The 109,808-nt window shown below is 43.9% G+C and carries 94 protein-coding genes and 3 pseudogenes; 36 read left to right on the forward strand and 61 right to left on the reverse strand.

All coding sequences use genetic code 11. The annotated features are described in order from the left end of the window. Positions 1-152 precede the first annotated feature (152 nt). Positions 153-827, reverse strand: coding sequence for a 7-cyano-7-deazaguanine synthase QueC (queC, locus tag AM228_RS05630; protein ID WP_054465118.1), 675 nt, complete (start codon positions 825-827; stop codon positions 153-155). Positions 828-1,120: 293 nt separating this feature from the next. On the opposite strand from queC, the gene AM228_RS05635 reads away from it, so the two are divergent. Next, complete coding sequence (locus tag AM228_RS05635) at positions 1,121-1,636, forward strand: DUF4149 domain-containing protein (protein WP_054465119.1); 516 nt, start codon at positions 1,121-1,123, stop codon at positions 1,634-1,636. 94 nt (positions 1,637-1,730) lie between these two features. Here AM228_RS05635 and AM228_RS05640 read toward each other — a convergent pair whose 3' ends face one another. The 7 genes from AM228_RS05640 to murC form a co-directional block, all read right to left on the reverse strand. After that, complete coding sequence (locus AM228_RS05640; protein ID WP_054465120.1) at positions 1,731-2,018, reverse strand: TMEM165/GDT1 family protein; 288 nt, start codon at positions 2,016-2,018, stop codon at positions 1,731-1,733. A 16-nt stretch (positions 2,019-2,034) separates the two neighbouring features. Beyond that, positions 2,035-2,481 (reverse strand): TMEM165/GDT1 family protein, encoded by a 447-nt coding sequence (locus tag AM228_RS05645; RefSeq protein ID WP_231636639.1) that lies wholly within the window; start codon positions 2,479-2,481, stop codon positions 2,035-2,037. 162 nt (positions 2,482-2,643) lie between these two features. Next, complete coding sequence (locus AM228_RS05650) at positions 2,644-3,039, reverse strand: nuclear transport factor 2 family protein (protein WP_054465209.1); 396 nt, start codon at positions 3,037-3,039, stop codon at positions 2,644-2,646. 280 nt (positions 3,040-3,319) lie between these two features. Further along, a complete protein-coding gene (locus AM228_RS05655; protein WP_072160675.1) occupies positions 3,320-3,793 on the reverse strand; it encodes a low molecular weight protein-tyrosine-phosphatase in 474 nt (157 codons plus the stop codon). 387 nt (positions 3,794-4,180) lie between these two features. Beyond that, positions 4,181-4,531, reverse strand: coding sequence for a YbaB/EbfC family nucleoid-associated protein (locus tag AM228_RS05660; RefSeq protein ID WP_054465122.1), 351 nt, complete (start codon positions 4,529-4,531; stop codon positions 4,181-4,183). A 283-nt stretch (positions 4,532-4,814) separates the two neighbouring features. Then, positions 4,815-5,792 carry a UDP-N-acetylmuramate dehydrogenase gene (gene murB / locus AM228_RS05665; protein WP_082348755.1) on the reverse strand — a complete coding sequence of 326 codons (978 nt, stop codon included), beginning with the start codon at positions 5,790-5,792 and terminating at the stop codon, positions 4,815-4,817. A gap of 122 nt (positions 5,793-5,914) precedes the next feature. Then, positions 5,915-7,447 carry a UDP-N-acetylmuramate--L-alanine ligase gene (gene murC, locus AM228_RS05670; RefSeq protein ID WP_054465124.1) on the reverse strand — a complete coding sequence of 511 codons (1,533 nt, stop codon included), beginning with the start codon at positions 7,445-7,447 and terminating at the stop codon, positions 5,915-5,917. 1,191 nt (positions 7,448-8,638) lie between these two features. Here murC and AM228_RS05675 point away from each other — a divergent pair. Beyond that, positions 8,639-9,655, forward strand: coding sequence for a type I glyceraldehyde-3-phosphate dehydrogenase (locus tag AM228_RS05675; protein WP_054465125.1), 1,017 nt, complete (start codon positions 8,639-8,641; stop codon positions 9,653-9,655). Positions 9,656-9,709: 54 nt separating this feature from the next. On the opposite strand, the gene thiL is transcribed toward AM228_RS05675, so the two are convergent. The 3 genes from thiL to AM228_RS05690 all read right to left on the reverse strand — a co-directional run bounded on the left by thiL (position 9,710) and on the right by AM228_RS05690 (position 12,904). Then, a complete protein-coding gene (gene thiL, locus AM228_RS05680) occupies positions 9,710-10,744 on the reverse strand; it encodes a thiamine-phosphate kinase (RefSeq protein ID WP_054465126.1) in 1,035 nt (344 codons plus the stop codon). A gap of 146 nt (positions 10,745-10,890) precedes the next feature. Continuing rightward, complete coding sequence (locus tag AM228_RS05685) at positions 10,891-11,121, reverse strand: hypothetical protein (protein ID WP_231636641.1); 231 nt, start codon at positions 11,119-11,121, stop codon at positions 10,891-10,893. Between the two features lie 631 nt (positions 11,122-11,752). Further along, on the reverse strand, positions 11,753-12,904 hold the full coding sequence (locus tag AM228_RS05690) for a peptidylprolyl isomerase (protein WP_054465128.1): 1,152 nt from the start codon (positions 12,902-12,904) through the stop codon (positions 11,753-11,755). A 307-nt stretch (positions 12,905-13,211) separates the two neighbouring features. On the opposite strand from AM228_RS05690, the gene efp reads away from it, so the two are divergent. The 3 genes from efp to AM228_RS05705 all read left to right on the forward strand — a co-directional run bounded on the left by efp (position 13,212) and on the right by AM228_RS05705 (position 15,096). Further along, the gene (efp, locus tag AM228_RS05695; protein WP_054465129.1) at positions 13,212-13,769 is read left to right on the forward strand and encodes an elongation factor P; all 558 of its coding nucleotides are present in this window, start codon (positions 13,212-13,214) and stop codon (positions 13,767-13,769) included. Between the two features lie 219 nt (positions 13,770-13,988). Continuing rightward, on the forward strand, positions 13,989-14,558 hold the full coding sequence (accB, locus tag AM228_RS05700) for an acetyl-CoA carboxylase biotin carboxyl carrier protein (protein WP_054465130.1): 570 nt from the start codon (positions 13,989-13,991) through the stop codon (positions 14,556-14,558). 187 nt (positions 14,559-14,745) lie between these two features. Beyond that, on the forward strand, positions 14,746-15,096 hold the full coding sequence (locus AM228_RS05705; protein WP_054465131.1) for a metalloregulator ArsR/SmtB family transcription factor: 351 nt from the start codon (positions 14,746-14,748) through the stop codon (positions 15,094-15,096). Positions 15,097-15,162: 66 nt separating this feature from the next. Here AM228_RS05705 and AM228_RS05710 read toward each other — a convergent pair whose 3' ends face one another. Then, a complete protein-coding gene (locus AM228_RS05710) occupies positions 15,163-15,843 on the reverse strand; it encodes a GerMN domain-containing protein (RefSeq protein WP_054465132.1) in 681 nt (226 codons plus the stop codon). A gap of 224 nt (positions 15,844-16,067) precedes the next feature. Further along, positions 16,068-16,892 (reverse strand): DUF2993 domain-containing protein, encoded by an 825-nt coding sequence (locus AM228_RS05715; RefSeq protein ID WP_054465133.1) that lies wholly within the window; start codon positions 16,890-16,892, stop codon positions 16,068-16,070. A 310-nt stretch (positions 16,893-17,202) separates the two neighbouring features. Here AM228_RS05715 and AM228_RS05720 point away from each other — a divergent pair, with 310 nt between their 5' ends. Then, complete coding sequence (locus AM228_RS05720) at positions 17,203-18,093, forward strand: DUF1848 domain-containing protein (protein ID WP_054465134.1); 891 nt, start codon at positions 17,203-17,205, stop codon at positions 18,091-18,093. A gap of 97 nt (positions 18,094-18,190) precedes the next feature. Here AM228_RS05720 and AM228_RS05725 read toward each other — a convergent pair whose 3' ends face one another. From AM228_RS05725 to eno, 5 genes are all read right to left on the reverse strand, one after another. After that, positions 18,191-19,540 carry a hypothetical protein gene (locus AM228_RS05725; protein ID WP_054465135.1) on the reverse strand — a complete coding sequence of 450 codons (1,350 nt, stop codon included), beginning with the start codon at positions 19,538-19,540 and terminating at the stop codon, positions 18,191-18,193. Positions 19,541-19,575: 35 nt separating this feature from the next. Continuing rightward, a complete protein-coding gene (locus tag AM228_RS31920; protein WP_156331561.1) occupies positions 19,576-19,752 on the reverse strand; it encodes a hypothetical protein in 177 nt (58 codons plus the stop codon). Positions 19,753-19,770: 18 nt separating this feature from the next. Then, positions 19,771-19,977 carry a hypothetical protein gene (locus AM228_RS05730; protein WP_054465136.1) on the reverse strand — a complete coding sequence of 69 codons (207 nt, stop codon included), beginning with the start codon at positions 19,975-19,977 and terminating at the stop codon, positions 19,771-19,773. Positions 19,978-20,409: 432 nt separating this feature from the next. Then, positions 20,410-22,125 carry a WD40 repeat domain-containing serine/threonine protein kinase gene (locus AM228_RS34005; protein WP_072160676.1) on the reverse strand — a complete coding sequence of 572 codons (1,716 nt, stop codon included), beginning with the start codon at positions 22,123-22,125 and terminating at the stop codon, positions 20,410-20,412. An 848-nt stretch (positions 22,126-22,973) separates the two neighbouring features. Next, positions 22,974-24,263, reverse strand: a complete 1,290-nt coding sequence (eno, locus tag AM228_RS05740; RefSeq protein WP_054465137.1) for a phosphopyruvate hydratase — start codon at positions 24,261-24,263, stop codon at positions 22,974-22,976. Between the two features lie 373 nt (positions 24,264-24,636). On the opposite strand from eno, the gene gloA reads away from it, so the two are divergent. From gloA to AM228_RS05765, 4 genes are all read left to right on the forward strand, one after another. Then, positions 24,637-25,062: a lactoylglutathione lyase gene (gene gloA / locus AM228_RS05745; protein WP_054465138.1), complete on the forward strand. Its 426-nt coding sequence runs from the start codon at positions 24,637-24,639 to the stop codon at positions 25,060-25,062. A gap of 142 nt (positions 25,063-25,204) precedes the next feature. Continuing rightward, entirely contained in the window at positions 25,205-26,272 is a 1,068-nt protein-coding gene (locus AM228_RS05750; RefSeq protein ID WP_054465139.1) for a D-alanine--D-alanine ligase family protein, read from the forward strand. A 339-nt stretch (positions 26,273-26,611) separates the two neighbouring features. Further along, on the forward strand, positions 26,612-27,310 hold the full coding sequence (locus tag AM228_RS05755) for a hypothetical protein (protein WP_156331562.1): 699 nt from the start codon (positions 26,612-26,614) through the stop codon (positions 27,308-27,310). A 277-nt stretch (positions 27,311-27,587) separates the two neighbouring features. Next, on the forward strand, positions 27,588-28,073 hold the full coding sequence (locus AM228_RS05765) for a glutathione peroxidase (RefSeq protein WP_054465142.1): 486 nt from the start codon (positions 27,588-27,590) through the stop codon (positions 28,071-28,073). 329 nt (positions 28,074-28,402) lie between these two features. Here AM228_RS05765 and AM228_RS05770 read toward each other — a convergent pair whose 3' ends face one another. The 3 genes from AM228_RS05770 to AM228_RS05780 form a co-directional block, all read right to left on the reverse strand. Then, on the reverse strand, positions 28,403-29,395 hold the full coding sequence (locus AM228_RS05770; RefSeq protein ID WP_054465143.1) for a DALR anticodon-binding domain-containing protein: 993 nt from the start codon (positions 29,393-29,395) through the stop codon (positions 28,403-28,405). A 152-nt stretch (positions 29,396-29,547) separates the two neighbouring features. Then, positions 29,548-30,621, reverse strand: coding sequence for a PstS family phosphate ABC transporter substrate-binding protein (locus AM228_RS05775; protein ID WP_054465144.1), 1,074 nt, complete (start codon positions 30,619-30,621; stop codon positions 29,548-29,550). A gap of 1,095 nt (positions 30,622-31,716) precedes the next feature. Next, a complete protein-coding gene (locus AM228_RS05780; protein WP_054465145.1) occupies positions 31,717-32,601 on the reverse strand; it encodes an alpha/beta fold hydrolase in 885 nt (294 codons plus the stop codon). Between the two features lie 320 nt (positions 32,602-32,921). On the opposite strand from AM228_RS05780, the gene psbP reads away from it, so the two are divergent. After that, entirely contained in the window at positions 32,922-33,464 is a 543-nt protein-coding gene (gene psbP / locus AM228_RS05785) for a photosystem II reaction center PsbP (RefSeq protein ID WP_054465146.1), read from the forward strand. 130 nt (positions 33,465-33,594) lie between these two features. Here the strand turns inward: psbP and glgB are convergent, their stop codons facing one another. The 3 genes from glgB to AM228_RS05800 form a co-directional block, all read right to left on the reverse strand. After that, positions 33,595-35,913: a 1,4-alpha-glucan branching enzyme gene (glgB, locus tag AM228_RS05790; protein ID WP_054465147.1), complete on the reverse strand. Its 2,319-nt coding sequence runs from the start codon at positions 35,911-35,913 to the stop codon at positions 33,595-33,597. Between the two features lie 443 nt (positions 35,914-36,356). After that, positions 36,357-36,713 carry a hypothetical protein gene (locus AM228_RS05795; RefSeq protein WP_054465148.1) on the reverse strand — a complete coding sequence of 119 codons (357 nt, stop codon included), beginning with the start codon at positions 36,711-36,713 and terminating at the stop codon, positions 36,357-36,359. 89 nt (positions 36,714-36,802) lie between these two features. Further along, the gene (locus AM228_RS05800; protein WP_054465149.1) at positions 36,803-37,468 is read right to left on the reverse strand and encodes a glutathione S-transferase family protein; all 666 of its coding nucleotides are present in this window, start codon (positions 37,466-37,468) and stop codon (positions 36,803-36,805) included. A 183-nt stretch (positions 37,469-37,651) separates the two neighbouring features. Between AM228_RS05800 and AM228_RS05805 the strand changes: the two genes are divergently transcribed. The 5 genes from AM228_RS05805 to AM228_RS05825 all read left to right on the forward strand — a co-directional run bounded on the left by AM228_RS05805 (position 37,652) and on the right by AM228_RS05825 (position 44,837). Beyond that, positions 37,652-38,602, forward strand: coding sequence for an ABC transporter ATP-binding protein (locus AM228_RS05805; protein ID WP_054465150.1), 951 nt, complete (start codon positions 37,652-37,654; stop codon positions 38,600-38,602). A gap of 140 nt (positions 38,603-38,742) precedes the next feature. Continuing rightward, positions 38,743-40,311 (forward strand): hypothetical protein, encoded by a 1,569-nt coding sequence (locus AM228_RS05810; RefSeq protein WP_156331563.1) that lies wholly within the window; start codon positions 38,743-38,745, stop codon positions 40,309-40,311. A 12-nt stretch (positions 40,312-40,323) separates the two neighbouring features. Then, positions 40,324-42,051 carry a hypothetical protein gene (locus AM228_RS05815; protein WP_054465152.1) on the forward strand — a complete coding sequence of 576 codons (1,728 nt, stop codon included), beginning with the start codon at positions 40,324-40,326 and terminating at the stop codon, positions 42,049-42,051. Between the two features lie 248 nt (positions 42,052-42,299). Beyond that, positions 42,300-43,847 carry a hypothetical protein gene (locus tag AM228_RS05820; RefSeq protein WP_054465153.1) on the forward strand — a complete coding sequence of 516 codons (1,548 nt, stop codon included), beginning with the start codon at positions 42,300-42,302 and terminating at the stop codon, positions 43,845-43,847. A gap of 183 nt (positions 43,848-44,030) precedes the next feature. After that, a complete protein-coding gene (locus AM228_RS05825) occupies positions 44,031-44,837 on the forward strand; it encodes a tetratricopeptide repeat protein (protein WP_369817678.1) in 807 nt (268 codons plus the stop codon). 592 nt (positions 44,838-45,429) lie between these two features. On the opposite strand, the gene AM228_RS05830 is transcribed toward AM228_RS05825, so the two are convergent. After that, positions 45,430-46,281 carry a TIGR01548 family HAD-type hydrolase gene (locus AM228_RS05830; RefSeq protein ID WP_231636643.1) on the reverse strand — a complete coding sequence of 284 codons (852 nt, stop codon included), beginning with the start codon at positions 46,279-46,281 and terminating at the stop codon, positions 45,430-45,432. 113 nt (positions 46,282-46,394) lie between these two features. Here AM228_RS05830 and AM228_RS05835 point away from each other — a divergent pair, with 113 nt between their 5' ends. Beyond that, positions 46,395-46,694 (forward strand): 30S ribosomal protein PSRP-3, encoded by a 300-nt coding sequence (locus AM228_RS05835; RefSeq protein ID WP_054465154.1) that lies wholly within the window; start codon positions 46,395-46,397, stop codon positions 46,692-46,694. A gap of 172 nt (positions 46,695-46,866) precedes the next feature. On the opposite strand, the gene AM228_RS05840 is transcribed toward AM228_RS05835, so the two are convergent. From AM228_RS05840 to AM228_RS30720, 23 genes and pseudogenes are all read right to left on the reverse strand, one after another. Continuing rightward, positions 46,867-47,868 carry a polysaccharide deacetylase family protein gene (locus tag AM228_RS05840; protein WP_054465212.1) on the reverse strand — a complete coding sequence of 334 codons (1,002 nt, stop codon included), beginning with the start codon at positions 47,866-47,868 and terminating at the stop codon, positions 46,867-46,869. A 46-nt stretch (positions 47,869-47,914) separates the two neighbouring features. Further along, positions 47,915-49,009, reverse strand: coding sequence for a lysylphosphatidylglycerol synthase transmembrane domain-containing protein (locus tag AM228_RS05845; RefSeq protein WP_054465155.1), 1,095 nt, complete (start codon positions 49,007-49,009; stop codon positions 47,915-47,917). A 1-nt stretch (position 49,010) separates the two neighbouring features. Continuing rightward, on the reverse strand, positions 49,011-49,730 hold the full coding sequence (locus AM228_RS05850; protein ID WP_054465156.1) for an N-acetyltransferase: 720 nt from the start codon (positions 49,728-49,730) through the stop codon (positions 49,011-49,013). Continuing rightward, complete coding sequence (locus AM228_RS05855; protein WP_054465157.1) at positions 49,730-50,743, reverse strand: triacylglycerol lipase; 1,014 nt, start codon at positions 50,741-50,743, stop codon at positions 49,730-49,732. The genes AM228_RS05850 and AM228_RS05855 overlap by 1 nt, the downstream gene beginning before the upstream one ends. Positions 50,744-50,745: 2 nt before the next feature. After that, positions 50,746-50,895, reverse strand: a pseudogene (locus tag AM228_RS36660) (DapH/DapD/GlmU-related protein); the annotation flags it as partial. Positions 50,896-51,361: 466 nt separating this feature from the next. Further along, complete coding sequence (locus AM228_RS05865; protein WP_054465159.1) at positions 51,362-52,708, reverse strand: fatty acid--CoA ligase family protein; 1,347 nt, start codon at positions 52,706-52,708, stop codon at positions 51,362-51,364. A gap of 226 nt (positions 52,709-52,934) precedes the next feature. Next, entirely contained in the window at positions 52,935-53,435 is a 501-nt protein-coding gene (locus tag AM228_RS05870; protein ID WP_054465160.1) for a hypothetical protein, read from the reverse strand. A 62-nt stretch (positions 53,436-53,497) separates the two neighbouring features. After that, positions 53,498-54,196 (reverse strand): SDR family NAD(P)-dependent oxidoreductase, encoded by a 699-nt coding sequence (locus AM228_RS05875; RefSeq protein WP_054465161.1) that lies wholly within the window; start codon positions 54,194-54,196, stop codon positions 53,498-53,500. A gap of 5 nt (positions 54,197-54,201) precedes the next feature. Next, positions 54,202-54,537 carry an acyl carrier protein gene (locus AM228_RS05880; protein ID WP_054465162.1) on the reverse strand — a complete coding sequence of 112 codons (336 nt, stop codon included), beginning with the start codon at positions 54,535-54,537 and terminating at the stop codon, positions 54,202-54,204. Between the two features lie 241 nt (positions 54,538-54,778). Further along, positions 54,779-56,389 (reverse strand): glycosyltransferase family 39 protein, encoded by a 1,611-nt coding sequence (locus AM228_RS05885; RefSeq protein ID WP_054465163.1) that lies wholly within the window; start codon positions 56,387-56,389, stop codon positions 54,779-54,781. Between the two features lie 193 nt (positions 56,390-56,582). Then, positions 56,583-58,253: a glycosyltransferase family 39 protein gene (locus AM228_RS05890; RefSeq protein ID WP_054465164.1), complete on the reverse strand. Its 1,671-nt coding sequence runs from the start codon at positions 58,251-58,253 to the stop codon at positions 56,583-56,585. Positions 58,254-58,335: 82 nt separating this feature from the next. Beyond that, positions 58,336-59,004, reverse strand: a complete 669-nt coding sequence (locus AM228_RS05895; protein WP_054465165.1) for a class I SAM-dependent methyltransferase — start codon at positions 59,002-59,004, stop codon at positions 58,336-58,338. Between the two features lie 30 nt (positions 59,005-59,034). Then, the gene (locus AM228_RS05900) at positions 59,035-60,399 is read right to left on the reverse strand and encodes an NAD(P)/FAD-dependent oxidoreductase (RefSeq protein WP_072160678.1); all 1,365 of its coding nucleotides are present in this window, start codon (positions 60,397-60,399) and stop codon (positions 59,035-59,037) included. A 36-nt stretch (positions 60,400-60,435) separates the two neighbouring features. Then, entirely contained in the window at positions 60,436-61,059 is a 624-nt protein-coding gene (locus tag AM228_RS05905) for an acyltransferase (protein WP_054465166.1), read from the reverse strand. A 154-nt stretch (positions 61,060-61,213) separates the two neighbouring features. After that, the gene (locus AM228_RS05910) at positions 61,214-62,245 is read right to left on the reverse strand and encodes a Gfo/Idh/MocA family protein (RefSeq protein WP_054465167.1); all 1,032 of its coding nucleotides are present in this window, start codon (positions 62,243-62,245) and stop codon (positions 61,214-61,216) included. Positions 62,246-62,458: 213 nt separating this feature from the next. After that, on the reverse strand, positions 62,459-63,691 hold the full coding sequence (locus AM228_RS05915; protein WP_054465168.1) for a DegT/DnrJ/EryC1/StrS aminotransferase family protein: 1,233 nt from the start codon (positions 63,689-63,691) through the stop codon (positions 62,459-62,461). A 360-nt stretch (positions 63,692-64,051) separates the two neighbouring features. Next, complete coding sequence (locus tag AM228_RS05920) at positions 64,052-65,215, reverse strand: glycosyltransferase family 2 protein (protein ID WP_082348758.1); 1,164 nt, start codon at positions 65,213-65,215, stop codon at positions 64,052-64,054. 492 nt (positions 65,216-65,707) lie between these two features. Beyond that, the gene (locus AM228_RS05930; RefSeq protein WP_054465170.1) at positions 65,708-66,700 is read right to left on the reverse strand and encodes an ATP-grasp domain-containing protein; all 993 of its coding nucleotides are present in this window, start codon (positions 66,698-66,700) and stop codon (positions 65,708-65,710) included. Between the two features lie 2 nt (positions 66,701-66,702). Then, a complete protein-coding gene (locus AM228_RS05935; protein WP_054465171.1) occupies positions 66,703-67,860 on the reverse strand; it encodes a KamA family radical SAM protein in 1,158 nt (385 codons plus the stop codon). Between the two features lie 888 nt (positions 67,861-68,748). Continuing rightward, a complete protein-coding gene (locus AM228_RS05940; RefSeq protein ID WP_054465172.1) occupies positions 68,749-70,155 on the reverse strand; it encodes a HEAT repeat domain-containing protein in 1,407 nt (468 codons plus the stop codon). A gap of 256 nt (positions 70,156-70,411) precedes the next feature. Then, a pseudogene (locus AM228_RS30715) lies at positions 70,412-71,134 on the reverse strand (transposase family protein). A gap of 154 nt (positions 71,135-71,288) precedes the next feature. Beyond that, positions 71,289-71,474 (reverse strand): annotated as a pseudogene (locus AM228_RS29245) (IS4 family transposase); the annotation flags it as partial. Beyond that, positions 71,450-71,587 carry a transposase DNA-binding-containing protein gene (locus AM228_RS30720; protein WP_082348759.1) on the reverse strand — a complete coding sequence of 46 codons (138 nt, stop codon included), beginning with the start codon at positions 71,585-71,587 and terminating at the stop codon, positions 71,450-71,452. The pseudogene AM228_RS29245 and the gene AM228_RS30720, both read right to left, overlap by 25 nt. Positions 71,588-72,111: 524 nt before the next feature. Here AM228_RS30720 and AM228_RS05945 point away from each other — a divergent pair. Both AM228_RS05945 and AM228_RS05950 read left to right on the forward strand, forming a co-directional pair. After that, positions 72,112-72,426: a histidine kinase dimerization/phospho-acceptor domain-containing protein gene (locus AM228_RS05945; RefSeq protein ID WP_054465173.1), complete on the forward strand. Its 315-nt coding sequence runs from the start codon at positions 72,112-72,114 to the stop codon at positions 72,424-72,426. 119 nt (positions 72,427-72,545) lie between these two features. Next, complete coding sequence (locus AM228_RS05950) at positions 72,546-73,784, forward strand: aminotransferase class V-fold PLP-dependent enzyme (RefSeq protein WP_313890615.1); 1,239 nt, start codon at positions 72,546-72,548, stop codon at positions 73,782-73,784. A 332-nt stretch (positions 73,785-74,116) separates the two neighbouring features. On the opposite strand, the gene AM228_RS05955 is transcribed toward AM228_RS05950, so the two are convergent. Next, entirely contained in the window at positions 74,117-76,138 is a 2,022-nt protein-coding gene (locus tag AM228_RS05955) for a mechanosensitive ion channel family protein (protein WP_054465174.1), read from the reverse strand. 532 nt (positions 76,139-76,670) lie between these two features. Here AM228_RS05955 and AM228_RS05965 point away from each other — a divergent pair. The 3 genes from AM228_RS05965 to AM228_RS05975 all read left to right on the forward strand — a co-directional run bounded on the left by AM228_RS05965 (position 76,671) and on the right by AM228_RS05975 (position 80,203). Beyond that, on the forward strand, positions 76,671-79,325 hold the full coding sequence (locus tag AM228_RS05965) for a chloride channel protein (RefSeq protein WP_054465176.1): 2,655 nt from the start codon (positions 76,671-76,673) through the stop codon (positions 79,323-79,325). 129 nt (positions 79,326-79,454) lie between these two features. Beyond that, the gene (locus AM228_RS05970) at positions 79,455-79,868 is read left to right on the forward strand and encodes an element excision factor XisH family protein (protein WP_054465177.1); all 414 of its coding nucleotides are present in this window, start codon (positions 79,455-79,457) and stop codon (positions 79,866-79,868) included. Continuing rightward, a complete protein-coding gene (locus AM228_RS05975) occupies positions 79,856-80,203 on the forward strand; it encodes a XisI protein (RefSeq protein ID WP_054465178.1) in 348 nt (115 codons plus the stop codon). The genes AM228_RS05970 and AM228_RS05975 overlap by 13 nt, the downstream gene beginning before the upstream one ends. Before the next feature lie 46 nt (positions 80,204-80,249). Here AM228_RS05975 and AM228_RS05980 read toward each other — a convergent pair whose 3' ends face one another. Continuing rightward, positions 80,250-80,462 carry a helix-turn-helix domain-containing protein gene (locus AM228_RS05980; RefSeq protein ID WP_054465179.1) on the reverse strand — a complete coding sequence of 71 codons (213 nt, stop codon included), beginning with the start codon at positions 80,460-80,462 and terminating at the stop codon, positions 80,250-80,252. A 177-nt stretch (positions 80,463-80,639) separates the two neighbouring features. On the opposite strand from AM228_RS05980, the gene AM228_RS05985 reads away from it, so the two are divergent. The 6 genes from AM228_RS05985 (at position 80,640) to AM228_RS06005 (ending at position 85,884) form a co-directional block, all read left to right on the forward strand. After that, on the forward strand, positions 80,640-81,113 hold the full coding sequence (locus tag AM228_RS05985) for a hypothetical protein (protein WP_054465180.1): 474 nt from the start codon (positions 80,640-80,642) through the stop codon (positions 81,111-81,113). Between the two features lie 54 nt (positions 81,114-81,167). Next, positions 81,168-82,550: an FAD-dependent oxidoreductase gene (locus tag AM228_RS05990; RefSeq protein ID WP_082348761.1), complete on the forward strand. Its 1,383-nt coding sequence runs from the start codon at positions 81,168-81,170 to the stop codon at positions 82,548-82,550. Positions 82,551-82,620: 70 nt separating this feature from the next. Then, the gene (locus tag AM228_RS05995; protein WP_072160679.1) at positions 82,621-83,199 is read left to right on the forward strand and encodes a cobalamin biosynthesis protein; all 579 of its coding nucleotides are present in this window, start codon (positions 82,621-82,623) and stop codon (positions 83,197-83,199) included. A 262-nt stretch (positions 83,200-83,461) separates the two neighbouring features. Then, entirely contained in the window at positions 83,462-83,611 is a 150-nt protein-coding gene (locus AM228_RS31935) for a hypothetical protein (RefSeq protein ID WP_156331564.1), read from the forward strand. Between the two features lie 367 nt (positions 83,612-83,978). Next, entirely contained in the window at positions 83,979-85,337 is a 1,359-nt protein-coding gene (locus AM228_RS06000) for an MFS transporter (protein ID WP_054465181.1), read from the forward strand. A 283-nt stretch (positions 85,338-85,620) separates the two neighbouring features. Continuing rightward, positions 85,621-85,884, forward strand: coding sequence for a hypothetical protein (locus AM228_RS06005; RefSeq protein ID WP_231636645.1), 264 nt, complete (start codon positions 85,621-85,623; stop codon positions 85,882-85,884). A gap of 45 nt (positions 85,885-85,929) precedes the next feature. On the opposite strand, the gene AM228_RS06010 is transcribed toward AM228_RS06005, so the two are convergent. Next, complete coding sequence (locus tag AM228_RS06010; RefSeq protein ID WP_054465182.1) at positions 85,930-87,240, reverse strand: cytochrome P450; 1,311 nt, start codon at positions 87,238-87,240, stop codon at positions 85,930-85,932. Between the two features lie 851 nt (positions 87,241-88,091). Here AM228_RS06010 and AM228_RS06020 point away from each other — a divergent pair. Then, entirely contained in the window at positions 88,092-89,753 is a 1,662-nt protein-coding gene (locus AM228_RS06020; protein WP_054465184.1) for a pentapeptide repeat-containing protein, read from the forward strand. A gap of 332 nt (positions 89,754-90,085) precedes the next feature. On the opposite strand, the gene AM228_RS06025 is transcribed toward AM228_RS06020, so the two are convergent. The 3 genes from AM228_RS06025 to AM228_RS31940 form a co-directional block, all read right to left on the reverse strand. Beyond that, positions 90,086-90,790, reverse strand: a complete 705-nt coding sequence (locus tag AM228_RS06025) for a pentapeptide repeat-containing protein (RefSeq protein ID WP_054465185.1) — start codon at positions 90,788-90,790, stop codon at positions 90,086-90,088. Positions 90,791-91,306: 516 nt separating this feature from the next. After that, positions 91,307-91,660, reverse strand: a complete 354-nt coding sequence (locus AM228_RS06035) for a hypothetical protein (protein ID WP_054465187.1) — start codon at positions 91,658-91,660, stop codon at positions 91,307-91,309. A 57-nt stretch (positions 91,661-91,717) separates the two neighbouring features. Next, complete coding sequence (locus AM228_RS31940) at positions 91,718-91,870, reverse strand: hypothetical protein (protein WP_156331565.1); 153 nt, start codon at positions 91,868-91,870, stop codon at positions 91,718-91,720. Positions 91,871-92,245: 375 nt separating this feature from the next. Between AM228_RS31940 and AM228_RS06045 the strand changes: the two genes are divergently transcribed. Then, the gene (locus AM228_RS06045; protein ID WP_082348764.1) at positions 92,246-92,470 is read left to right on the forward strand and encodes a ferredoxin-thioredoxin reductase variable chain; all 225 of its coding nucleotides are present in this window, start codon (positions 92,246-92,248) and stop codon (positions 92,468-92,470) included. 92 nt (positions 92,471-92,562) lie between these two features. Here the strand turns inward: AM228_RS06045 and AM228_RS06050 are convergent, their stop codons facing one another. Further along, on the reverse strand, positions 92,563-92,790 hold the full coding sequence (locus AM228_RS06050; protein WP_054465190.1) for a hypothetical protein: 228 nt from the start codon (positions 92,788-92,790) through the stop codon (positions 92,563-92,565). A gap of 366 nt (positions 92,791-93,156) precedes the next feature. Here AM228_RS06050 and lysS point away from each other — a divergent pair, with 366 nt between their 5' ends. The 4 genes from lysS (at position 93,157) to AM228_RS06070 (ending at position 97,058) form a co-directional block, all read left to right on the forward strand. Further along, positions 93,157-94,734 (forward strand): lysine--tRNA ligase, encoded by a 1,578-nt coding sequence (lysS, locus tag AM228_RS06055; RefSeq protein WP_054465191.1) that lies wholly within the window; start codon positions 93,157-93,159, stop codon positions 94,732-94,734. A gap of 74 nt (positions 94,735-94,808) precedes the next feature. After that, a complete protein-coding gene (locus tag AM228_RS06060) occupies positions 94,809-95,429 on the forward strand; it encodes a nucleoside triphosphate pyrophosphatase (RefSeq protein ID WP_054465192.1) in 621 nt (206 codons plus the stop codon). A gap of 22 nt (positions 95,430-95,451) precedes the next feature. Next, positions 95,452-96,120: a Uma2 family endonuclease gene (locus tag AM228_RS06065; protein WP_054465193.1), complete on the forward strand. Its 669-nt coding sequence runs from the start codon at positions 95,452-95,454 to the stop codon at positions 96,118-96,120. Between the two features lie 269 nt (positions 96,121-96,389). Further along, the gene (locus tag AM228_RS06070; RefSeq protein WP_054465194.1) at positions 96,390-97,058 is read left to right on the forward strand and encodes a Uma2 family endonuclease; all 669 of its coding nucleotides are present in this window, start codon (positions 96,390-96,392) and stop codon (positions 97,056-97,058) included. Positions 97,059-97,080: 22 nt separating this feature from the next. Here the strand turns inward: AM228_RS06070 and AM228_RS06075 are convergent, their stop codons facing one another. The 4 genes from AM228_RS06075 to AM228_RS06090 form a co-directional block, all read right to left on the reverse strand. Then, a complete protein-coding gene (locus tag AM228_RS06075; RefSeq protein ID WP_190878077.1) occupies positions 97,081-100,044 on the reverse strand; it encodes a hybrid sensor histidine kinase/response regulator in 2,964 nt (987 codons plus the stop codon). 178 nt (positions 100,045-100,222) lie between these two features. After that, a complete protein-coding gene (locus AM228_RS36565; RefSeq protein ID WP_054465196.1) occupies positions 100,223-100,855 on the reverse strand; it encodes a chemotaxis protein CheW in 633 nt (210 codons plus the stop codon). Between the two features lie 235 nt (positions 100,856-101,090). Further along, complete coding sequence (locus AM228_RS06085) at positions 101,091-102,293, reverse strand: response regulator (RefSeq protein WP_156331566.1); 1,203 nt, start codon at positions 102,291-102,293, stop codon at positions 101,091-101,093. A gap of 418 nt (positions 102,294-102,711) precedes the next feature. Then, positions 102,712-105,381: a DUF3536 domain-containing protein gene (locus tag AM228_RS06090; protein WP_156331571.1), complete on the reverse strand. Its 2,670-nt coding sequence runs from the start codon at positions 105,379-105,381 to the stop codon at positions 102,712-102,714. Positions 105,382-106,237: 856 nt separating this feature from the next. On the opposite strand from AM228_RS06090, the gene cax reads away from it, so the two are divergent. Continuing rightward, the gene (cax, locus tag AM228_RS06095) at positions 106,238-107,332 is read left to right on the forward strand and encodes a calcium/proton exchanger (protein WP_054465198.1); all 1,095 of its coding nucleotides are present in this window, start codon (positions 106,238-106,240) and stop codon (positions 107,330-107,332) included. A 306-nt stretch (positions 107,333-107,638) separates the two neighbouring features. Here the strand turns inward: cax and AM228_RS06100 are convergent, their stop codons facing one another. Next, entirely contained in the window at positions 107,639-108,127 is a 489-nt protein-coding gene (locus tag AM228_RS06100; protein ID WP_190878079.1) for a pentapeptide repeat-containing protein, read from the reverse strand. Between the two features lie 211 nt (positions 108,128-108,338). Here AM228_RS06100 and AM228_RS06105 point away from each other — a divergent pair, with 211 nt between their 5' ends. Next, positions 108,339-108,542 (forward strand): hypothetical protein, encoded by a 204-nt coding sequence (locus AM228_RS06105; protein ID WP_054465200.1) that lies wholly within the window; start codon positions 108,339-108,341, stop codon positions 108,540-108,542. Positions 108,543-109,169: 627 nt separating this feature from the next. Here AM228_RS06105 and AM228_RS36665 read toward each other — a convergent pair. Next, positions 109,170-109,418, reverse strand: coding sequence for a helix-turn-helix transcriptional regulator (locus AM228_RS36665; RefSeq protein WP_072160680.1), 249 nt, complete (start codon positions 109,416-109,418; stop codon positions 109,170-109,172). Positions 109,419-109,808 lie beyond the last annotated feature (390 nt).

Consider the following 109,808-nt stretch of genomic DNA (forward strand, 5'->3'; position numbering starts at 1 on the left):
CTCTTCCCCCCACACCCTACACGACGGCGGCTTCTCCCTACACCCTACACCCTACACCCTACACGACGGCGGCTTCTCCCTACACCCTACACCCTACACGACGGCGGCTTCTCCCTACACCCTACACCCTACACCCTACACCCCGCTCCCCATTACCGATAAGGCAACGGATCCGATAAGCCCAATTCAGCAAAAGCCGCTAACCGCAATTGGCAGGAGTCACAGACCCCACAAGCTTTTTCCTCTCCGGCATAACAAGACCAAGTATGTTGCCAAGGGACGCCCAATTTATTGCCTAATTGAATAATTTCGGTTTTGTGCAACTCCAGTAAGGGGCTGATAATAGCGATCGCCTGTCCTTCGCGACCTTGTTTTGTCCCCAGACGAAACACTTCCTGCATCGCTTGAATGTAATCTGGGCGACAATCGGGATATCCCGAATAGTCCAAAGCATTGACCCCAATATAGACTCGTTCGGCAGCGATCGCCTCCGCATAAGCCAAAGCAAAACTGAGAAATATCGTATTTCGGGCTGGGACATAAGTCACCGGAATTTGACTTGCCATTTCCGAGAGCGATCGCCCTTCCGGCAAATCAATCCCATCATCGGTTAACGCTGACCCCCCCCACTGCCGCAAATCAAAGGTAATCACCTGATGGGCCACCACTCCTGCGACCCTCGCGATCGCTGCTGCCGAATCCAACTCGCGGCGATGCCGTTGTTGGTAATCAAACGAAATTGCATAACATTCACAACCATCGGCCTTCGCTTGATACAGCACCGTCGAGGAATCAAGTCCTCCCGACAATAAAATGACTGCTTTCACGGATTTTCCTGTTAATACATTACAAATAGATCGGAATCTTTGGGATATATTACCAATTACTGATTAATCACAACCACCTGATGCCTTGGGCGCTGCGGAAAAAATCAGCATAAATACTCATCAACCAGCCCATTAGTCCCTTTGCTTAATATTTATTCACAATAATAACCGTAAATACCCTCTAATTTGATGCAATTTGTATCTTTTTGCAAAATTACTTCATATCTTTTTTGGGAAAACTTCGCTATAGTAGAAACATCGATAAAAAATCAAAGAAATCAAAGGTAATTATTATGTCAACGATTCCTACATTTGAAAATAAACAACCCTTATGGCAAACCGTCGCCATCTTAACTTTAGGCTTCTGGCTCAGTGCTTTGCTCCTATTAGATGCGGTAATTATGCCCAGTATGTATGCCTCCGGCATGATGACTCAATCGGATTTTGCCTCAGCGGGTTATACAATGTTTTCAGTTTTTAATCGGATTGAATTAGTTTGTGCCGCCCTAGTTTTAACTGGACTTTTTACCACTTTAGCATTGCAAAAAGAAGGAGAAAATAAAAATTTAATCGCCATTATTTGCTCCCTGATGCTCATGGCTGTTGCGTTATTTGATACCTATGGCTTAACTCCTCAAATGAGTGCTTTGGGAATGCAGCTTAATCTGTTTGACCCCGCCGCCCCAGCCCCCGTAGTAATGAATCAAATGCACGCCGGTTATTGGGTTTTAGAAATGCTGAAATTAGGCGCTGGAACCATTGTCTTGGGCTGGTTTATCCACCACCATGAACATTTGATTTCTGAATAGGTAAATGATTCAGTAAATCTGTGAAATATTAAACAATAATCAACAAAAACCCCGGCTTTTTATCAAGCCGGGGTTTTGATTTTGGTGCGGAAACTTAACTTTCTGATTCCTCGTTTTCTGGCCAGAGTAACTTGACAGCCATGATAGCAAAACCAATGGCGGCGATCGCCTTCACTACACGAGTTGGCAACAGCAAAGCGGTTCCTTCTCCAAGTAAAACACCGATTAAAGTCGCCAATACCAAAGCCCCAGCGGTGCCCAAAAACACCGCATTCGGATGTTTAGAACTGCCTCCGAGGGCGATCGCGGCTAATTGACTTTTGTCGCCTAACTCCGCCAAAAATACCGTAATAAAACTCAGTCCCAAAAGTTGCCAATCCATAGTTTAGTTGTAATAATTAATGCAACACATCCCAAAGCAAGGTGGCGGAAATAAACAGCAACACCACTGCCGCCGAACGTTCTAAAGTTTTTGGGGACACACGAGTGGAGAGCCACTTTCCTAGCATCACCCCTAACAAACTCGTCGCAATCAAGGCACAAGCTGCACCCGCAAACACAACCCAAGGTTTTTCAGATTCAGCACTCATTAACAAAACCGCCAGTTGAGTTTTATCCCCAACCTCGGCAAAAAATATCGTTACAAAGGTTGAACCCAAAACCGCCACCGCACCAGGGTCAATGGTTGGGGTAAAGGGTTCGCTGGGTTCCGGATCCGTTTGCGGTTCCGGTAGATTTGACTGGGCGATCGCGGAGGAAGGGCGATCGGACTCAATGACATCAATGGCATCAGCCGCTGTAGCATCAGTCACCGAAACACTAGAAAATTTAGGAGATGTATTCACGGGCAATTGTATTTAACGCTAGGAATTGGTCATCTTACTGCATCCGATCTTCCCAGATTCTCACCGGAAATGGCAACCCATCAAAAAATAGTCTTACGGATTCAGGGGATACCGAATCAGACCGAATCAGCACAGCAGGCATCATCATGGATTTAAATGGATTTAATTGGATTTGCCATCACTGCCAAAATATTCCCGATAAAAACAAATTTTATCTTCGCGAACATCAAAAGAAACAGCGACGCGATTTTTATAAGGCTGTCCCCACATCGGCCCTTCATCCCGAAACTCAAAAACAACCGTATTTTCATTGCTGGTCACGCGATCTAAGGTGACTGTCAATCCCTCACTGTAAGCCTCGGAAGCATATTGAAAAAACTCTCGGGCTCGTTCTTTTCCTTGATTTAATCCGTGGAATTGACCCACAGGAAACCAAAAACTAAAATCATCGGTTAGCATGGCTAAAAAAGGTTCCCATTCTCCCGTGGCTAACCCTTGGGTAAAATGGTTAAATGCTTGGTGAGCAATGGTGAGAGTGTTTTGTGATTTTTCGCTCATTATGGCCACCATTGAAAGTGATAATTATTTAAACTAATTCTTAGTTTAAATTAAATAATTAATTAAATTATTTAAATGACTTAAATTACTTATACGAGATTTATTTGGGCTGATCTAGGGGCGCAATGCAAAGCACCCCAAGCGATCGCAATGTGCGGGGGCGCTTGGACGTAGCGCCCCTACCATGATTTTTTGTAAATGGTATAAACTCTCAGAAAATATCGCCCGCTCAGAACCCAGAAAAATTTCCCAGAAAAATGTCCCAAATTTACCGAAATCCTTAATCCTTCAAATCTAGGGATTCCAGCAATCCGTCACAAGCATCCATTAATAAATCAATGACGTGATTAAATCCTTCGGGGCCACCATAGTAAGGATCCGGGACTTCTTTCACATTATGGTTACGGCAAAAATCACACATCATTTTAACTTTATCCCGATATTTACTATGGGTATCTAAAGATAAAATGTCCCAATAATTATCGCGATCCATTGCTAAAATAAAGTCAAACTTTTCAAAATCTGATGCTTTAAATTGTCTGGCTTGACCTGTGAATTCCATCCCGCGTTTTTTTGCCGTTGACACCATTCTTTTGTCGGGAGGAGAACCAATATGATAACTGGAAGTACCGGCGGAATCACAGACAATGCGATCGCCCAAATTTCTCTCTTGAATCTTATGATTCATAATATTTTCGGCGGCGGGCGATCGGCAAATATTTCCTAGACAAACAAATAGTAACTTATACGGCATAATTTCCAGTAATCAACCTGATTTATTTTAGCAACTAAATTTGAGCCAATTCTCAAATAATTTTAATTTAATTATCCCCAAATAACTGGGTAAAGCCAGCATTTTTGATGACTGATGACTGATAATTGTGCAGAGCATCGGAAATCATCAAAAATGCTTCAACAATGCTTCAACAATGCTTCAACAATGCTTCAACAATGCTTCAACAATGCTTCAACAATGCTTCAACAATGCTTTAACAATGCTTCAACGGAGTGAGTTCGGTCAAAATAAATCAGATGTATTTCGAGATCATCCCATCAAAAGATCGATCCCATATCCTGAAAAGGGATTTGAAGCCAAGACATTGCCTCAAAAGCATTTTGCCGGAACTCACTGCGATTGGGATTACAAGCCTGGGAGACTCAGCCCACCTGTCAGTTCTTCCATTTTCTCACGCATCGTCGTCGTAGACTTGATATAAGCGTCTTTCGCTGCTTGAGTCACCAGTTCAGAGACGACATCAGCACCTTCTCCCATGACATCTGGGGAGATTTCCACCCGGCGGGGTTCCTGGTTGCCACTGACGATGACTTTCACCAAACCACCGCCCGCTTCTCCGGTGACTTCGAGTTCATCCAAATCTTCCTGAAGTTTTTTTGCTCCTTCTTGTACTTGTTGGGCTTTTTTGAATGCTTCGGTCAGTTCTTTCATTTTTCCCAGACCGAAACCAAATCCCTGTCCTTGTCCTTTTGACATAATGAGTTTTTTCTCTTCGGAGTTTAAGGTTACATCCAGTTATTTTAACTTACTAAAGATCACAAGCTTCTTTTCATGCATATAAAACCAGCTATAGGGCGGTCAGATCGGGCTGATTCTAGAGACGCCGATCGGAATACTGCTCTAAATCTGAGGCATCCCGACGGCAAGGGTGGATCTCCCCAAGGGCGATCGCCAAAATCGGGTGAGTCGTTTAACGACTCACCCGATTTCTGGAGGCTAATGCTGACTGAATTGTGGATAATAGCTACAAGCTTGAGAATCAAGCCGTAAACTGACCCAAGATTCTGACTTCCGGTTCTAACTTTACAGACCAATGGTTTTCCACTTGTTCTTGGACGTAAAGAATTAACCGATAGATATCCATCGCCTTGGCACCGCCACAGTTGAGAATAAAATTAGCATGACGCTCGGCAACCTGGGCAGAACCAATTTGATAACCTTTCAAACCCATTTGCTCAATTAACCATCCAGCCCCATGTTGACCTCCAGGGTTGCGAAACACACTACCACAACTGGGCAAATGATAAGGCTGAGTCAGCCGTCGCTGTTCCAACTGTTCTGCTGTAGTGGCAGTCACTTTCGCGGGATCGGCTCCAGGTTTGAGTTGGAAGGTCGCTTCTGTCACCAAGCGATCGCCCCCTTGCAACACCGAAGTCCGATAGCGATAACCCAAGTCTTTGAGTGACAACAATTCAACGGCTCCGTCTGGGGATAGGACTTGAGTATCCACCAGAATATCCGCCGCACAACTCCCATGAGCGCCAGCATTCATCACCACCGCACCGCCGACAGTGCCGGGAATTCCCACAGCCCATTCCAAACCTTCCCACCCCAACTCAGCCGCTTTCCAAGCTAAACGGGCGATCGACTGACCTGCGGCCACTCGGACTTGACCTGTTTCTAGATCAAAATGAGTGTGACGCAGACCTTTAGTGCCAATCACCAAACCCGGTAAACCGCGATCGCTTACGAGTAAATTCGATCCAGCACCGAGCAAAGTAATCGGCAATTGTTGTTCCGTAGCCCAAGCGAAACTTTGTTTAAGTTCTTCGAGGTTTTTGGGTGAAACATACCATTGGGCAGGTCCACCTACTCGGAAGGAGGTTAAAGGGGCTAGTTTCACTTGCGATTTCAAGGGACATTTAGTTCCAGGCAAGTACATCGATTCTGGTTGTGTGTTGGTGGGAACACCGATCGTGGGATTTACCACCCGCCTCGTCTGATAAGAAACAGTCATAATATCCAAGTATTTCAATTAACAGCTGAACTAACAGCTACTTCATTTTTAGTGCAGATGCGATCGCTCGCATCTCTAACAGTTTGTTTTAGGCAGCTTTTGCGATCGGATTCAGGGGATGATTAGGAGCAAGAACCAGCAGGGTGACAAAGCTCCATTTCCTGATAATACGCCATCAACTCAGGAATGATCTGATTTAAATTACCAGCACCCAGAAATAATGCTAAATCCCCTGGAACAAGTATTTTTTGGAGCAACTGAGACACCAACGGCAAAGAAGGTTGATAATGTACGTTCTGATGAACTGTTTTAATGATATCAGCAACATTAGCACCGCTCATGTTGTGGACATTTTTTTCCCCAGCGGCATAAATATCGCTGACCACGACCACATCTGCCGCTTGTAAAGATGCAGCAAATTCTGGCAGAAATGCTTCAGTTCGGCTGTAACGGTGGGGTTGAAAAATGGCCACAATCCGCTTTTGCCGAGATAATGGACTGCTGACGTGCAGTTGTGCTGCCTTCAGAGTGGCGCGAATTTCACTGGGGTGGTGGGCATAATCATCAACAAACAGAATATTGTGGTATTCACCGCGATGCTCAAAGCGACGACGGGCACCCTGAAAAGAAGCGATCGCCTCACTAATTACGGCAAAATCCAAGCCTAGGTGACGACTGACCGCGACCACGGCCAGGGCATTACTCAAATTATGTTCACCCAGCAAAGGCACAAACAATTCACCTAATATTTTACCGCGTTCCCAAACCTCGGCGGTGGTGCCATCGGCACCATAAACTACCGAAGACACGGTGTAGTCGGGGTTAAAATCTGGGTTCAGACCGTAAGAAATCTTCGGTTTAATTTGTTCTCGCACCGTGGAACAGTCAATGCAGCCCACCAAATCAGTACAGCGATCGCGAAACACCTGAAAAATCTGGATCACTTCTTCGAGGCTTTGATAATGATCTGGATGATCCAGTTCAATATTAGTAATCACGCCAATTTTGGCGCCAAACTTGACCAAAGATCCATCAGACTCATCCGCTTCCGCGACTAAAAATCGCCCGGTTCCGGCATAGGCATTGCCGCCCCAAGTATTGACCTCCCCACCCACGACAATGGTCGGATCCAGACCCGCCTTAAACAGGACATGGCTAATAGCGCTACTGGTAGTGGTTTTCCCATGAGTTCCGGCTACAGCAATACTTTGAGACTCCTGAATCAGGGCTGCCAACAAATCCGATCGGTGAAAAATCGGGCAGCCTAAATTGACCGCAGCTTGGTACTCAGGATTATCAGAGGCGATCGCTGTAGAACAAATCACCTGGGGCAAGGCACTATTCGCGGGTTTCGCTTCCTTCGATCGGGTCTGGGAATGTCCGTTTCTGCCGTCAGCATTTACCGCGACTGGAGATCCGTTGTCTCCTAATCCCTGGAGTCTAGAAACGAAAAATTCTAAATTACTGGCATCTTGACGCCAAAATATATGAGCGCCAATTTCCTGGAGTCTTTCAGTAATATGGCTCGGACGAATATCCGAACCATACACTGGCAAATTCCGTTTAGCTAGAATATAAGCCAGGGCTGACATTCCAATTCCGCCGATGCCGAGAAAATGAAAAGGTCTACCGTTCAAATCGATTGAATTTGACATTTTAGCTCCTTGCACGCCACACCAATAACACGCGATATCATACCAATAATTGTTTTTCTCGGTTCAACTCCGCCATCATAGTTCAGTCATCACCGTAGGAAGATCCAGCCTCCATCAGCTTGAGCAATATCTTAAACGTTTATACGAGGACTGTGCTGCCATTTCCTGAACATTTTTAAATTTCTGGTTCTACAGTAACTTTAAAAACAGCTTTTATCCAACCCTGTCCTGAATGGGAGTTTTTACGATCGCAAAAAGCCCAATCCCTTAGCCAGCTATCTGCTTATTCTAATCCACTTCGATCGCTCGGCAACAAACCACTTTCCTTGGGGTCAAAGTCGGGGAATTTGTTGTGCAACGAGGGATGAAAACGCCAGATAAATATGCATTTGAGTCTACAGGATACCGATTGGCTCACCAATTCACTGTCACCAGAGAACAGATGGGAGCATTCTTGCTTGACCTAACATATATACAAAACCTATATTTTTTAAGTTTTTTCATTAGTTTATCTACGGTTTGACGGATCAAAGTTCGATCGGCTATCTCCGACAGACTGCAACTGAGACTCAATGTTTCTGAATTATGCTCCATCGAGAGAGAAACATTCCGGCGTTCCGGCGATCGCCTGTCGTGAAATCAAGCATCATATGCAAAGGCGATCCCCCTAGTGCGGCAGTCTCCAAAGTAAAAACTGAAAAATACGAGAGTCAAAACTACCAAATGAATATGCATGCGATCGACGTGGTTGGTTGAGTTGGTCAGCCTTTGCGGTATGATCTGGGTCATTACTGAATCTTGACTTTTCTGGAATTATCCGAGGCTGATGCTAAACAAGCTCACCCGACTTAGACGGGAGAATTGTGCATATAACTATGGGAATTAACCCATTCAGGATAAAATCCTGAATCAGGTGCGGATTTAACTGTCTGATTATTTAATCTCTGATTGTTTGAGGTGACTTGTGTGGATCTCGTCAAAAGGACTCCCTACCACCTGTTAAATTTCAGCAGGAAGTAGAGAAACGTGGCGCAAAACACCAAAGGAATCGGCAGAAGAAATCCAGGGATAGGGGACATCAGCCCTAAATTTCAGAAGCAAGCCAGATCATATCGCTCACAATTAATCAAACACAACAGTAGCTTCTGGCTAGTTGTGGATAGGGAAGTATAAAAATTTAGGAGGTATCTAGTGGTTAGAGTCGCGATTAACGGTTTTGGACGGATTGGACGTAATTTTCTGCGCTGCTGGCTCACCCGCACTGATAGTCAACTCGAAGTGGTTGGAATCAATGACACTTCAGACCCAAAAATCAACTCCCATCTGCTCAAATACGACACCATGTTGGGTAAGTTGAACGCTGATATCAGTGCGGATGAGAACTCCATTACGGTCAACGGCAAGACGATCAAATGCGTCTCCGATCGCAACCCCTTAAACTTGCCCTGGAAAGACTGGGATATTGACTTAATTATCGAATCTACTGGGGTGTTTGTCAGCAAAGAGGGCGCCTCCAAGCATATTGAAGCGGGAGCCAAGAAAGTCCTGATTACTGCTCCTGGAAAAGGGAGTGGCGTCGGCACTTATGTGATGGGGGTCAACCATCACGAGTACACCCACGAAGAGTACGCCGTTCTGAGCAACGCCAGTTGTACTACCAACTGCTTGGCGCCAATCGTCAAAGTCCTCCACGAGCATTTCGGCATCATCAAAGGCACCATGACCACCACTCACAGCTATACCGGCGACCAGCGTCTCTTAGACGCCAGCCACCGGGATGTGCGTCGGGCCCGGGCTGCCGCGATGAACATTGTTCCCACCAGCACTGGGGCGGCTCAAGCCGTGGCTTTGGTTTACCCAGCGGTGGCCGGAAAACTCAATGGGATTGCCTTGCGGGTTCCTACTCCCAATGTGTCTGTGGTAGACTTCGTAGCCCAAGTTGAGAAGAAAACCTTTGTGGAAGAAGTCAATCAAGCCCTGCATGATGCCGCCCACGGTTCCCTGAAAGGAATTCTCGGATATACCGATGAACCTTTAGTTTCCAGTGATTACAAAGGAACTGATGAGTCTTCTATCGTAGACTCCAGCCTCACTTTGGTCATGGGTGGAGATATGGTGAAAGTGGTCGGCTGGTACGACAACGAATGGGGTTATAGTCAGCGGGTGGTTGACCTGGCTGAACTGGTGGCCCAAAAGTGGGTCGCTTAAAAATTGCTTAAAAAAGATTTGAGCTTTCTAGAGATTTGCTGACCAGTGACCTCTCTAGAATTTGAAATGCTCAAATCCTTTTTGACCAGTTAAAGATTCTATATGATTAACACCGGCGCTGTGGACTAAACAGACGCCGGTTTCTTTTGTGATGGTGCCGATAATGGCACTCATCGGACCCAATGTTTCCACCAATGCCCGGGCAGTGGCTGGGGGTAAACAGAGGACGAGTTCAAAGTCTTCACCTCCGTATAAAGCCCACTCTAGAGCTTTTGCCGGTGGCACCCAGTCTAATAAGGCCGGGAGTATTGGTATTTTGTCCGCCTGAATGATGGCTCCCGTGCCACTGGTGCTGGCCATTTGGTAGACTGCATCCGCCAGACCATCGCTGCTGTCCATGCCACTGACGCGGATCGACGCTCCATCGCTCTGAGTTAAGGATAACAAAATTGGCAAAATGTCCAGTCTGGGGATGGGGCGTTGATGCGATCGCACCAAAACTTGATAGTTTTCCGGGGTGAGTTGACCTTTTAACTCTGGGTTGAGCAGCAGTTCTAAACCAGCCCGCGACCCTCCATGTGCCCCAGTCACCACTATCGCATCTCCCGGTTGAGCCGTTGACCGCCGAATCACCTGTTTTGGCGACCCTTGCCCCAACGCTGTAATCGCAATGGTAATCACCGCCGATCGCACCACATCCCCACCCAGAATCGGCGTGTGATAACGATTCAGGCAACTGACCATTCCCTGATAAAGTTCTTCCACCCAGCGGACGGGGGTTTGCCCTGGCAGTCCCAAGCCCACGGTAATGCCAATGGGTGCGGCGCCCATTGCTGCCAAATCCGATAAGTTCGCAGCAGCGGCTCGCCAACCGACATCTTGGGCCGAAGTGGTGCGATCGCTAAAATGGACTCGATCCACTAACACATCGGTGGTCACGACCAGGTTTTCGCCGCGATCGGATTTCCAGGCGATCGCCGCTCCATCATCCCCAATAATCTCTGAGGGACAAAACTGGTGTAATCGTTGCAAAAGTCCCTGTTCGCCAATCTCGGCAACTTTCAGGGAATCTACATTATTGTTAACCATTACCAATTCCGCCGAATTTATTTAATTAAATTTTTCTTATTTTGATGTAATTAACATAAAAATGTTTGATTTATTTTAGCATAAATAAAAATAAAATTACCAAAAATTAACCAATCAATTTTTATCATAAATAATTGATATATCAATTATTTATTTCCTTGATGAAGTTTAGGAAAACGATAAAAAGAATCGCCATCAGCATCGACTTCTAAAGTAGCATCAAACGCTTTGGCTTGATGTTCTAAGTAGGCGCGAGTTACTTCCGCGTCCACTCTAGCAGTGGTGGCCAATTGAATCAGCGTAATGTGACCATTTTCTGATTCTAAAAGCTGATAAAATGCCTCATCAAGTCTTTGCATAATATTTTTTTTACTCATGGTATTCGATAGGAATAGAAATGATAATACTCCTATTCCGAACGCTACTAAAAATTCTAAAATTGGCATAGTATTTCTCTCTTGGTAGTAATAGATTAAATTCAATATTTTAAGCAATTGAAACCATTGAGACAATAATCATTATATAATAAAGCGATCGCTCCTTTGGTTCATTATAGCACTTCTCGGAGTTATGAAGTACCAAAAAAATTTGTCATTCCCGCGCAGGCGGGAATCCAGAAAACCTCTGTAATTCATCCAATAAGAAGCGCTATATCTCATACCAAATCCGGTTCTCCTGTACGGGCGATTCGCTTTCTCGCCCATACGATTCCCTCGCATGAGCTATGGGAGGGAATCACCTAAAACGCTTCTTGATTCCCGCGAAGGCGGGAATGACATATGGCTTGATAAACTGGTTTTGACAACCGTATTTGGTATCATCAGGCTTCAGGATTTCCACAAAAAAACCCGTTTTTTTTAACAAACGGGTTTTTTTGTGACTAATCGCCGGGAATCTCCCTTTAGGGAAAATCAGAAGTTTTCCAGGGCGAAATCGTCAATGATATCTGAGGCAATGTCTGAGGCAATGTCTGAGACAATGTCTGAGGCAATATCTGACATATCCTGCTTAGATACTTTGAGGAGACTGTAAATTTTCTGCCCCTTCAATGACTTTGGCCGAGAGAATTTTATCTCCCCGTTTCAGTTTCTCCAAAACCTCTTTACCTTCGGTGACAAAGCCAAAAACGCTATAGCGTCCATCGAGTAAATTCAAACCAGCGGGAGTCAATTCTGGTTCAAACAAGAAAAAGAAAAACTGTGAAGAACCACCATCTGGTTCTTCTTCCGGTCTAGCCATTGCTAAAGCCCCATAAGCCGAGAAAGGAAGAACCGGCTTTTCCCGATATAGACCGGCATCTTCTAAGGTAATGCCATAAATCGGCTTATCGTAGCCTCGGAGTAAAATTTCCAAAGGAATATTGCGATATTCGCCAGTTTTTGGATCGATAAACCCTTCTTCTTTTCCCGGTGGATCTCCGGTTTGGAGGACATAAGAACCCTCGGCGCGAGTAAATTCTAAACCGTCATAGAAACCGCGTTGCACCAGATCCACAAAATTACCCGCTGTAACCGGGGCACTGTAACCATCTACAACCATTGTTAGGTAACCGAACTCAGTTTCCATCTGCACCGTAGCGCGACCTTTTAACTGGGGTAGATGACTATATTCTGAAGGAACTTCAAAGGGAAATTCTTTCACCATTAATGACTCAATTTCTCCCACCAAGTCTAAAAGTTGATTTCGCGCTTGCTGAGTGCTGGGTTTATTTTCAGCCACAACCGCTGTGCGTAACGAGTTGAGGTCTGCTTGGATTTGAGCAATCAGAGCCTGGGCTTCAGCTTGTTTCGCTTCGGGAATATCTTGGAGAATTTGATCGTCCTGAGTTTTCAGGATGACTTCTACCTTTGAGATATAGCCCTCGATGGGTTTCCAGCGTTTAGCCCGCAGTTCGTCGGAGATACTTTCCAACAAGCTTTGGATTTTGCGGATGGGTTGATTGTCAATGGGTAAAGCGTAGCGTAACAGAGCTTTGGGATTGGTAATCGCATTTCCCGGTGGCAAAATGCTTTCACGCTTCTGAGGGGTTTGGCTACTGCCAGAGTCCCACCAAGCGGCAGCACTAAGACCGATGGATAAGTTGACTAGCAGCAGGAGCAATAGGCTAGTTTTCAGCCAACTTTTTAATAAATTTGTGATTTTTTTGCTCGAAAAAGGCATGGATTGGTTTTTGAGATCAACAAAGGCGTCTATGAAATCTTCCCACACCGCGCCGGTCGATTCATGGAATTCGGTGGATTATTCTGGCAAAATCTTGGCGATCGCCACCATTAGTCACCATTATTGGTGATTCTTGGTGATTCTTGGTGATTCTTGGGGGCTGAATGACTCCCGTTTTTCGATTTTATAACAAATTTTTAATAATTAATCGGTAATAATAGCCAAAAAACATTAAGTAGGTTAAATGAGTAATCGTGTACGCTCGCGGTACAATAAAATGCCGATTGTTCTCCCCTAGATAAAATTAATGATTTCCAGTAACGATTTTCGACCAGGCGTCACGATTGAATTAGATGGGGCGGTTTGGCGGGTGGTAGAATTTCTCCACGTGAAGCCCGGTAAAGGTTCTGCCTTTGTGCGAACCAAGCTAAAAAACGTGCAGAGTGGGAGCGTTGTTGAGCGGACGTTCCGCGCTGGGGAAACTGTCCCTCAAGCCACCTTAGAAAAACGTACCATGCAGCATACCTATAAAGAGGGCGAACAGTTCGTCTTTATGGATATGGAAACTTACGAAGAAGCCCGCTTGAATCCAGACCAGATTGGAGATCGCGTTAAGTATCTCACAGAAAGTATGGAAGTGAATGTGATTACCTGGAACGGCCAAGTCCTAGAAGTGGAACTACCCAATTCTGTAGTTTTAGAAGTGACCCAAACCGATCCAGGAGTTAAAGGTGACACGGCAACAGGTGGCACCAAGCCCGCGATTGTTTCCACAGGCGCTCAAGTAATGGTTCCTTTGTTTATTTCTATTGGCGAGCGGATCAAAATTGATACGCGCAATGATAGCTACTTGGGTCGTGAATAATCAGCCGCTTGGCTTGTGATTCATTGCTTGTGATTCAGTAAATGTTTAGAGTAAGGCGATCGGCAGGCCGCGAGGCTGGCACTCGGAATCAGTTGAGTTTAAGCATCGACGCTGATGTTTGCTCATCAGGGCGAAAGCCACAGAATTGTTTGATCTCCGAAAGCCAGAACTTTTCCCGCTCACCGATCGATCGCGCCATATGAAGGGGTCAAATCAACTGTGGAATTGGACTTAAACCAACTCCGAGAGCTAATCGCCGCTTTAGATCAAACTGATATTTCCGAGATGATCTTAAAAAGCGGCGATTTGGAACTCACGGTGCGTAAAGGGATTGCTGATGGGGAACGAGTCTTTCCTCCGGTGGCTCCCAAGTTACAAATTACAGATAAAGTGATGGGTGTTCCAGAAGATATCTCTTCTGTTTCTGGGGCAACGGTTCCCGCAACACCCATTTCGCCCATGCCTTCGGCGGCGGCTGGCGAACCGAGCCTGAAAGCAGGTGCCTCATCTCCAGGCACCCCCGCCGCACCCCCATCCCTAGACAATAAGTGGGTAGTGGTGACTGCCCCGATGGTGGGTACTTTCTATCGCGCCCCAGCCCCAGACGAGCCTCCTTTTGTCAAGGTTGGCGATCGCGTCAGCATTGGTCAAACGGTCTGCATTATTGAAGCAATGAAGCTGATGAATGAGATCGAGGCCGAAGTGTCTGGTCAAGTGATGGAAATTGTGGTTGATAATGCCCAGCCGGTGGAATATGAGCAAGTTTTAATGCGGATTCAACCGGATTAATATCAATTGACTATTTAAGAAATCACCTCGGTATTGATTCGATCTGCCGGGGTGGATTGATTTTTTTAGGGCTGATTTTTGGCCAGAGTCTATCAATATGCTGAATTCTGACGAATATTTATTACTTGATTGTTATAAAAACGATCGATGCTATAATTTGCCCGTGGGTACTTTGAGATAAACTTGCATGAAAGGAACGCCGCCTGTTCCCCCAGAAGTGATTCAACACGTGGCTGAATATTTCAGCATTTTGAGCGAGCCAATGCGTCTAAAGCTCTTAAATTTGCTGCGCGATGAGGAAAAATGCGTGCAAGAGTTAGTCGCCGCCACTGAGACCAGTCAAGCGAATGTTTCCAAGCATTTGAAAGTGATGCTACAAGCGGGAATTTTGACCCGTCGTAGCGAAGGAACTTCTGCTTATTATCGAGTAGAGGATCCCCTAATTTTTGAATTATGTAAGTTAGTTTGCGATCGCCTCGCTTTGAGGATTGAACAGCAGGCTCGCCATTTTCGCAACATCAGCCTCAATGGAAAATAATCAGGGCGCTTTCTTCAAGCGCCCTTAATTCCCTCGCGATTTTTGATCGCCATTACCGAAAATTGTTTACGGTTGAAACTCAGATTCAAATATCTGCCGAGTCAGCGGTTGAGGGACTTCCAATCCTTCACCCCCTAAAACTGTTAGGGGTTCACCGGCTACGGAAATCCACACGGGAGCATTCGGATCTAAACTGGTAGCGGTGTAAAGCACCTGCTGGAGTCTACCAATCATGGAGTTACTGCCACCGCCATCTTTAAATTCTTGGGACAAATCAACATGAATCCCATCAGGTTTAACGGTCAGGCTACGCAGTTGAGTCCCTTGAGGAATATTGCTGAAAGCGTCAGACTGATTCTCCTGGTTGCTAAGTAACTGCTGAAATGCCCCGGTTAATATTTCTGCGGGTTCAGATTTCCCCTGCATCTTGATGGGCACCGGCACCAGTTCAGATTTGAGACCGTTATCTTTCAACAGATAGATGTCTACCGATTTGCTGGCGTTGGGGGCGCTGGCATTGGTGTTGGGGGCGATCACTTCTGGGGGCACCGTTGTTGCTTGATTGTTCGGTGTCACTGATGGTTGCGATGTTTCCACCGGGTTTGGTTTGGTGACGGGAGACTCGGATTTCTGAGAAGTCCAGAGCCATCCAGCGGTGGCGCCACCAGCGATTAATACGAGGGCAGAAATACCCGCAAGAAATTTGAAGTCGGCAGGTGTTTTATTAATTTTTTGTTGCTCTTCCATTTCTGGTTTTTTCTCCTTTGGGATGGCACAGAATCTAGGGTGGGAATTTAAATTAGTATTCAGTCAAAGCGCCTTGCATTCCCAGTATAAATATCAAGCTGTGAGAATTATGGCAGCGATCGCTAATTTCAAATCTCACGTTTCAAATATCACGTTACATTATAGCAATATGCTGAGAGAACTGGTAAATAATACAAAGCTTTTCGATCCGCATCCTGAAAATTTCATCGCTGATTCAGAGTGGCTGCTACTTTGGCATTATCGATCCGCAGAAAACTGACAATCTCTATTTGTTCGCCATTCATATTTAACTGGATCACTCGCGCTTGGAGTCCTTGGGAGTCAAAAGAGGTTAAATCCAGCTTTTGATTCACGAATTTAGCGAGCACCCGACTTATATTAGCTGGGGCTTCCTCATCATTCAACCACAGCTTTGGGTTAACCAAATTTATTTTAGATCCCTCGACTACCCTTACCTCTGATTCTATCCTCACTGTTAAGCGATCGTTGTCTCTTTGATCTTGAATTTCTGCTTGCAAGCTTAATCGATTTTCTCCTAAAAAATCAATCTCAGGATTTACCAGTTGATACCGTTGTAACAGTGATTCTGCTTCCGTGCCCTCGCTAAATGTCCCTTGACCCTGACGGAGTTGTTCTAATACCGCAGGCGATCGCAGGGCTTGATTTAAGTCTGCCTCCGTAAGCACTAACCGGATCGCCCCTTGTAAAGGTTGGCGCAGAAATTGCGGCACAGACCCTTGATTTTCTGCCCGCAAACGTTCCAGATCCACGTCCAAGGGATCCGTTTCAAATTCTATGGTGTCAATCCGAAATTCTGGAGTTAGGTATAACCCACGACCGGCAAACCGCAGTCGGTCTATTTTGCCTTGGAGTAACTGATAATTGGGAGTATTATCTACTCGGACTTCTAATTCTTCCGCTGCGTAAAGTTGATCCAGGACAGCTTTTTCCGCAACGCGATCGAAAACAGCCCCAACTGGGGAAACCAAGGTAAGCAGACCGGAAACGATAATGTTGATAATTTGCATAAATTCAATGGCGTTTTTGCCAGTGGGTTTACATCATTTTATAACAAAATGGAAACTCAATGCAAAGTCTAGGCACTGTGTATATACTGTCTATAATATAGGTAGAGGGTAAACCTGGTGTTTTTTGGGCTTGTTTTGCCTTGAAATTAGTTTAATTTAAATTAAATAAGTGAATATAAATTATTCTAGCCTAGAATAATTTATATGCTCATATTTTAAATTATATTCAATATTTTTTAAAGCTTACATAATATTTAGTAGGGATATACTATTATGGTAGTGCGATAATTACACAGATCGATTAGATAATATGATTATTAGTGCCAGCCGACGGACTGATATTCCTGCCTTTTACCATCAATGGTTTATGAATCGCATTCGTGCGGGCTACTGCCTGGTGCCTAATCCCTTTAATCGCCAGCAAGTTTCCCGGATTGATTTAACTCCAGAAAATGTAGAAGTTATCGTTTTCTGGACGCGCAACCCGAAACCTTTGTTGTCATCCTTACGAGAGTTAGATGAACGGGGATATAAATATTATTTTCAGTTTACAATTATGAATAATCCCCGGTTTCTAGACCAGAATAACATTCCCTGGGAACGGGCGATCGCCACATTTCACGAATTAGTCCAGGCGATCGGCTACCGCAAAGTTATTTGGCGCTACGATCCGATTGTTTTTAGTTCGGCAACCGATATCGAGTTTCATCTTCAGCAATTCGGCGATATTGCCGATAGATTATTCCCCGCCGCTACTCGGTGCGTTTTGAGTTTTATGGATCGGTACGCTAAAAATAATCCTCGTCTGAAAACAATTGAACGAGAACAAAATATTAAAATTATTAATTTTGCAGATATCCCGGAAGTCAAGGACAAGTTTTTGCCAGAAATATCAAAAATTGCCTATAAATATGGGATAAGGCTTTTTAGCTGTGCGGAATGTTGTGATTTATCCGCCTATGGCATTCAGCATGGTAAATGTATCGATGATGATTATATTAAGGAGGTGTTTGACATAGACGTGAATCATCAAAAAGATCTGGGTCAACGAGAAGCTTGTGGTTGTGTCCAAAGCCGAGATATTGGTATGTATGATACTTGCTTGTTTGGCTGTCAGTATTGCTATGCAACGACCAGTTTTGATCGCGCCCGCGAAAATTACCGAAAACACGATCCTAACTCACCTGTTTTAGTGGAATAGTCGCATATTTTAAAATTTTTAATTAAGTTGGGCGATCGCAGAATATTCTACATATTTGCAATTCATTTTAACTAATAAATTTAGATTAATTTTATACTCAAATAATTTTGTGTAAACTGATAAAAAGACACTGGATATCTTTACTCCGAGGGACTAACCTACCTTTACTGGTCAAAAGATGTTTTTTAATAATTTGTGGCAGATTTGGGCAAGCTTTAATGTTAAGGTTATCAATTGGTGGGCAATATATTTCAAAGTCACCTCTATTTTTTACTTTTTTTTCCAATTCATCAACGATGGTGACATTTTGACTGTAATTGCATAAGTCTATAATCACCATCGCCCCTCCCACAGGAATTTCATCTAACAAAAAATTCAAATTAAATTGAACTGTGTATACATTATAAATCTCATTTAGGCAATTTTGAAAAACAAATAACCGGCTTCTTTTAATGCTCTGCTTAACTGACTGAAGCGAATTAAATTCACATAAATCCAGGTAATTACTATTTACTGTTAAATCTCCATACCAGTATTCGGGGACAATAAATTTCTCAGTAATCTCTCTGCTTAAAGACCACTGAGCGCCAGCAAGATCATATACATTTACCACTAATTTTTTGATAAATTGATAATTTTCTGACAATAGTTTACTTAACCCAACTATTTCTGGACAAGGACCAGCGCCAAACAAGCATACTTCTAGGGTTTCATCTGTGAAGCATTTAAATAGATTTTGACGATGAATCATTTCTAATATTTGGTAATTCATGTAAGCATAGTGGGGATAATAACGGATTAAATAAGCGGCTTGAATTGACGGATCCCCATAATTGACTTGAACCTGATTGAATCTATAAGCAGACCACAATTCTTCTGCCGCTGGTTGGAGTGATTCTAAATAATTTTCAAATGTTTTGTGTTTTTGGGGGTCATAAAAAACTAGCGATTTCTCTAATCCCTCTAAAATGTAATTGTATAATCCGGTACTCTTAATGGGTTTATCTTTAGGTTTAACCCAACGTTTAGCCGGGATTTTTTTCTCTTTAGTTTCCAGATTGAAGATTACATCTTGCAGAGTGTCTCGCTGGAGTTTTAGAGAATTAATCTCTTCTTTTAGCCGGTCGATCTCTTTTAGTTTTGCGTTGACTTCTTGTTCAACTTTTGTTTTAGAACGAGTTTTATTATTAATGACTTTGACCAGGTTGGTCTTTTTCTCTGTCAGGCTTGATATTTGACTTTCCAGGCTTTTTACTTTTTCGGTCTGTCCCTGAAGCTTTTGACGTTCTTTTTCTGAGATTTTGCTTAAAACTAACCCACTACTCAGGGTGCTAATGGTGGCGATCGCACCGATCGCCGCACTTTTAGTCACATTTTTCTCGACAACTAAGCCGCAGCTAAAAGCAATAGTAAAACTTAAGGTTCCCAGTAAAAGTAAATTTTTCATCAGCCCAATGATGATTTAGCGGAATAACTTCCATCTTACCAGGTTAAGGGCGATCGCCGCCAACCATTTAATTTTATAATTTGGTAGGGTGCGTTAGACCCGCGACTATTTATGCTAAATAAATTTAACCTTGAATCGGGTCGTAACGCACCGCTTAATCCTCGATAAAAATATGCGATCGCCCCTACCTTTTCATATTTAGGACAAGGCATTGTTTTAATTGTCGATTTTTAATCTAAGGCGGCATATTGTAAGGAAAAAGAGGTGATATCAAGCTGATCTTGTTCAGTCCAAGTATTACTTTTATCAACTCCTGCAATGTTTTGCTGACTGATATCGTTTAAAATCATGGCGGCCAAACGCAGGCGATCGCTCACTGATAGCGTCCCCACGATATTCTGGTAAATCTCTGTAATTTTTTTATCTGTATTTAGCATATCTATTTCCTGCTCCGAATCATTTCCAGCCCAGAAACCTTCTCAGGGCAATCTTTCTATGAGGGCGAAGCGTGAGGGTAATAAATGCTTGGTTTTTGCCTGTAGGGGCGAAGCATAAAGCCCTTCGGGCATGGCTTCGCTTACCGGGCAGTTAATTCTCTCTTGTTACAATCAAGATAATTACCCGAATGCTTCGCCCTTACGCCCTTATGCTTCGCCCCTACATAATGGCATGAACCCCGTAGGGGCGAAGCATCCCGGCAGATATGTTATCGGTAAAAACCAGCAACCTATTCCCGGGATGCTTCGCCCTGGAATTGTTCAACCCCGTAGAGGGCGAAGCATTCCGGTAATATATCCTCCGTTTCAGCCAAAAATCATTCGCCGGAATGCTTCGCCCCTACAGAACCACACCCCAACCCCACCGAACCCCTACAACCGCCACAACCGCACCACACCATCCTCACCCCCAGAAGCCAGAATTTTACCATCAGGACTGAAGCTGACGATATTTCCCTGGAGTAGGCGCAGTTGCCGTCCCGTAGCCACATCCCACAGTCGCACTGTTTTATCATCACTCCCAGAAGCCAGGGTTTGGCCATCAGGACTGAAGCTGACGCTATACACACTCTTTGTATGTCCCTGGAGTCGGCGCAGTTGCCGTCCCGTAGCCACATCCCACAGTCGCACTGTTTTATCATCACTCCCAGAAGCCAGGGTTTTACCATCAGGACTGAAGGCTATGCTATTCACATCGTCTGTATGTCCCTGGAGTACGCGCAGTTCCTGTCCCGTAGCCACATCCCACAGTCGCACTGTTGTATCATGACTCCCAGAAGCCAGGGTTTGACCATCTAGACTGAAGACTACGCTCCACACACTCTCTGTATGTCCAGTGAGTTGGCGCAGTTGCCGTCCCGTCGCCACATCCCACAACCGCACGGTTTTATCCCCACTCCCAGAAGCCAGGATTTTGCCATTGGGGCTGAAGGCTACGCTTTTCACGTCGTCTGTATGTCCGGTGAGTTGACGGAGGAACTTTCCAGTAGCTAAATCCCACAGATAAATATGTTCGTATGTATTTAAAGCCAACAGCCGCCCGTCAGCAGTCACCGCCCCACCCGAAGCCGGACAGTCAATTTCCCAGAGGGCTTCCCCCGTCCGCAGGTTAAATAGGGCTGCACCGCGACCAGCAATGACTATGGTTAATTCCTGGTTCAGGGCAACCACTTCTCTGACTTTTCCCCGTCCCAGTCGGGCCACCATGCCTTGGGCTTTCATTTCTGGCAGCATAAAATAGCCGCGTAAATCTAATGCTAATTTTGCCGATGTTGCCCCTGTTTGCAGCAAAGCCAGAAAATCCCGCATGGTTTGGGGTCGGTCTGCCGCTTCCAAGGCCATTGCTTGAATAATCGCTGCCTGCAACTTATCGCTAATCTGGGGATTATGCTGTTTTGGCGGTATCAAAGCCTGGTTATCTTTCCGTTCTAAAGCAGGAGTGGGTAGCTCTCCTGTCACCGCATAATATAAGGAGGCACCGAGAGTGTAAACATCCACCGTGGGTAAACCACTGCCCCTAACAATTTGCTCATAAGGGGCAAATGCGCGATTATATGCGTCACGGGTATTGCTCACCATCGGGGCAATATCCCCCGCAATGCCAAAATCAATCAATACTGCCCGGTTTTGATTCGCCACCATAATATTGAGGGCGTGGGCGTCCCGATGCACAATGCCGATTTCATGGGACACAACCAACGCCTCGGCAATTTGGCGAATACACTCCACCGCCTGGGTTTCCGGGAGGGGGCCGCGTTCTTGTACCAGGTCGAATAAACTACCCCCCGGCACCAAATCCATCACCAAACAGGGGATACTATCTTCGGTAAATAAGTCGCTGACCCGCACAATGGAAGGATGAGCTTGTTGGCTCAGTTGGGCGAGCATTTGCCCTTCTTTGCGAAAACGCTGCTCATATCTGGGATAGGCGGGGTCCTTGCGGAGCATGGCGTTGGGGGTTTTCAGCACTACTTGATGCTTGAGTTCAAGATGCTGCGCTTTGTAGGTGACACCGAAACCGCCTTGCCCGATCATCGCCTCAATTTGATAGGGGCGGGTTTTGAGTTTATGTCCGGGTTGCCAATACACGATATTTGCCTCTGGGTTCGCTGCTGGGTCAGGTTCTTTTATTTATTGTGCCACGGGTTGACGATGGTGATGGTTTCTGTAGGGGCGAAGCATTCGGGCAGTTAATTCTGGATTTGAACAGTTAATTCTTTACCCGAATGCAACGCCGCCCTTACCAGCAGTTAATTCTGGATTTGAAAAGTTAATTCTTTACCCGAATGCAACGCCGCCCTTACCAGCAGTTAATTCTCGATTTGAACAGTTAATTCTTTACCCGAATCCTTCGCCCTGACCGTTAATTCTGGGTTGGAACTCACACGGCTGGTAAGGGCAAAGCATGACCGTATTAAAATTAATCGGTTAACCAAGAAATATCTGCGGTCATGCTTTGCCCCTACAGTTGTAGGGGGGTTGTAGGGGCGAAGCATTCTGGCAGTTAATTCTGGATTTGAACAGTTAATTCTTTACCCGAATGCAACGCCGCCCTGACCGGCAGTTAATTCTGGATTTGAACACACACCGCATATCAGGGCAAAGCATGACCGGATTAAAATTAATTTTTTAACCGACAAATAAAGCGGTTATTGTCCGAATGAAGTACAGAGTTTTTCTGGATTCCCGCGCGGGAATGACAGTTTTTTTTTGTACTTCATAACTATGACAATTGCTATATCTGCGGTCATGGTTTGCCCCTACAGGAATTAGTAACCAAAAATGGTATGATTATTATCAATTAATTATTTTAACCTATAAAATCTGAATAATCAACCCGCTGATTCAAATACTGAATCAGCGGGCAAAATTTAAGCTGATATTTTAGCAGTAGAATTACCCCGGTTTTTACCGAAAAAAACCGGAGTTTTTGACTATTACTTAGAACCGCTAGGACCTAAGCCAACTTTACCTGCATAAACAGCCCGATCGCCCAATTCATCTTCAATCCGAAGTAAGCGATTATATTTAGCAACTCGTTCACTGCGGCACAGAGAACCTGTCTTAATTTGACCAGCACGAGTGGCCACCGCCAAATCGGCGATCGTGGTATCTTCGGTTTCTCCAGAACGGTGACTAATCATCGAACGATAACCATTACGAGTTGCCAGATCGATGGTTTCTAAAGTTTCCGTTAAAGAACCAATTTGATTCAGCTTAATCAGAATTGCATTCGCCGCACCTTGTTCAATGCCCTTTTGCAAGCGGGTGGGATTTGTCACAAACAAATCATCACCTACTAACTGCACTTTCTTACCCAATTTTTGAGTTAAAATTTGCCAATTTGCCCAATCATCTTCATGCAATCCATCTTCAATGGAAACAATCGGATATTGGTCTACCAACTTGGCCAAATAATCAATTAATTCCCCTGGTTCGTGGGCGCTGCCTTCATAGACATACTTGCCATCTTTGTAAAATTCACTGGCAGCCACATCCATTGCTAAAGCCACTTGTTCTCCGGGTTTATAACCGGCTTTTTGAATGGCTAACATGAGAATATCTAACGCTTCTTGGTTAGAACCCAAATTAGGGGCAAAACCGCCCTCATCACCGACCCCAGTTAGCAAACCTTTTTCCGCCAATACTTTGCTCAGGCAAGCAAATACTTCAGCCCCCCAGCGTAAGGCTTCTTGAAAAGAAGCAGCACCATGAGGCACAATCATAAATTCTTGAAAATCGACGTTATTTGCGGCGTGAGCCCCACCATTAATCACGTTCATCAATGGCACCGGCAACACATTAGATAATGGGCCGCCAAGATAACGATAAAGGGGAATTTGTAACGCATCTGCCCCGGCTTTTGCTGTTGCCAAAGACACGGCTAAAATTGCATTTGCCCCTAATTGTGATTTGTTGCCCGATCCATCCAGATCGATCATCATCCGATCGACGGTAGCTTGGTCGAGGGCATCTACCCCGTTTAATTCTGGCTCAATTTTGCCGATCACATTTCGCACGGCTTTGAGAACACCTTTGCCACCGTAGCGTCCTGGTTCATCATCACGGAGTTCATGGGCTTCAAAAGTCCCTGTGGACGCGCCACTAGGCACTTGGGCTAGACCTGATGCACCGTTAGCCAGATAAACTTCTGCTTCTACGGTCGGGCGTCCGCGAGAGTCGAGAATTTCACGGGCTTTAATCGTTTCAATTGCTGTATCTAGCATAGTTGTCTGTATCTTTTGTATCTGTTGTGGATGGTTGCCGATGGCCTTGAGTCTTGGCTTAAGCATTGGAGTGAGATGTTTGTCGCCACTGGCCATCAACATTCAAGATACAGCCAACTTTCTCAAAACTGACGATATTTAAGAATATCTATCGATCCCGAAAAAATGTTATTTGTTATTTGTTATTTGCTATTTGTTATTTATTATTTGTTGGAAAGTTGGAAAGTTGGAAAGTTGTTTGCCAGGAAGTCCTTGGTCATTGGTTCCCTTATGACTTGCGGACTGTCAACCGCCAACATTCCCTATTTGTGAATAGACTCGTAAAATAAATCAAAGTCAAGAAATAAAGTCAAGAAATTGGGATAATTCAGATATGCGAATGCTACACACGATGTTGCGAGTCGGCAACTTGGAAAAATCTCTGGACTTTTACTGCAATGTGCTGGGGATGAAGCTTTTACGCCAAAAAGACTATCCGGGGGGCGAGTTTACCCTGGCGTTTGTGGGCTATGGGGATGAGTCAGACCATACGGTGATTGAGTTGACTTATAACTGGGGGGTTGAGAAGTACGACCTGGGAAATGCTTATGGTCATATTGCTTTAGGCGTTGATGATATTTATGATACCTGCGAGCAGATTAAAGCCCAAGGAGGAAAAGTGACTCGCGAACCTGGGCCGATGAAGCACGGATCCACGGTGATTGCTTTTGTGGAAGATCCCGATGGTTACAAGATTGAGTTGATTCAACTCGGCACTCAAGGAACTGCTACGACTAAATCAGCGGTGGCTACGGTTTAGTCCGGGCTGGATCTTAGGTAATTGATAATTGATAATTATCAATTATGTTATACCCTCGCCGATCGCCTGTTATGCTAGGCTATCTCGGATAATGTGTGGTTGGGGGTGTACGGACTTCAGTCAAAGAGAGGAAAAGGAAAGTATGACAAAATTGCGGGTGGGTCTGTTGTTTGGCGGTCGTTCCGGGGAGCATGAAGTCTCGATTATCTCAGCGCGGGCGATCGCTCGTGGACTGAGAGAGGGCGGCAATGGTGATAAATATGAAATGCTGCCGTTTTATGTGCAGAAAAATGGCTTGTGGCAAGGCCCAGCGGTGGCGCAACAGGTGCTAGAAACCGGAGAGGCGATCGCCTGTTCAGAAATTATCGAGCGGCGATCGCAGTTATGGCAATTTCCCCCTGCTGCCGCAGAAGTGGATGTTTGGTTTCCCATCATCCACGGGCCAAACGGCGAAGATGGCACCATTCAAGGATTATTGACCTTAATGCAAGCGCCATTTGTGGGTAGTGGGGTCACGGGTTCGGCGGTGGGTATGGATAAATTAGCCATGAAAGATGCCTTTGCTCAGGCTGGTTTGTCCCAAGTTAAATATATGAGTGTTAGTCGCTCAGAGGTTTGGTCAAATCCTTGTGTCTTTCCCAAACTTTGCGACAAAATCGAGGAAACTTTGGGCTATCCTTGTTTCGTGAAACCGGCCAACTTGGGTTCTTCCGTGGGCATTTCCAAGGTGCGATCGCGCTCTGAACTGGAAGCCGCTTTAGACAAAGCCGCCACCTTTGACCGCCGTTTGATTGTGGAAGCCGGAGTTGTCGCCAGAGAGGTAGAATGTGCGGTATTAGGAAATGACCAGCCAAAAGCCTCTGTGGTGGGAGAAATTACTTATCAAAGTGATTTTTACGACTACGAAACCAAATATACCGACGGTAAAGCGCAACTGCATATTCCGGCAGCATTAAGCCCGGACGTGACCACGCAAATTCAAGAAATGGCGGTCAAAGCCTTTTTAGCCATTGATTGTGCGGGTTTGGCGAGAATGGACTTCTTTTATGTAGAAGCAACTGGCGAAATCTTGATTAATGAAGTGAACACCCTGCCCGGTTTTACTTCTTTGAGTATGTATCCCCAGCTTTGGGCGGCCACGGGCATTCCGTTTCCAGAATTAGTCAATCGCCTGATTCAACTGGCTTTAGAACGACATCCCGCGAGTTAACCAGTTAATTTTTCCCGGAATTTTTCCCGGAATTTTTCCCCCTATTGTTTCCGAGGGGAGTCAAGGGAATTCCCCCCGGAATTGTTAACCTGATTAATAGTTCAGGGTGAAATTTGTTCGGGAATCTGCTCTGGGATCGTTGATAATTGATGCTTGAGCATGGATATTTGATCTTTAACCGCTTAGTTTAACGGCTTAAAGGTTAATCGGTTATTTCAATTCATTTATTTCAATTCATTGCCAGATCATTGCCAGATCATTGCCAGATCATTGCCAGAAATTAATTGCCATACTACTGCCAGAATTAATTGCCAGACTTAATTGCCAGACTCCAGACTAATGATGAATTACCCAAACTCGCAATCATTCTTCTCCCGATCGCCCACCATTGAACCCTTGAATTCCATATCAAGTTGGAGCGATCTAGACTGGTACGATCGCGACTCTTACCAGCAGCGGCAGCTAAAACGCTTGCAAGCTTTAGTGCCTCCAGTGTCACCGCCCCCTTTGCAGTTAGGCCACCTGACGCCAAACCAAGAATATCAGCTACAGCGGTTGCGCCGTTTAACGGTAAACCAGATCGAAGAAAACCAGTCCATTCCTACTTTTCAGCATTGGCGAGCGGCTCGTGCTTCTCGTCAATTGAACCCGCTGCCTCCTACCACTGAGGTTTCTGTGAGGCGATCGCTCAGTGCCTCACCGCAGGTCATCGAAAGACCCCGCAAAATCCGAGTTCGTCGTCCGGCCCGAAGAGTCGCCAGATCCTACCCCAGGTTAAGGGTATTTTTAAACCTAATGACCCGCTATGGCTGGGCTGTTTGTGGCGCAACTTGGATGATTTTAATCATTAGCGGTGGGTTAGCCGGTAAGGTGTTAATCAACCCTGAATATGCCACGACTTATTCCGCTTCTTATGAGTCACCGGCTAGTCAAATTCAAAGTCAGCCAGCAGAAAACTCTTGGTTATCATATAGTGCGATCGCTCTCGGTGGTGCTGGCGTGACTTGGCTAATTTCTCAATGCTTCAAAGCGGATTAATCAATCCCCACCAGCAAACACCATCCGCATCACCTCTATATTTACTAGGGGTGATTTCCTTTTAACTTGATTAAGTTGATTAAGTTGATATTTTAACCAATGAATATAACCATTGAATTGTCAATTTCAGCAGTTTCATTGGCCAACAAAAGCCCGCCAGCCAGCCTTTTAAATAATCAAAAATAATTGAAACTATTAAATAAAAATAACAGCAATTGTTCCCAATTGTCATAATTGTCATATAATAGAGTTTACCTACAAAAAAATCATAACCCAAATGAGCGAAACAATTCACGACCTTACCGTTAAGACCATCGCCGGGGAAGATAAATCCCTCAAAGACTATGCAGGCAATGTATTGCTAATTGTTAACTTAGCTTCTTACTGCGGCTATACTCCTCAATATGCTGGTCTGGAAAAACTGCACCAGAAATATAAAGATTCTGGCTTACGGGTCTTGGGATTTCCTTGCAATGATTATGGTGCCCAAGAACCAGGAACTAATCAGGAAATTGTCCAATTCTGCACCAAAAATTATGGTGTTACTTTTGATCTCTTTGATAAAGTTCATGCCAAAGGGTCGCAGCAACATCCCCTTTATACTATGTTAACCAGTCAGGGCAAACCACCGGGAGATGTTTCTTGGAATTTTGAGAAATTTCTGGTTAATAAAAAAGGTGAAGTGGTAGGGCGCTATCGTAGTAGCGTCACCCCCGAGTCAGCGGAGTTGACTGGGGCAATTGAGCGAGAATTGCACCAGTAATTTTGTTATTGGTTGTTAGTTATTAGTTATTAGGGGCTGTTGGTTATTAGGGGTTGTTGCTCTCGAATAACCAATATCTAATAACCAATATCTAACAACTAATATTTAACAACCAATATTTAACAACCAATATCTAATAAAAAATACCTAAAGATCAGAAAGAGCACCGACGACTGGCCGTGTTTCGTCTCGGTGCTCTAACTGGTTCGCTCCTCACACTAATCGCAGTATAGCGAATAGTTACCCGATTTGTCACCCCCTTGGGCAAAAATTATCAAGTTTTTTTCGAGTCTTGGGAGGAATTTTTTGCTTGTCTGATGGTTCGGTGGTTACATCTCTTGGGGGGGCAAAATCCCTAAACCTTTTTCTAGTAAGAGTTTTAAGACAATTTGCGTGGTTAAAATTAAGCCTAATCTGGCTTGTGCCAAAGCCAAATTTTCGGTTTTAATTTTGCTCCAGATGGGATTGGCAGCATAAAATATAAGTAAATCTTGACTTAAATCAGTGGCTAATTTCACCATAAGCTTGGTGACAATCTCACTTTTGCAAGTTGAGAGGGTATCTAGGGTCGTGATTAATTGGGAAATTAGGGTGCGTTCCGTTAGGTGGATCGGACGCAGTTGGTTTCGATCGCTTAACCAGGGGATAGGATTGGGGTTGATAATTTGCAGATCGGTGCTATGTTCCGACAAGCTGGACTCAGACAGGCTGATTAGTTGCTCCCGATCGCCCAAGCGCAGCAGCGAGCAACATCGAGCGTGGGTGTATTCCAGTAGAAAGAGATTATTTGTGAGATTATTTGTGGCATCCAATGTGGCATAGATTTTTTGCCAGTTTTGACTTTGGTGTGGGTTCTCTGAACCGTGAGTTTGGCTGGGCCATTGGCTGAGACGTTGCAACCAGGTGGCTAACCCTGGTTCGCTGAGATGGAATTGAATCCAACCGTCACGAATATGAACGGTGAAATCGGGGGAAGGCTCGATTAAAGAACCGATCGCCTCGGCAATTTCTGCCGGGGCTTTTTGCTGGGCTTTTTCCTGGGCTTTTTGCAGGGTCTTTTGCAATTTGAAGGCGATCGCGGAAATATAGATGACTTTTTCTACGTCTTTGGTGCGGTTTAATGGCATCGTTGAGGGCGTCAATATTGGCATTTGATTGTCAATAGCAGGCGATCGCGTTGCTAACAAATAATCAGAGGTGGCATTGATTAAGCGATCGCAAAATCGCGATTTCAGGGAGAATAAATCAATCGCTGCCCAAAATTCCTCTGGCCACTTTTGGGCATGGCTGGCCAAATTATCTTGATTCTGTGATTTATTCATTTTGTTGGTGACTAATGGTGGGTGACTAATGATTAGTGACTAAACATGGGGGCGATCGCTGCTCGATTGCCGCTCGAATAGCCGGGGCAATTTATGAATTGCCCCGGCTATTCAGGGGATGCAACAATCTTTAGGGATTGATTTTGAAAAAATTAACGAATTCTCACAAATCCAGCTTTTTCAATTAAATCTTGTCCTTGGTCACTTAAAAGTAACTGAGCATAAGCTTCACCCGCTTGCTGGTCGATTTGCCCATTTTGTTTGACGATGATAAACAATCTGCGGGTAATCGGATATGCTCCACTTTGAAAAGCAGCTTGATTTAATTGATTCCGCTTAGTTGGGCATTCTTCCCGGGACACCCAAGGCTCTTGATACGGAGGAATAAATTCTGCCTCTTGATTGGTGATCGCGATTGATTTTATCTGACATTGCGGGACAACTTGCGGCGCCGAACCATAGTAAATTGCCCCCAAATTATTCGCCACTAGGCGCAAAGCTTCAGTGGTTGTGGGGATAAAAGAAACATTATCAGCAAACTTTTCTCCATTCAGAATATTATCGATGAAAAACTCTACGCTGCCGCTGTCTTCCGGTCTGCGAGAATAAGCAACAATGGCTAAGTTTGATCCGCCTACTTCGTTCCAATTGGTAATTTTGCCGGTATAAATTTGTTTAAGCTGGGTGACAGTTAAGCCGGGAATATTCAGAGTTGGGTTGACGGCGATCGCAATGCCATCAATAGCCACAGGAATTTGTTTCAAAGTAAACCCTTTTTGTTGAGCTTGTTCATATTCTGTATCTTTAATTGATCGCGAAGACTGAACAAAGGCTAATTGATCGTTTAATAGCATCTCAATGCCAGTCGTAGACCCCGGAGGTTTTGTCGGATGTTGGGTATAACGCAGCTTAAAGTCAGGCCAAACAACTTGAATTAAAGCATCGACTTCTTGGCGGATCGGCGACCAAGAGGTACTGCCCCCATAGCTGACTAATGCCTGGGGAACATTTTGTATTTGGGCAAAAGTTTTAACTGGGCTAAAATTTGAGCTAGGGGAATTTTGATTATAGCCTTGAGCAGGGGTTGTCTGGGAATTAGAATCTGTTCCCCTGGGGTCGGAGGCGCGGTTTTTTAGACCCGTAAACCACCAAACTCCACCGCCTGCTAAACCTACGGTAATTAGCAGGGCTAAGACCAGAATCGTGGTGTCGTTTTTTTGAGACATAAGTGATGATTGTTTGACGCTAGAGGCTATTGGCAGATTAAGCAAAGGGGATGTTTTCCATGATTTATCCCCATTTGTAAATACGTTTATAGTAGCGATTTGTCTCCCTTAATAGCGATTCGCATTTTTTGCTTGTTCTGAATTTTCAGATTTTTTTGATGCGATCTCCTGGTAGTTGCAAGCTGGCTGGGATATTACGCTGCTTTGGTTCAAAAAATAGTTTCTTTAGCTGATAAATTGGGTTTATTTAAAATTTTATCGATTTTTAATCAAATTTAACCAAAAATTTACCGAAAAAACTATTGACAAGTTATCCAAAATTAATTTATTATAAAATCATCGTAAGACTTTATAATGGGAATAGTATGCGCCCATATATATAACCCATATATATACCTGATTGGCAGCGGATAGGGGTTGGCAGCGGATAGGTTGACTATTTTCTGAATCGGATAGCGGTTGGTTGGCAGCTTATTTCTCTACCCCAAGCAATAAACCGGGTTTCTTTGAAAGCATTCCACAGATAACTGCTGATATTCAAAACCGAAACCCGGTTTCTGGGCTATTTGGGTTGACTACTTTCTGAATCGGATAGCGATCGCTTTTCAGATAGCCCTGATATTATTTACAAACCGTCAACCCATCAACTATTCCATCCGCTGCCAACGGAATATCCCATCAACTATCCCATCAACTATTCCATCCGCTGCCAACGGAATATCCCATCAACTATCCCATCAACTATCCCATCCGCTGCCAACCCCTACGGAAAGAAACCCGGTTTTCTCTTTGTGGGCGATCGCCTACAGAGTTATGCTAATTTTTGCTAGATATAGCAATCCTAAGTCGTCTAGCATAGAATAGAAGCCACTGGCTGTCTCTACTTATCTCTTCCATTCTCTCACAATTCATCTAGGGTTTCGATATATTGGTTATTTTAACCTAAACTGATTTTTTATTCTAGACATAATTAAAAATGATAAAAAGGTGGGTATTGCCCACCTTTTGTTGCTCTTGATGCTTAATGTTGATGCCTAATTGCTCCGCATCAAGCTGTTTCACCAAGGAAACACTATTTCCTTTAATGACGAACAATTACAGATTGTTGAGCCAATCTAAAATTAACGGATTGACCACTTCTGGCCGTTCGTCATGGGGACAGTGGCCGGTTTTGGGAATGGAAACAAATTTAATGGGTTGAGATCGCGCAAACTCTTGGAAAATTCGCCCGCCACTCACCGGAGTCCAGGGGTCATCTTCGCCCCACAAAACTAAGAGGGGACATTTGACCAAGGGTAATAATTCCGTGGGTTGTGGGCCAGGAGGGGCGGTGACAATGGAGGCAAAAACTTTTTGCGCCCCTGGATCGCAAGAGGGTTGATAAAGTAATTCGACTAATTCGTTGGTAATAGCAGATTTGTTGCCGTAAACTTGCCGCAAGGTGTTGCGGATGCGATGTTTTTGGCGAATGCGGTCAAAGAGAAATGGCCCTAACCCTGGGGAACTGACCACATTAGTAAAGATGGTCATAATTTGCCGCAGGGGAAAATGCAGTTCTTCAGGACGGTGATTTAAGCCACCGGCACAGTTTAGCAATACCCCACCAGCGACGATTTCGGGATGATTAGCGGCGATCGCCAAACTCAGCAGCGCCCCAATAGAGTTGCCAATAAATACAGCGGGTTCTTGAATATGTTCATGCCAGAAATCTTTGAGCAATTGTTGCCACAGTTCCACGGAATAGTCCACTGGGGCTTTATCGGAACCGCCAAATCCCAATAAGTCCAGAGCAAAAACCCGATAACCCCCCTCAGCCAAGGCGGGAATATTCTTACGCCAATGTCCAATGGAGGCACCGAACCCATGCACCAAAACTAGGGGCAGACCTGTGCCTTTGACGATGTATTTAATTTGATGGTTTTGCCACTCCCAGGTGAGTGGTTCCAAGGTACTGGGTGAGGTAAGTGGTTCTGCAATCACGGTCAGTTATGAAGTTTTGTAAAGGATATTTGATTATCATAAAGCTTTGATGCAGATGTGTTGCTACGTCGGGGGACTGCCGTCGGATGAGGTTCTCGAGGAGATGAGGTTCGGGAGGGGATGAGGTTCGGGAGGGGACAGCGATCGCGCTACCTTTCCTTGGTTCTACCATGCTCTACAACGCGACAAAAGATCGAGAAAAGCGGCCATTGGATGTGAAAATAAATCTATGGTGAATGGCTCTGACCCTCGTCTTCACGGGGGCAGGCTTATATTCAAGTCAGAGTCATTGATCGGAAGATTGCAAGGAAATCAGAAAGATGCTTAAACGAATTGCTGCCATTATTCTCGTTGTTTTGACTATTAGCTTAACAGGTTGTGTGAGTTCACCGACCACAGGTTTAAAACCTTATGTGAATAGCTATAAAGGTTATGAATTTTTGTATCCGAATGGATGGGTTGAGGTGCCGGTGAAAAATGGCCCAGATGTGGTGTTCAAAGATTTAATTGAGTCGAGCGAAAATGTCAGCGTGGTGATTTCTCAAATTCCAGAAAATGAAAAACTTCAGGATATTGGCGATCCTTCAACGGTGGGATATAAAATCTTGCAGAAAGCGATCGCCCCTGAAGGTTCTGGAAGACAAGCAGAGTTAATCAATGCCACTGCCATAGAAAAGAAAGACAAAACTTATTATATCTTAGAATATGCGGTAAAATTGGCCAACCAAGATCGCCATGATATTGCCAGTGTGGCGATTAGTCGCGGTAAACTATTCAGCTTTAATGTGTCTACCACCGCAAATCGCTGGCAAAAAACTGCGGAAACTTTAAAGCAAGTGGTGGCTTCTTTCTCCGTTTATTAATTTCAATTTTTTGGTGGTATTTCTGGTGGGCAAAAGCCCACCATTGAAAAAGAAACCGGGTTTCTGTGAAATATCTTCTAGGTGGCGAAGATATTTTGACAGAAACCCGGTTTCTAGGTTTTATGAGAACTTATTGATTCTGACTTTCTGCTAACAAAGCTTTACGGGCTTCTTCGGTTTTTTGGCGATCGAGTTTGAACATCACCACCGCCAAAGGAGGCAAGCAAAGATCCAAAGAATAGCGACGATTGTGCATCCACCATTCATCAGCCCATTTACCGCCTAGGTTGCCCATATTGCTGCCGCCGAATTCTTTAGCATCGCTGTTAAAGATTTCGGTATAAAAACCGTGTTCGGGTACGCCAACCCGGTAATGGCTGTGGGGTTGAGGGGTGAAGTTACAAACTGTCAAAATAAATTCATCGGAGTCTTTAGCGCGGCGAATAAAAGAAACTACGCTATGACGGTTATCGCTGCAATCAATCCACTCAAACCCTTCCTGAGCAAAATCCCAAGTATAAAGGGCGGGTTGTTGGCGATAAAGCCGGTTTAATTCACTAAAGAAGCGCTTAGTTTGTTGGTGGGGTTCATACTGCAACAGTTGCCATTCCAAGTCACCCCAGACATTCCACTCACTCCATTGGCCAAATTCCATGCCCATAAACATGGTTTTCTTCCCTGGGTGGGCGTACATATAGGCAAATAAGCAGCGCAGGTTAGCGAATTTCTGCCAGCGATCGCCCGGCATCTTGCCAATAATATTGCTCTTACCGTGAACCACTTCATCGTGAGATAACGCCAGCATGAAATTCTCGCTGTGGTTATACCACATACTGAAGGTGACGTTATTTTGGTGGAACTGGCGGAACCAAGGATCCATGCTGAAATAGTCCAGCATATCGTGCATCCAGCCCATATTCCACTTGAGGTTAAAGCCCAAACCGCCCACATAAGTCGGCCAGGAAACCATCGGCCAAGCGGTGGACTCTTCCGCCACAGAAAGTGTCCCTGGGAAATAACTGAAAATCAGGTGATTAACCTGCCGCAGGAAATCAGCCGCTTCAATATTTTCCCGTCCGCCATATTGGTTGGCAACCCATTCCCCTGGTTTCCGGGCATAGTCCAGATACAGCATAGACGCCACTGCATCCACCCGAATGCCGTCAATGTGGTATTTGTCAAACCAGAATAGGGCATTGGCATAGAGGAAGTTCCGCACTTCGTTGCGGTTGTAGTTAAATACCAAGGTGCCCCATTCTTTGTGCTCGCCTTTGCGCGGGTCGGCGTGTTCATAGAGGTGAGTCCCATCAAAGAAGGCTAAACCGTGACCATCTTTGGGGAAGTGACCGGGCACCCAGTCTACCAATACCCCAATGCCGTTTTGGTGGCACTGATCCACGAAGTACATGAAGTCTTCGGGACTGCCGTAGCGAGAAGTGGGAGCAAAGTAGCCGGTGACTTGGTAGCCCCAGGAGCCATCAAAGGGGTGTTCGGCAATGGGTAGCAGTTCGATATGAGTGTAGCCGAGTTCTTTGACGTAAGGAATGAGGCGATCGGCGAGTTCCCGGTAGGTGAGAAAACGAGCGGTGGTTTTCAGTTCCGACACAACCACTACGGGTTCTTCGGTGCCGTCGGGTTTAACCGCTGGTTCCGCTGAAGCTGCGTGTAGCCAAGAACCTAAATGGCATTCATAGACGGCAACGGGCTGAGTTAAGGCATCGGTGTGACGCCGTTTTTCCATCCAGTCGCGATCGGTCCAGGTGTAGGTTTCTAAGTCCGTAACGATCGAGGCAGTTTTGGGGCGGGGTTCTTGTTGGAAACCGTAGGGATCGGATTTTTCGTAAATATGACCTTCATTATTCTTAATTTCATATTTGTAGGCTTCCCCTACCCCAATTTGAGGAATGAACAACTCCCAAATCCCGTTGCCGATTTTCCGCATTTGGTGTTTGCGACCGTCCCAGGAGTTAAAATCTCCCAAAATTGATACGTTGCGAGCATTGGGAGCCCAAACGGCGAAATATACCCCTTTGACTCCTTCAACCACCATTGGATGGGCGCCTAGTTTTTCATAGATGCGGTGATGGTTGCCTTCGGCAAATAAATGGATGTCAAAGTCCGTGAGTTTGGAAGACCGGAAGGCATAAGGATCGTAGATGACCCGTTCGCGATCGCCTTCTTTGACCCGTAGCTGATAGTTAGAAAGTTCGGTTGTTTCGATGGTGCATTCAAAGAAGTGAGCATTATGCACCGATTGCATGGAATATTCTTTTCTGACTTCTGGGAGTACGACCCAGACTGCTTCGGCGTTGGGTAGATAAGCTCGCACCACCCAGCTTGTTACTTTGCCATTTTCTTCAATCGGATGAGGCCCAAGGATTTGAAAGGGGTCTTGATGTTGGTTCCATACAATACTGTTAACTTGATCGGGAGTAATGGTTATGGACATGAACCTACCTAATTATGAAGTTTACTAATGTGAGAAAAGATAAGTTGCCTCTTGATCTTGTTTATAAAAACATCTCATTGTTATGAGTTTTCAGCGATTTCTCACTTAATTTATCCCACGTTTGGGGATAAATTTGTTTTATGTGAGAAATTGTTACAAGCCTAGGCAAGCTCCAGTGGTCATCGGTTTTCCGGTTGAGGACAGGGACAGGAGAAAACCTAACCCTATACGGGTAGAGGCAAAACCCCTGCAAAACGGCATGAACCGTTGCTGGGTGATGAGACGATATTCTCATACACCAGAGATATTAAATAATGTAAAGGAAAATGGCTACAATCGATCTTTAGTAGGTGACAAGCCGGTGGCTAGGGGTCGGTCAGGGGATATATTGCTCAACTACAAACAACAAATAACAAGTAACAATTAACAAATAACAAATAGCACTAAAGAGGGAACATCTGCCGCAGTAAGTAGCGGATGGGAAATTTATTGATAATGTGGCTGGTGGCCGAGAATGCTGATGTTCCAGTAGGGAGGTTGGGATTGTCAGTCCAGAGTTCTGGTTGTTGTAGCTGGAGTTTTGCATATTCCGCAGGGGTGATGGGTTGACCATCAATGGGCGATCGCGCTTCGGTGATGATCTCTGTGCGTAAAATTTCTTCCGGCAGGTCTTCTGGAGGCGGTAAGGCGATCGCGGGGGTGGGGAGGAGGAAGCAGAGGAGCAGGGGAGCGGGGGGGCAGGGGAGCCGCCAACGAGCGGGGGGGCAGGGGAGCCGCCAACGAGCAGGGGAGCCCGCCATCGGCAGGGGGGCAGGAGCCCTAGGGACAGGGCAATGCGGTGTCCTAGGCGCTATGAGACGAGATAATATGGGACGATTAACCATTTTCATTACAAACCAGGGGGTAGGGGTTCATTGCAATTGTGATGGATTTGGGCAATGCGTTCAAATAGCCAGGGGTATTTTTGCCGATATTCAGGAATGAGGGCAAGGGGACTGAGAAGGGCTGCGGCAGCAATGTCGGCTACGGAGAGGCGATCGCCCACTAAGTAGGGACGGGTTTGCCAGCGTTCTTGTAATACCGCGAAGGCGGTTGTGAGGCGATCTCTGGCAAGGGCGACCGCTGCGGGAGTAATGCCATATTGTTGGCGGACGATGGTAATCACCAGTTGGCTGGAAAAGGAAGGGTCAATCGCTTTGCCTTCTCCAGCGCGATAATCATAGTAAACAAACCGGGTAGCGGTGCCAATACTTTCATCAAGCCAATCTTCTAACATCCAGGCTTCGGTGTCTAGGGTGCTGCCTAGAGATAATGGCGGTTCGGGACTATAAGCTTCGAGAAATTTCAAAATTTGGGTCGAGTCCCCAATGGCTTTGGGTTGCCCGTCAACCTCTGGCAAGAGTACCGGGGTAGTGGTTAACCCTGTCAGAGGTTTAATCTTGAGGGCGTGTAATCCTGGGGTTAAATTGTTAACGGTATAAGATATTTTTTTATAACCGAGTGCGAGTCGGGCTTTCCGACAGTAATGAGAGGTACTAAATTGCAATAGCAGCATTGATAGATTCCTGGGGATGGCCGAGGGATTCACTCCTATATATTAGGGCTATATTACGGCGAAAAATTAACCCAAAATTTACAAATCTTAAATCTTTGTCAGATTTGCGAAAAGCGGATGACGATTCCTGTAGAGAAAGGCTAGGCTATTAATCAGCCTAATCCTTCATATCCTACAGCAGCTATGGCAAAAGAACTGGCGATCGATACTCGCGGACTGACTAAGCAATTTGACCGACAAATTGCCGTCAATGATGTAGATTTACAGGTAGCTTGTGGCGAAGTTTATGGACTCATTGGCCCCAACGGCGCAGGCAAAACGACACTAATTAGAATGTTAGCCACTGCGGAAGAACCCACTACTGGAGAAATCTATATTAATGGGGAACGTTTATTAAGAGATAATTCTAATCCGACCCTGAAACAACGGCTGGGATTTTTGCCCGATGATTTTCCTCTTTATGATGACCTCACTGTTTGGGATTATCTCGACTATTTTGCCCGTCTTTATCACTTAAGACAACCCCGGCGCCGTCAACGGCTTTATGATGTACTAGAATTGGTGCAACTCAGCAATAAACGCAATAGCTTAATTTCTACCCTATCGCGAGGGATGAAACAACGCCTCAGTTTAGCCAGAACCATTATCCATGAACCAATACTTTTACTATTAGATGAACCTGTCTCTGGGTTAGATCCGATCGCCCGGATGCAGTTTCGGGAAATTATCAAAATTCTCCGAGAAGCGGGGATGACAATTTTAATTTCTTCTCACGTTCTCAGCGACTTAGCGGAACTTTGCACCTCCGTAGGCATTATGGAACTTGGCTATCTGGTGGAAAGTGCGCCCCTGAAAGAACTTTATCAAAGATTAAGTGGCCAGCAAATTATTATCTCTACTTTGGGTAAATTAGAAGCATTAGAGTCTGAATTGCGTAATCATCCCCAAATAGACGGCTGGGAAATTCTTTCCGATCGCAACAGTCTGCGGGTGCAATTTTCCGGTAATCCAGAAGATAGCGCTAAATTGCTGCGATCGCTCGTAGAAAGTGGCATTGCTCTCACGGAATTTCATTGCACCCAAGAAGACCTAGAAACCATTTTTCTCAAATTAGGACATAAGCAAGCCTCTTAAGGCAGGAGTGCGGAGGGGCAGAGGGGCAGGGGTAGGGAAACGGCAATGTCGGATTAAATGTCGGATTAACAGTTAGCCCCAGTTTCTAACCCAGCAACCAAGAACAAATAACCGACAAAAAGTATCTGGAACAAATAAGTATGTTCACAATTACAATGATTGACAAAATAATCGATATAGTCGGTGACTGGAATGCCCAGTTATTTCGAGAACTAAAAGGAAGATTAACCCTGCGGAACTTAATCTGGGTCGGAGGAGGTTCTTTAGGCTTTCAATTTCTACTCTTTACCGCATTATCTGACTCAAAATGTATTAAATATGAAAATAATCACTCCCTCGGTTATTGTGTAGAATATGTTTGGGAAATTAAATGGTTATTAATATTTCAATTTCTTTATTGGATGCTTTCCTTGATCTTATTCTGCGGTGGAGTTTACCTGCTGGTGCGTGATTTAACTCAAGAACAACGTGGGGGTACGCTGAATTTTATTCGCTTAAGTCCTCAGTCCAGCCATAAAATTTTTATCGGCAAATTATTAGGGGTGCCGATATTAGTTTATCTGACAATTTTACTGGCAGTTCCGTTACATTTAATTTCCGCGATCGCTGCGGGAATTCCGCTCGGATGGTTGGTCAGTTTATATGCTATAGTTTTGGTGGGGGCTATTTTTCTTTTTTCCTTGGCTATGCTGACTATTTTGTTTAGTAGCGCCGAACATCAAGAAAGCGCCTTGGCTATCGTGAGTTTTTGTTTAGGGTCATCGTATTTAGCCATAATTTTTACCCGATTTTCCTGGTCTAGCCTGACATATTATGGTTGGGAAAGCTGGCAATGGTTTGCTTTACCAATTGGCAACCATTTAGGGTTAATGACTCTCTGGACATTGATGACTGTTGGGACGGTTGCGTATTGGATTTGGCAAAGTTTAAATCGCCGATTTAATCATCCTCATTGCACCTTAATCAGCAAAAAACAAAGTTACTGGATCGTGGGCAGTTTTCAAGTATGGCTACTAGGATTACTTTGGCCATTCATGTCGGTAATTAAAGATGATAAAAGCTTATTATTCACTTTACTGCCGATTTCCATTATTAACCTAGGCTTTCTCTTAATTATTGCCGCCATAATTTGTCCGCAAAGACCAACTCTGATTGATTGGTCACGATATCGAAATCAAAATCAAAATTTCTGGCAAGGAACAAGCGCTGGGGAAAAACAGAATTTATGGGCAGATTTAATCTTAGGAGAAAAAAGTCCCGCCCCAGCAGCGATCGCTCTTAATATCGGCATTAGCAGCTTAATTTTGATCCCTTTTTGGATCTTAGTCAATAGCAGTATTTCTAACTCAATGCAAGCGATCGCCGCTTGGGTGATGAGCGTTAATTTAATCTTAATTTATGCCCTAATTATTCAGCTAGGGCTATTAATGAAAAGCCAACAAAGAGCCGGTTTAACCTTAATTGAATTAACTAGCGCTATCTTTTTACCGATACTAATTTTATTAGCGGTAGAAAACAAATCTCCGGTGTTGTGGATGTTTTCGGTATTTGGTATAGCTTGGGCAGCGGTGCCAGAAGCCCCCGCGATCGCGATCGGTTTTGTTATATTAGGTCAATGGTTAGTCATTGCCGGATTGAGTTTTGGTTTAACCAAAAAATTGCATCATCTCGGTGCCTCTGACTCTCAAAAATTACTTACGTCAGTATAGAGACAAATCACCATGAATCTAAAAAAATTTGTTGAAAAATGGCTGGACAGTTTGAGTGATATCAATCCCCAACTCTTTCGAGAAGTCAAAGGGCGACTGAAAACCCGCAATGTGGCGATCGCTGCGGCAATTTCCCTCGTAAGTCAGATAATTCTAGTGGGGACTTACGGCAGCCAATTACCCAACAGCCTAAATACATACTATTCCCATTACTACTGCTTAGAAACTTACCGCGAAATAAACTCTGGATATGTATGTTTAACAGATACTTCTGGCCAAGTGCTAATTAACTGGGATTTATGGTGGCTAGACATATTTTTGTGGCTCAGTTTTGCAGCGGTTTTCGCCCTCTTTGTGGCGGGGACATATATGCTAATCAGCGACCTAGCCAAAGAAGAAAAAAATGGCACCCTAAATTTTATCCGCGTCAGTCCTCGGTCTACCCAAACAATTTTGCTGGGTAAACTATTCGGCGTACCAATATTACTTTATCTGGGGGTTTTATTGGCCATACCGCTGCATACTTGGGCTGGATTATCCGCACAAATTCCCTTGGGATTAATCATCGGTTTTGATATCGCTGTAATTGCTGGCTGCATCTTCTTCTATAGTTTAGCCATGCTATTTGGGCTAACCACTGCTTACTTAGGTGGATTTCAAACCTGGTTAGGCAGTGGTTTAGTCTTTGGCTGCCTCGCATTCACATCTGTAGAACTAGAGCGAGAATCAACCCCAGTCTTTTATGCACCTATGGATTGGCTAAATTTATTCAATCCCGCCATATTACTGCCAAACTTAGTTGCTAAGAATCTAGCCAGCTTACAACCCGCAGAGCATTATTTTAACTACGGTAATTTATCTTCTTGGCAATGGTTTTATTGGCCGTTAGGTGCTTCGGCGATCGCTATTTTTTGCCTCATGGTGGTAAATTACTGCCTCTGGACTTATGCTATCTGGCAAGGGCTTTCTCGTCGCTTCCCCAACCCCACCGCCACGATAATTAGTAAGCGCCAAAGTTATAACCTGGTTGCTCTGTTTCAATTAGCGATGCTAGGTTTTGCTCTGCAAGAAGGACAACCTTATGAATATAGCGAATTTATTAGAGCTTTTTCTGAGAATTTGGGTTATATATTACTCTTAAATCTACTGCTGTTTATTGGGTTGATCGCGGCGCTTTCTCCTCACCGGCAAACGGTACAAGATTGGGCGCGATATTCTCACAGCAACAGTTTTAAATCCCTGTGGCAGGATTTGGTTTGGGGTGAAAAAAGTCCGGCGATTGTGGCGATCGCGCTTAATGCTATTTTTGCCGCTGGTTTATTAGTCCCTTGGATTTTGCTATGGCCTAATGAAACAATCAAAACCGCTGCTTTAGGGAATCTCTTATTATTCATTAGTTCGATTACCATTTACGCAGTCATTGCCCAGTTAATGTTATTAATGAAAACCCAGAAACGAGGCATTTGGGCAGCCAGCATTGTAGAGACATTAACTGTTTTGCCTCTAATGGTTTTTGTCTTGTTTTCCCTGGAACCCGATGACCAACCATTTCTCTGGCTATTTTCCGCCTTTTATTGGGCGGCCACAGAACATATTTCATTCAATTATGTGCTGTTAGCTTTTGTGGGGCAATTTGCCATTTTAGGTGGTTTAACTTTGGTGTTGAAACGGCGAGTGAATCATTTGGGTCAGTCAGCCACTCAAGCCTTGCTGAAACCAGTGAAATTGCCTACAATTTAAGATGTAAATGTCGTGGGTTAATCACTGCTTGAAAATTGTAGTTTTGCTTAATGTCAATTTGGTGCGTTACGTCGCTATTTTAAAAGTTAACGGTTTTTATATCAGTTAAGTTAGCGACTAACGCACCCTACCCGTTACTGAACCCAACCTACGCTAAATAAAGATGGTGCGTTACGGCGCTATTTTGAAAATTAACGGTTTTTATATGAATAGAATTAGCGCCTAACGCACCCTACTAACCACTAACTATGACCCAAAAAAATACCATGAATATTTCATTATTAGATCCCATCGGCGAATGGAATCCGCAAATATTCCGTGAATTCAAAGGACGGCTGAACAATCGGAACGTTTTCCTCGGTATTGGTGCATCTCTGGCGATTCAGCTTTTGTTATTACTTTACTTCTGGGTACAACTGCCCTCCAGAAAAATAGAACTTTATCATCCCTATTGTACGGAACCAGAGGGTTTTTGTACGATTAATTGGCCGGAGTGGTGGAAAGATTTACACCATAGTTTTAGTTGGATTTTGGTTTTGACTCTGGTGGTGGGTGGAGTTTATTTATTAGTCTCAAATTTAGCTGAAGAACAGCGGCGCGGCACTTTAAATTTTATTCGCCTAAGTCCTCAGTCAACCTATAATATTCTCTTGGGCAAAATGGTGGGAGTTCCCATCATTATTTTCTTAGGGGCTGCGGTGGCTTTGCCTTTGCATATTTGGTCAGCGATCGCGGCTGATTTTTCTGTACCTTTGCTACTGAGTTTCTATGTACTCTTAGGGGCAATTTGCGGTTTCTTCTACAGCCTGGGAATGCTTTACGTTTTTCTGGGCGGAACTCAAGGGGCGATCACCGCAGGCACAGCTACTTTTTGCCTTTGGTTATCTCTATATACGGATTTCGGCATTTTATATGATTACTACATGGAATTTCAAGACTTGCAATGGTTTTGGACTGCGATCGCCGATAATATCTTCGCATTCCGAGGATTTGCTATCTTCAATTGTCTTCTGTGGATTTATTGGATTTGGCGAGGGTTAAACCGCCGCTTTAAAAATACCACCGCGACAATTTTTAGCAAAAAAGAGAGTTACAGCTTAGTCGCTTGTTTTGAGATTAATTTACTAGGTTTTGTTCTACCCCAAATCAACCTATTTCCACCCAGCACTTATGTTTTTGAAAACAGCATAATTGCCCTTGCTTTAATCAACTTATGCTGGTTTATGGGTTTGATTGCTATGCTGTCTCCCCATCGCCAAACTTTGCAAGATTGGGCGCGATATTCCCATACTCAAAATTTGAAATATTCCTGGCAAGATTGGATATTTGGTGAAAAAAGTCCTGCCCCAGTAGCGATCGCGATTAATCTTGGCATCACAATCGGTATTTTCCTGCCTTGGATTTTGTTATATCCCATAGATAGCAAAGAACAAATATGGGTGATCGCGGGTATTTTCATTTCTTGTACATTAATGTTGATCTATGCGGTATTGGCTCAACTCATCCTGTTAATTAAAAACAATAAACGGGCAATTTGGGCAACTTCAAGTATCGGCATCGCCATGATATTTCCCTTATTGCTTTTAGGGATATTCCAGGTTAATCCAGACTATGTTCCCGAATTGTATCTGTTTACCCCACTCCCATTTTTAGGCACTGAATATATCTCATTAAACGGTTTTCTCGGAGTAGTCGTCAGTCATTGCAGTATTATTGCCGCTTTAACCTGTAAACTGAAACAACAACTTCGTCTAGCCGGTGAGTCACAAATAAAAGCCCTTTTAGCTGGTGATTAATCGATGACTTACCCAAATTAAATTTTTCTGTTCTAGGGTCAATGTAGGGGTTAATTTAGGGGTCAATGGCCATTGACCCCTACAAACAACAAACAACAAACAAACCAGAAATAACCTTGTATTTGTAACAGCGAGCGAAATTTTCGTACAATTGCCATAAACGGTAATTGTGAGGATACTGTGATTTTAAGGTTATTGTGTGTACTGATTGTTACTGTGGGGATTTGGCTGGTAAATATAGTGCCGGTAATGGCCAAATCAGAAAATCCCACCACCGAAACCCAAATTATTCAAGCGGAAGAGTTGGTCAGTCAAGCTATGTCCGCGACTAATGCCGGAGACTTTGCCACGGCAGAGGCTTATTGGACGGAAATTTTACAAATGTTTCCCGAAAATCCGGCAATTTGGAGTAACCGAGGCAATTCTAGGGTTAGCCAGAATAAGTTGGCAGAGGCGATCGCGGACTATAACAAGTCTATAGAACTTTATCCCAATGCCCCGGATGCCTATCTCAACCGGGGCACCGCGTGGGAAGGGTTGGGGCGCTATGAAGAGGCGATCGCGGACTATAACCATGTCCTAGAACTCAACCCCGAAGATCCCGCAGCCTACAATAACCGAGGCAATGCGGAAGCGGGTTTAGGACAATGGCAAGCGGCTGTGGCTGACTATGAAAAAGCCAGTGAATTAGCCCCCGAATATGCCTTTGCCCGCGCAAACTATGCCCTGGCCCTGTATCAGCTTGGGGAAAAGTCCGAAGCCTTGCGGCAGATGAAAAACTTAGTCCGCAAATACCCCAAATTTGCCGATATGCGGGCAGCCCTTAGCGCCGCCCTGTGGTCAGAAGGCAAAATTGGCGAAGCCGAAAGTAACTGGGTGGCAGCAGCAGGATTAGATCGCCGTTACCAAGACCTCACTTGGGTGAGTCAGATTCGCCGTTGGCCTCCGGCAATGGTCGCCGCTTTGCAAAAATTTATTGAAATTAAGTAATTGTTGTTGGTTGTTGGTTGTTGGTTGTTGGTTGTTGTTGGTTGTTCGTTGTTCGTTGTTCGTTATTAGTAGGGTGGGCAAAATTTTGCCCACCCTACCAATGGAATAATCTGGAACAAACAACAAAAAACAATTAACAACCAACAATTAACAAACAACAACCAACTAAATCCAATTCCAGTCAATTTCGTTGTTTTTTTAATAGAATAAACGATGAAAAATAGCAAAATTATTGTATAAAAACACCCTGATGGTTATGTTGCCTATCCTTTAGGTATCAAGGGAGTTGTAGTCGGTCAAGGGGATACATATCAAGAGGATCTCAATGATGTGCGATCTGCTATTTTATTTCATGTTGAGACTTTTGGAAAATCGGTAAGCTGAATAAGAAATTATTGAAGCTTTTGCAAAATAATGGATTGATACCCCCCACCATTAAAACCCTTATAGGCTTTTTAGCCTGGGAAAGTAACAAGTCTATTGTTATTGGTTATTAGTTGTTAGTTATTAGTTCTGAAAATTCGACCACGAACAACTAACAAGCAACAACCAATAACTAACAACTAACAACGAAAGAATCCCTACCCAATAACTAACAACCAATAACTAATTTTTGAATTAATTCTGGGGTTAATTCTTGGACGTTGCTCAGGACCACAGCGGCGCCCGCTTTTTCTAGGTTTTGAATATAGGCTTCCCGGCGATCGCTCGTGACATGAGGGGGCAAGACTCCCACCCCGACCCAAAAGCGATTCCGCGCCAGCGGATCCCTGCGGGAATCGCCTTGTTGTTCCTTAGCTTTCTGCACCGTCCACATATCCGCCACCGTATCGCCGACATAGATCACTGGAGTCGTTTTTGAGATGGGATACTGTTGTTGCAGTTGGGCTAAAACGGCAAAAAGTCCGGTGGGGTCGGGCTTTCCGGGGGCATCTTCCATCGCTACAACCACGGGATTTTCCAGCCCTAACGCCCCTTCTAGCACATAAGCAACTTCTGCCCGCATTGCCCCACTAAAAAATCCCCAAGGAATTCCCGCATTTGTGAGACTGGCTAAGTAACTGGGTTGTAATAGTAAAGGTTCTTGGGTGATGTAGCCATTCATGTTCACCGGGTCGGTGCCGCGATACCGGGATTGAAAAAATGCCACTAAGGTTTCAAAGTCAAGATTTATTTCCCCACGGCTTTGACCTTGCCGTTCAAAATAGCGATAGATTAATTCTTGGGAAGCTTCCCAGTCATTATTCCAGATGCCTTCTGATTTGAGTTGGTCGATATCCCCAGGGGTGGGGCGGTATGTCGGGCGGTATTTGGCGGCGGTGAAGTGTTCCACGGTATCCGCGATCGCCCGTCGGTATGACCCACTCACGTCCCTGACCACCCCATCGATATCAAAAACCGCGATCGCGATCGCCCGGTCGCCTCTAGTTGATTCCCCGCTCACTGATTTCCTCCCAAAAAAATAATTGCTGTATAACTGCGCTATTCACAAAAATTGTTGTACAATAGAGAATTGTACATTTGTAAAATAGTCACCGCATTGTCCGGGAGGTTTGATTGTCAAAATTCATTCTAAAGGTTCTCTGGCTAGAGGACAACGTAGCCCTTGCGGTAGATCAAGTTGTTGGTCAAGGCACCAGTCCATTAACTCGTTACTTCTTTTGGCCTCGCAATGATGCCTGGGAAGAACTGAAGAATGAACTCGAAGGCAAGCACTGGATCGCCGAAGTCGATCGCGTCGAGTTACTCAATAAAGCTACAGAAGTAATTAACTATTGGCAAGAAGAAGGCAGACGGCTTCCTTTATCCTCTGCTCAAGGTAAATTTCCAGAACTTCAATTTACTGGTAGCAGTTGATCTAGCTTTCCGAGAATCTTTTTACAGCGGATATCCCTTGGTAATTGAAAATAGGGGGACATCCGCTGATTATTTTTTTGGTGGTTGGTGGTTGGTGCTTGGTGGTTGGTGGTTGCTGAACAAACAACAAACAACAAACAACAATCAACAATCAACAATCAACAATCAACAATCAACAATTATGTTGAAAATTTGGCTGCACCAGGGGCAGATTCGCTTTTTGCGATACTTCGCGAGCATACTGCTGCATCGTCACAATTGTGAAGCGATCGGACATTAAATTAAGCACTTGACTGAGGATTTCTATTTTCTTTGCCGAGGGCAGTTTCATCGCCGGGAAAAATGCCAACTCTGGGGCATCATCATAACCAAGAAAATCCAAAGGATGAAGCAATAAAGACGGTTGCACTCCGGTTAAGCGGCATAACAACATGGCTATCCGAAAATAAAGTAAGGCTAACCCCGTTGAAAATTGACTCAGATAGAGAATATAGCTGACATGAATTGGCACTTTAAAAATGGGCATAGTAGTGACAGGAATTTCCACAATTTCCCCGGCATCCAGATGCCAATGATAGGGTTTTAAGGGTCGAAATCCTTCGGCGAGACTGCCAAATAATGCTTTGCGTTTGCGTTGTTCTTCCGGGTCTAATTTGGTGGTGAGGAAATAATAAGCCCGGGCAAGCGGGCCGAGAAAAGTGGGGAAAGTTGAGGCATCATATTCATAGCCTTGTCTTTTCAAAACCTGTAAAGTGTTTTGGGAAATACTGAAACCAGGGCCGCGAAATCCAATGGGACGTTTGCCCGTGACTTGCTTAATCTGCTGTTGGGCTATGACAATTTCTTGTTCAATTTCTGCCTCGGAATAAAGATGTAACCACGGTTCGTGATTAAAGGAATGATTGCCAATTTCATGGCCTGCATCGGCGATCGCTTTTAGGGCTTGGTGGTTTTTTTTCAATGCCGCATCTTGACCGACAATAAAGACAGTAATGGTCTGATTTCTGGCTTTGAGAAATTCCAGGAACCGAGGCACAACAATATCCAAGTAGGAGGGGAAGGTTTCCCAGCCGCGATCGCCGTGAGTTTTCATATATGACCATTTGTTATCCAGGTCTAGGGATAAGCTGGCGTAGGGTTTGTTATTTTGTTGCTTATTTTTATTTTTGTTCATGGTTTTAATCTCAGGAATGGGGTTTCTCTTCGTAATTTTTGCCTCCTCACCCAGATCCAGATTTGGTGAAAACACCCGCTTTTTGGTCGTTTTTGCTTTGGATGAAGTCATGCCAAGATAGACCCAACCGGGTGGCGAGGAAAAATCCGATCGCGGTGAGACTGAAGAACATGAGAATTCTCAGGGTGATGGCAAAAGCCACGATCGCATCTGGGGGAATGGCGTAGAGTCCCAGTCCGAATCTGATGGCGGCTTCAAATGGGCCTAAGTAACCGGGGGACGAGGGAATGGCGATCGCTAATGCCACAACCCCTTGGACGAACAAAGCCCCCATTGGGCCGGGGGTATTAATGCCAAAGGCCAACATCAGGAACCAGTAGGTCATGCCGGTCATGCCCCAAATACAGAAACTCTCCATCACCGCCATAATGCCCCGTTGAGGATAGCGGAGGGCTTCGAGTCCACTGAGTAGACTGCGGACGATCGCCTCAATTCGGGGGGCATGGCGACCCAGACCGACGACTCGGCTAACTTTGCCGACGAATTCCGCGATCGCCAAAGGCCATCTAGCGGCGGATAAGAACATTACACAGGCGATCGCTAACACCAGCGCGATCCAGCCAACGGGCAAAGAGGAGAAATTTCCCGGTTGTACGGCCCCAAGGTGACTAGCTTGGGTCACGGACAACAGGGCAATTAATAATAAGAGAAAGGCGACCACCGCATCCAGCAACCGTTCGGCGAAGATGCTTCCCAGGGCTGCCCCCAAAGGAACGCCGCCAAATCGGTGCAGAATTAAAGAACGAATCACCTCTCCCGCATGGGCTGGGAGAATAGCATTACCGGCAAAGCCAATGAACACCGCAGATTGACGGATTTTAAAGGACCCTGGGTCGTGGTGTGCCCCCAGCAAGGTGCCCCAACGTCTTGCCCGAATGGAAAAGGAACTGATAAAGGTGATTAACCCCAGCAGCACCCATTCTCCTTGGGATTGTTGCACCGCTTGCCATACCACCCCTGGGGATACACCCCGTAATGCCCAGACTAAAAAGACAATGGTGATGATTAGACCCAATAGTCCGTATAGCCAGCGACGAACGGAAGTCTCTCTTTTTTTCAGGGAATCTTGTTTTTCTTTCATATCAGTTCCCCTTGTTTAAAGCTTGAAAGCTTGGTTGCGCCGGATCTGCTTTTGCCGTGTTTCGCCAGACAAAATCCACACTGGGAAGTCGCCAACCAGGGACTTGGGTGCGATCGAGATGCCATCCCAATCCGTGATAAAACAGTTTGGCGGGAGTATTGTCCGCGTCAACGATCGCTCGAATTTGGCAAATTCCTGCCTCTTGAATCTGGCTTACAGCCCGGTTGAAAAGATCCTGGGAAATTTGTAAACCAGATTGTCTAATAAATTTTGGATTTCGGTAAGCAGGCAGTACCCCAAAAGAAAGCAGTTCTCCCTCCAGTGCTTCTGCTTCACCAGTAGGGGTCAATGGCCATTGACCCCTACTCCTCATAATTTGCCATGCTTCCCAAATCGCCGCCAGTCGCTTAGGTTCCCGCAGCACCGAAGTGCCAATGATCCAGATTAATCGCCACCAATGGCGTCGGAGGCCAATTCTCATAAACCGGGCTGAGTCTGGTGTGGCGACGATAAATCCGGCGGGTTGACCGTCGATATAGGCCACGGCACCACAAATTAAACCCTCGCGGGGCAATATATGATAGTAAAATTGCTCCATAAATCCCTTACCCAATAAGACAATTGGGCTACTGGGGATTAGCTCTTGATGCAGTCGAGCGAGAACTTGCACGGGTGCAGGGGTGTTTCGATCAAAGGGAACAAGTTGGTAAGAGATACTCATTAACGCCTCTCCTGTCCGTCGCGGACACTAAGCATACTGGCTACCAGACGAATTAGATCCGGGTCTTGGGGCAGGGGATCGTGGCCGACGCGACCTTGAAATAAGTAGTTGCCGGGACTGGTTTCTTGCACCGGGACTCCCGCAGGGATGGGGATGGGCAGTCCTCCAGCCCCATCAATTACGGCACTATTTTCTGGTTTAATCCAACCATCGGGTTCAATTCGCACGGAGAGATATAAAATCTCTCGGTCTGTGTCTGGGGGAATGGTTTTGACTTCTGGGGAATCAACTCCCAGTCCGAAGGGAGTTTCATCAATCGGGGCGCAGGGGGTGCCATTGAGTGCCACCTGCAAGGGACTGTCCTCCGCAGAAGTGGCAAAGGCTGGACACATTTGTTGATTCCCTGCTCCGGAATAACCGCAGAGGGCATTGGTGCCATGATTAGCCCCGGCAAGGGAAATCCAAGTGCGTACCCGTTCTGGATGCAGTTTGGCGATGTACCAGCGACTGCTTACCGCCCCCATACTGTGCGCTACGATATCCACCTTCACGGGTATCGGTTCGATATTTTTTGGGACGTTAGATTTTTGTTTGGCGGCATCTCTGGCGGCTGCCTGGGCTTTGGCCAACATCGACTCCACCGCAGGGGCAATGAAGGTTTCGGCGGCGCGATCGTTTGCCCCATCATTGGGCTGGATCTCCACGGCGTAAAGATATGCCGATGGATAACCAATTTCTTGCAGATGTTTGATCATGGGCTGCCATGTGCTTGAACTTAAGCCGGAACCGTGGACAAATAGCACCGGGGTACGAGAATAGTCAGGAAAGTCGTTAGTCGATTTCGGGGTTGGGGAATACCCCTTTGCCCCCGCTTCAAAGGGAGGGGAAATGTTGGCTTTGGAAGCACAGCCGAGGATCGTGCTGAGAATACAGGCGATCGCTATCCGTAGGGTGGGCAAAATTTTGCCCACCCTACCCTCGGTTGAGGCTTGGATTTGATTCATGGGATTCATAAACGACTCCTGATTGGTTTTGCCGGATTTCCCGCTACAACGGTATAAGGTTCTACGGCCTTGGTGACAACCGCCCCCGCCCCAACCACACTCCCTTGACCGATATCGTTCATCACCACTGCATTGGCCCCGATCCAGCAGTCATCGCCAATTTGAATTCGCCGTAGTTGGCCACCTTGTAAGGCGATGGGAATGTCGGTGCGATCGAAATTGTGATAGCGGGAACCACTCAAAAGTTGGCAACCGTCGGCAATCAAAACATAAGACCCAATATCGCAATAATGAATCGTAATATGGTTGCCAATATTGACATTGCTGCCGATTTTAATATTGCGATAAGTCAATATTGTGCCAAAGCCGATCGCCACATTTTTCCCACACCAGGTTAAAGTCCAGCGGTAGAACTCATATCGGATAATTACCCCGAATAAATAAGGGACAATTGCTAACAATTCAGAAACCGTGCGAAAGATAAAATCCGATTTTCGAGATAACCAGGCTAAAGGTAATACTAATGGCCAAGAAAGTATCCCTGCAATTTTCATCGCTATACGGAGATTTTTGGGCTGGGAAAACTGGTGATATTCCACTGGGGTATAGCGATCGCTGACAATTGGTTCAACCAGTTTCAATGTCCCTCCTCATTTTCTTAAACCGTTCGCTATGCATCCAATCATTTGCCAAAACGACTTTTTGGGGAATTTTAAATTTAGGCATTGTTTTTTGACAAAAACTCCACATTCGTTTTCTAAATTCTGGGAGGCTTTCATTGGTACTTAGTTTAACTTTGGCCTTAACAATTTGCCCGGTAATTGGGTTTTTTTCCGCGCAAACGGCCACATCGTCCACTCCGTCCATTAACTGAAGAACACTTTCGACTTCTGCGGGGTAAACTTTTTCCCCACCCACATTAATCATTTCTGATTTTCGGCCTAAAAATCTAATATATTCTCCGTCAACTTCTACCGCATCACCAGTTTTTAACCAGCCATCTTCCGTAAAAGGACTCGGTGCATTCATGTAGCCCAACATGGCGGATTTTGCTTTAATTTCTAGCTGACCATCCACGATGCGAGTTTCAAATCCTTCGCCCCCAACTTTTACCCACAAAGAATCAGAAGATTTTGACTTTGATCGCATAATGCCAATTTCTGATAATCCATAGGTTTGTAATAATCTAACATTGGGAAATAGTTGGTTAAATCGTTTTAAGGTGGTTTCTGCCATGACTTCCGTGCCATAAGTCACCAGCTTAAGACTAGAAAGATCATAGCGTTTGTATGCTTCACTCAACAATATTAAATTAATAAAAGTGGGTGAAGTGGGCAATAATTCTAGCTTGTATTTTTCAATGGCTTGGCAAACTACATCCGGCGACCTATCTTCAATACTAACCACTAATCCCCCATTGGCTAAACTATAAAATAAGGTATTAATTCCGCCGATATGATCGAAGAGTAAAAAAGTCAGGGTGCGTAAAAATTGGCGTGGTTCTTTAAATTTTTCTAACAGCGGCACAAAATCATGGACGGTCGCTTTACTTTTTCCCGTAGAACCGGAGGAAAAGAGAATCAGTCCCGGTCTGCTTTGCTGTTTCAGTTTTAGCAAAAGTTCGTGAGTGGCAGTGATGGGCGTTTCCTCAATTTCCACTGCTTCTAAATCACTGACTTTAATGATTTTTTCTACCTCAGCAATTTCCCGAAATTCCGCTTTTTTCATGTCTACAGAACTACTCAGGGGAACAATGATGCAGTTCTGTTCGATTAAAACTAACAACAAGGCGATCGCGTTGGGCGAAAAATCTGCTTCCAAGCTGACCACTAACCCTTCAATTCCCCTAAGTTTTTCGCGCCAATCGGCGATCGCATTTAACAGCCAATCGTAGGAAAATAGCTGGTTTCGCCAGACGAGCGCCTCTTGTTCTCGATGGCGATTAAATATGTCAATTAAAAAGTCAATATACACTTAAAAACCTCCATAATTTTTGGTTAAATTAATTTATTTCAAACATCCTTATGACTTACGCAACGACTCTATAAGTAGGTGAACATAATTAATTTCACTTTTCTTTCCCCGCCGATAGGCTGTGGATTCCCGCCTTCGCGGGAATGACAGTTTTTTTCTCATTGGGTCTGTGGTTATTTCTGCCCGTCTACTTATATGGGATATTGGTACGTTACGCTTTGCGCTTTCACACCCTACCGATTTCATGCGTAATTCCTGATTCAGCCATTCGATGTTTGACCGGAATTTTGGTAATTTTTTCTGATTTATAGGCAAGGGTTACGCAACTTATGCCTTTAATTTTGGCGGCAATTTCCCTGACGCGATCGATTAAGTGCATTAGTAACATTTCATTACCATGAATCCCCACCGCAGAATAGTCTTCTCGCACCACGATATGCAAAATCGCCATATTGTCAGGATTTTCGCGCATATAAGCAATCATCCCCAGCAATTGCCGATCGGCTTTTTGACCATTCAGGGCAAATAATGCTTGCACCATTGAGAAAGAACCCACCCCAATTCTCAGGCGATCGCCATCCCGGTAAATTTTCGGTTGACCATAGCGTTCTACCGCTGAAATTACCTCATTTCTGACTTTTTCTTGTTGGGGGTTGAAAAACATCAGCTTTTCTAAATCATCATAATAATCACTATTCAGCACCGAGGAAAAAATGATTTTACTCATCTTCAGCTTCTCCAGTAATTAACAATGAGAAACCGTTCAATAATCAATGATAATCTCAAAAATTAGACGCCCCCTAAAAACAGATTTTGACCTGTAACTAAGCCACTTTCTTTTTTGAGATAAAAGTCAATCACATTAGCCACATCTTCACAGGTTCCCAAACGGTGAATCGCTTGTTTGGCAAGTAACTGGTCAATTTTTTCTTTCGGGACAGCCCGAATTAAATCCGTCTCAATGGGTACGGGACCCACGGAATTAACCGTAATGCCAAATTCCGCAAATTCTCTGGCTAAAACTTCCGTTAAAGAAAGCACTGCTGCTTTTGATGCCACATAAATCGCTTCTCCTGCTAATTTCAGGGGTACGGCGATCGTGGTGAAATTCACGATGCGACCATACTTATTTTTTTTCATTAATTTAGCCGCTTCTCGACAAAAGAGAAAAGTGCCGACCACATTCGTATCTAACAGTTTGTGAACTGTGGAAACGGGAGTGAGCAAAGAATGATTCATAGAAGCCATTCCCGCATTATTAATTAAATGATCTAGCCGACCATAAGTTTGGCGTAAATCGGCAAAAATTGCCTGAACCGCTTTTTCATCCGCAACATCCGCGACGTAATGAATATAACCGTCTAATTTCCAATCGATTTCCCCGCGACTGCAACCAATGACATGATGTCCTTGGGCGACATAGTGTTCGGCTAAAAATTTGCCAATTCCTTTGCGAGTTCCGGTAATCAAAGTAATCGGATGATCCATATTATTTACGTTTCCGTAGGAATTAAACTACTGGCATATTCAGCTAGAGAACTGATATTACGATAGGGGCTGTGCTTTTGGGACATGGCTTTTTCATCCGCGAGACTCACAGTAACTCCATATTTATCGGCGATCGCTTCTTCCACCGCGACCACCAGGGAGACCAGTCCCAAGGAATCAAATAAGCCGTGCTTACCAAACAGCGGAGTATTTTCGTCTAAATTATCAGAAATTTCTATATCTTGTTCCTCGGCAATGTCCCGAACATTGGCCAAAATTAGGGAGACAATTTCCGAAGTTATAGTAGATTTCTCCAATGTGGTCAAGGGTTGATTACTCATGGATTACTCCTTTTCGGGTGAGTCGGTGAACTGCGATCGCCTTGCCGACGAATCGCTGAAAATTTCTATATCCCTATGAAAAACCCGATTCATCTAGCTGTGTTGCCAGTTTGGCATTATGTTACAAAAATTTACTTTTTTTGCAATTTGGTACTTGACTGACTCAAGCGATCGCGATTTTTCAATTGCCATAGCCCAGGCAGGTCGCTGGGTTGAATTTTAATTATTTTTGAGCTAATAATTATTTAAGTGACCATAATCTTAACTTATTTACAGATGCCAATTTTCCATCACTAGAGGCTTCAAATTTAGCAATTAATCCTGGAGAGGGATAAAATAAAAGTAAATCGCTATTCCCATAGTCTACGGTGCTGGTATCAGAAATATTTGCGTCAGTTTTTTCAGGGTTAAACATATGAAGAGTTTTGGGAGTAAACAACTGCAATTTTAACTTTGATTTGTCCAATTTATGATAGTAAATTAAATTCCAGATTACCCACAATTTCGTGTCGCTGATTACAACTGGATTTTGATATTGATTTATTTGCTCCACAATTTCAGTATAGTCATTGCCAACCTCCTTATTCCACCAAGTTTTTGACGGCAGACTAATCGCCCCAGATAAAATTCCTGATGCAATCAATCCTAATAAAATAATATGACAGAGCCTTTGAGGGATTTTTTTCTGACTTAGTTGGTAGGATAAAAAATCCGCTATGGATATTTCTATACCCATAACAACCGGAAACAAATATCTTTTGTTGGTTAGTAGAACTCCAGAAGTTGAATTTAAATCTCTGAACACTGTCACCAGTAAGATAAACCAGGTAAAAATTACCAAAAAGGCGGAAATTTTTAGAGGATTTTTACAAATAGTCACCCAAAAAGCATAGCAGATAAATGCCAAGACGAGGGAATTTAAGATCAGCATCACAGAAATTTTCAGAACCGAGTCTGAATAGCCAGAGCCGAAATCGATAATAATTCTAGGCAGAATCCCGATTAAGCGCTTGGCTATAACAAAGATAGAAGCCCCGGGTTGCTCTCGATAATACTCTTGAAATTTTAGGATCAATAAAATCCAGGGAGAAAACGCCAACATCCCCCCAACAGATGCTATCAAATAAGCCATCAAGATTTTACTCAGTCGAAACCGTTCTAAGATCAGAAGATAAATTCCATGCCCGACGGCCACAAATACAGAAAATAGATGTGTGTATAGACTGGCAGTCAAAGCGATCGCATATATGCCCCAATTGAGCGGTTTATTAATCCTGATGGCTCGGAGTAAACAGGCACTAGAAAGTAAAATTGTCACTGCCCATAAGATATATGGTCTCGCTTCTTGGGCGTATAAAACTTGATAAGGACATACAGCGGTAAGGGCGATCGCAATCCATCCGACTAATGATGAATTAAACAATTCCCAACATAGCCAATAGATCGCTGGAAATACGAATAAACTAATCACAGCAGAAAGCGCTCTTATAGCGGCGATCGAGTCACCAAAAACTCCCACCCAACAGCGCACCAGGGCAAAGTACAGTGGTGGCATCAAAGGAGTATCTTTTGCTAGAGCATTCACGGTATCAATGACGTTATTTCCCGGAAAAATACCCTGATATTTTTGGAAGTCTTCAACTTGAATAATTTCCCCGGTAAAAAGACTGGCCATTAACTCCGTTGATGTATGACCAGAAATCCACAGAGAAGTAAAAGCTTCATCGCCCCAATAAATTTTTTGCTCCAGGTTAGCAAATCTAAAAAAAATGCCGATTGCTAAAGCGGAGATAATGATAAATCTTAGCCATTTAGGGTTAATTTGGCAATGATTATTTAAAAAAATATTCATTGTTTTCATAGTTATCCTCGGTCTAAAATCAGACCAAATTTTATTTATAAAAATCGCATTTTTTGTTTATTGTGTTGAAAATTGCCTTGATTTTTTATGACGAATGTATCTAGAAAATATATCCGTTTATTAGGATATAAATCTCACCCATACTTCAGACAGGGGTAAAGTAAGACAATATTTTTGATTCACTTTAGGATATATTATTTTTCTGGCTTAGAGATGTAACATTCCATAAAAAATTTACATTTTTTACAGATTCAACAGCCCAATTATGAGTATTTTTTAATTTATTAATCAACTCCTTAGATGGCCAGAATAAAAATATTTTTTGATTTTCATCGTCCCTGGCTGTATTCTTCCCAGTAACTCTTGATTTCATGTTAATGTTTTGAGCAAAGTCAAACATTTCTAGGGTTTCGGGGGTAAACAATTGAAACTGTAGATTTGAAGTATCCAAGTTAGGATAGTAAATTAAATTCCACATCGCCCATAAGTAACTATCACTAATAATGAGGGCATTTTGAGATTGATTTATCTTCTCGACAATTCGAGGATATTGAATTGGGATTGGCTTATTCCACCAAGTTTCGGCTGGCAAGCTAACGGCAGAAGATAATATACCTGATGCAATTAATGATACGAAAACAATTCGGTATTTTTTATGATTTGTTTGATTGCCTTGAAGCCAAATATATATCAAATAAGCCACAGATATTTGTACATATAAAATAACCGGAAACAAATATCTTGGACTGGTTAGAAGCACTTGAGATACTTTGATTAAATCCCTCAAAACGGCTAGAGGCAGGATTGGCAGACTCGACAGAAGCACAAAACCCCATATTTTCACAGGATTATGAAAAATTAAAAACCAAAAGCTATAACCAATTAGTATAATAATAATACTGCTCATTATCGTCATTATAATAAGTGTTATAACTGAGTCTGAATAATCCGATCCGAAATCGATAAAGCATCGAGTAAACAAACCGATTAAGCGCTTGGATAAAGTAAAAATAGAAGCACCAGAACTATCTGGATAATACTGTTGAAATTTTATGATGCATAAAAACCAAGGGAAAAATAAGAGGACTGCTGCCAAAGAAGATAGCAAATAGTTGATCGATATTTTATTCAAGCGAAACCGGTGAATTATGAGAAGATAAATTCCCTGCCCGACGGCCACAAATACAGAAAATAGATGCGTGTATAGACTGGCAGTCAAAGCGATCGCATATATGCCCCAATTGAGCGGTTTATTAATCCTGATGGCTCGGAGTAAACAGGCACTAGAAAGTAAAATTGTCACTGCCCATAAGATATATGGTCTCGCTTCTTGGGCGTATAAAACTTGATAAGGACATACAGCGGTAAGGGCGATCACAATCCATCCGACTAATGATGAATTAAACAATTCCCAACATAGCCAATAGATCGCTGGAAATACGAATAAACTAATCACAGCAGAAAGCGCTCTTATAGCGGCGATCGAGTCACCAAAAACTCCCACCCAACAGCGCACCAGGGCAAAGTACAGTGGTGGCATCAAAGGAGTATCTTTTGCTAGAGCATTCACGGTATCAATGACGTTATTTCCCGGAAAAATACCCTGATATTTTTGGAAGTCTTCAACTTGAATAATTTCCCCGGTAAAAAGACTGGCCATTAACTCCGTTGATGTATGACCAGAAATCCACAGAGAAGTAAAAGCTTCATCGCCCCAGTAAATTTTTTGCTCCAGGTTAGCAAACCTAAAAAAAATGCCGATCGCTAAAACTACAACTAATAAAAACTTAAATGAATTAGGCAAAAATTGCCAATTTTCATTAGTCGTTAATCTGATTTTTATCGTGTTTTTCATATAAAACTACCGATTTTTTTAGCTAAGGATAAAATTGTTAATTTTTCAGGGATTGTGATTGATCTTAGTCGGGAGCGATCGGTTAAATTTTCTTCTTAAGACGAGGGCAAAGTTTTAAGCCAGTGTAAAGACAGAACAGACCACTGTCAAATCTAGGTACGGTAGTTTTTTGTTGAATGGTAAAATATTTCAGCAAAGTAGGAATTAATGATTGACGGCGATCGCCATAGTCATTTTTCGCACTTTTTCCCGTAAGAAGTTTTAATCCGATATCCACAATTTTTGAAGCACCTGGAGTCACAACAACTAGAGAACCTCCCGGCTTGAGAACTCGCTGCATTTCCTGAGAAGCTGCATCTAAATTATCAATAAATTCAAGACTGCTAACGGCCACTAAACAGTCAAAAAAATTATTTTTAAATGGGAGTAATGTGGCACTACCCGAATAAAGTTTTGCTGAAATATTAAATTCGGCCAAAACTTTATTCACTGATGCTTGTTTTTGGTGAATATCAATTCCGTACAGTTCCCGACAGCGATCGCTTAATTCAGGCATAAAGACACCACTGCCATAACCGACTTCTAAAAGTCGATTGACCCTTTCTTTGGCCAACAAAGATATAATCAGATTAAATCTTTGACGTTGAATCCAGCCTAAAATAGGTCGATAGTTCCAATCAGCATGATCGACGGCACCAGTTTTTAACAAGGTCTCTGGTGGTAAAAGTTTTATGGAAGATAGCTGGTTCATATATTCACCTCCTTGTGGTGGTTTTCAAGGTTAAATAGGCAGAGTAAAAAGCTGTTGACTTACTTTTTCCGCAAGCTGAATGGTTTCATTCACATTCAATGTGCCGTTGAGAATATGCGCGGTGTTGATAATATGTAATCCGGGGATAGAGGTGTTAATTTGCGGCAACATTTCTGAGTAATTTAGGGTAGAAATTGCCAGGACATACCGGACTTTCGAGACTTGGAAACAGAGGATGTCCCTGGGGTCAAACTCCGGATACATCCTTTGCAGACCTTGAATGAATTTTGCTTTAATTTCTGAATCAGATAAAGCAAAATCCGGGTCGTTTTGGGTGACATATTTCGGCAGGTAAACCAAAGCATTGCCGTGGAAGTTTTGGAGATCGACTAAGGCGGACATTTCAATTACCCCGGTAAAGGGAACCCAGTCCTCAGTAATGTTGGTGACATAGAAGTCAGATAAAGGCTTCTTCAATAGCAGAGAAGCACAAATAATTCCCTGATATTGAATGGCTTTGAGTCGATTGATTTCATCAGCGGTTAAGTCCGGGCAAATTTGCGCGGCAATTGGGGCAGCGCAGGTGACAATTACGCGATCGCACCTTGCTTCATGCCCATTGTCAAACTGAATCTTGATGCCTTGGTTAAATCGCTCAATTCTTGTCACCCGATGACCGAGTTCTATCTTAACATTTTCTGCCGCTAAAACTTGGGCAAAGCGATCGATAATTTTGGCATATCCACCGGGAACATAGCCAAACATTTCTTTTTTCAATCCGGTACGACGGGCCGCATATAGTCGGGCAATAATTGCCCAAATAAAGGAAGCAGACGCGATTTTATAGTTCTCTCCCAGCTTCGATCGCAGTAGGGGCAACCAAATTTTCTCAAACACCGACTTGCCCGACCAGCGGATTAGCCAATCACTCACAGATATTTTTTCTAGTTTTTGCCAATTTTTAATTTTTGACCCATAGAGAATGGTTAAAGCAAAGCGGATTTTACCGAGTAACCCTAGGGGAAAATCTCGAAGAAATTCGATACTATTAGAAATCGAATATAACTTGCCATTGGTATATAAGCCGGTGCGAGTTTCCACCCATTGCATTTCGGCGGCTAAACCCAGTTCATCTAACAGATTTTTTAAATAAGTATCTGACAACAAGGTGACATGATAATGGCGATCCCAAACTAAATCACCCAGTTGCCAAGCACTTGCCAATCCACCTAAATAATTGGCACTTTCAAATAAGGTGACATTTTTGCCTTGTTGCACCAGACGATGGGCTAAAGTCATGCCCAGCATCCCACCACCGATAATTGCCCAACTTTCTGTTTTGGGATGTTCTATCTGGGGATTTTTTATGGTAGATGATAAATTGCGATCGCTCATCGGTTATGCTCCTACTTTTCCGGTCTTGTAATCATTTCAAACGGGAGGAGTAAGTTCTGTCACCACTTGATGTTTTACAGAGTATTTTAATCCGCAAACAGAACAAGTAACCTCGTCAAATTGTTCTGTTTCATGGGTGAAACGAAGCAAAGGTTCTCCACAGCGACACACGCAACCAATGGACTTCGCTGGATGGCCAATTGCCAGATGAAAATCCGGGATTGATTTAGTCACCAAAGACCCCATGCCAATCATCGCAAAACGACCAATTTCCAGGTTATTACCAATGGTACAACCGGCACCAATGGTTGCTCCTTCTTTGACCAGAGTTGGCAAAGTATGGTCATCGGGATCGGAGGTTCTTAACTGTTTTAAATCTGAAGTGGTGGCTCTGGGAAAGCGGTCATTAGTAAAGGTAGTTGAGGCTGAAATCATCACTCCATCTTCTATGGTGACAGCGGTGCAAATATAGACAAAAGCGTTTATTTTCACGCGATCGCCAATCGTCACCCCATAAGCAATATAACTTTTTTCCCCAATAATACATTCTTCGCCAATTTGAGTGGAGTGACGAATATGCACATTGTCCCAGATAGATGTTTTTTCGCCAATTGTCACCCCTAATTCAATGTTGGCTGTGGGATGAATTTTAACCGTCATATCAAAACCTCATGGGTTACTCAAGGATAATTTTTTTCTGATTTTTATCCAAACAATAATTACGCTTTAGGATTGATGGTTGATCCATCAGATATGGTGGGTATTTACCCCTAGGGAATGTTGGTGGGCATAGCCCACCATAAACAGGTGAAAATTAAGCTGCTGATTGCAAGCGATCGATTCTGAATTTAATATTTTCTTGATGTCCGACTTTTGTCCACTTGCTGTTTTCTAGTGCTGCATAAGCGGCTTCAATTACTTCTACAGATGCCAGAGCATCTTCGTGATTAATTAACAGATTTTCTTCATCTTTAATGCCTTTAGCAAAATTTTCAATTTGACTGCGGAATGCCTGTACTTTGTCGTAGCCATTGCCAAATTTAATCCAATCTTTACTATAACTTTGACGGTATTTAGATTCTTGCCAGCCGACAGAAATTGTTCCTTGAGAACCGTAAATTCGGATATAGTAATCGAGTTCTTTGTTGATACTCCAAGAAAGATCGATATTGCCGACAACACCGCTGACACTTTTAGCAAAGATACGCACCGTATCTTCAACTGGCAAACCTTGAATTCGTTTGGCTTCGACTACCTGTACTTCTGCCAATCTTCCGAGGAAATAGCGCATAATATCAATGGAGTGAGTGCCGTTATCAATTAACACCCCGCCCCCAGAAATTTCTGGTTTGGCATTCCAACGAGATGACATATCAACCCGCGAGGTAAAAGCATTTTCAAATAAGACAATTTCCCCTAAAATTCCCGAAGATACAATGCTTTTTGCTTTGATGACATCTTCGACGTAGCGGAATTTTGAAGCCATTGTGAGTTTTACTCCGGCTTTTTGCGCTGCATCCACCATTCTCCGAGCACTTGCAAGGTCAATACTCAGGGGTTTTTCGCACAAAACAGGAATCTGACTTTCTAAAAAATGTATGGCAATTGCCTCATGGGTGACAGGAGGGGTGCAGATAATTACTGCGTCGAGTTCTGACGCTTCACCCATTGCTTGATATGATTCGTAACTGGGGCATCCTAATCTTTCGCCGAGGGCTTGGGCAGCTTCGGTTCTCAGATCGGCAACTCCCACAAGTTCAGCGGTTTCACTGGCTTCAAATGCTTGAGCATAAGCTTGGGCGATCGCCCCTGCCCCAACCAGTCCAAATTTAGTTTTTGTCGTCATAATGATTAACCTGTTTTTTATTAAAAATTTATGCTGAGTTGCTAATAGCTAATCGAGATTAATTTGTTGAAAACTATCGGCGATTAGCCCGGTTTTTTTGGGGCAAACCATTCCGTAATTTAAGATGCTTAACGATCACTTAATCGCCGCAATGCTTCGCCCCGATTATACTGGGATGAGCCCCTTGGCTATTGGTGAAATAACTAACCTTAATTAGCGATTTACCAGTAATTCCACCGCGTTGAGAATTTCGCTGGCAATATAGTCAACATGATCGTTGGTGTAACGCTCGTTCCAAGGTAATACGAGCACGCTTTCTAATCCGGCAAAAGTACCGGCAAATCGGGCGCGATCGTAGTCAACGGCTTCGGGTCGGGCTAAGGTAAAGGGATAGCGAGAATTCCCAAAGGTGCGTTGTTTTTGGAAAATTTCGCACATAAAAGCAGGTTTCTGGATATATCGAGGCGCTGAGAAAATGCCTTTTTCTTTTAGTAGTTTCGCTAATCCTACGGGGCCATTGGGAATGACTTCACTGTCAACCCGTAGACAATATTTCCAGTAAGTGTGAATGTTACGCGGATCAGCCCAAGGGGTTTCAATTCCGGCAATATCTTGCAATTTTTCTGTCAGTTTGTTGGCGGTGGTGATGCGACTGGAAATCACTCCATCTAATTTCTTGAGTTGGGCAACCGCAACAGCCCCTTGTAATTCGCTGATGCGATAATTTAGGGCTAAAAAGTAGTGGTCTGGATTTGGATCTCCGTAACCCCAAGCTTTGTTGATAAATAAGTACATCCGACGGGCTAAAGCGTCATCGTTGGTGACAACAAATCCACCTTCCCCAGTAGTAATATGTTTACCTTGTTGTAAACTGAAACAACCAATGGTTCCCAGAGTGCCAACGTGCTGATGATTATGTTTGGCACCGTAAGCCTGAGCACAGTCTTCAATCACGGGAATATTGCGAGATTTCGCGAGTTCAATAATCTCGCTCATGTTGCAAGGATTGCCGAATAAATGAGTGACGATGATGGCTTTGGTGCGATCGCTTAAACAAGGCTCAATGGTTTCTGCGGTCACATTCCAAGTTTTCGGATCAACATCGGCAAAAACGGGAATTGCTCCTTGATAAATAATCGGAGTTAAGCCTCCCATATCGGTGATGGAAGTGGTGACAATTTCATCTCCGGGTTCTGGATCGATCGCCGCTACCGCTACATGAATGGCTGCGGTTCCAGAGGCACAAGCGTAAGCGTGTTTTACCCCCAGGCGATCGGCAAATTTTTGTTCTAATTCTTTAACAAAATTTCCTTTGGTGCTGGTCAAAGTTCCACTGCGGATCGCCTCAGCGACCAAGGCGATTTCTTCATCGCCCAGGGTTCTACCAGAAGCTTCTTGATCGGAAGGTAATGTGATAGTTTTTTGTTTGGTAATTTCTGCAACCATGATGTCAAACTCCTAGGTTTTAAATCGGTGTAAATTAATTTGATTGCTTTTTGATTTTTTTGATTATTAAAAAAAGTATAAAAAATCCGTTGAATCAATCGGCAATAGCCAACTTAATTTTTGGCTGGGTTTTGCTAAATTGACAGATTTTTTAGACTCAACAGCGATCGCCATTGATGGGAACGCCAGATATTTCTATGAAACACTATTTTTCTAAATCCGTGTTGCCAAATTGGCATATTTTTGGAAAACCTTTGGGAAAAACCCGTTATTTTTAAAAAAACCAGCTTCCTGGTATTCAAGTCAGCCAAAAAAACCGGCTTGTTGAAGAAACCGGGTTAGTGATGTTCTGGGACTTTTTTAATGTTTTTTATTCAATTCTTGCTTATTTTGCTTATTTAATTTATAAATCGCTGTTCCTAGGTAAAACATTTCTTCAAAATTGCTTTTGGTTTGCATGGAAATAATTCCCAAGCTTACTAACTGAATTGCCAACATCAAAGTCATGCCACCAATAATAAAGGTGTGCGGCGCCTGGTGAAAAGCCCCAGCGACCGCATCGGAAAAGCGATCCAGAAACCAATCAGCCGGTAAGTTTTGATAATTGGTAAAAGTATGAATGAGTACCCAAGCATTCGCTAAACAAGAAAAGCCAAACAAGAATAAGCCTGGAATTAAGAAAAATATCACAGGTCGAGAAATAAATCCAGAGAATAAAACCGACCAAATTTGCCGCCAAATCCTCATGCTAGATCGTCTTTTCGGCTTCTTCACGGTGCGCTCCACTCGCCAGTTTAAGTGAGCCGGTATCTCTTCAATTCTCGCTCGTAAAATTCTGGCTTTATAGATAATTTCTGGATTGATATCCATGCTCATGGAACGCAAATTTAGCGATCGCAAAAACTGCCCATCATAAGCTCGCACCATGCCGGTGACTGTGGCTAATTCTCCCTTAGAAGTCGCGGATAAAAATCGGTTAGCCCAGATACTTAATTTTTTCCTAGCCCAAGGAACATTAGAAATATTTCCTCCTTCTATATAAGGAGAAGCTACGACAATTTTCGCCAGAGTTTCTCGCATTTTGCTGAGAAGTCTTTCGATATGTTCTGGAGCATAACTCAGATCCAAATCGATGACGACAACATAATCCCCATGACAGTAATTAAAGCCAAATTTAAGGGCTTGGCCGAGTCCGAAATTGGTGATATGATGTAAAACATACACATTTTCTCTGGTACTTGCAAAGGCTTCCGCCAGTTCTCCGGTCTCATCCAAACTGCCATCATTAATCACCACAATTTCCCAGTCATAGGTATCCTGGAGAGATTCCATATACTCGCAGAGAATAGTGAGATTTTGTTCCACGATCGCCGCTTCGTTGTACCCAGGCACAATTAATGAAACTAGGGGTTTTTGTTTTTGTGGATCTCTCCACCAATTGGTTTTATATGATTGAATGAGCGGTGATTGACTTGGGGGTTTAATCGAAGGATTTGTCACGGGATATGGGAGAGATTTTAACATAATTTCACCTGTTTCAATCTATATAGATAGCAATCTTGAGATGATGCAACAGTTCGCTGCACTGCCCTGCGACTTCCGTAGTCAGAAAAACCGGGTTTTTGCTCATTTTTTCTGACCTGATGAGCCAAAACTCAATGAACAGCCCGGTTTTTAATGCCCTGAAAACCAAGCCTTGACCTGGATTGTGAAATAAGTACGTCTTTCTCAGTCTATGAAACCCTCGAATCAGGAGATTATGTTGCCAAATTGGCAACTCGTTACAAAATTTTACAGATTTATTAGACAATTCTGGCAAAATTCTGGATCGATCCTCCCAACCCCCCGATCTTCGGGGAGATGAGCGAGAATTCTGCCAGAATTGTCTATTATTTAGGGGGCATTGATCAATTCTGTGAGTGTAGTGGCAATTCGTGAATTGCCACTCGTGAATTGCCACTACGACCCATAATTTTAGTCTGGACGCGCTACTAAGACGCGCTACTAAATTTATGGTTAATGCTCTTGCCACCGTTGCCATGCACTGTCAACAATCTTGCCAATCAATTGCGGGTAAGACAGACCAGCAAGATCCGCCATAATTGGCAAATCTGAACGGATATGGTTTAGCCCTGGCAATGGATTAACCTCTAGAAAATGCCAAACCCCTCTGGCATCACAGCGCAAATCAACGCGGGCGGTGTCCCGGCAACCCAGCGCATGGTAGACATTTAAAGCCAGTTGGTTGGCCTGTGCTGCCACTGGTTCTTCATCAGTGACGAGACGATAAGATACCCGTTCTAGATATTCGCCTTTATTCAGGGCGGTATATCCTACCGCGTCGGCTTTGTCAGTAAAGATGACTTCCATGACAGCCAGCACCCCCGCAGTGCTGCCATTGCCGACAATACCCACAGTGACTTCCCTGCCGGGGAGAAAAGTTTCTACGAGTACCGGCTGGTGAAATTGTGCCAGCAATTCTTCGCAGGCTGGGACTAACGCTTCTTGGTCGTTGATGAAAGAATGGCTGGTGACACCTTTGGAACTGCCCTCGGCCAAGGGTTTGAGGAACAGGGGCAGGGGTAAGGATAATGTGCTTGCCTCTTCGGGGGTATTCACTATTTCAAATTCTGGGGTGGGCAAACCGCGATCGCGCACTACCCGCTTGGCCAAAGCCTTATCCAAGGCCAGGGCACAAGTCAGGGGATCCGAGAATGTATAAGGTTGATTAAATAATTCACAGACTGCGGGGACTTGCGCTTCACGGGAACGACCCCAAACCCCTTCGGCCAGATTGAAAATCAAATCCCAGCGATCGCCTGCAACTAGCCTCCGCGCTAGTTCTCTGCCATTGCCGATCCGTTCAACATTATGACCCAAATGGCTTAAAGCATCTTCCAGACCAATGATCGTTTCTTCATCGTCAAATTCCATCACCTCGATCGCACTGAAACCTGCTTTAAGATAGTCTTCCTTCAGGTCGTAACACAAACCAATCAAAAGCTTCATGGTTACTCCACTGGATCTATATAAGTGTAGAGATGGCCTTCCCAATTCCGTACAATGGTTTGGCTGTTTTCGTAAGCCATTACGGTTTCCGGGAAAATGGGGACTTTGCCCCCACCACCCGGTGCATCGATCACGAATGTGGGCACTGCATACCCCGTCGTATGACCCCGCAGTTGAGAGATCAAATCAATCCCGGTTTGCACCGTCGTCCGTAGGTGTGCGGTGCCCACAACCGGGTCACATTGGTAGAGGTAGTAGGGGCGTACACGCAGTTTGAGTAGACCGTGAAACAGATTTTTCAGTGCGGCTACGGAATCATTCACCCCTTTCAGCAGAACCGTTTGACTGCCCAGAGGAATGCCACCATCAGCCAGTAAATCGCAAGCTGTGGCGACTTCAGCGGTTAGTTCTTTCCGATGACAAAAGTGCAAGGAAAGCCACACGCGATGCTTCCGCAAAACGGAAACAAGGGACGGGGTAATCCGTTGGGGTAAGAAACTGGGAACGCGGGAACCGATCCGCACAAATTCAATATGTTCGATCGCCCGCAACTGTCCCAGCAAGTTGTCCAAAACTTCATCAGACATCAGCAGCGGATCCCCCCCAGAAATCAGCACATCCCGGACTTCAGTATGTTCTTGCAAGTAAGCAACTATGACATCGATCCGCCGTGTCAGGGGATACATCTCCCCTTGGCTGACTAAGCGCGATCGCGTGCAGTAACGGCAGTAAGCCGCGCAAGAGTCCAAAGCCAGCAGTAACACGCGATCGGGATAACGGTGTACCAGTCCAGGCACCACGCTATCATTATCCTCACCGCAGGGATCGGCCATATCTCCTAAACTGGTGACTAATTCTTCTTCTCGTGGCACTACCTGCAAGCGAATTGGGCAAAGGGGATTATCAGGGTCAATTAACTCGGCAAAATGCGGCGTTACGGCCACCGCAAACTTATCCCGCGCTTTTTCTAGCCCTCGTTCCTCTGATGGAGTGAGCTTTAGCAACTGCTGAAAATGTTCTAATTTAGTCAGCCGGTGACGCATTTGCCAGCGCCAATCTTTCCATTGTTCTGGGTCTAAGGATGTCCCAAGAATATGGCAAATTTCCTCACGCCTGGATTTTGCTATCAGAGGTTGATCAACTACGGTGTTTGATTCCATGATTGGTGGTTTTTAGCTAAGTTTTGACTAGCTCAGGTTTTTTGTTTCGGGAGTCAGATTCAAGCCAAAAAGCTTACCAGTCCAAAAAAGCCAGAAAATTTGAGACGTTTCTGCGCTTTACTGAACTTTTTGTCTGTATTTTTTAGCACGGAAGCCACCCGTACAGGTAAAACGGCAAACACCTCCAGAGCGTTGGGAAACTTTTTGAAAAAGTCCGGCAGCAGATAATTTTTTCATTATATTTCATTATATTCAATGGATCTGTCGATCGCCCGGTTAAAATCACTGTTAATTAACATTCCCTTACCAAAACATAATCAAAGACTTGCGGAAACATCCCCTTGATGCTATATCGCCTAAAAAACTAATTAGACTTCTTGCTTTCCCAGGCTAAAAAGCCGATTGGAGCGCTTATCGGGGGTTTGGGGGGATCAACGTCGGGTAGGGGCAGGTTTCAAACTCGCCCCTACTTTGTTGTCTACTATACTGCTGTATGCCAGAGATCAGCATTCAGGTATCAAAAATCAGCTATCAGCTTGGATGCTTCAGGAATCAGCTTTCAGCCCCTACATTGGTCGCTGACCGTTGCCCTTCTGACGGCTTACTGTCAGAGTAAAATCAGATTGAATTAACCAAGCTAATTGATATTTAAAAAATAAATTTTTAAATATTTTAGCTTAAAAGTTTGATAACAGTTTTCTTGAAATAAGAGGGTTATCAATGGTTTATTTTCTTGAGTTTCATATCAAATAAAAACTATAAATTAGTTCGTATATTTATGAGGTACAAAGGTAAAATCTGTCATTCCCGCCTTCGCGGGAATCTATATCCTTATGTACCTCAGCAAACAGAGAAAACAGACAAAGGCGATATAGAAAAATTGTGCGATCAATGTGAGGAGAATTTTTCCATATCGATCGCGACTCGTGAGTTAATTTCCAGGGTTACAGCGTCGTTACTAAGTAATCCCTGTAAGTTTTCACCGATCGCCTTTGAATCAAAATGTTTCAATGCCGCGATCGCATGAAGTCTGACGGTTTCATTGTCATCAGCTAACAGTTCTTTCAGGGGTTCAATGGCGATCGCCTGTCCTAATTGTCCCAACCCTACGGCGATCGCCTGCTTAATTTTGGGCTGTTCGATCGCCGGGTTTGAAGTTTCCGACTTGAGGAAATTAATCAAAATATGCGCCGCTTTTGGTTGCAAAACCGAAGATTCTACTCGGCCCAAACTGCTAATTATTGAAGACCATACTGCGGAGGACAAAGGCAGGGTTAAAGCTTCTTCTAAATAGTCTAATGCCTTGGGATGAGACATCCAGCCTAAACCATTAACCACTGTCACCGTTAAAGGAATTGGGGTGTGTGGAGATTTTATCACTGCAAATAAAGCATCGGCAGCGGATTCATTGCCAATCCGCATCAAGGCGATCACCGCTTGTTGACAGACTTCTAAGTTAAAATCCCAGAGGCGATCGCGCAACAAATCCACTAAATTCTCTGGCAACATATCAGCAGAAGAACGCATAGAAAATAAACCCAAACCAATCACCGCTTCCAGTCTCACCGTGGCCATCAAATCCGACAATGCAGTCACTAATATTGGGGGAATTCGGGCATCATCAAAATTACTTAAAGCCGCGATCGCTGCTTTGCGGATTAAAGAGTCTGAATCATCGACCACCGTTAACAATGGGGCAATAATTTCCGGTCGATGAATTTTCGCCAAAGCCCGAACCGCAAAAAGTCGTGATGAATCATTTTTTAATAGGGTTTCTAATCCCTGAATTGCATTTGGGCCAATATTAGCCAAAGCCTCTGCTGCCACCAAGCAGAGTTCTTCATCACTGTCGCTATCCACCAAATCAATTAACCCTTGGACGACTTCCGGGCGATCGAACTGACCCAGAATTTGTCCGGCAAACCACCGCAATTCTATTTCCGCCTCTTCATCCTGCAAAATTTCTATTAAAGGGGCGATCGCCGCATTGCCTAGATTGGGAAAAATTTTAACCACTTCCCAGCGGGCTTGAAAATCACCAAATTCTAGGACTTGCAAGGCTAAATCTAGCATAGTGGGAAATAGCTGACGGTCTTGTGGGGCTTTTGGTGAATTCAGTTTGGTTTCATGTTTTTTAATCTGATTTGAGGCGATCGCTGGTTTTTTGCGAGCATCTTTTCCCGCATCTTTTTCAGATTGTAACAATTGATGCAGACATTGGGTCACAAATGACCAGTTATTTTGCTTCGCCGCAATTTGGGCTTGTTCAGTCAGGTTTTGATTGGTTAAAGACATTATAGTGATCAATTTTTAGGATATTTTAGGGTATTTTAGGATATTTTCAATCAGAGATGATTGGCAGCAAATTTTTTGAAGTTTATCTAGAGATCAACCGCCTGGTAAGTCATGTAAATTTTGCATAATATAGCTATGATTTGTGAACTTTTGAGATTCCCATCTCCCCTTTTGGGAGCTTATCCTTACTCACATATTTTTTAACATAATTATACCTCTGGCAAAAAACATCTATCTTATAATTATATAATTATAATTATTTAATTCTCGACCACATAGCCAACTCATAATTCTCAATTGCTGACAAGAAATTGCAAGGGAAACCATAAGGCAACGATTTCGATAACGACTTGAGAATATTTTAAAAATTTTCACACTCCTATTAACATAATAAATCACTATTAATTTTTGATATAAATATCGATTGTAAAGGTTTCAGTATGAAAATGAACCTGGCTCTTTTTAAACAAGTTAAAATCATGGCAATTCCCTCGTCATTTAGGCAAATAATCTGTTTACTTTCTTGATTAATGATTGCATTTTTTAGCTGTGGTATTTTTTATTTACTGAATAGGATTTTTTATTTTTTTTTTTTGCTTTTGATAGCTGTTTCTGTGACATCCACTACCACCAATTATGGGATCCCAAAACCATTGAACAATGGTTTTTTCCCAGGAATACCAAACTTTCCCGTTTTCATTAAGGTTGATTCAATATTAGTGACAATTCGGCTTTCTCGTTGATTCGGATACTCCCCAATTTGTGCCGATATGGAAATAAGTTCGATATTCTCGCCAATATTCCAAGGCCACTAGGACTTGTTCTTCAAGAGTTAAGGCGCCACGCCGTACTCGTTTATCTTGAGGATTCTCTAACCGGACTTGTTCTTGTTCACCATTTCTTTAAAGGTTTGAATCTGGATACCAAATCTCCGTTTAAATTGCTCCGGTTTCAAATTTAGATAAAATGGATAATGGATTGTTGATGATTAATTTATTGTGGAACTGCAAAATATCTCTTTAGCATTTTATGCTGTTTTTAGCAAAAGATCCTGAAAATTAGCTATAACCATCGCATCCATTAATCAAGCCAATTTTTTAATTATAGCATAAAATTATTTTGCAAGAGGTCTATTATTCTTGACATCCGCTTAAGTAACCCTGTAATAGCCTCCATGTACCCGCAATGTCATCAAGTCGTCGTAGACCTAACCAAATAGTTTTCACTCCGGGTTCGCCATCTTTTTTACGTCCTAAGAAACCACCCAGGCTCGCAATCCAACGCACACATTGATTCAAAGTTGGCGGAGTTTCAGGGGGAATAGGCGTTGAGTGTATATGACACAATCTAGAGGTAGCAAAACCAATCGCCGATGACGACGCGCATCGCCCAATTCCGTATGCTTGAGTTCTTCGGCCACCCAAGAATTCATAATTTCTCCATCCCAGACGAGTCAATCGGAACGTCAATTTTAGCTGATGAGTCTATCTGTGCGATCGCCGTCCGGATCCTCTGGCGGCCTTGAGTCCGATCTCCGGGCTGCTTACTTGACCCAAAAAAGATGAAGTTTTGTGAATAAATTAGGCGAAACCCAGACTAGATAAGCTTTTGAAATTGTTAAGAAATATGTGAGTAAGACAAGTTTTGAAAGATGCGTCCGCCATCGTGAGGGCAAATTTTCTCCATTGATTTAGTTTTTTTATATAAAAAATAGTTTTAATTTGTTTGAATTTATTTTGCTTGATTGACATTATAATTATTTTATATTTTATATGGTTCGTCTGTGTTAGCTAAAACAATGGTGTTTCCAGAAAGCTTAATAAAAATTTAATGGTATTATTCTGAATATTGTGTATAATTTAAATTAGTATTTTATTACCGCTATTACCGCCAAAACAGATCGCTGATTGCCGGTGTTGCCTGGATAACCCCTAATATCTAATGGAGGCACAGACTATGAAACCTGTGGCTGAATCCGAATTGAACCCGCAAGAGTTGATCGATTGGTTGATTTCTACTATTGCCCATGAATTGCGAACTCCTTTAACCACGATTTTGGCATCAGCGGAATTGCTGGAATATTACCAAGATAAATGTTCTGAGCAACAAAAAAAACAATATTTGAAGCAAATTAAAATATCAATTCTCGCCATCCGAGAATTTTTAGATAGTGAAGATTTTGCGGCAAATTTGCAAAAATTGGCAGATCAAATCTCAGAACCAGAGCGGGTGTATCAATTATGTCAAATTTTACGCAAGGACTATGAATGACTATGAATGATTCGGAAAGTATCGGCTTCGATACCCCCAACCGATGGCGGATCCAAGGGAAGCTTTTGATAATTTTGCCAGAATTGTCTAATGAATGACTCGGAAAGTATCGGCGTGAGATGGTATTATCAGAAGGAAATACCGAGCATAAAGTCATGTCATCAGCAGCTAATATTTCAGATGAATTCGGGAATCCGTGGCAGGAGTTTTGGTCACTCGATCGCCAGATTACTTTTTTAAATCATGGTTCGTTCGGTGCTTGTCCCCAGGTGGTAATGGCTGAACAAAAAAGATTACGATCGCAACTGGAACTCGATCCAGTGCGATTTTTTATGCAAGATTTTGAGCTATTGTTAGATGATGCGAGACATAAATTAGCTCAATTTGTGGGGGCAAATCCTGAAGATTTAGTCTTTGTTCCCAATGCTACCACCGGGGTGAATACGGTATTGCGATCGCTACATTTCCATCCGGGAGACGAAATACTAACCACCGACCATGCTTATAATGCCTGTCAAAATGCCCTCAATTTTGTGGGCGATCGCGCCAATGTTCAGATAGTCCGGGCGCCAGTATCTTTTCCCCTGGAATCACCGGATCAAATCATTGAAGCGGTGATGCAGAAAGTCTCCGCAAAAACTAAACTGGTATTACTCGATCATGCTACCAGTCAAACGGGCTTAATTTTTCCCATTGAAAAACTCATTAGTCAACTGACAAAACTGGGAATTGATACCTTGGTGGATGGCGCCCAAGCACCGGGGATGGTATCGATAGATTTGTCAGAAATTGGCGCTACTTACTACACTGGCAACTGTCACAAATGGTTACTCAGTCCCAAAGGGGCAGGATTTTTATATATTCGCTCAGATCGACAGTCACAGATTCGTCCGCTTTCGATTAGTAACGGCACCAATTCACCACGCACGGATAAGTCAAGATTCCACTTAGAATTTGACTGGACAGGCACCGACGATCCCACCGCTTATTTATCAGTTCCCACCGCGATAAAATTTATTGATTCACACCTAGAAAATGGCTGGCTGGAACTGATGGAACGAAATCATCAGTTAGCGGTGACAGCCAGAAAAATAATCTGTGAAACCTTGGGAGTTGCTTTGCCCTGTCCTGATGAAATGATTGGGGCAATGGCTTCAATTCCTTTACCCCAGAAAGTCGAGCAATTTCCAGCCAATCAGTTGCCCGGTGCTTTGTATGATCGATATGGCATTCAAGTACCAATTTTTTATTTCTGGCCAACTCAGCAGTGGATAGTGAGAATTTCCGCGCAAATTTATAATACTGAGGCGCAATATGAGAAACTAGCCCAAGCTCTGAAAGAGTTGTTGAATTGTTAGTAGTTAGTATTGGTAGTATTGGTAGGGAGTGTTAAGGGAGCGAAGCGCAGTGTAACGCCCCAATTTGACCGATAAATTTGGCGCAGCACCATGCTCCATTTAATCTATATATAGTCATTTGCCCCGAAAACAAGATGCGCGATCGCACTTGAAAAAAAACGGCTGGGAGGCAGATACTCTAGATTGGCATTTCCTTTTCTGAACTGGGAACAAGGATATAGCTGACGGACTGATGTAAAAAAAGTGGCCATGCTCATGCGTGGCCATCATCTGATTATTTTAAGATAGATCGATTCGCTAAATTAAATATCTAAGCTTTTTCTGGTAAATATCTAAACTTTTTCGGGAGACACTGAAGCTGTTTTTACAATTGCAGATTCCGCGATCAATTCCGTAGGTAGATTTGGCATTTTCCCATTAGGATTAGATCCAGATTCGATCCGAATATCTTGCACCGGAGCGGTCAACTGAATCCCTAACTCGCCAATGCTTTTTTGCAACATCTTCAGCAAATCAACATACACATCCCAATAGTCCTCTGTCTTTGTCCATGCTGATAGAGTTACGGAAATCTGATAGTCATATTGACTACTCCAAGGGAACCAACCCGGGGCTGGGGTCTCTAACACTTTTGGATGTGATGCGGCAATCTGCATCCACATCTTGTAAACTTGATCTAGGTCTTGCTCAAACTTTACAGAGATTGGGATCGTATGCTTACGGATCTCTGCGGTGGTGAAATTAATAATGTCACCACCCCAAACATTATTGTTCGGCACATTAATAATACTTCCGTCAAAGCCCTGAAGTTTGGTACTCGCGAGGGTAATAGACTTAATGTAAGCCCAGTAGCCTCCCACCTTCACTTCATCCCCCACGTCAAAGGGCTTGTAGGCCATAATCATCAAGCCACTAGCCAAGTTGCCGAGGTTGCTTTGCAGGGCAAAACCGAGGATGAAACTCAGTCCACCAAATACGGCTAACAATGGACCTAAGCTGATTTCTAATGCGGTCAATGCGATCAGAACCCCGATAATGACCCCGCCACGTTTCACCAGCATGACCACAAATTCACGCAACAGAGACGAAGCTGCGAATTTGTTCATCGTGCCATTGACTACCCGACCCAGGATTTGGGAAACGACGATCGACACTACTAAAATACCCACGAACTTACCAATATTCATCCCCCAGCGGACACCGCCTTCATCAGACTCGATCCAACTGAGCATTCGGATGCCCAGTGCGTTGGTATCGCGGACATCAACTTCTACAAGACTGACGGCTTGAATGTAAGTTCTGTAAGCTATTGGGTCGCCCCCTTTGGCTTGTATTTCATCCAAAACCACATTTAAGCGATCGATCAGGCTAGTCCGTTCTCCTTGGAGTGTCGTGACGTTGACCACCAGTTGGGTTTTCACTTCCTCTTCTGCGGCGGAGGACTTTTCTAATTGTTTCGTCGCTTCGTTTAACTGTCCTTGTTTTTCTTGGAGTTTTGCTTCGCTGTCTGCGGCACCGGCTTCGACATCTGCGGCGGCTTGGTCAATATTGTCAGCCGCTGCCTCGGTATTTTTAGCCGCTGCCTCGGTTTGTGTGTTTTCCTTAGAACAGGAAACTTCAACTCCGGATTGACCTACATAGCTGGCGTAACCGTACTGGTTACAGTAAAGATCGAATTCATCAGCATCGGGGGATGATGCGGTGGCACCCTCTTGATCTGCCTGTTTTTTTTCTTCTTTTTTTTCGGCAGCAGTTTTGCCTCCTGCCGCTACATCTTGCTTGGCTTCGTCAACTAATTGCTTTACAGACTCATCCTGGTTAATTGTTTCCGTCGTTTGAGTGGCCGTATTGACTGCTTCTTGAGCTTTCCCTAGGGCTTCCTTGGCTTCTTCAACTTTTTTAGCTGCTGCTTCAGCTTCGGGAGAACCGGGTGTAGCTGCCTTTTGAGCTTCTTCAGCAGCAGCAAAGGCAGCTTTAGCATCTTCTAAGGCTTTAACCGCCTGTTGTTGTTGATCAACCACCTGATTCTTGCGTTTGATGGCAATTTCAGCGTTGCTGATTTCCTGAACTTTGGCTTTTAGCAAATCCATCCAGGCTGCGGCTTCAGTCTCTAACTCAGGGAGGGTCAGAGGCTTGACTAATAATTTAAGCTGGTCAACAGGAATGGTCGGAGCTTCGGTGGTGATTGCTTTGGGCGCGGGGGCTTCGGCTTTGGCTTCGGCTGGTGCCAGCAAAGTTTCTTGCCGGACTAATGTTTCCCCTGGTTGTTGCTGCGATCGCCCAGGAATTCCCCAGGCGACAACCGTGCAGACGACCCCAGCAAGCACAACCACTTGAGTTCGATTGCGAAACATCTGTTGTCCTCTATTATTTATTTTTATGCCTTACTGTAAGTGAACGAATCTCAAAACGTCAACTAAATTTAGAGATAGTTAGACAAGTTAATGATTTTTAGATATTTCTTTATCGTTAACTGGTTATTTTTATCAAAAATAACTAAAATAGAGCAGTTTGATTTCGCCATCTTATATAATGTCTTCTATACAGAATATAATTTAGGCATAAAATATCTGGTGGTTCCAGATAGAGCCTTTTTGAGGAATTACGCAAATATAGAGTTAAATCACTATATATTGCCGGTTGTAGGCCAGGTAAACCCTACATTTAGAGCCGCAAATTTTTTAGGTGTAATGCGATATTAAACACCGAAAACTTTAAGTAATTGTGATAATTGTGACAGTTTAGGGGGAAGAAAATGGTCGGGGATTGACCATGAAGCGATCGCGCCCCCAAGAAACCAGGAATTAAAGGCAATTCAATGGCAAAATTATCTTAATTTCCGATTTTTTGTTTACTGTAAAATTATTGTGAATTTTTAATTGCTTTATGCCATTGGCTAAGATTCGCGATCGCCTAGGGAAATCCCTCAGCCCGAAAAACCTGGCGATTTTTGAAGCCTGTTTAATTGGTTTGGTATCAGGGCTGGCAGCGGTTTTACTCAAACAAGGAGTGGAATGGCTGGGCAGCATTCGCCTAATCCTCACCCAACAATATCCAGTCTGGTTGGTACTACCCGCGATCGCCTGCTGCGGAACCTTTCTCGCCGGTTTACTCGTCCAGCGGGTCGCCCCAGAAACCTCTGGTAGTGGTATTCCCCAGGTAAAAGTTGCCTTAGCTGGACTCGGTGGCAACCTCGATGGTCGAGTCGCAGCGGTCAAGTTACTGGGCAGTATGCTCACCATTGCCTCTGGTGTCACCTTGGGCAGACAAGGTCCGACGGTGCAAATTGGCGCTGCATTGGCAGCCCAACTCAGTCGCTGGGTTCCAACCTCTCCCGACTATCGCCGTCAGTTAATTGCTTGTGGGGCTGCTGCCGGACTCGCAGCGGGGTTTAATGCCCCCATTGCCGGAGTCTTATTTGTAGTGGAAGAACTAATTAGAGATTTTTCCAATATTACCCTCGGTCCGGCGATTATTGCTTCCTTTATCGGGGCGGTAGTTTCTCGGATCCTGGGGGGACAAAGCCTCAACCTAGATCAAAGTCTCACCGCCAGATATACCACCTTTTCCGCCCAAGAGATTCCTTTTTACCTGCTGTTGGGCATTCTCGCGGGGTTGCTGGGGGTATTGTTTCAAAAAGGCATTGTCCAAACCACTATTTTTAATCGGCGATGGCTGCGAATCGGTTTGCCCCTGCAAATGGCCTTAGCTGGCTTAATTGGCGGCATTGTTGTCTCCCTCTTACCGCCGCTATTTAGAAATTACGCCGGGTTACGAGAGTTTATGTTGACTGGGGAACCTGATGCGAAAAGTTGCGCGATCGCCTTTATCACTCACTTCTGTCTCACCATTATCGCCGCCAGTTCTCGCGCCCCAGGGGGACTATTTGCCCCATCCTTAATTCTCGGATCTGCCCTCGGTTATCTAGTTGGTTTATGGGAATGGGAAATTGTGGCTTTGGCAAAACCTACCAGTTACGCCTTTGCGGGAATGGGGGCATTTTTTTGCGCCGTATCTCGTGCGCCAATTACCAGCGTGGTAATGATATTTGAAATTACCACGGACTTTAACCTAGTCTTGCCTTTGATGATTGTCAGCGTGGTGTCTTACTTAGTCTCGGAACGCATCAATCGCGGTTCACTTTATGATGAGCTTTTGGCATTAAATGGCATTGAACTAAAAAAAGAAAAACCAGTGGGCGGTTTTTTATCGGAAATCCATGCCGTAGACGTGATGCAGCGGCAAGTGGAAACCCTCAGCGCCGAACAAACTCTCGGTGAAGCTTTGCATAAGTTTGCATCGTCTCATCATCGCGGCTTTCCCGTGGTCAACAATGGTCAATTGGTAGGAATTGTCGGTCAAGCGGATTTAGCCAAAATAGGCACCAAAGGCTATCACGAACATCAATTAGTCCGAGAAATTATGACCCCACAGCCGGTAACGGTAAATTCAGACGATAGTTTAAGCGAGGTTTTATATCAGTTAAATCGGTTTGGTTTGAGTCGCTTGCCGGTAGTCGAAGGACGTAAATTAGTAGGGATTATTACTCGTAGCGATATTATTAGAACCGAAAGCACTCATTTAGCCAGAGAAACTTCCGGTAAAAGCAATCCTACTCCCTCTTATGTGGTGTATCAAACTCGCGATCCAGCGGTGGGAAAAACTCGGATTTTGGTGCCATTGGCTAACCCAGAAACTGCCGGAACTTTGATTAGGTTGGCAGCAGCGATCGCCCGTGAGCAAAATTCAGAACTAGAATGCCTGCAAGTGCTGTTAGTCCACCGGGATCAACCCCCATCAGAAACCCCAGTACGCACCACTCAGAGTCGTCGGTTGTTAAAACAAGCGGTAAGAATTGCCCGCAGTTACGGAGTGCCGGTGCATACACAAGTGCGCGTGACTCACGATGTCTCCCAAGCGATTTTAGATACTATCAAAGAGCGACATATTGATTTAATTTTAATGGGTTGGAAAGGTGCCACCTTAAGCCCTGGGCGGATTTTTAGTAACGTGGTTGATACGGTAATTCGCCAAGCTTCTTGTCATGTGGTAGTGGTGAAATGGAGTCAATCTTTACAGATGAACAGCTTAGACAATCCTATAGAAGAGGTTCCGAATACTAAAAGCTGTCCGGTGCCTTTATTTAATCGGTGGTTACTTTGCATCGGTGGCGGCCCTAATTCTCAACAAGCCCTCAAACTTTTACCGGGCTTATTAAAGCTTGGGAATCAACCAGAAATTCGCCTTTGTGAAGTATTCGATCCTAATCAATTTCAACCGGATAAAACCCCATTATATCAAGCCCGTGAATTTCTGAATCAGCGGGTGAATTGTCCCATCTCCGCTACTCCCATATATGGCGATTCTGTTCCTGATGTGATTAGTACCCTCGCACAAGAGTATAATTACGATGTAGTGTTACTCGGCGCCAGTCGGGAAGGATTATTACAACAGGTGATTAAGGGCAATATTCCCGAAGAAATTTCTCGCGGTTGTAATTGTACGGTGATTTTAGTCCGCAGTGCGATCGGCACTTCTTAAATCAAGCAATATCAACTCAACAAAGACCAGCTTGGCTAAATCCAGAGATTTATCTCAGCCAAATCAAAGTACAATGAGTACAATTAATTATGTACACCTACTTATCGCGCTCATTTAGGGGCAGATAGAATGGCCAAAGATATCTACCACGAAGCGGTTAAAATAGCTTTAATCAAAGATGGCTGGACAATTACAGAGGATCCGCTACGGTTGAAGTTTGGTGGTCGGATGACTTATGTAGATTTGGGGGCAGAAAAGTTGTTAGCAGCACAAAAAGAAGGTCAGCAAATTGCCGTAGAGGTAAAAAGCTTTTTAAATCCTTCTCCCGTTAAAGATTTAGAACAAGCCTTGGGGCAATACATCATGTATTCCCAGGTTTTGGCAAAACTGCAACAGAATCGTCTATTATATCTTGCAATTCCTCAAGTCGTATTTTATGATTTTTTTTCTGAGGAATTACCCAAGTTAATCGTGGAAATAAATCAGATTAAGTTGTTAGTTTTTAATCCAGAAAGTCAGGAGGTATGCCAATGGATCGCTTAGATTTTTATCGAGACACTATTGAAAAAATCCTGAAAAGACACGCTGATTTGCCTTATTCCTATGGCCAAATTGATGAATATGCGATCGTCGATCGCGATCGCAACCACTTTTTATTATTTGATGTGGGATGGCAACAGGAAGACGGCAAAAGACGCCGCGTTCACGGCTGTATTACCCACGTCCAAATTATTGATGGGAAAATTTGGATTCAAAGAGATGGTATTGAAGATGGCATTACGGAAGAATTGCTAGAAGCGGGAATACCAAAATCCGATATTGTCCTAGGATTTCAGCCCCCAGAAGTTCGTCCCTATACAGGTTATGGGATATCCTGAAAAAACTTTTAAGGAAAATTTGCGGAACTTTTGGGAATGGGAATGGCTACTCCTTCACCACTTCCACCAAGTCTTCTACCATCACATCAAAGGTGCGAGCTAACTTGATGATGGCGACTAAATCTACTGTAGCCATTCCGGGCGATCGCGCATAATGGCGAATCGTGCTATAGACCAACCCAGAGCGATCGGCCACTTCCTTCATGCTCCAGCCTTTTTCCTCTGCTAACTCGCGAATTTTTAGCTTAACTAGACCCATGTATTGACAAGTGATAAATATTTATCATATAGTGGTAAAAATATAAATGGCGACGCCTCCGGACTGGAAAACTGAAGGGCGATCGCCAATCCAATCCAAATCCCACAAAAAGGGGAAGGGACTTACTAGATCCCACAAAAATGGGAACGTACTTACTATGATAAGAACGCACTTACTATGATAACAACTTTTAAGCCAAAGTCAATTAGCTGGCATCCTTTATGCCGGTTTGTCACCAAAGAAGCGATCGCCCGATTATTAAAAGTCCCAGTCAAGCATATCTATCGGGTGCGCCTCTGGTTTCGGGTGATCCTCGTTGTGGGTAAAGGAATCAGCCGTTTTGTCAGCTACGCTGACTTGCCCCCCATTCTCGGCGTTGACTTACCCCAAGGACGGGATTATGATTACTGGCGGCGGCGTTGGCCAGGAAAATATGCCCCGGACTTTTGGGTTGAATTTTATCAACAGCATTTCCAGCAAGCCACCTCAATGGGTCAATTATTTGCTTGGGGTAAATTAGTGGGTTCGATCAAACATCTCTTGACCCCCGAAGGATTAGAAAGTTTGCGATCGCTTTATCGTCAGAAAAAAGATTTGTTTCAAACGGGGAAAAACCACAGAGTCACAGAGACAATAAGTTTCTCGAAGTAACTGTTAATGGTGACCCGGACTTTATGCTTGATAATTTAACTGGTTAAATCCTCTATGTCCTCAATTAAATCGTTGCTTAACCGTCGTCGTTTCCTTCAGGTCAGTTTATTCGCTAGTACCGTCGGTCTGTCTTGGGCTTGTGCGGAAAATCGGGTACAATCTCAACAGCAAAAAGTGTTGGTGATTGGGGCGGGAATTGCCGGATTAGCGGCAGCCCAAGAACTTCAGCAAAATGGGTTTCAAGTGACGGTTTTGGAAGGGCGCGATCGCATTGGGGGGCGCATTTATACCGATCGCACCCTGGGCTTTCCCGTAGATTTGGGGGCGTCTTGGATTCATGGGATTACCGATAATCCTATTGGCAATTTAGCGCGAGAATGGAATATTGCTATTAAGCCCACAGATTTCGATAATATTCTCTTGTACGGCAGCAATGGCAAATTAATTAGCGATGAGGATATTGATAGTAGTTATGAAATCTATGAAAAAATTATCGAACGGGCGGAAGCCTTAGCGGAAAATTCAGAAAAAGACCTCTCCCTGGCAGCCACAATTCAACAGATTTTAAAATCCCAAACCCTGAAACCCCAAGAATCTCAGTTAGTCCAATGGTGGTTGAATTCTGAACTGATTATTGACCGGGGTGCGGACTTAGAAAATCTTTCCGCTTGGTGGTTTGATGAGGGAGAAAGTTTTGACGGCGATGATTATATTTTTCCCCAAGGATATGACCAAATTATTAACGGATTAGCGAAAAATCTGGAAATTCAGCGGCAACAAACAGTGATGGAAATTACCACCAGCAATTCAGGGGTATTCGTCACCACTGATCGAGGCAATTTTACCGCTGATGCGGCGATCGTCACCTTACCTTTGGGAGTCTTAAAATCTGGAAATATTAAGTTTTCTCCCCCATTGCCTGCCAACAAACAAGGGGCAATAGATCGCCTAAGTATGGGAGTTTTAAATAAGGTAGTGTTAAAATTTCCCCAGGAATTTTGGCCAGAAGAATATCACGGATTTGGTTGTCTATCTGAAGGAAAAGCGGATTTTGGTGAATTTTTAAATTGGTCACTCTACAGTCAAAAACCGGCATTAATGGCATTTACTGGCGGTAGTTTTGCCCGCCAGATCGAACAGTTATCAGAAACGCAAATTAGCGATCGCATTATGCGGGTTTTGCGGCAGAATTATGGCCAACCCATTCCTGAACCGGAAATGGTGATGATGACTCGATGGACTCAAGATCCCTTTGCTTTCGGGTCTTATTCCTATATTCCCGTGGGTGGGGATAGTGGCGATCGCGATCTCCTCGCTGAACCCGTGAACCAGCGCCTCTTATTTGCCGGAGAAGCAACCTCCCGTGACTATCCCTCCACGGTACATGGGGCTTACTTATCAGGAATTCGGGAAGCGCAGCGATTAATTAATAGTTAAAGTGCGAATTTCTAGCCGATACTCTCTGAAGAAACTACACTAATATCGCTGATTAATATCTATAACTTGAATGAAGTTTTACCATAACCAACATCAAATTGCCCCAAAATCAGAAATGCCGCAAGTGCTTTTACCACCGCGAGTTTTGTGGGTCGGAGTGGGTTGCCAACGGTTTACCTCTAGAAAGGCGATAGAAACGGGGATAGAGGAAGTATTTCAAAAGAATCATTTGGCGGTGGAGGCGATCGCCGGTATTGCCACCATTGATACCAAAGCCACGGAAGCGGGACTGGTGGAACTTTGCCGCGATCGCCAATGGCCGTTACGCACTTTTCCCGCCGAAAAGTTGCGATCCCAGGCAGTACCCAACCCTGAAGCCGCGATCGCCGAAAAAATCCTCACCCCTAGCGTGGCTGAAGCCGCTGCCCTCTGTGCTGTTGCCACCGTGAGTCCGGCAACGGATAAAATAGCCCAAACGGGAGAAACTGTGCGTTCGCGAAGCGTTGCGGATGCAATATCGCTCCTAGTGCCGAAACAAATTTTTCGCCTAGAAACCGAACCAGGAGCCGTAACCATTGCCGTTGCCGTAGCTGAATCGGCATATACAGTCATTTCAAATCAAAATGTTAACAACAAGCGCGAATCCTAACCTATTCTAACTTGCATTTATAATTTTTTTTCACGATAAACAGGATAAACTTTTAACAGTTTAGAATCTCAAACATAGAGAAAAAAATCAGGGATTATCTCGTATTTGTAAGGGCGGCGCGGGGGAGCAACGCCAGTATGAAAACCTTCTTGTCTATGATAAATTGCCAGTATCACTGAGATTACCCGGGGACTGCTCCGCCAAATCAAGACATAATCGGACTTACCACTGCAAAAACCCAGTGAAGGATGCAGATTTTTTTGTGTCAGAAAAATTTAAGATTTATTTTTGCGGATTTACCACTCTCACAACTGTATTTCCCATCAAGATTCGGGATCGCCCCACGGTACTGCATCGCGATCGCATGAATTTTCAGCCTAGGGCGCGATCTTTCCGGCATATAGGTTATTAATGGAAATATTAAGTGAACCGCCGGAAAGATCGCGCCCCTACGATGGGCGAAAACTCCGCCGGTAAATATTTCCCTGACAAATGGCCATCCGCAAAATTTCGGCAAAATTTCGGCAAAATTTCGGCAAAATTTCGGCAAAATTTCGGCGATCGACTCATGGGGCGATCCTCATTACCCCCCTGATGTAGCGACAGCTTCAAAAACAGGGTATGTTCAGATAAGTATAAACTCACAAGGGTTGCTGCTTTAATCAATTGGCTGTAATCCCACCTTCACGACTCCCCGATCGGCTTCAACCGCTATTGGGTCTGATGGTTGATGTTCCTCCTTTCACTCACTCAAAAGATTACAAAAAATCGCATTCATCATGCAGACTTTTCTTTTTATTTGCTTTGGACAACTGATATCCCTAGTGGGGTCTGGTCTAACCAGCTTTGCCCTGGGGGTTTGGGTATATCAAACCACCGGATCGGTTACACAGTTTGCCTTGATTTCTTTGTTCATTCATCTACCAAACATCATCATCTCACCCGTAGTCGGTGCGATCGTCGATCGCTGGGATCGTCGCTGGGCGATGATTCTCAGTGACTCCGTAGCCGGAATTGGCACCCTAGCGATCTGGATGTTGCTATTTTTTGATCGCCTAGAAATCTGGCATATCTATGTAGCGGTGGGCTTTAACTCCATCTTCAACGCCTTTCAATGGCCTGCTTACTCCGCCACTATCAGCTTACTGGTGCCCAAACAACACCTGCCTAGGGCTAATGGTGCGGTGCAGATATCCCGCGCTACGGCGAAAATTTTGTCTCCGGCATTAGCTGGGGTACTCGTTGCCGTAATTCACTTAGAAGGCATCCTCATCATTGACTTTACTACTTTTTTGGTTGCCTTAGCCATTATGCTGATGGTTCGCTTTCCGCAACCGGAAAAAACCAATAAAAAATCAGCCCAATGGCGCGACCTATCCCGCGATCTATCCCAAGAAATTGTCTCTGGTTGGAATTACATTACCTTCCGTCCCGGTTTGCGAGGTTTGCTAACTTTCTTCACCGTTGTTTACTTCACAATGGGGATTTTAGAGGTATTATTCTGGCCTTTAATGCTGAATTTCTCCTCTAGTCAAGAACTAGGAATGGTTCTGTCTATTGGCGGTTTTGGCTGGTTACTGGGCAGTATCACTATGAGTGCTTGGGGTGGACCAAGACGGAAGATTTCCGGGATTTATTTCTTTGTCCCATTCCAAGGACTCTTATTATGTCTTGGTGTCTTTAACAGTTCCGTAACTTTGGCTGGTTTAGCCGTATTTGGTTTCCTCTTTGCCTATCCCATTGTGATTAGTTGTAATCAAACCATTTGGCAAACAAAAGTCCCCACGGATTTACAAGGACGAGTATTTGCCTTACAACAAGCGATGGAAAAATCTGCCTCGATTTTGGCTTATATCCTCACCGGGCCGATTGTAGATCATATCTTTGAACCGTTACTGTTAAGTGATGGATTGTTGGCCGGAACTATTGGCCGGGCGATCGGTACAGGCCCAGGTCGGGGTAGCGCTTTCTTCTTAATATTGATGGGTCTGATCAATATTTTGGCTACTTTCATTGCTTATCAAAATCGTCAGATTCGCCGTGTCGAGGTGATGGTTCGCGACCCGATTATGTCTGAATCAAATTCGACTGAAAGCATTTCTGATAAAACTCTTTGTGAGTCTGGTTCTAAAGATTAATTAATTAATCGATTAATTAATTGGTGGGAAAAACCCCGGTTTCTTCAAACCGGGGTTTTTCCGTTTTTCTTACTTCACGGTATTCATGGCTTTTTGGCTATCCTGAATATATTCCTTCACGTATTTATAGATAAATCACATCAGCTAATAGCAACTTTAAAAATTATTGCTACAATTATCAAGTCCCGGTTTCTGGGTGGTTTCTGGGTTGGTCGGTGGGAGGCGACGGGGATGTGGGGGTGTGATAAAATATCTAAACCGGATCAATTGAGGGAAATTACCGATGCAAATTACAATCGACCTACCGCCAGACCTCGAACAAGACCTCATCCGTCAAGCGACACAATCTAATATTCCCCTGCCAACATTGATTCTGCAAGTTTTACGCCATCAAATGCAACCGCCATCGACTTCAGTTTCCCAATGGTCAGAGACGATTTTGTCTTATCAAGGAGTCTCTGATTTCCCCGCTTTCGAGTCCTATCGGGATGAATTCCCCCTCGCGAACAGGAACTATTTTAATGCAAAAAAAAACCTACAGTTTTAGATCGCAATAAAAGCGGTTCAAAATAGCATGGGCGGCTATAAAAAATTAACGTTTCCAGAGTTTCACTTTCAGACCAGAACGCGGGTGAAGGGTCGGAATGGGATCCATTGTTAAGTCTTGGTTTGGCAACAATTCCCAATGATAATTTTGCAGTAAACGGGCGGCAAATATTTTCATTTCCATCTGGGCAAAAGCCATGCCCAAACAAATTCTTGGGCCACCACCAAAACCGACTAAACTATACTCAACTTTTTTGTTCTCGTTCCTTTCTGGACTAAAGCGATCGGGATCGAATTTCTCTGGATGAGAATAAATGTTACTATCTTGATGTGCTCCTTTCATATGATACAGAACTTTCCAGCCTGCGGGTACATGATAGCCTTGAAATTTAAAAGGCTTCACCACCCCGCGAAAGCCTCCCCCCACTGGGGGATAAAGTCGTTCAATTTCTTTGAGGATTTGACCCAGATAGGGCATTTGTTTGAGATGTTCAAATGTTAGGGTTTCCGAGGATATGGCCTCTTGTTCTGCCCGCGCTTTTTGCCAAACATCTGGATATTGTGCCAGACTCATGGCTAGAGAAATTAACATAGAAGTGGTGGTTTCGTGACCGGCAAATAACATTAACAAAGCTTGGACTTTAATTTCCGCTTCTGACAGCGCATTGCCCTCTTCATCTCGACTTTGTAATAATAATCCTAATGCATCATTCCGGGGATTTTCCAGACGATCTTGGATGGCGGTTTCAATATGAGCTAAAAGTTGATCTCTGGCTTTCAGGGCTTTAGGATAGGTTGCCCAAGGGAGAGGAATGGGAAAGGCAAATAAACCCTGGGTGAGTTGGGTAAAAAGCTTTGATAAGCGTTCAGTTTCCTGACCGGGTTCACTTCCGAGTAATAATATACTGGCGATCGCAAATGTCATCTGTTTCATTAAAGGAAACCAGGAGAATTCTCCTAATTCTGACCATTTTTCCAGGGAGCGATCGCAAATCTCCACCATTGTCTGAAAATAATTTTGTAATGCCGGCCCATGAAATGCGGGCATCAGTAATTTGCGATTCCTGCGGTGTTCTTCTCCCTCCTGCAAAAACAGAGATTCTCCTAACAATTCGCCAAAATTGGGCGGCCAACCTTCCCGCCAAGAAAAATAGTCAAAATGGCTAGAAAGAATAAATTGATTCGCGTCTGTCCCGGACATCACCACCGTAGGCTGCCCCAAAATATTGGTGCGGAAAATATTGCCATATTTTTTTATCCGCTTATCGGCAAAATTTTTATCAAACACAAAGGAAAGGGTTTCCCCAATCAAAGGCAAACCGGAACTGCCGGGAGGTAAAGGTAAATCTTTTCTCATAGTCCTTGCTCAAAATAAAGGTTTTTTGATTATTCATATTTTCAACCTATTAGTTATATTATACAGCACTTTTCGATATTATGAGGTACGTTTTAGCCCCCCACCACCCCGTCGCCTTTGAAGGGGAGGTGGGGGCTTTCGTAGCTTTCGGATCCCGCCATCGGCTTTCTTTGTCCCCCCCTTTTTCAGGGGGGCTAGGGGGGATCCCCCGCCCGCGCGGGGGCTGGCTTAATGTACCTTATTACATCGCCAAGGGCTGTAAATATCTATCTTAAATATCAATACCTTCGCCAAAATCATGCATTGCCTTGAAAAGTAGGTTGGTTCTTTGGCTGTTACCCAACGCAGGATAGAGAATATAAAATAAAGGTTCTTAGGATTTTCGTATAAGGGTGAAAATTGAAATCTCCACTCTGAAATTTTTCCTAAGAACCTCTTTCCTAAGAACCTCTTTCCTCCGTTGGGTTTCCCCTCGCTCAACCCAACCCCCACATTCGCGGGGGCAGGCTCTACATGAAAATGGCGAAGGTATTGGAATATAAATAATAGTTTTTGAATAACAAGATTAATTTTCTCGATTAATATATACAAAAAAAATTTTTTTGTCAATAGTTTAACTATTAACAGTTTCGTGAATTATAAAAGAAATCTGATTTTTATATAATTTTCATTTATTTTAAAATTGGTGTACCAATCATGGCAATGGATCGCCATCAAATTGGATTGCATCCGCACGCAGATTAAAATATACTGAATTTAGAAGCAATAAGTATAACTTTTGCCAGAGAAAAATCAGGGGCATCGCAACTTAAGTTATCAAACTCCAACAATTTGGGACTAGGAGAGAAACCATGATCGAGGAAAGTAAAAGTGCCAGTGAATTGATCAAATTTTATACGAGCGGCCAGCGCAATTTTCGCAATGCCAATTTAAGTGGCTTGGAACTGAAACGAGCACAATTACCAGAAATCGACCTCCAGGGTGCCTATATGCGTTGGATAGATTTCCAAGGTGCGAACTTAAAATTGGCGAATCTTCCTTGGGCAGACTTGCAAAAAGCAAATTTGTCTGATGCAACCCTACAACGGGCAACGCTGAAAGAAGCTAATCTGCGAAAAGCAAATTTGCAATGGGCTGATTTACAAGAGGCACAACTTCAGGGGGCAAATTTGTTTCAATGTCGGTTAATGTGTGCCAACTTTCGGGGAGCTAGTCTGCGTTTGGCGAATTTAGAAGCGGCAGATTTGGACAAGGCTGAATTGTCCGGAGTGGACTTGCGGGTTGCCAATTTGATTCAAGCACAGTTACGCAATGCTGACCTTAAACAGGGAAAACTACAAGGAGCTAACCTGTCAAAAGCTAACTTGACTGGAGCCAATTTAGAAGGGGTGAATCTTCAAGGGGCTAATCTGCGGGGGGCTAATCTTTTTGGTGCGAATCTGCAAAATGCTAACCTACAACAGGCGAATCTGGAAGAGGCGGATTTGACGGAAGCCAAGCTGTTTGCGGCAAATCTTCAAGGGGCAAATCTGCAAAAAACCAGATTACCTTCTCTGGAAAATATGCAAGGGGCTTCTCTCAAGGGAGCACAATTGCTGGGGACTCTATTGCCCAAAGGAAAAGTATTAGATCCCGCAATTCTTGAGGATGGTTTTGTGTTGGATTCGGTTAAGGGGGTGAAAAGTTTGCCAAGTTTGCCACAAGCTCCAGAGATTGAATCACCAATTTTATTGTCTTTGCTGCCAGATAGACTACCAGATAGTCAAGCAGCGATTAGCCCCGATCTATCGACAGGGGTGACGGAACAAATGTTAGATCCGCTGTTAGATCCGCCTTTGATTTCCTTGAGGGAAGAAAGCAATGGCAAGATGGATTCTGGTTTTCCCTTGACGGTCAGTGAGTTGTCCGGGAAATCGGAAGCCCCGGTTGCAGAGGTTTCTGTGCCAAGTCCTGAGCCGAAATCTTTGGATCTACCGTTAAAGTCTGTCAGTAGGAGTCCGAGTAAAGCGCATCTGAGTCAAAAGGATCTGAATCGGAGTCATCATTATCGAACGAGAGGGAATGCTGAACCGGAAGAATTTTTGGAGTTGATTAAACAGCGAATGGGTGAGAATGGGTATTTTACCTCTGTGAGTTTGGCGATCGCCAAGCGAAGAGGCCCTTCTACACTTCGACAACAATTGCTAGAAGCTTATCAGGGACGTTGTTCGATGACTGATTGCGATGTCGAACCGATTTTAGAAGTGGCGTTTTTGCAACCTAATCAACCCACCCAAAGTAGCGATCCTTCTTATGGTTTACTGCTGCGGGCGGATGTTCATACTCTATTTGATCTGCATTTGATTGTAGTTGAGCCAGAAACTTTCCAGATTATGGTGGCGCCAAATTTACGAGATACGATCTATGGATCGCTTCATCAACAGCCACTACGTTTAACGACTATGGAAAAGTTTAAACCAAATCAAGAATTGCTCAAATTGCGATTACAGTGGTCGAGTTGGTTTGATGGCTGATCCAGACCCATAAGCGATCGCCCGCCCATGATTTCATATCATTAGCAATTCATCATTAGCAATTCATCATTAGCAATTCATCATTGGCAATTCATCATTAGCAATTCATCAGGAATAATTTATAGGCGATCCCCTCTTGATAACCTTCCAGAAGGGATCGCCTATAAATTATTCCTGATGATTACTGATGTTTTCATGTTTTACTTGAGAGATTTTGCCGCCACGGGAGTCGAATCTAGGTCTAGTCTTTAGGGAGATAGTCGTCTGAGATCCGGCTCGATTTCCTGGTGGTCATCCCACAAAAAAATCAATTACTAACAATCTTTTTTTTCTTACGGTTCCGCTTGAACCACTGAAGGGATCGAATAGGCACTTTGGGGCGAAATTTGCGCTCCTTGAAGTTGCACATACCGCATATCCGCATTCTCTAACTTGGCATTGGTCAAATCAGACCAATTCAAGTTGGCTCCCATGAGGTTGGCATTGGTTAAATCCGCATCCCGTAGGTTAACTCCAGCCATTTCCATACCAAACGGAGTACCCTCTCTGAGGCTGACTTCCCTCAAGCTGAAGATTGACTGAGATGCCAGACGAAGATTGGCTCCCACTAAATCGGCACTTTCTAGATTCGCCCCAACCAGATTCGCCGAGGTCAGGTTGGCATAATTCAAGCGAGTAATTACCAACCCGGCTAAAGTTAAATTCGCGGCAATTAAATTAGCCCGTTCCATGTTTGCACCATGCAGTTTAGCGGCAATCAGGCTGGCTCGGATTAATTTCGCGTCGGTCAAATTGGCTCGGATTAAATTCGCTTGATTCAGGTTTGCGCCTTCTAGGTTTGTGCCACTGAGATTGGCTTCTTCCAAGTTGGCGCCTTGTAAATCCACCCCGGCTAAATTTGCCCCGCTTAAATCACATCTGCTACATTGCTTGGTTTCTAGTAATTGTTGCAGATCTGCGGGATTTTCGGCTTTAGCCGGAGTCCCTACAGAGATTGTGCCGATTAGTACCGCGATCGCCCAGTTCCCAAACTTCATACTCACTCCCACTCTCAACTCCTAATATTATTACTTTAAAACATTTTTTGCATTACCGGAGGCGATCAATCTCTTCAGATCAAGATTCTGGTAATCTATCAATAGTTTTTTGTTGATGTTTCTGGACAATGTGATCTAGGTCAATTTCCTCTGTGCTGTTCATCACTGAGATAATTGACTTAATCTCTTGTTATGCTCTCATTGTATAAAAAACTGGGTTATTATTGTATAAATTTTTGCAACAAATTTTCTAGATTTCATCAAGGGTCAGATCGAGCGACCTGGTTAAGACCGGAACAATTCAGCGGCGGCCTGGATGATTGACCCCCGTGGTCAGGGGAATCAACCCAGTGCCAAGGTCTTTCCCGGTAATGGGCGATCGCCCATGGGCTAAAATCAGCCCACCGATTACCATTTGCTTGGATTTGAGAAAAAGGGAACAAAAAAACCCTCCATACCAATTGGGTTGGAGGGAAACTTGCTCGTGTTTGAGCCAAAATCTCTTCAATAATGATGTTACAGGCTAGAATTCATCAAAGACTCAAAAGTGTACTTTAAACCCTGAATATCACCAACTCGTGCCACCAAAAGGTTTTCAGCCCCAGCATCGTGTAACCGTTCAGTCCAATACTCAATACTTTCGCCGTTTTTCATCCAGAAATTAATCACCGTATCCAACACTTTATCTCTTTGCCAGTTTTTATACAATGAAACGCTTTCCACCGAGGAGAGGAAACTATCCAGGGTGCAGGTATAGCTACCTAAATATTCCAAATCGAGATGAGCAGTTTTTTCCTTAATTTTTTCCTGTTGTGTGAAAAAATCTAATAGAGGAGAAACTCCTAAAATGTCGAATGTATATGATGACATAGCGACCTCGCCAAGCTATTTATTATTTTTGATTTATATTTATGTGATAGCACTTTTTCACCCAGAGAGTGTGACAGAATTTACATCTTGGCCAAAGGTGAAGAAGTTGCTGGTACAGCCCGGTCGATATCCTTTGCCCGCTTTCACTCCAGCATATTTCCTTGACGATCCTTCTTTACCATTTGAGGCGATCAACTTGGTAAACTTCATAAAATTTAACAGTTTTTTTAGGCTCTTTGCCTTTGTTTAGGGTCAAAGGAGTAGGCGATCAAGTTACGCTGATGGCATCACCCCAACCCCTCAACCCCAACCCCTCAACCCCAAAGCCTCAACCCCAAAGCCTCAACCCTAAAGCCTCAACCCCAACCCCTCAACCCCAAAGCCTCAACCCCAAAGCCTTAAACCCAAAGCCTTAAACCCAACCCCTCAACCCCAAACTCATCGTGGTTACATATCTTGGTTACATATCGTGGTTACATATCGTGGTTACATAATGTGAGATGATAGAGTGACATTGTTGGCATCACCGAAATGCCAAACCTCTTGGAGCCAAATTTGTAGATACATTAGCTAATGGATTTGTTTATGGAAGCAGGCGTTCGTGTTCGTGTTCAAGAATCTGTGATTGTTTACCATCATCCTGAATCTCGGAATCAAGCCTTTGACCTCAAGGGTTTGGAAGGAGAAGTGGTGGCTTTGGTAAACGACTGGCAAGGCAAACCCATCAGCGCCAACTTGCCAGTACAAGTCCAATTTGACAAAAAGTTCAAAGCTCATTTTCGGGAAGAAGAACTCGAAATATTGTCATAATTAACGGACAGCCAAACACCAAATACCAAATAGGGGCGATTGAGTGAGTTCGCCCCCTGGCAATTTGCTGGCCCAGACTGTTGCTAAACTTTTCAGGATTTTTGCCGCATGAACCAACCGAATAAGTTCAAATCCCCCCGCATTTTCTGCAATTCTTGACGATGGAATTCGGCAGTATCCTCATACCATTGGCAATAGCTTTCAAACTCTTGTCTATATTTCACTTCCTGGTAAAATTGCTGAGTAACTTGGTAAGTTTCTAAAATTTCCAGTTCCGGTTGTATGTAAGGAATCAGTTGGGAAAAATTGTTAGGTAGCATAATTTTTTAACAAAGGTAGTTTGATTTTATTTTTAAAGCCAGGGATAGTTGAGATTTATCCATCAGGGCGGTCTATAGCAATATTTTCATTTTTTTCATTTTTTTCATTTTTTTCGTTTTCTTCATTTTCTTCATTTTACTCATTTTATTCATTTTATTCATTTTATTCATTTTATTCATTTTATTCATTTTACTTTTTCTTTTCTTTCTCTTCTTTCCTTTGTCGAATGGCGATCGCGGTCATTCCAGGCAATCGATCAATCAATTCTCCCGCCCCCGGTTCAAGAGAATGCTTTTGTTTTTTGCCAACAGATGGAACCGAGTATGTTATAATGGAAAGTTTCTCTAAAATAAAAAAAACACAGCATGACTCAGACTACTCGCAATGAAGCAGAAGTTCGCGCCCAAAAAGTGGAACAACTGCGATCGCAAGGGATAGAACCTTATCCTAGCCAATCTTACCAGCGCACTCACACCACAGAGCAAGTGCGCCAGCATTTCGCCCAACCGGGAAAAGAACTAGAAAATGGTCAAGCGGATCCGGAAGGCTTAAACATTCGCTTATCCGGTCGGATTACCTCTTTTCGCAGTAGTGGCAGCATTTGCTTTATTGACCTGACGGATATTAGTGGGAAACTTCAACTAAAAATCGAGAAAAAACTGGTTAAAGAAGATTCTGGTTTAAGCTTCAAACAGATTCAAAAACTATTAGATGAAGGGGACTTTATTGGGGCAGAAGGGATTGCTTGTCGGACGAATCGGGGTGAACTTTCTCTCCAGGTAGATAGCATCACATTGATCTCAAAAGCTACCATTCCTTTTCCTGATTTATATTATGGTGTTGGCGACCCAGAAATCTGCCGCCGCAATCGGGAAATGGATATGGCCGGAAATCCCCAATCTTTGCAACGGTATATGATGCGGAGTCGGATTATTCAGAGTATTAGAAATTATCTGAATCAGCAACAATTTTATGAAATTGAAACTCCAGTGTTGCAAGCAATTTATGGAGGGGCTGCGGCTAGACCGTTTATCACCCATCATAATGCTTTAGATGTGGATTTGTTTTTACGGATTGCTCCAGAATTATTCTTAAAACGGGCTATTTGTGGCGGTTTTGAGCGGGTTTATGAGTTAGGTCGGGTATTTAGAAACGAAGGGATTGATAGCACCCATAACCCAGAATTTACTTCCCTGGAAGTTTATCAGGCTTATGCGGATTATTTTGATATTATGGGGACGATTGAAGATGTGATTACCTATACGGTACAGCAAGTTTTGGGCGATCGCACCGCAGTGGAATATCAAGGTCAAACCATTAATCTCGATCGCCCATACGACTATAGTGCCAAATATCCCAATTTGACCGGCAAACATTGGCAAATTAAAACAATGGTGGAAGCGGTCAAAGACCAAACTGGTCTAGATTTTGATTGTTTAGAATTAGAGGATGCGATCGCCAAAGCGGAAAGCCTGGGAATCCACTTATCAGGACTAGAAAAACAGAGTTTAGGCTATGTTCTCTATGGGGTCTTTGATAAATTAGTGGAATCCACCTTAATTGAACCCACCTTTATCATTGATTTCCCCATTGAAATTAGCCCACTGGCGAAATCTCATCGCAGCAAACCGGGATTTGTGGAACGGTTTGAACTGTTTATTAATGGCACAGAATTTGCTAACGGCTTTTCTGAGTTGAATGACCCCCAAGAACAGCGCAAACGGTTTGAACAACAACGGCAACAAAGAGAAGCGGGGGATGATGAAGCGCATCCAATGGATGAAGATTTTATCCAAGCTTTATCATTAGGAATGCCCAATTGTGCGGGCTGGGGAATTGGTATTGACCGGGTGATTATGTTACTCACGAATACCCTGAGTATTCGCGATGCGATTATGTTCCCAACTATGCGACCGATTAAAGAAAGTAAAGAAAATCAATAGTAGATTAATTAGGGTGGGCAAAATCCCACCCTATCCGCTGTAACAGAATTAACGATTAACTGATTATACTGATTATGAAGAATCCAGCGTTGATTTTAGCTTCAACTTCTCCCGCTCGCTTAATGTTATTAAAACAAGCGGGATTTGAACCAATTGTTTGTCGGAGTAATTTTGATGAGTCACAAGTTCAGATTGATGAACCCAGTGAATTAGTTGAGACTTTAGCCCGCTGTAAGGCAGAAGTGGTCGCCCAAGAATTTACCCCGCACGATCCGAACCATTCCCCGATGTTAGTATTAGGATGTGATTCAGTGTTGGTATTAGATGGGGAAATTCATGGGAAACCAGAAACTCCCGAAGTGGCGATCGCTCGTTGGCAAAAAATGCGGAGTTCTGTGGGCGAACTTTACACAGGTCATGCACTGATAGATTTAACTAAAGGCAATACTTTAGTTCGTTGCCAAGTGACCAAAGTTTATTTTGCCCCCATGAGCGATCGACAAATTGTTTCTTATGTGGCAACGGGAGAACCCCTAAACTGTGCCGGTTGTTTTGCTATTGATGGTCAAGGGGGACTGTTTGTGGAAAAACTTGAGGGCTGTCATACTAACGTGATTGGGTTAAGTTTACCGTTGCTGCGGCAGATGATTACTGATTTAGGTTATGATGTGACTGACTTCTGGTTAAAAAAATAATTTAAATTGGAGCAGATTTTTTATGACCATAACTGCGCCGACTTTAACCCCGACTGTACCCGGAAGAGTAGTCCTCAATCAGATTAGCTGGCATACCTATGAACAACTGTTAGCGGAAATGGGAGATAATCGGACGATTCGCTTATGCTATGACCGAGGATTACTAGAAATTATGACGCCGCTGTTAGACCACGAAAACCCAAAAGAAATTTTAACGGCTTTGGTGGGGGTATTAGCCGAAGAGTTAAATATAGAAATAATGCGAGCGGGTTCGACAACTTTGAAGCGCCCAGATTTAGCAAAAGGGGCTGAACCGGATTCAAGTTTTTATATTCAAAATGAACGATTGGTTAAGGGAAAATCCCGAATTGATTTAACTACCGATCCGCCCCCGGATTTGGTAATTGAAATTTATGTTTCCAGTAGTTCTGTGGATCGAGAAGGGATTTATGCGGCAATGGGGGTGCCAGAAATTTGGCGCTGCGATCGCGGGGTGGTCAAGTTCTTACAGTTAGAAGCAGGAAAATATATCATGGTGGAGCGATCGCTTGCTTTTCCCCTGTTATCGGTGACAGAACTAACGAAATTTTTCAGCCAAAGCCAAACTTTAGGAGAAACAAATTTATTGCGTTCTTTTCGGGCTTGGGTGAGACAAGTTTTAGCGGAAAGCAACAGCGAAACCAGCAATTAGATGGCAATATCTATTACATATATTATATTACATAATATGACATAGTATTTGTAGGTTGGGTTGAGCGAAGCAAAACCCAACAGAGATGCCTAGGAAATAGATGCTGATGAAAGAGTGAAAAGTGGAGATTTCAATTTTTCCTCTCCTACGAACCTCTATTCTCTATTGTCTCTTCTCTATTCTCTCTCCTCCGTTGGGTTTCGTGCCTCAACCCAACCTACGGACTGACTTTTGGTTAAAAAAATAATTTAAATTGAAGCAGATTTTTTATGACCATAACTGCACCGACTTTAACTCCGACTGCGATCGGTAGAGTTGTCCTCCATCATATTAGCTGGCATACCTATGAACAACTGTTAGCGGAAATGGGAGATAATCGGACTGTTCGCTTATGCTATGACCGAGAATTATTAGAAATTATGACGCCGCTGTTAGACCACGAAAACCCAAAACGAATTTTAGAAAAATTTGTTGATGCTTTAGCAGAAGAAGGAAATATAGAAATTTTAAGTGTCGGTTCGACAACTTTGAAGCGCCCAGATTTAGCAAAAGGGGCTGAACCGGATTCAAGTTTTTATATTCAAAATGAACGATTGGTTAAGGGAAAATCCCGGATTGATTTAACTACCGATCCGCCCCCGGATTTGGTAATTGAAATTGATGTTTCCAGTAGTTCTGTGGATCGAGAAGGGATTTATGCGGCAATGGGGGTGCCAGAAATTTGGCGCTGCGATCGCGGGGTGGTCAAGTTCTTACAGTTAGAAGCGGGAAAATATATCATGGTGGAGCGATCGCTTGCTTTTCCCCTGTTATCGGTGACAGAACTAACGAAATTTTTCAGCCAAAGCCAAACTTTAGGAGAAACAACTTTATTGCGTTCTTTTCGGGCTTGGGTGAGACAAGTTTTAGCCGAAACCAGATGCGAAACCAACAGGTAAACCAGCGATAAATAGGTAAAACTTATGAATTTTTTGATACATTTTTTTCAATTAACTTAATAATTTCTGCTGGTTTAAATGGCTTAGTCAAATAAAATTTGACCCCCAACTTTTTCGCGGTTTTCACATAAATTTCCTTGGCCTGCGAAGTTAACATCCCTACAGGCAAATCTGACCATTGAGATGCCCGAATTTTCTGCAAAAATCCCAACCCATCCAGATGCGGCATTTCCAAATCGGAAATCACTAAATCAAATTCACCCTGGGCTTCTGCTACCTTAGCAAAACCCGCTGCACCATCACTCGCTTCTTCCACCAAAAAACCGGCTTGAGACAAAGTTTGTTGCAACAAACAACGCACGGTGCGCGAATCATCGACAATTAAAATTCGCCCTGATGGATGATGTGCGATCGCGCCGTTTTTTGGCTCTATTTGATCTAGATTTTTTGGGCTTATATTTTCTGGGCTTATATTTTCTGGGCTTATATTTTCTGGGCTTATATTTTCTGGGGTGATTTTTGACGAATTGTTATGGGACAAATTTTTGATTAAACTGACAAAATGATCCGGTGAAAGCACCGGAACAATCTGACGATTTCCTAGGACGGTACACCCGGCGACATAAGGCGGAACTGGAACCCGGTAATCTAAGGGCTTTAGAACTAATCGCCGTTCACCTAATAAAGCATCAACAACTAAAATAATGGGATTTTCTTTGACTTTAACCACCAATCCTAAACTCCCTAAACTACCTAAATTAGATGCTTCTGAGGAATTGGCCGATCGCTCACTGGGACAGCATGACCGAACAGGCAACAATTCATTTAAATGAAATACTGGAATAAATTGATTTTGCCACTGAATATTTGACTGATTTTCTGCCGCATTGTTGACCCGATTGCCTGTAACTTCGGCTAAACTATCGGCTAAACGGATCGTCTCCAAAACGTTAGCCGCAGGTATGGCAAAAGTTTGCCCTTGACAGCGAAAAATATGCATGGGTAAAATACTCAGGGTTAAAGGAATAGTTATAGTAAATTGGGTGCCGATTCCTAATGTGGTCTTTACCGCGAGCGAACCGCCTAATTTCGCCACTTCTTGCACCACAATATCTAATCCCACACCCCGACCGGAAATATCTGTCAACCGCTCCGCTGTGGAAAACCCAGGAGTAAACAAAAATTTCAAAATTTCATCCGCTGACCAGGTTTTTTGGTCTGGAGAAATCAGTCCTTTTTCCAAGGCTTTTTGGTAAATTTTTTCTGGATTAATGCCTCGACCATCATCGGCAATCGAAATCACCACATAAGTGCCGTTAGAGACCGCAGACAAATGAATAGTTGCCTGATTAGATTTGCCGTGGTTAGATCGTTCTCCGGGCAATTCAATGCCGTGGTCAAAGGCATTGCGTAATAAGTGAGTTAAGGGGGTTTGTAATTGTTCTACAATCCAGCGATCGATTAAAACATCTTGCCCAGAAACTACTAAATTAACAGATTTTTGGTACTGTTTTTTTAAGTCTTCAATTAACACAAAAAAGCGTTCGGTCATTTCCCGAAAAGGCACCATTCGCGCTGCGGTTAAATCCCGGTACAACTGTTCTAAGGATGAGCGCATATTTGCCAGGGTGTTCCGCAGGTTACGCGCCCCCAAAACCATGTCAATCCGATTTTGATCGAATCGCTGATTAATTTGAAAAACAGTTTTTAGCAAGTCGGTAGCTTCTGGGGATGATTTTAGATTATGTGCGGCGGTGCCATTTGCACTTTTGGGTAATAACTTTTGGCCGAGAATGGCATCTTTTAATTGTTGTTCGCATTGTTCTAGTTGTTCATAATTAATCAGCAGTTCGCCTACGGTATTGGTCATCCGGTCAATGCGGGATAAGGAAACTCGCAGATTAATATTTTCTGGCGATCGCGCCTTCTCTGGTTGACGAATCAAATACTTTAGAAATCGCTGGGGCACCGGGGAAGATAGTGGTGGCGGTTCTGGCAAATCAGAATCTAAATCAGAATCTAAATCAGAAAATTCTTCTGGAGATTGCCACTCGGTTTCCGCACTGACCGCAGAATTTTCCTCCTCGTCTGAGTTCAATGATTCGGTTTCCGAACCATAAAGGGTTTGATTTCTTTGCTGCCGAATTTGGGCGATCGCCTCTGTCACCTGTTGCAAAGAAATATCAGTATTTTGTGACGATTGTTCAAGCTGAGAACCGATTTCACTTAACCAATTCACCCCTAATGCGTCTCCGAGCAATGTGCATTCTTCAGCAAAAGTCGCGATCGCTTCTCTGGTAGCCTCTTTGGTAGCCTCTGTAGAAATACTGTCACTGGCTTGATTTTCCCTCAAGCTAGATTCAATTCTTTGCAAACAATCTTCTAAATCCACTTCCAGAGAAGTTTTAATAAAACTACTCACCTGGGGATGACGATCTAAAGGAGTTACATTCTCCAAATCCGCCAATTCCTCAGACTTAGCACAACCCTGAGAAGCTAAAAACTGATCGATCGCATCACACAGCAGATCGGCCATTTGTGGGGCAGTTTCATTGGGTAATTCTGGCTGATTTAGGGCTTCAAATAGTAACGCACTCACTCGATCCAGACTCATCAACAATAATTGATACGCGGAAGTGGTGCGATCGGCTCCACCAGATGTGACTTCAGATTTAACGGAAGTGCGATTGCTTGAAACTTGTTCATGCAAGCTAACCCGCTTTTCTTGGATAGCAATCAGTAAATCTTCTAACTTATGAGACAACTGAGAAAGGGCTGGCATTTCCGCTAAACTTGCGCCTCCTTTCAGGGAATGCGCCACCCGAATTAATTTTTGATATTGCTCATCCAGATTAATCGTCCCTTTGGGATTGCCTAACTGAGCAATCCCTTGCTCTAAAATCACCAAATAATCTGGCGCTTCTTCGTATAAAAAACAATTGCGCGATTCTTGGGCGATCGCCTCTAAATCGAGTGGTGCCAGCAAACCATTCATCCCCTTTACTATGCCTCAAGTGTCAATTAATCGGCTATCAGCTATTCGTCATTAGCTATTCGCCATCAGCTATTACCAGTAGGGGTGATTCGCTTTATCAACCCTACTGACTGCCGACTTTTCAGAAATTCCCTGCCCTTAAAGTTCCCGGATCCCTAAAAGCCGATCCCTAATCGCTAATCGCTGATAGCTGATAGCCTCTTTGATATTCTAAAGCAGAGAATAAACTATTCATATTTAAAATTGCCACAGTTGTGGAGTTTGTGGTCGCTGAAGTGGAGAAAATTTCCGTTAAACCGCTGAAATAAGCACCGAGTAAGGAGGTAAACTGACTAGGCAAGGGTCTGAACTTGGCGGGATTTAAGGAGACGATGCCGTGTAGTTCCGAGAAAACCCAGATTAATGGTTGCGAGTTAATTGGTTTCTGGGACTGGGAACGAGGCAATGCGATCGCCACCCCGGTTAATTGATTGGTTAATTGATTGGTTGATTGATTGGTTGATTGATTGGTTGATTTATTGGTTAATTGATTGGTTAATTGATTGGCTGATTTATTTTCTATCGGATAATTTTCATCGAGCAAAGGGGCAGAGGCTAAACCGAGTACATGAGTCAAGTATTCCCCTAAGTCAATCACCCAAACTAACTGTCCTTGGTAATCAATCACTCCCAAAATCCCATCGGTGACACCGGGAATGGGACAAATTTCATGGCAATTCAAGGCGATCGCTTCCACCACCCAATCCGCAGGCACTACCAAGCGCACAGAATTTTTTACCTGAAAGCCTAAGTAATCTTTCACTTTATCCGCATCTATCCCATTTACGCTGCCGATCTTCTCCAAGATATCAAAAAAATACCAAAATATATAAGGTATATCAGAAGTATATCAGCGATATATCAGAGATATATGAGCGATCGGCGTTTAGGTAAATGCGATCCAAATGCGAGCGTGTTCTCAGAATTCTCTGGAAAGCCATCGACGAGTCAAAAACCAGTCAAAACTGATATAGTCTAGGAAGATGAATGGTGAAAAATTAGGCCATTTGTAGCATCGCGTTTTCTTGAGCCAAAGATTTTTTTGGCTGGGTCACGGTTTGCGCTGATTGCAGATTTTTTTCAATGGTACTGAGCAGCATCAGGGGTGGGACAGGCTTAGTAATATAGTCATTTGCCCCCACCATTTGCGATCGCATCTTATCAATTAAACCATCCCGCCCAGTCAACATCACAATCGGCAGGGTATGGAATTGCTTAGACTGACGCAGCATCCGCGATAATTCATAGCCATTAATCTCTGGCATATTGATATCCATCAGCACCAAAGCTGGCTTATATCTCACCATTGTACTCAGAGCTTTTGCCGGTTCGGTAATACTCAGCACCCGATACCCACTGGCTTCTAAAACCATTTTCACATTGCGTTGCACGGTTTTACTATCATCAATGCAAGCAATAATTGGTTTTTCCTGGGTTTTGGGTGAGTAATAAGGCTGAATTTCTATAACTCCAGCCCGGACTAAGGGTTGTAATAAAGCCGCTAATCCTAAAGCATCCGCTTTTAAATATTTGGCGGCTTCATACAAAGAAGGATTTTGACTCAAAACTTGGCACAAAGCTTTGATAAAATCGATATCTCTGACTTTTTCCCACAACAGCTTGGGCAGTTCTTTGATATTTTTAATCATCACCCGTTGAAACGGTGAAGTAATTTCTGGTTGCAATTTTTGCCATTGACCGATCACCCCGCGCATGGGCCATACCAATTCTTTCAGGGAAACCGATAACAATATCGGATCTAACCCTACGGTTTTTTCAAATTGAACCACGCCTTTGGGCAAAGCCAGCAATTGAATTAACGCATCCTGGGTTAACCAGAATAGCAATTTTCTAACTTGTTGAACTGACAAATTACCGGATTTCCAGTAGTGGCAAATTTGCTGATAGTCGGACTTAAATTCCTTACCATTAAATTCTAATTCCGGGTAATACCATTGTAGGAAGTATTCCAAACGTTCTTTTTGCCCCATTGCACTGGTGGCAAAATGAATTTGTCCATTGCCTACATACACGCGCCAAAAAATTGACTCATCGTTTGGGTCGCTGATGGTTAATTTGCCAGTAATTTTTTTTGTGACAATATTTTGCAGAATTTGCCCTGGAGAGATTAAATTTTTTTGTGCTTGATTTGATTTCGCAGATTCTATCGCTTGAGTCTTAATTGAAGTAGCTTGTGTCATGGTTGCAATTTACCCCCGAATTGATTCTGAATGTAAGTTCAATAAATTATTTATCTTTTGTTTATAGAAAATTCTAATTTAGAGACTTTACTAGATTTTTATGTTGACATTTTTCTATTCACGATAGTAATCGTGAAATTGAAATTTCACATCAGTGGTAACCAGGATTTTTTTCTCCGTGTATTTACGGATATTACACTTAAGTAAATAGACGGACATATGAGTAAGCAAAAATACTCGTACACATCCGGGGGAAATAACGCCCAATTACCACCCGGTGAGGGTTGTTGATATTTTCTTTCCGATCGACCACAGACAAAAGATGTATGTAGGGGCGATTCGCCCCTACATCGCCACTACATCGCCCCTACATCGCCCCTACGGATATTTGTGATTTACTCAACAGAAAACCTCCGATTTAGAGGGATTCTAAGTGAGTGCTGACATTGACCGAGAGTTTTTTGCCCAGTTGCAAGAGACGACGGAATTGAGAAACCGTCCAGCAAATCGAGGTATTGTTGGCATCATCACCGCTGCGATCGCGATTTTGATCGCCGTTTTGATTCCCATAAGCGGCATAAAAGCATTGATCCCCGATGTCCCCATGCAGCCAGTAGAAGTACAATTCTTGGATTTGATCCGTAGCCAAATGCAGATTCAGTTGTTTGCCCACGGCAATCATTCGTTCTAAGCGTTCTAGCTGAGGTTCGGCGGTTTCCGGGTTGGCTTGATAAAGCAGGTGAGAGAGCGATCGCACAATCAGTTTTTCCAAAATTTGCTTAACTTCGGGAATATCCAAATGGCAGCGTAAATGTCCCGCTTCTGTGGCACAAGTTTCTAACTCCACCAACTGAGTCAAGCCCAAAAAACTATCTCCTGTAGCATTAAGAACATTTTCTGGATCGTCGCCGATTTCCGCTTCCAAGGCTTTTGCCGCCGCCAAACAGCGATTTCCTAAAGCAATTTCTGCCGCCACTTGTAATTCTTTCGGCACCGGCAACTCATCCCGGTGGAAAGCCATCACTACCCCATAATTATCCCGATATACTTGGGTATAAAGTTGATCCAAGCGCAACAAGGTTTCTTGACTCAGCAAGCGCATAATCCGATGCCGTTCTTCGGCAAATAAGTCACGCAAACTGAAAGACTTGCCATCAAAATACTGGTTCATCCCCAGAATCGCTTGGGCGGCGCTGCCTTGTTGTAAAATCCCCATCAGATGTTCTTTCATCTGGGTGTAAGCCCGACGACCGGAGAAGGGTTGAATGCAGCAGTGGAAATCCCAACCGCCCAAATGAAGCACCGCAAAGACTAATTCCAAATTTTCGCGGGTAATTCCTGAGGCAAGCTGCACTTGTCCCACCGCCAAAGTCAATGGCCCCATGCGCTGCAACTGATAATCCCGCTGATAAACCGTGTAGCAATAGATGCGCTGTTCGGTGGAATAGGTGGTAAATAGGCCGCTGATGGCATAGTGGGCGGCGACTTGTTCCAGGTTAATTTGCGAGGGAATCACTTGATGTTGATAAACTCCCGCCCCGTCTTGGAAGAAGTCAACGTTACTCTGTGCCTGGGAGAGGCGATCGATAAATTCTTTTTCCAGTTGAATTCCCGCCACATCACCCGCTAATTCGATCGCCCGGGCTGCATAACGCAAAATCTGCGTCCCTTCCGGTCGAGACAGTTCTTCAAAAAACCAACCACAACTGGTAAACATTAATAGGGCATGACGCTGCATTTCCAATAACCGCAGGGCGTCCACTTGTTCCGAGGGGGTGAGGCTGTGTTTTTGCTGCCGCAGGAAAAACTTCGCCACATTTTCTGGGGAGCGATCGCGGATCACCTGAATATACTCATCCCGGGCTTGCCAAGGATCGAGCAACAAGCGGCCACCCTCTTCTTGATAAATCGAAATCAGTTGATCCCGCAACCAGTTGAGGGCATTTCGCAGGGGACGGCGCCACAGTTGGTGCCATTCCCCACCCCCACCACAACCGCAGTTGTCTTGCCAACGGTCAACCCCATGAGAACAACTCCAAGCGGTGACGGGCTTTAGTTCCACTTCCCAAGTTGGTTGACAGATACTCAGGTAATGAGCAAAATTGGTCAAAGTCCAGCCGCGACGGGGAAATTCCGCAATAAAAGCGTAGGTCAGGCATTTTTCCGCATCCCGTTTATGGTGTCCGAAGGTTTCCCCGTCGGTGGCTACGGAAATCAGTTGACTGGGACGATGATCCCCGTGAATGGCTAATGATAAGCGTCCGGCTAAATGGTGGGAACTTTTCAGCACATCGTTAAAGCCCATGTCGCGAGAAATCGGGCCATCATAAAAGAAAATATCGATGTATTTGCGTTCGCTCTCTGCTTCTGAAACGGCTTCGGGCAACTTGTCACGACTGGGGAGAAAACATCGATAGGGACGAGTCGGGTCAATTTGACCGCCACCCACCGCATTCCATTCCGGTTTTGGCTGATCTTCCGTGGGCAATAGACGGCAACGTTCTGCTTGGGACGGGGCCAAGATAATAAATTTAATCCCTTCCTCGTGCAATACTTCCAAAGTAGGATAGTCTACCGCTGTTTCTGCCAACCACATCCCTTCCGGTTCTCGGCCAAACCGTTGGCGAAAGTCCGCTTTGCCCCAGCGAATTTGAGTATATTTGTCCCGTTTATTCGCTAACGGCATGATGATGTGATTGTAAACTTGGGCGATCGCATTTCCGTGACCATTCAGACGTTCTGCACTTTTGCGATCTGCTTCTAAAATCCGCTGATAAACTTGTGGATCGTACCGTTCCAACCAACTCATTAAAGTTGGGCCAATATTAAAACTGAGATACTCGTAATTATTAACAATATCGACCACTTCTCCGCGATCGTTATAGACGCGGGCAAAAGCATTAGGTCGATAACATTCGTGATTAATCCGCTCATTCCAATCGTGATAAGGTTCTGCACCGGGTTGCCGTTCAATCGCATCTAAATAAGGGTTTTCCCGTGGCGGTTGATAAAAATGCCCATGAACCGTAATGTAAATCCCATGAGCGGTTTGCAAGGGATTGGGGGCAGCTTCTACTTCATCTTCCATCGACTCTAAATCTTCTGCCCAGAGTTCAGGCAATTGAGATACAAACTGGTCTGTAGTTTGAGGATTTGGGGACATAATTAATCACCTTAATAAAATCATCTAACATGATCTACAGATTTCCCGAAAAAATGACCGGAAATCTTTGCCAATCTTTGCGTCAATTTACACTCATCAAATTCTGCGGTTTTCCCTAATCAAGTCTTATGGTTGGGTTATGGCCGATGACTACCTGAGCAATATAACTGATTTCTCAGAGTATTTTATCTAATTTAACTGATAAATTAACAGTTGAACATAAAACTTTAATCTTTTCAATTCTTTACAAAAATATGTGACAAAATATGTATATTTGATGACAGATTTTTTGACAATGCAGATCGGGCAAAATCTGGAATCTGAAAATAGCCAGTCGCGTCTCATGGGAAAATGCTTGATTTTTCTAGCAATTTACTGGATTTGGCGTAAATATAAAATGTTTGTTAACAAAATTGCGATCGCGAAGCGTGCCGGATGGCATATCGCTGGCTAACAATTCTTTTTGTCTGCCTTCAATAACAAACTTATGGCAAATTTTGCTACAAAAATTATTAAATTTTTATTAAGTTTTTTAAACAACATTTTCAGTAAAATTACTTAGAAAAAAATCAAACCGCCTCTATATCAAGAAATCCTGACTTAGGCATCGGCAAAAATATCGTAGATGCCAATATTCCCATGCGCCAACGAATCGGGTTTCTTTAAAATAAAGCGATGAGAAACCGGGTTTCTGTGGTGAGATACCAGAGTTAACCGTGGATGGCCAAAAAGAAACCCGGTTTCTTAAGATCAACCCGTAGCAACCTCAAGAAATACCTTAATGTCTACGAAAAACCTGATTTTTATTGTTTTGCTGCTGTTTGTCCCGGTTTCCATTGCCGCTCATTTCCTGGAATGGGGATCCGTGACTGTGTTTATTACCGCTTGTTTGGCGATCATTCCCCTGGCGGCTTGGATGGGAACCGCTACGGAGGAAATTGCGGTTTTGGTCGGCCCGACCATTGGCGGATTGCTGAATGCCACCTTTGGCAACGCCACAGAATTAATTATCGCCTTGGTTGCCCTGAATGCGGGACTGGTGGAAGTGGTGAAAGCCAGTTTGACCGGATCGATTATCGGCAACTTACTCCTGGTTATGGGTTTGTCTATGTTTCTGGGGGGGTTGCGATTCAAAGAACAAACCTTTCAGCCGGTGGTTGCCCGAAGTAATGCTTCGGCCATGAATCTGGCGGTGATTGCGATTCTGTTACCCACGGCGGTGAACTATACCTCCCAAGGAATTGAAGAAAGCACCATGCAAACCCTTTCTGGTTGGGTGGCGGTGGTCTTAATTTTGGTCTACGGATTAACTCTGCTGTTTTCCATGAAAACTCATGCCTATCTCTGTGATGTGGGGGAGGCGGAAAATGAGTCCTCTTCAGAGGGACATTCAGAAAAACCCAATGGTCTTTTGTGGACTGTGGTGCTGCTGGTTTGTACTCTTTTGGTGGCGATCGAATCAGAATTATTAGTGGATTCTCTGGAAGAAGCCACTGCCAGTTTAGGTCTGACCGCCCTATTTACCGGGGTGATTTTGGTGCCGATTATTGGCAACGCCGCCGAACACGCCACTGCTGTCACCGTGGCGATGAAAAATAAAATGGATTTGTCCGTGTCCGTGGCGGTGGGTTCCAGTTTGCAAATTGCTTTGTTTGTCGCCCCAGTGTTGGTGTTGGCTGGGTTGATTCTGGGACAACCAATGGATTTGAACTTTAACCCCTTTGAGTTAGTCGCCGTGGCCGTGGCAGTGTTGATTGCTAACTCTGTCAGTTCTGATGGGCGATCGGACTGGTTAGAAGGCACCCTGTTACTCGCCGCTTATACGGTTTTGGGATTAGCCTTTTTCTTCCATCCCGTGATGGAAGCAATGGGCTAATTGGGTGATAGAAACCAGGTTTCTTACAGGGGTTTTCTCCTGAATAGACCACAGCCGTCGGGGAATCAATTCCCCGTCTCATAGTTCAAGTCAGTTAAAACCGAAATCTTGCACTATTTGAAATCCGCCCAAAAACCGCCGGGGATTAAAATCCCCGTCTCACAGCGCAAGTCGGTTAAAACCGACTCTCTACAATTACCTGATTTGATTTCAGTCCGATTCATCGGACTTTAGCTATGAGGCGGGGATTTTAATCCCCGCCGGTTTGTGAGGCGGGGGATTTATGCTCCGGTTTCTTGGTTGAAATCAATTAGATGTGGATTCATCGGATTCATCGGATTCATCGGACTCATCGGATTCATCGGATTCATCGAATGCCTCTTTTGATTCCCCACCGGGCAATATGGCTCCTTGGACATTGGCATCTTTGAGGTTAATTCCTTGAAGCTGGGCATCTCGGAGATTTGCTATATATAAGTTTGCGGCTTCTAAGTCGGCATTGGCCAAATTCGCCCCTTTTAAAGTAGCGCTAATCAGCTTGGCTTGCTTGAGTGTGGCTCGTTGAAGGTTCGCATTCATTAGGTTGGCCCCAGTGAGGTTGGCATTTTCTAGCTTGGCATTGTCCAGAGTGGCATTCTTGAGATAAGCAGCTTCTAAGTTAGCCCCTTTTAGATTTGCTCCTGCGAGGTTGACTCCTTCTAAGTTAGCGCCTTCGGCTTGCTGATTGACGATTTCCCAGACCAACCGCCTGCGATCGCCTATTTGGCTATCCTCAGAAATTTGAGTGTCTTTCAAACAGTTCTTTACAAGTCTTGTTATATATAGGTTGTAAGCTGTTTGTTTCCCCGTTACCGCCACCTTCATAGCCACTTGGGGTATTATCGGAGTCAGATCCATTGTTCCCTAATAAATAATATATGATTCCTAAAATCACCCCTAAGCCTAGAAATCTGGATCGATACTTATCCGGTTTCGACTGACTCAAGTGGTTAAGGCACTGGTAGAGATGGGAAAAGTCACCGAGTATCTTCCGACGTACCATGCCCGTCACACTACCCAGAATCGTTGGTTAGAGTCTGGGATGTCGGAAGAAGCGATCGCCGCGTTGCTGGACACATCCCCGGCCATGATTCGTAAGCATTACCGAGATGACCGTCGTTATTACGAAAATTTAGCCCAAAATATCACCTTGCCAGAGTTAGGGAATTAAGTTTTTGCAGGGTACAAACACAAGCCGGAAAAATTTCAGGCACCTTATAGGGCAAAATAAGCGGGCAAAATTACAGAGTTGTAATGGCACTAGGTGGCTATGGCAAGTCCACTTAGTGCCATTTTGGGTTATTTTGGGTCACGTTGGGTCACGATTTTGATAAAAAAACCCGTTTTTTAGGGTTAATTAGGGCTATTTTGGGCTATTTGTGGCTATTTGTGGCTGTTAAGTGCCATATCAGGTCAGATCAGGTCACAAGCTTTAAAACCACGTCTTACACCGCCACACGGGGTGACAAACCTTACATCACCCCGTGGCTATACAAAGCTTGAAACCTTTGCAGCGTCTAAGTTTTAAGCTTAATGAAAATTTTGTCAAAAAGCTTGTGATGCTTGCCAGATAATGTTTTTGGCTCTCAGCATGACGCACGGAGTGACAGCAAAATTATAAAAACACTAGGGATGGGCAGAATGACACCTATTAAAACTAGGGATGGGCATAATGACATTTTTCCCACATCACACGAGGTAACGCGGCCCCGCTACACGGGCCGCCAGCGGCCCCGGTTCCCAACAAAAAACCTACCCGGTTAGGGGTAGGTAATTGGTCAGCGATCGAGCGTTGCGGTTATGCCGCGTCATTGTCTGGAGTCCATCGCAGTAAGTCACCGGGCTGACAATTTAGGTGCTTACAAATGATACTTAGTTTCTCTTCATCTAAATTAGACGGCATCCTATCGCAGTTTTTTAGTCTGGATGCCGTTGTACGCGAACACTGAAGCCAGTCAGCAAGTTGGTTGACTTGAATTTTGTGTCGTGCCATTAATTCGCGTAATCGCCACTGTATCAAGGTTTTTGAGGTTAGTGAAGTATTCATAATCAAGTGTATCAAATTTGCGTTTGTTTGTACATCATAGCAGATTCAGTGTTCAAATTATTTTAACATCTTCACTGATAATTTGTTGACATTTGTTTATTTATCTGATACATTTTTGAAATATAAAACAAAACCCGCGTCAGCGCTTAACTTTGGCGAGTCTCGCTGACACGGGTTATTCAAACACCTTACAAAAGGGGTTCTTTTATGAGAATAGCACAAAAACACGGGGGGCACGCGGTATGAAAAGACTGTATGTGACCCTCACGATCCGTCAGTTAAAGGCTAAGGTGTCCCGTCTAAGTCGGACTGCCTTCAAAGTCACTCGCAACTTTTTCCAGTCCAGACTAGGCATTGTCAAGCGCGATTGGTCACGGTTGACTAAGGCTG

Source organism: Planktothricoides sp. SR001 (assembly GCF_001276715.1).
GTDB lineage: Bacteria > Cyanobacteriota > Cyanobacteriia > Cyanobacteriales > Laspinemataceae > Planktothricoides > Planktothricoides raciborskii.

Coding starts and splice junctions, on each gene's coding strand:
- AM228_RS05810 (WP_156331563.1), top strand. CDS start 38,743: ATGTTCACAATTACAATGATTGACAAAATAATCGATATAGTCGGTGAC.
- efp (WP_054465129.1), top strand. CDS start 13,212: ATGATTTCCAGTAACGATTTTCGACCAGGCGTCACGATTGAATTAGAT.
- AM228_RS31920 (WP_156331561.1), bottom strand. CDS start 19,752: ATGCCTTGTCCTAAATATGAAAAGGTAGGGGCGATCGCATATTTTTAT.
- AM228_RS05900 (WP_072160678.1), bottom strand. CDS start 60,399: ATGAGCGATCGCAATTTATCATCTACCATAAAAAATCCCCAGATAGAA.
- cax (WP_054465198.1), top strand. CDS start 106,238: ATGTCTACGAAAAACCTGATTTTTATTGTTTTGCTGCTGTTTGTCCCG.
- AM228_RS05655 (WP_072160675.1), bottom strand. CDS start 3,793: ATGCCGTATAAGTTACTATTTGTTTGTCTAGGAAATATTTGCCGATCG.
- AM228_RS05690 (WP_054465128.1), bottom strand. CDS start 12,904: ATGCCTTTTTCGAGCAAAAAAATCACAAATTTATTAAAAAGTTGGCTG.
- AM228_RS05710 (WP_054465132.1), bottom strand. CDS start 15,843: ATGGAAGAGCAACAAAAAATTAATAAAACACCTGCCGACTTCAAATTT.
- AM228_RS06060 (WP_054465192.1), top strand. CDS start 94,809: ATGAAGAATCCAGCGTTGATTTTAGCTTCAACTTCTCCCGCTCGCTTA.
- AM228_RS05765 (WP_054465142.1), top strand. CDS start 27,588: ATGAGCGAAACAATTCACGACCTTACCGTTAAGACCATCGCCGGGGAA.
- AM228_RS05905 (WP_054465166.1), bottom strand. CDS start 61,059: ATGACGGTTAAAATTCATCCCACAGCCAACATTGAATTAGGGGTGACA.
- eno (WP_054465137.1), bottom strand. CDS start 24,263: ATGCTAGATACAGCAATTGAAACGATTAAAGCCCGTGAAATTCTCGAC.
- AM228_RS05730 (WP_054465136.1), bottom strand. CDS start 19,977: ATGCTAAATACAGATAAAAAAATTACAGAGATTTACCAGAATATCGTG.
- AM228_RS05985 (WP_054465180.1), top strand. CDS start 80,640: ATGATAACAACTTTTAAGCCAAAGTCAATTAGCTGGCATCCTTTATGC.
- AM228_RS05950 (WP_313890615.1), top strand. CDS start 72,546: ATGGTATTATCAGAAGGAAATACCGAGCATAAAGTCATGTCATCAGCA.
- AM228_RS06085 (WP_156331566.1), bottom strand. CDS start 102,293: ATGACACAAGCTACTTCAATTAAGACTCAAGCGATAGAATCTGCGAAA.
- AM228_RS05885 (WP_054465163.1), bottom strand. CDS start 56,389: ATGAATATTTTTTTAAATAATCATTGCCAAATTAACCCTAAATGGCTA.
- AM228_RS05685 (WP_231636641.1), bottom strand. CDS start 11,121: ATGAGTAAAAAAAATATTATGCAAAGACTTGATGAGGCATTTTATCAG.
- AM228_RS05980 (WP_054465179.1), bottom strand. CDS start 80,462: ATGGGTCTAGTTAAGCTAAAAATTCGCGAGTTAGCAGAGGAAAAAGGC.
- AM228_RS05915 (WP_054465168.1), bottom strand. CDS start 63,691: ATGGTTGCAGAAATTACCAAACAAAAAACTATCACATTACCTTCCGAT.
- AM228_RS05640 (WP_054465120.1), bottom strand. CDS start 2,018: ATGGATTGGCAACTTTTGGGACTGAGTTTTATTACGGTATTTTTGGCG.
- AM228_RS05920 (WP_082348758.1), bottom strand. CDS start 65,215: ATGTTAAAATCTCTCCCATATCCCGTGACAAATCCTTCGATTAAACCC.
- AM228_RS05650 (WP_054465209.1), bottom strand. CDS start 3,039: ATGAGCGAAAAATCACAAAACACTCTCACCATTGCTCACCAAGCATTT.
- thiL (WP_054465126.1), bottom strand. CDS start 10,744: ATGGTTAACAATAATGTAGATTCCCTGAAAGTTGCCGAGATTGGCGAA.
- AM228_RS06000 (WP_054465181.1), top strand. CDS start 83,979: ATGCAGACTTTTCTTTTTATTTGCTTTGGACAACTGATATCCCTAGTG.
- AM228_RS05965 (WP_054465176.1), top strand. CDS start 76,671: ATGCCATTGGCTAAGATTCGCGATCGCCTAGGGAAATCCCTCAGCCCG.
- AM228_RS05855 (WP_054465157.1), bottom strand. CDS start 50,743: ATGAATCCCATGAATCAAATCCAAGCCTCAACCGAGGGTAGGGTGGGC.
- AM228_RS05840 (WP_054465212.1), bottom strand. CDS start 47,868: ATGAACAAAAATAAAAATAAGCAACAAAATAACAAACCCTACGCCAGC.
- AM228_RS06020 (WP_054465184.1), top strand. CDS start 88,092: ATGATCGAGGAAAGTAAAAGTGCCAGTGAATTGATCAAATTTTATACG.
- AM228_RS06035 (WP_054465187.1), bottom strand. CDS start 91,660: ATGTCATCATATACATTCGACATTTTAGGAGTTTCTCCTCTATTAGAT.
- AM228_RS06070 (WP_054465194.1), top strand. CDS start 96,390: ATGACCATAACTGCACCGACTTTAACTCCGACTGCGATCGGTAGAGTT.
- glgB (WP_054465147.1), bottom strand. CDS start 35,913: ATGTCCATAACCATTACTCCCGATCAAGTTAACAGTATTGTATGGAAC.
- murC (WP_054465124.1), bottom strand. CDS start 7,447: ATGTCAAATTCAATCGATTTGAACGGTAGACCTTTTCATTTTCTCGGC.
- AM228_RS05755 (WP_156331562.1), top strand. CDS start 26,612: ATGATGAATTACCCAAACTCGCAATCATTCTTCTCCCGATCGCCCACC.
- AM228_RS05660 (WP_054465122.1), bottom strand. CDS start 4,531: ATGTCAAAAGGACAAGGACAGGGATTTGGTTTCGGTCTGGGAAAAATG.
- AM228_RS05815 (WP_054465152.1), top strand. CDS start 40,324: ATGAATCTAAAAAAATTTGTTGAAAAATGGCTGGACAGTTTGAGTGAT.
- AM228_RS06090 (WP_156331571.1), bottom strand. CDS start 105,381: ATGGAAGATGAAGTAGAAGCTGCCCCCAATCCCTTGCAAACCGCTCAT.
- AM228_RS05895 (WP_054465165.1), bottom strand. CDS start 59,004: ATGAACCAGCTATCTTCCATAAAACTTTTACCACCAGAGACCTTGTTA.
- AM228_RS05955 (WP_054465174.1), bottom strand. CDS start 76,138: ATGTTTCGCAATCGAACTCAAGTGGTTGTGCTTGCTGGGGTCGTCTGC.
- AM228_RS06105 (WP_054465200.1), top strand. CDS start 108,339: ATGGGAAAAGTCACCGAGTATCTTCCGACGTACCATGCCCGTCACACT.
- AM228_RS05820 (WP_054465153.1), top strand. CDS start 42,300: ATGACCCAAAAAAATACCATGAATATTTCATTATTAGATCCCATCGGC.
- murB (WP_082348755.1), bottom strand. CDS start 5,792: ATGACTGTTTCTTATCAGACGAGGCGGGTGGTAAATCCCACGATCGGT.
- AM228_RS05975 (WP_054465178.1), top strand. CDS start 79,856: ATGGATCGCTTAGATTTTTATCGAGACACTATTGAAAAAATCCTGAAA.
- AM228_RS06050 (WP_054465190.1), bottom strand. CDS start 92,790: ATGCTACCTAACAATTTTTCCCAACTGATTCCTTACATACAACCGGAA.
- AM228_RS05995 (WP_072160679.1), top strand. CDS start 82,621: ATGAAGTTTTACCATAACCAACATCAAATTGCCCCAAAATCAGAAATG.
- AM228_RS05805 (WP_054465150.1), top strand. CDS start 37,652: ATGGCAAAAGAACTGGCGATCGATACTCGCGGACTGACTAAGCAATTT.
- AM228_RS05720 (WP_054465134.1), top strand. CDS start 17,203: ATGATTATTAGTGCCAGCCGACGGACTGATATTCCTGCCTTTTACCAT.
- AM228_RS05870 (WP_054465160.1), bottom strand. CDS start 53,435: ATGAGTAAAATCATTTTTTCCTCGGTGCTGAATAGTGATTATTATGAT.
- AM228_RS05910 (WP_054465167.1), bottom strand. CDS start 62,245: ATGACGACAAAAACTAAATTTGGACTGGTTGGGGCAGGGGCGATCGCC.
- AM228_RS05850 (WP_054465156.1), bottom strand. CDS start 49,730: ATGAGTATCTCTTACCAACTTGTTCCCTTTGATCGAAACACCCCTGCA.
- AM228_RS05875 (WP_054465161.1), bottom strand. CDS start 54,196: ATGGATCATCCGATTACTTTGATTACCGGAACTCGCAAAGGAATTGGC.
- AM228_RS05940 (WP_054465172.1), bottom strand. CDS start 70,155: ATGTCTTTAACCAATCAAAACCTGACTGAACAAGCCCAAATTGCGGCG.
- AM228_RS36665 (WP_072160680.1), bottom strand. CDS start 109,418: ATGAATACTTCACTAACCTCAAAAACCTTGATACAGTGGCGATTACGC.
- AM228_RS05890 (WP_054465164.1), bottom strand. CDS start 58,253: ATGAAAAACACGATAAAAATCAGATTAACGACTAATGAAAATTGGCAA.
- gloA (WP_054465138.1), top strand. CDS start 24,637: ATGCGAATGCTACACACGATGTTGCGAGTCGGCAACTTGGAAAAATCT.
- psbP (WP_054465146.1), top strand. CDS start 32,922: ATGCTTAAACGAATTGCTGCCATTATTCTCGTTGTTTTGACTATTAGC.
- AM228_RS06045 (WP_082348764.1), top strand. CDS start 92,246: ATGGAAGCAGGCGTTCGTGTTCGTGTTCAAGAATCTGTGATTGTTTAC.
- AM228_RS05970 (WP_054465177.1), top strand. CDS start 79,455: ATGGCCAAAGATATCTACCACGAAGCGGTTAAAATAGCTTTAATCAAA.
- AM228_RS05770 (WP_054465143.1), bottom strand. CDS start 29,395: ATGAATAAATCACAGAATCAAGATAATTTGGCCAGCCATGCCCAAAAG.
- AM228_RS05935 (WP_054465171.1), bottom strand. CDS start 67,860: ATGGAATCAAACACCGTAGTTGATCAACCTCTGATAGCAAAATCCAGG.
- AM228_RS06005 (WP_231636645.1), top strand. CDS start 85,621: ATGCAAATTACAATCGACCTACCGCCAGACCTCGAACAAGACCTCATC.
- AM228_RS05845 (WP_054465155.1), bottom strand. CDS start 49,009: ATGAAAGAAAAACAAGATTCCCTGAAAAAAAGAGAGACTTCCGTTCGT.
- AM228_RS31940 (WP_156331565.1), bottom strand. CDS start 91,870: ATGAAGTTTACCAAGTTGATCGCCTCAAATGGTAAAGAAGGATCGTCA.
- AM228_RS05715 (WP_054465133.1), bottom strand. CDS start 16,892: ATGCAAATTATCAACATTATCGTTTCCGGTCTGCTTACCTTGGTTTCC.
- AM228_RS05990 (WP_082348761.1), top strand. CDS start 81,168: ATGTCCTCAATTAAATCGTTGCTTAACCGTCGTCGTTTCCTTCAGGTC.
- AM228_RS05800 (WP_054465149.1), bottom strand. CDS start 37,468: ATGCTGCTATTGCAATTTAGTACCTCTCATTACTGTCGGAAAGCCCGA.
- AM228_RS05930 (WP_054465170.1), bottom strand. CDS start 66,700: ATGAAGCTTTTGATTGGTTTGTGTTACGACCTGAAGGAAGACTATCTT.
- lysS (WP_054465191.1), top strand. CDS start 93,157: ATGACTCAGACTACTCGCAATGAAGCAGAAGTTCGCGCCCAAAAAGTG.
- AM228_RS30720 (WP_082348759.1), bottom strand. CDS start 71,587: ATGAATTCTTGGGTGGCCGAAGAACTCAAGCATACGGAATTGGGCGAT.
- AM228_RS05945 (WP_054465173.1), top strand. CDS start 72,112: ATGAAACCTGTGGCTGAATCCGAATTGAACCCGCAAGAGTTGATCGAT.
- AM228_RS06065 (WP_054465193.1), top strand. CDS start 95,452: ATGACCATAACTGCGCCGACTTTAACCCCGACTGTACCCGGAAGAGTA.
- AM228_RS05750 (WP_054465139.1), top strand. CDS start 25,205: ATGACAAAATTGCGGGTGGGTCTGTTGTTTGGCGGTCGTTCCGGGGAG.
- AM228_RS05635 (WP_054465119.1), top strand. CDS start 1,121: ATGTCAACGATTCCTACATTTGAAAATAAACAACCCTTATGGCAAACC.
- AM228_RS05725 (WP_054465135.1), bottom strand. CDS start 19,540: ATGAAAAATTTACTTTTACTGGGAACCTTAAGTTTTACTATTGCTTTT.
- AM228_RS06010 (WP_054465182.1), bottom strand. CDS start 87,240: ATGAGAAAAGATTTACCTTTACCTCCCGGCAGTTCCGGTTTGCCTTTG.
- AM228_RS06025 (WP_054465185.1), bottom strand. CDS start 90,790: ATGAAGTTTGGGAACTGGGCGATCGCGGTACTAATCGGCACAATCTCT.
- AM228_RS05775 (WP_054465144.1), bottom strand. CDS start 30,621: ATGTCTCAAAAAAACGACACCACGATTCTGGTCTTAGCCCTGCTAATT.
- AM228_RS05795 (WP_054465148.1), bottom strand. CDS start 36,713: ATGGCGGGCTCCCCTGCTCGTTGGCGGCTCCCCTGCCCCCCCGCTCGT.
- AM228_RS05880 (WP_054465162.1), bottom strand. CDS start 54,537: ATGAGTAATCAACCCTTGACCACATTGGAGAAATCTACTATAACTTCG.
- AM228_RS05705 (WP_054465131.1), top strand. CDS start 14,746: ATGAAAGGAACGCCGCCTGTTCCCCCAGAAGTGATTCAACACGTGGCT.